This window comes from Nocardioides guangzhouensis, assembly GCF_004519545.1.
GTDB classification, from domain to species: domain Bacteria; phylum Actinomycetota; class Actinomycetes; order Propionibacteriales; family Nocardioidaceae; genus Nocardioides; species Nocardioides guangzhouensis.
Genome location: NZ_SDKM01000005.1, coordinates 56394 through 171736, shown reverse-complemented (window position 1 = coordinate 171736; position 115343 = coordinate 56394). Strand labels below are relative to the sequence as shown.

87 protein-coding genes (2 of these 87 cut by a window edge) are annotated in these 115343 nt (G+C 73.0%); 26 read left to right on the top strand and 61 right to left on the bottom strand.

The genetic code is table 11. The annotated features are described in order from the left end of the window. From EKO23_RS05240 to wecB, 14 genes are all read right to left on the bottom strand, one after another. On the bottom strand, nucleotides 1–274 hold the start of the coding sequence (locus tag EKO23_RS05240; protein WP_134714790.1) for an NAD(P)-binding protein. 1361 nt of this gene lie to the left of the window's left edge; 274 of the gene's 1635 nt are visible here — the first part of the coding sequence; its start codon is at nucleotides 272–274; the stop codon falls past the left edge of the window. A gap of 4 nt (nucleotides 275–278) precedes the next feature. Next, a complete protein-coding gene (locus EKO23_RS05235; protein ID WP_134714788.1) occupies nucleotides 279–1295 on the bottom strand; it encodes a thiamine pyrophosphate-dependent enzyme in 1017 nt (338 codons plus the stop codon). A 13-nt stretch (nucleotides 1296–1308) separates the two neighbouring features. Next, nucleotides 1309–2565, bottom strand: a complete 1257-nt coding sequence (locus EKO23_RS05230; RefSeq protein ID WP_134714786.1) for a transketolase C-terminal domain-containing protein — start codon at nucleotides 2563–2565, stop codon at nucleotides 1309–1311. Further along, nucleotides 2558–3139 (bottom strand): 2-oxoacid:acceptor oxidoreductase family protein, encoded by a 582-nt coding sequence (locus tag EKO23_RS05225; RefSeq protein WP_134714784.1) that lies wholly within the window; start codon nucleotides 3137–3139, stop codon nucleotides 2558–2560. The genes EKO23_RS05230 and EKO23_RS05225 overlap by 8 nt, the downstream gene beginning before the upstream one ends. A gap of 7 nt (nucleotides 3140–3146) precedes the next feature. Continuing rightward, nucleotides 3147–3341 carry a hypothetical protein gene (locus EKO23_RS05220; RefSeq protein WP_134714782.1) on the bottom strand — a complete coding sequence of 65 codons (195 nt, stop codon included), beginning with the start codon at nucleotides 3339–3341 and terminating at the stop codon, nucleotides 3147–3149. A 227-nt stretch (nucleotides 3342–3568) separates the two neighbouring features. Continuing rightward, the gene (locus EKO23_RS05215; protein WP_134714780.1) at nucleotides 3569–4933 is read right to left on the bottom strand and encodes a glycosyltransferase; all 1365 of its coding nucleotides are present in this window, start codon (nucleotides 4931–4933) and stop codon (nucleotides 3569–3571) included. Between the two features lie 39 nt (nucleotides 4934–4972). Continuing rightward, nucleotides 4973–5344 carry a cupin domain-containing protein gene (locus EKO23_RS05210; protein WP_246050913.1) on the bottom strand — a complete coding sequence of 124 codons (372 nt, stop codon included), beginning with the start codon at nucleotides 5342–5344 and terminating at the stop codon, nucleotides 4973–4975. A 97-nt stretch (nucleotides 5345–5441) separates the two neighbouring features. After that, nucleotides 5442–5888 carry an OsmC family protein gene (locus EKO23_RS05205; protein ID WP_134714778.1) on the bottom strand — a complete coding sequence of 149 codons (447 nt, stop codon included), beginning with the start codon at nucleotides 5886–5888 and terminating at the stop codon, nucleotides 5442–5444. 14 nt (nucleotides 5889–5902) lie between these two features. Continuing rightward, on the bottom strand, nucleotides 5903–7105 hold the full coding sequence (locus EKO23_RS05200) for an NAD(P)/FAD-dependent oxidoreductase (RefSeq protein ID WP_167880331.1): 1203 nt from the start codon (nucleotides 7103–7105) through the stop codon (nucleotides 5903–5905). 120 nt (nucleotides 7106–7225) lie between these two features. Continuing rightward, nucleotides 7226–9445 carry a glycosyltransferase family 4 protein gene (locus tag EKO23_RS05195; protein ID WP_217702478.1) on the bottom strand — a complete coding sequence of 740 codons (2220 nt, stop codon included), beginning with the start codon at nucleotides 9443–9445 and terminating at the stop codon, nucleotides 7226–7228. A gap of 4 nt (nucleotides 9446–9449) precedes the next feature. Further along, nucleotides 9450–11192, bottom strand: a complete 1743-nt coding sequence (locus EKO23_RS25095; RefSeq protein WP_167880330.1) for a glycosyltransferase family A protein — start codon at nucleotides 11190–11192, stop codon at nucleotides 9450–9452. Then, the gene (locus EKO23_RS05185; protein WP_134714774.1) at nucleotides 11189–13360 is read right to left on the bottom strand and encodes an acyltransferase family protein; all 2172 of its coding nucleotides are present in this window, start codon (nucleotides 13358–13360) and stop codon (nucleotides 11189–11191) included. Before EKO23_RS05185 ends, EKO23_RS25095 begins: the two co-directional genes overlap by 4 nt. Further along, a complete protein-coding gene (locus tag EKO23_RS05180; RefSeq protein WP_134714772.1) occupies nucleotides 13357–15198 on the bottom strand; it encodes a glycosyltransferase family protein in 1842 nt (613 codons plus the stop codon). Before EKO23_RS05180 ends, EKO23_RS05185 begins: the two co-directional genes overlap by 4 nt. After that, the gene (wecB, locus tag EKO23_RS05175) at nucleotides 15195–16301 is read right to left on the bottom strand and encodes a non-hydrolyzing UDP-N-acetylglucosamine 2-epimerase (protein ID WP_134714770.1); all 1107 of its coding nucleotides are present in this window, start codon (nucleotides 16299–16301) and stop codon (nucleotides 15195–15197) included. Before wecB ends, EKO23_RS05180 begins: the two co-directional genes overlap by 4 nt. Nucleotides 16302–16485: 184 nt before the next feature. On the opposite strand from wecB, the gene EKO23_RS25785 reads away from it, so the two are divergent. From EKO23_RS25785 to EKO23_RS05155, 4 genes are read left to right on the top strand one after another with little or no spacing between them, the layout of a single operon-like run. Beyond that, entirely contained in the window at nucleotides 16486–19362 is a 2877-nt protein-coding gene (locus tag EKO23_RS25785; protein WP_134714768.1) for a nucleotide sugar dehydrogenase, read from the top strand. Continuing rightward, nucleotides 19359–20246, top strand: coding sequence for an ABC transporter permease (locus EKO23_RS26060; RefSeq protein WP_134714766.1), 888 nt, complete (start codon nucleotides 19359–19361; stop codon nucleotides 20244–20246). The genes EKO23_RS25785 and EKO23_RS26060 overlap by 4 nt, the downstream gene beginning before the upstream one ends. Beyond that, complete coding sequence (locus tag EKO23_RS05160; protein WP_246050912.1) at nucleotides 20239–21021, top strand: ABC transporter ATP-binding protein; 783 nt, start codon at nucleotides 20239–20241, stop codon at nucleotides 21019–21021. Before EKO23_RS26060 ends, EKO23_RS05160 begins: the two co-directional genes overlap by 8 nt. Beyond that, the gene (locus tag EKO23_RS05155) at nucleotides 21018–22139 is read left to right on the top strand and encodes a glycosyltransferase (protein ID WP_134714762.1); all 1122 of its coding nucleotides are present in this window, start codon (nucleotides 21018–21020) and stop codon (nucleotides 22137–22139) included. The genes EKO23_RS05160 and EKO23_RS05155 overlap by 4 nt, the downstream gene beginning before the upstream one ends. Here the strand turns inward: EKO23_RS05155 and EKO23_RS05150 are convergent. Both EKO23_RS05150 and EKO23_RS05145 read right to left on the bottom strand, forming a co-directional pair. Next, on the bottom strand, nucleotides 22110–23087 hold the full coding sequence (locus EKO23_RS05150; RefSeq protein WP_425464382.1) for a glycosyltransferase family 2 protein: 978 nt from the start codon (nucleotides 23085–23087) through the stop codon (nucleotides 22110–22112). The two genes, EKO23_RS05155 and EKO23_RS05150, sit on opposite strands and share 30 nt — an antisense overlap. A 71-nt stretch (nucleotides 23088–23158) precedes the next feature. Further along, the gene (locus tag EKO23_RS05145; RefSeq protein WP_134714758.1) at nucleotides 23159–24487 is read right to left on the bottom strand and encodes a UDP-glucose dehydrogenase family protein; all 1329 of its coding nucleotides are present in this window, start codon (nucleotides 24485–24487) and stop codon (nucleotides 23159–23161) included. 190 nt (nucleotides 24488–24677) lie between these two features. On the opposite strand from EKO23_RS05145, the gene EKO23_RS05140 reads away from it, so the two are divergent. Continuing rightward, nucleotides 24678–25544, top strand: a complete 867-nt coding sequence (locus EKO23_RS05140; protein ID WP_134714756.1) for a universal stress protein — start codon at nucleotides 24678–24680, stop codon at nucleotides 25542–25544. Nucleotides 25545–25570: 26 nt separating this feature from the next. Here EKO23_RS05140 and EKO23_RS05135 read toward each other — a convergent pair whose 3' ends face one another. From EKO23_RS05135 to EKO23_RS05125, 3 genes are all read right to left on the bottom strand, one after another. Next, on the bottom strand, nucleotides 25571–27304 hold the full coding sequence (locus tag EKO23_RS05135) for a sensor histidine kinase (RefSeq protein WP_134714754.1): 1734 nt from the start codon (nucleotides 27302–27304) through the stop codon (nucleotides 25571–25573). A 61-nt stretch (nucleotides 27305–27365) separates the two neighbouring features. After that, nucleotides 27366–28511, bottom strand: a complete 1146-nt coding sequence (locus EKO23_RS05130) for a site-2 protease family protein (protein WP_134714752.1) — start codon at nucleotides 28509–28511, stop codon at nucleotides 27366–27368. 121 nt (nucleotides 28512–28632) lie between these two features. Next, complete coding sequence (locus tag EKO23_RS05125; RefSeq protein WP_134714750.1) at nucleotides 28633–32856, bottom strand: nSTAND1 domain-containing NTPase; 4224 nt, start codon at nucleotides 32854–32856, stop codon at nucleotides 28633–28635. Nucleotides 32857–33004: 148 nt separating this feature from the next. Between EKO23_RS05125 and EKO23_RS05120 the strand changes: the two genes are divergently transcribed. The 5 genes from EKO23_RS05120 to EKO23_RS05100 all read left to right on the top strand — a co-directional run bounded on the left by EKO23_RS05120 (nucleotide 33005) and on the right by EKO23_RS05100 (nucleotide 40407). After that, nucleotides 33005–34750, top strand: coding sequence for a CapA family protein (locus EKO23_RS05120; protein WP_167880329.1), 1746 nt, complete (start codon nucleotides 33005–33007; stop codon nucleotides 34748–34750). A gap of 73 nt (nucleotides 34751–34823) precedes the next feature. After that, nucleotides 34824–36062, top strand: coding sequence for an NAD(P)-dependent oxidoreductase (locus tag EKO23_RS05115; RefSeq protein ID WP_217702477.1), 1239 nt, complete (start codon nucleotides 34824–34826; stop codon nucleotides 36060–36062). Then, the gene (locus tag EKO23_RS05110; RefSeq protein WP_167880328.1) at nucleotides 36059–37150 is read left to right on the top strand and encodes a DUF1015 family protein; all 1092 of its coding nucleotides are present in this window, start codon (nucleotides 36059–36061) and stop codon (nucleotides 37148–37150) included. Before EKO23_RS05115 ends, EKO23_RS05110 begins: the two co-directional genes overlap by 4 nt. Before the next feature lie 114 nt (nucleotides 37151–37264). Beyond that, entirely contained in the window at nucleotides 37265–38359 is a 1095-nt protein-coding gene (locus EKO23_RS05105; RefSeq protein ID WP_134714744.1) for an SDR family oxidoreductase, read from the top strand. A gap of 26 nt (nucleotides 38360–38385) precedes the next feature. Continuing rightward, nucleotides 38386–40407, top strand: a complete 2022-nt coding sequence (locus EKO23_RS05100; RefSeq protein WP_134714742.1) for a dehydrogenase — start codon at nucleotides 38386–38388, stop codon at nucleotides 40405–40407. Here the strand turns inward: EKO23_RS05100 and EKO23_RS05095 are convergent. Continuing rightward, nucleotides 40387–41187 (bottom strand): slipin family protein, encoded by an 801-nt coding sequence (locus EKO23_RS05095; RefSeq protein WP_134714740.1) that lies wholly within the window; start codon nucleotides 41185–41187, stop codon nucleotides 40387–40389. The two genes, EKO23_RS05100 and EKO23_RS05095, sit on opposite strands and share 21 nt — an antisense overlap. Before the next feature lie 199 nt (nucleotides 41188–41386). Here EKO23_RS05095 and EKO23_RS05090 point away from each other — a divergent pair, with 199 nt between their 5' ends. Next, nucleotides 41387–41560, top strand: a complete 174-nt coding sequence (locus tag EKO23_RS05090; protein ID WP_342773561.1) for a sigma factor — start codon at nucleotides 41387–41389, stop codon at nucleotides 41558–41560. Nucleotides 41561–41654: 94 nt separating this feature from the next. On the opposite strand, the gene EKO23_RS05085 is transcribed toward EKO23_RS05090, so the two are convergent. The 4 genes from EKO23_RS05085 to EKO23_RS05070 form a co-directional block, all read right to left on the bottom strand. Beyond that, nucleotides 41655–43937 carry an MMPL family transporter gene (locus EKO23_RS05085; protein WP_134714738.1) on the bottom strand — a complete coding sequence of 761 codons (2283 nt, stop codon included), beginning with the start codon at nucleotides 43935–43937 and terminating at the stop codon, nucleotides 41655–41657. Between the two features lie 144 nt (nucleotides 43938–44081). Further along, nucleotides 44082–45434, bottom strand: coding sequence for an MFS transporter (locus EKO23_RS05080; protein WP_134714736.1), 1353 nt, complete (start codon nucleotides 45432–45434; stop codon nucleotides 44082–44084). Nucleotides 45435–45544: 110 nt separating this feature from the next. Then, complete coding sequence (locus EKO23_RS05075) at nucleotides 45545–46411, bottom strand: shikimate dehydrogenase (protein ID WP_134714734.1); 867 nt, start codon at nucleotides 46409–46411, stop codon at nucleotides 45545–45547. A gap of 98 nt (nucleotides 46412–46509) precedes the next feature. Continuing rightward, nucleotides 46510–47151 carry a TetR/AcrR family transcriptional regulator gene (locus tag EKO23_RS05070; protein WP_134714732.1) on the bottom strand — a complete coding sequence of 214 codons (642 nt, stop codon included), beginning with the start codon at nucleotides 47149–47151 and terminating at the stop codon, nucleotides 46510–46512. A 90-nt stretch (nucleotides 47152–47241) separates the two neighbouring features. Between EKO23_RS05070 and EKO23_RS05065 the strand changes: the two genes are divergently transcribed. Continuing rightward, nucleotides 47242–49047: a bifunctional sugar phosphate isomerase/epimerase/4-hydroxyphenylpyruvate dioxygenase family protein gene (locus EKO23_RS05065; protein ID WP_134714730.1), complete on the top strand. Its 1806-nt coding sequence runs from the start codon at nucleotides 47242–47244 to the stop codon at nucleotides 49045–49047. Here the strand turns inward: EKO23_RS05065 and EKO23_RS05060 are convergent. The 3 genes from EKO23_RS05060 to EKO23_RS05050 all read right to left on the bottom strand — a co-directional run bounded on the left by EKO23_RS05060 (nucleotide 49037) and on the right by EKO23_RS05050 (nucleotide 52077). After that, the gene (locus tag EKO23_RS05060) at nucleotides 49037–49525 is read right to left on the bottom strand and encodes a DUF7144 family membrane protein (protein WP_217702476.1); all 489 of its coding nucleotides are present in this window, start codon (nucleotides 49523–49525) and stop codon (nucleotides 49037–49039) included. The two genes, EKO23_RS05065 and EKO23_RS05060, sit on opposite strands and share 11 nt — an antisense overlap. Before the next feature lie 90 nt (nucleotides 49526–49615). After that, nucleotides 49616–50644 carry a cytochrome d ubiquinol oxidase subunit II gene (locus EKO23_RS05055; protein WP_134714728.1) on the bottom strand — a complete coding sequence of 343 codons (1029 nt, stop codon included), beginning with the start codon at nucleotides 50642–50644 and terminating at the stop codon, nucleotides 49616–49618. After that, the gene (locus EKO23_RS05050) at nucleotides 50641–52077 is read right to left on the bottom strand and encodes a cytochrome ubiquinol oxidase subunit I (protein WP_217702475.1); all 1437 of its coding nucleotides are present in this window, start codon (nucleotides 52075–52077) and stop codon (nucleotides 50641–50643) included. The genes EKO23_RS05055 and EKO23_RS05050 overlap by 4 nt, the downstream gene beginning before the upstream one ends. A 289-nt stretch (nucleotides 52078–52366) precedes the next feature. On the opposite strand from EKO23_RS05050, the gene EKO23_RS05045 reads away from it, so the two are divergent. Then, the gene (locus EKO23_RS05045) at nucleotides 52367–54229 is read left to right on the top strand and encodes a glycoside hydrolase family 15 protein (RefSeq protein ID WP_175582658.1); all 1863 of its coding nucleotides are present in this window, start codon (nucleotides 52367–52369) and stop codon (nucleotides 54227–54229) included. Nucleotides 54230–54244: 15 nt separating this feature from the next. On the opposite strand, the gene EKO23_RS05040 is transcribed toward EKO23_RS05045, so the two are convergent. Further along, nucleotides 54245–55645 carry a glucose-6-phosphate dehydrogenase gene (locus EKO23_RS05040; RefSeq protein WP_134714724.1) on the bottom strand — a complete coding sequence of 467 codons (1401 nt, stop codon included), beginning with the start codon at nucleotides 55643–55645 and terminating at the stop codon, nucleotides 54245–54247. A gap of 225 nt (nucleotides 55646–55870) precedes the next feature. Between EKO23_RS05040 and EKO23_RS05035 the strand changes: the two genes are divergently transcribed. Both EKO23_RS05035 and EKO23_RS05030 read left to right on the top strand, forming a co-directional pair. Then, complete coding sequence (locus EKO23_RS05035) at nucleotides 55871–58417, top strand: helix-turn-helix transcriptional regulator (protein WP_134714722.1); 2547 nt, start codon at nucleotides 55871–55873, stop codon at nucleotides 58415–58417. Nucleotides 58418–58555: 138 nt separating this feature from the next. Beyond that, complete coding sequence (locus tag EKO23_RS05030) at nucleotides 58556–60106, top strand: GMC oxidoreductase (RefSeq protein ID WP_134714720.1); 1551 nt, start codon at nucleotides 58556–58558, stop codon at nucleotides 60104–60106. Nucleotides 60107–60116: 10 nt separating this feature from the next. Here the strand turns inward: EKO23_RS05030 and EKO23_RS05025 are convergent, their stop codons facing one another. The 4 genes from EKO23_RS05025 to EKO23_RS05010 all read right to left on the bottom strand — a co-directional run bounded on the left by EKO23_RS05025 (nucleotide 60117) and on the right by EKO23_RS05010 (nucleotide 65371). Continuing rightward, a complete protein-coding gene (locus tag EKO23_RS05025) occupies nucleotides 60117–61535 on the bottom strand; it encodes an NAD(P)/FAD-dependent oxidoreductase (RefSeq protein WP_134714718.1) in 1419 nt (472 codons plus the stop codon). Between the two features lie 118 nt (nucleotides 61536–61653). Further along, nucleotides 61654–63918, bottom strand: a complete 2265-nt coding sequence (locus EKO23_RS05020; RefSeq protein WP_134714716.1) for a LuxR family transcriptional regulator — start codon at nucleotides 63916–63918, stop codon at nucleotides 61654–61656. Between the two features lie 76 nt (nucleotides 63919–63994). Further along, nucleotides 63995–64672, bottom strand: coding sequence for a hypothetical protein (locus EKO23_RS05015; protein WP_134714714.1), 678 nt, complete (start codon nucleotides 64670–64672; stop codon nucleotides 63995–63997). A 21-nt stretch (nucleotides 64673–64693) separates the two neighbouring features. Further along, entirely contained in the window at nucleotides 64694–65371 is a 678-nt protein-coding gene (locus tag EKO23_RS05010) for a GAP family protein (RefSeq protein WP_134714712.1), read from the bottom strand. A gap of 144 nt (nucleotides 65372–65515) precedes the next feature. Here EKO23_RS05010 and EKO23_RS05005 point away from each other — a divergent pair, with 144 nt between their 5' ends. Then, entirely contained in the window at nucleotides 65516–66709 is a 1194-nt protein-coding gene (locus EKO23_RS05005) for an AI-2E family transporter (protein ID WP_134714710.1), read from the top strand. A 48-nt stretch (nucleotides 66710–66757) separates the two neighbouring features. Here EKO23_RS05005 and EKO23_RS05000 read toward each other — a convergent pair whose 3' ends face one another. Continuing rightward, a complete protein-coding gene (locus tag EKO23_RS05000; RefSeq protein ID WP_217702474.1) occupies nucleotides 66758–67447 on the bottom strand; it encodes a winged helix-turn-helix transcriptional regulator in 690 nt (229 codons plus the stop codon). Nucleotides 67448–67557: 110 nt separating this feature from the next. Between EKO23_RS05000 and EKO23_RS04995 the strand changes: the two genes are divergently transcribed. Continuing rightward, a complete protein-coding gene (locus EKO23_RS04995; RefSeq protein ID WP_134714708.1) occupies nucleotides 67558–68499 on the top strand; it encodes an alpha/beta fold hydrolase in 942 nt (313 codons plus the stop codon). An 18-nt stretch (nucleotides 68500–68517) separates the two neighbouring features. Here the strand turns inward: EKO23_RS04995 and EKO23_RS04990 are convergent, their stop codons facing one another. Beyond that, nucleotides 68518–71016, bottom strand: coding sequence for a GcvT family protein (locus tag EKO23_RS04990; RefSeq protein WP_134714706.1), 2499 nt, complete (start codon nucleotides 71014–71016; stop codon nucleotides 68518–68520). A gap of 59 nt (nucleotides 71017–71075) precedes the next feature. On the opposite strand from EKO23_RS04990, the gene EKO23_RS04985 reads away from it, so the two are divergent. Together EKO23_RS04985 and EKO23_RS26410 are read left to right on the top strand one after the other, a co-directional pair. Continuing rightward, on the top strand, nucleotides 71076–71396 hold the full coding sequence (locus tag EKO23_RS04985; RefSeq protein WP_217702473.1) for a hypothetical protein: 321 nt from the start codon (nucleotides 71076–71078) through the stop codon (nucleotides 71394–71396). Beyond that, entirely contained in the window at nucleotides 71381–71512 is a 132-nt protein-coding gene (locus tag EKO23_RS26410) for a hypothetical protein (protein WP_281280863.1), read from the top strand. Before EKO23_RS04985 ends, EKO23_RS26410 begins: the two co-directional genes overlap by 16 nt. 121 nt (nucleotides 71513–71633) lie before the next feature. Here EKO23_RS26410 and EKO23_RS04975 read toward each other — a convergent pair whose 3' ends face one another. The 19 genes from EKO23_RS04975 to EKO23_RS04885 all read right to left on the bottom strand — a co-directional run bounded on the left by EKO23_RS04975 (nucleotide 71634) and on the right by EKO23_RS04885 (nucleotide 91855). Beyond that, complete coding sequence (locus tag EKO23_RS04975) at nucleotides 71634–73121, bottom strand: aldehyde dehydrogenase family protein (protein ID WP_134714704.1); 1488 nt, start codon at nucleotides 73119–73121, stop codon at nucleotides 71634–71636. Beyond that, nucleotides 73118–73789 (bottom strand): HD domain-containing protein, encoded by a 672-nt coding sequence (locus EKO23_RS04970; RefSeq protein WP_134714702.1) that lies wholly within the window; start codon nucleotides 73787–73789, stop codon nucleotides 73118–73120. Before EKO23_RS04970 ends, EKO23_RS04975 begins: the two co-directional genes overlap by 4 nt. A gap of 13 nt (nucleotides 73790–73802) precedes the next feature. Then, the gene (locus tag EKO23_RS04965) at nucleotides 73803–75068 is read right to left on the bottom strand and encodes an NAD(P)/FAD-dependent oxidoreductase (RefSeq protein WP_134714700.1); all 1266 of its coding nucleotides are present in this window, start codon (nucleotides 75066–75068) and stop codon (nucleotides 73803–73805) included. Nucleotides 75069–75074: 6 nt separating this feature from the next. Further along, nucleotides 75075–75395: a 2Fe-2S iron-sulfur cluster-binding protein gene (locus EKO23_RS04960; protein ID WP_134714698.1), complete on the bottom strand. Its 321-nt coding sequence runs from the start codon at nucleotides 75393–75395 to the stop codon at nucleotides 75075–75077. Between the two features lie 20 nt (nucleotides 75396–75415). Then, the gene (locus EKO23_RS04955) at nucleotides 75416–76192 is read right to left on the bottom strand and encodes an SDR family NAD(P)-dependent oxidoreductase (RefSeq protein WP_134714695.1); all 777 of its coding nucleotides are present in this window, start codon (nucleotides 76190–76192) and stop codon (nucleotides 75416–75418) included. Nucleotides 76193–76199: 7 nt separating this feature from the next. Then, nucleotides 76200–78020 carry a PEP-utilizing enzyme gene (locus EKO23_RS04950; protein ID WP_134714693.1) on the bottom strand — a complete coding sequence of 607 codons (1821 nt, stop codon included), beginning with the start codon at nucleotides 78018–78020 and terminating at the stop codon, nucleotides 76200–76202. A gap of 49 nt (nucleotides 78021–78069) precedes the next feature. Next, nucleotides 78070–79143, bottom strand: a complete 1074-nt coding sequence (locus EKO23_RS04945; RefSeq protein WP_134714691.1) for a PEP/pyruvate-binding domain-containing protein — start codon at nucleotides 79141–79143, stop codon at nucleotides 78070–78072. Then, a complete protein-coding gene (locus EKO23_RS04940) occupies nucleotides 79140–80462 on the bottom strand; it encodes a cytochrome P450 (protein WP_134714689.1) in 1323 nt (440 codons plus the stop codon). Before EKO23_RS04940 ends, EKO23_RS04945 begins: the two co-directional genes overlap by 4 nt. Before the next feature lie 111 nt (nucleotides 80463–80573). Beyond that, a complete protein-coding gene (locus tag EKO23_RS04935; RefSeq protein WP_134714687.1) occupies nucleotides 80574–81359 on the bottom strand; it encodes an IclR family transcriptional regulator in 786 nt (261 codons plus the stop codon). 97 nt (nucleotides 81360–81456) lie between these two features. After that, nucleotides 81457–82146 carry an HD domain-containing protein gene (locus EKO23_RS04930; protein WP_134714685.1) on the bottom strand — a complete coding sequence of 230 codons (690 nt, stop codon included), beginning with the start codon at nucleotides 82144–82146 and terminating at the stop codon, nucleotides 81457–81459. Between the two features lie 2 nt (nucleotides 82147–82148). Further along, nucleotides 82149–83366, bottom strand: a complete 1218-nt coding sequence (locus EKO23_RS04925; RefSeq protein ID WP_134714684.1) for a 4-hydroxybenzoate 3-monooxygenase — start codon at nucleotides 83364–83366, stop codon at nucleotides 82149–82151. Nucleotides 83367–83551: 185 nt separating this feature from the next. Continuing rightward, nucleotides 83552–84949, bottom strand: a complete 1398-nt coding sequence (locus EKO23_RS04920) for an aspartate ammonia-lyase (RefSeq protein WP_134714682.1) — start codon at nucleotides 84947–84949, stop codon at nucleotides 83552–83554. Continuing rightward, the gene (locus EKO23_RS04915) at nucleotides 84946–86079 is read right to left on the bottom strand and encodes a M20 family metallopeptidase (RefSeq protein WP_134714680.1); all 1134 of its coding nucleotides are present in this window, start codon (nucleotides 86077–86079) and stop codon (nucleotides 84946–84948) included. The genes EKO23_RS04920 and EKO23_RS04915 overlap by 4 nt, the downstream gene beginning before the upstream one ends. Next, nucleotides 86076–86747, bottom strand: a complete 672-nt coding sequence (locus EKO23_RS04910; RefSeq protein ID WP_134714678.1) for a DUF1028 domain-containing protein — start codon at nucleotides 86745–86747, stop codon at nucleotides 86076–86078. Before EKO23_RS04910 ends, EKO23_RS04915 begins: the two co-directional genes overlap by 4 nt. Then, nucleotides 86744–87187, bottom strand: a complete 444-nt coding sequence (locus EKO23_RS04905; RefSeq protein WP_217702472.1) for a RidA family protein — start codon at nucleotides 87185–87187, stop codon at nucleotides 86744–86746. The genes EKO23_RS04910 and EKO23_RS04905 overlap by 4 nt, the downstream gene beginning before the upstream one ends. Continuing rightward, a complete protein-coding gene (locus EKO23_RS04900; RefSeq protein WP_134714676.1) occupies nucleotides 87184–88509 on the bottom strand; it encodes a flavin-containing monooxygenase in 1326 nt (441 codons plus the stop codon). Before EKO23_RS04900 ends, EKO23_RS04905 begins: the two co-directional genes overlap by 4 nt. Nucleotides 88510–88636: 127 nt before the next feature. Next, entirely contained in the window at nucleotides 88637–90127 is a 1491-nt protein-coding gene (locus tag EKO23_RS04895; RefSeq protein WP_134714674.1) for an aldehyde dehydrogenase family protein, read from the bottom strand. 145 nt (nucleotides 90128–90272) lie between these two features. Continuing rightward, entirely contained in the window at nucleotides 90273–91193 is a 921-nt protein-coding gene (locus tag EKO23_RS04890; protein ID WP_134714672.1) for a LysR family transcriptional regulator, read from the bottom strand. Nucleotides 91194–91198: 5 nt separating this feature from the next. Further along, a complete protein-coding gene (locus tag EKO23_RS04885; RefSeq protein ID WP_217702471.1) occupies nucleotides 91199–91855 on the bottom strand; it encodes a TetR/AcrR family transcriptional regulator in 657 nt (218 codons plus the stop codon). Nucleotides 91856–91972: 117 nt separating this feature from the next. Here EKO23_RS04885 and EKO23_RS04880 point away from each other — a divergent pair, with 117 nt between their 5' ends. The 3 genes from EKO23_RS04880 to EKO23_RS04870 are packed head-to-tail and all read left to right on the top strand — an operon-like array spanning nucleotide 91973 to nucleotide 95987. After that, nucleotides 91973–93523 (top strand): APC family permease, encoded by a 1551-nt coding sequence (locus EKO23_RS04880; RefSeq protein ID WP_134714668.1) that lies wholly within the window; start codon nucleotides 91973–91975, stop codon nucleotides 93521–93523. Beyond that, nucleotides 93520–95451, top strand: coding sequence for a primary-amine oxidase (locus EKO23_RS04875; protein WP_134714666.1), 1932 nt, complete (start codon nucleotides 93520–93522; stop codon nucleotides 95449–95451). The genes EKO23_RS04880 and EKO23_RS04875 overlap by 4 nt, the downstream gene beginning before the upstream one ends. Further along, nucleotides 95442–95987, top strand: a complete 546-nt coding sequence (locus EKO23_RS04870) for a DUF5134 domain-containing protein (protein WP_134714664.1) — start codon at nucleotides 95442–95444, stop codon at nucleotides 95985–95987. Before EKO23_RS04875 ends, EKO23_RS04870 begins: the two co-directional genes overlap by 10 nt. Nucleotides 95988–96078: 91 nt before the next feature. Here the strand turns inward: EKO23_RS04870 and EKO23_RS04865 are convergent, their stop codons facing one another. From EKO23_RS04865 to EKO23_RS04845, 5 genes are all read right to left on the bottom strand, one after another. After that, nucleotides 96079–96873: an ABC transporter permease gene (locus EKO23_RS04865; protein ID WP_134714662.1), complete on the bottom strand. Its 795-nt coding sequence runs from the start codon at nucleotides 96871–96873 to the stop codon at nucleotides 96079–96081. Further along, nucleotides 96870–97766 (bottom strand): ABC transporter ATP-binding protein, encoded by an 897-nt coding sequence (locus EKO23_RS04860; protein WP_134714660.1) that lies wholly within the window; start codon nucleotides 97764–97766, stop codon nucleotides 96870–96872. The genes EKO23_RS04865 and EKO23_RS04860 overlap by 4 nt, the downstream gene beginning before the upstream one ends. A gap of 197 nt (nucleotides 97767–97963) precedes the next feature. Next, complete coding sequence (locus EKO23_RS04855; RefSeq protein WP_134714658.1) at nucleotides 97964–100891, bottom strand: helix-turn-helix transcriptional regulator; 2928 nt, start codon at nucleotides 100889–100891, stop codon at nucleotides 97964–97966. A 211-nt stretch (nucleotides 100892–101102) separates the two neighbouring features. Then, the gene (locus EKO23_RS04850) at nucleotides 101103–102935 is read right to left on the bottom strand and encodes a glycoside hydrolase family 15 protein (protein ID WP_246050911.1); all 1833 of its coding nucleotides are present in this window, start codon (nucleotides 102933–102935) and stop codon (nucleotides 101103–101105) included. Nucleotides 102936–102972: 37 nt separating this feature from the next. Beyond that, a complete protein-coding gene (locus EKO23_RS04845; protein WP_217702470.1) occupies nucleotides 102973–104052 on the bottom strand; it encodes a medium chain dehydrogenase/reductase family protein in 1080 nt (359 codons plus the stop codon). A gap of 404 nt (nucleotides 104053–104456) precedes the next feature. Between EKO23_RS04845 and EKO23_RS04840 the strand changes: the two genes are divergently transcribed. From EKO23_RS04840 to EKO23_RS04830, 3 genes are read left to right on the top strand one after another with little or no spacing between them, the layout of a single operon-like run. Beyond that, nucleotides 104457–105017 (top strand): fumarylacetoacetate hydrolase family protein, encoded by a 561-nt coding sequence (locus tag EKO23_RS04840; protein ID WP_217702481.1) that lies wholly within the window; start codon nucleotides 104457–104459, stop codon nucleotides 105015–105017. Further along, entirely contained in the window at nucleotides 105014–105670 is a 657-nt protein-coding gene (locus tag EKO23_RS04835) for a maleylpyruvate isomerase N-terminal domain-containing protein (RefSeq protein WP_134714654.1), read from the top strand. Before EKO23_RS04840 ends, EKO23_RS04835 begins: the two co-directional genes overlap by 4 nt. A 15-nt stretch (nucleotides 105671–105685) precedes the next feature. Continuing rightward, on the top strand, nucleotides 105686–106990 hold the full coding sequence (locus tag EKO23_RS04830; RefSeq protein ID WP_134714652.1) for an FAD-dependent monooxygenase: 1305 nt from the start codon (nucleotides 105686–105688) through the stop codon (nucleotides 106988–106990). A 77-nt stretch (nucleotides 106991–107067) separates the two neighbouring features. Here EKO23_RS04830 and EKO23_RS04825 read toward each other — a convergent pair whose 3' ends face one another. Genes EKO23_RS04825 through EKO23_RS26640 form a run of 3 tightly spaced genes read right to left on the bottom strand, consistent with a single transcriptional unit; the run spans nucleotide 107068 to nucleotide 113284 of the window. Continuing rightward, nucleotides 107068–107703 (bottom strand): response regulator, encoded by a 636-nt coding sequence (locus EKO23_RS04825; RefSeq protein WP_134714650.1) that lies wholly within the window; start codon nucleotides 107701–107703, stop codon nucleotides 107068–107070. Next, nucleotides 107700–112271, bottom strand: a complete 4572-nt coding sequence (locus tag EKO23_RS04820) for a HAMP domain-containing protein (protein ID WP_134714648.1) — start codon at nucleotides 112269–112271, stop codon at nucleotides 107700–107702. Before EKO23_RS04820 ends, EKO23_RS04825 begins: the two co-directional genes overlap by 4 nt. A gap of 5 nt (nucleotides 112272–112276) precedes the next feature. After that, nucleotides 112277–113284 carry a HAMP domain-containing protein gene (locus EKO23_RS26640; protein ID WP_425464383.1) on the bottom strand — a complete coding sequence of 336 codons (1008 nt, stop codon included), beginning with the start codon at nucleotides 113282–113284 and terminating at the stop codon, nucleotides 112277–112279. 705 nt (nucleotides 113285–113989) lie between these two features. On the opposite strand from EKO23_RS26640, the gene EKO23_RS04810 reads away from it, so the two are divergent. Further along, nucleotides 113990–115343: the 5' portion of a SpoIIE family protein phosphatase gene (locus tag EKO23_RS04810; RefSeq protein WP_134714644.1), read on the top strand. Its footprint extends 1019 nt past the window's final position; the window shows 1354 of its 2373 coding nt (coding positions 1–1354); the start codon lies at nucleotides 113990–113992; the stop codon falls past the right edge of the window.

Sequence of the window (115343 nt, the reverse complement as noted above, 5' to 3'; positions counted from 1 at the left end):
CGCGGTTGCAGGCGGTCTCGCACGGGTGGTAGCAGACCCGGCCCATGATCGCGGGGAACGGGTTGTCCTCCATGATCGTGCGCCAGGCCCGCTCGTAGCCGGCGCCGCCCTCCTCGGCGTCGTACAGCCAGGACCGGACGTCCTCGCCGGCCGGGCAGGCGTTGCTGCACGGCGGCAGCAGGTCGACGTACACCGGGCGCTCGGTGCGCCACGAGCCGGTCTTGTTGGCCTTGCTCGAGCCGACGTCCAGGGTGATCGCGAACGGCTTCTCCATGTGCCTACTCCTGGTCCTGCTCGTAGCCCGGGTCGTCGTCGAGCAGCCCGAACCGGTCGATGTTGTGGTCGGCCTGGGCCTGGATGCGGGCGACGATGTCGTCGCGACGCGGCTCGCCGAACAGGTGCGCGTAACGGCGCTGGATGCGGAGGTACTCCTCGACCGGCTGCCACCGCCGGATCTTCGACACCGCGGTGATCCGGCCGCGCTCGGCCTCGAACACCGGGAAGATCCCGGTCTCCCGGGCCAGCCGCGCGACCTTGATGGTGTCCTCCGACGCCGAGCCCCACCCGAGCGGGCACGGCACCAGCACGTGCAGGTAGCGCGCGCCGGACATCCCCATCGCCGTCTCGACCTTGGCCTCGAGGTCGCGGAGGTCCGCGACGGTCGCGGTCGCGACGTACGGGATCTCGTGGGCCATCGCGATCAGCGGCACGAACTTGCCCTGCCCGAACGCGTTGCCCGGCTCCGGGCCGAGTGCCTTGGTGTTGGCTGTGCGGGCGGCCGGCGGGGTCGCGCCGGAGCGCTGCACGCCGGTGTTCATGTAGCCCTCGTTGTCGTAGCAGACGAACAGCACGTCGTCGTTGCGCTCGAACATCCCGGACAGGCAGCCGAAACCGATGTCGACCGTGCCGCCGTCGCCGGCCTGCGCGACCACGCGGGTGTCGCTGCGTCCCTGCGCCCGCAGCGCCGCGGCCATGCCGCTGGCGACCGCGGGGGCGTTGCCGAACAGCGAGTGCAGCCACGGCAGCTGCCACGACGTCTCGGGGTACGGCGTAGAGAACACCTCGAGGCAGCCGGTGGCGTTCGCCGCGACCATGTTCCCGCCGGTGGCGCGCATCGCCGCGTCGAGGACGTAGCGCGCGCCGAGCACCTCGCCGCAGCCCTGGCAGGCCCGGTGCCCCGAGGTGATCGCGTTCGAGCGGTCCGCCCGGGCCTGCTCCGAGCGCTGCGCCGGGTCCAGCAGCCGGTTCCCGACCGCGAACGTGTCGACCTGGTAGAGCTTGGGTTCGACGGTCATTCTGACGCCCCTCTCAGTGGGATCCGGAGCCGATGACGCCGGCCTCGCGGAGCATGCTCTCCGCGTGCGGGCCGGGCACGGACGCGGCGTCGCGCCGCAGCTGCCCGTCGACCAGGTCGGTGCGCAGCCCGAGGAAGTGGAGCCGGTGCGGGTCGACCCGCCCGGCCAGGACGTCGTCGAGCAGCCCGCGGACCGCGGCCGCGGTGACCGGCCGGCCGCCCAGCCCGGCGACCACGTCGTGCACGACGGTCGGGGTGCCGGCCAGCGCGAGCCGGGTGTTCTGCCCGACGATGCCGCCCGCGCCCACCGCGAACGCCTTCTCGAGCACCACGACGTTGGCAGCGCCGGCCAGCGCACGCCGTACCTCGTCGCGCGGCCAGGGGCGGAAGCAGGTGACGTCGAGCAGCCCCACCGGGTGGCCCTCGTCGCGCAGCTGGTCCACGACCACCTCGATCGTGCCCACCTGCGAGCCGAGCGCGACCACGACGGTCTCGGCGTCGTCGGTGCGGTAGGGCCGGACCAGGCCGCCGGCGGGACGGCCGAACGCGGCCTCGAAGTCGGCGGCGATGCGCGGGATCTCGTCCAGCGCCTGCATCTGGCGCGCGTGCATGAGGTACTTCACCTCGGTGAACGCCTCCGGCCCGACCATCGCGCCGATCGAGACCGGCTGCGCGGGGTCGAGCTGCTGGCGAGGCGTGAACGGCGGGAGGAAGGCGTCCACCTCGTCCTGCTCCGGCACGTCCACCTGCTCGACGGCGTGGGTCAGCACGAAGCCGTCCATGCAGACCATGACCGGGAGCGAGAGCCGCTCGGCGAGCCGGAACGCCTGCACGTGCAGGTCGACCGCCTCCTGGTTGGAGCTCGCGAACAGCTGCACCCAGCCGGAGTCGCGCATGGACATCGAGTCGGAGTGGTCGTTCCAGATGTTGATCGGGGCGCCGATCGCGCGGTTGGCGACGGTCATCACGATCGGCAGGCCGAGCCCGGAGGCGTTGAACAGCGCCTCGGCCATGAAGAGCAGCCCCTGGCTGGCGGTCGCGGTGTAGGTGCGCGAGCCCATCGCGGAGGACCCGATGCAGGCCGACATCGCGCCTAACTCCGACTCGACCATGAGGTACTCGCACGGGTCGAGCTCGCCGGTGCGGACCAGGTCCGCGAGGGACTCGACGATGTGGGTCTGCGGGGAGATCGGGTACGCCGCGACCACCTGCGGGCGGCAGCGCGCGACCGCCCGGGCGACGGCCTGGGACCCCTCGATCTGGCTACGCACGGGCACTCCGTCCCTTCTTCTCGAGCACCCGGTCGTGGGCCGCCTTGGCGGCGCGCACGTTGGCCTCGCCGACCTCACCGGCGAACGCCTGGCGGATCGCGGTCGAGATCGAGTCGAGCGACACCCAGCCGGTCAGTGCCGCGAACCCGCCGAGCAGCGCGGTGTTGGGCAGCGGCCGGCCCAGCTCGGCCCTGGCGATCTCCGTCGCCGGCACGCAGACGGCACGGCCGGGCCGCAGCCGGTCCTCGACCTCGCCCAGCCCGAGCTCCGCGAAGGACCGGCCGGTGTTGAGCAGCACGTACGCCTCCTCGCCGACCCCCTCGAAGAGCAGGACCTGGTGGACCAGCGTCGGGTCCTGGACCAGGAGCGCGTCCGGGTGGGAGATCGGCTCGTGGATGCGGATCGGCCGGTCGTCGATCCGGCAGAACGAGACCACCGGCGCCCCGGTGCGCTCCGAGCCGAACGTCGGGAACGCCTGTGCGTGGCGGCCCTCCTCGAAGGCCGCCACCGAGAGCATCTCGGCGGCCGTGACCGCCCCCTGACCACCGCGGCCGTGGATCCGGATCTCGAGCATGACGGCCCTAGTCCCCGGACCGGCCCCGGCCGGGCTCGTCCGCGTCTGGTTGCTCCTGCTGCTCGTGGTACTGCTCGGCGGCGAGGTAGCGCCGCATCGCCTCGTCCGTGGCAGTGCGCCCCGGGCCGGACGGCTTCGAGACGACGGCGTCCCGGGCCTCGCGTGCGGCCTGCGCGTTCTCGATGTGCTCTCGCTCGGTCATGGCTCCCACCCCTTCAGGCGTCCATGTCCACGCTCCCCGCGCACCGGCCCGGCGGACAGGGTCTTCGGTCCCGCCGTCGGCGGGCAGTCCGTCACCGTCCCTGCGCTGCCGACCCGGCACATCTTGTGCCGGGTCACCGCGCCCGCGGACCGCCGAGCCGGCACATCTTGTGCCGGGTCACCGCGCCCGCGGACCGCCGAGCCGGCACATCTTGTGCCGGGTCACCGTCAGTCGGGCCGGACCGCCCGCGCGCCGTCCTCGAGCAGCTCCTCGAAGAGCTCGACGTACTGGATGAGGTGCCGGTCTGCGAGGTACCGGTCGCGGATGCGCTCCCGCGCAGCCTTTCCGAGCTGCAGGCTGAGCTCCGGGTCCTCCAGCGTCCGACGCAGGGCGGCGACCAGCTCGGCGTGGTCCCGGGGGTCCTGCAGCAGGAGGCCGCTGACGCCGTCCTCGATCTGGTCGCGGATCCCCCCGACCGCCGACGCCACCACCGGGCGGCCCTTCCACATGGGCTCGGTGACCGTGAGCCCGAAGCCCTCCGCCAGGCTCTTCTGCACCACGACGCTGGCGTGTCGCTGCAGGGCGTTGACCATCCGGGCGTTGTCCTCCACGTCGGCCATCGGCAGCGACAGCAGGTGCACGCGCGCCCGGATCCCGGGCTCGAGGCCGCTGCGCAGCTCGCGGCACCCCGCCAGCACCGCCGTCGCCTCGGGGTCGTCCTGCACCCCGTCGGTCTGGGGACCGGCGAGCACCAGGTGGACGTCGTCGGGCAGGGTCCTCGCGTTCTGCGCGAACGCGGCGAGCAGCCCGGACATGTCCTTGAGCCGGTCCCACCGGCTCACCTGCAGCACCGTCCGCGAGTCCGCCGGGGGCGGCGGCCCGTCGTCGGTCCGGTGGCAGCGGGCGACCAGCGTGGCCACGTCGTCGGGCGCGAGCTCGACGTTCTTCGGGCTGAACGGGTCCAGGGACGGCGGGATGACGCGGAGCCACTGCCGGTCGAACCAGTCGGGCGCGAACTGCGAGCGGGAGAAGATCACGGCGTGCGCAGGGGCGACCAGGTCCCGGAGGAACGTCCAGGCCTCGCGGGTGAGCGCGTTCTGCTCGTCGATCCCGACGTGGCAGCGCCACACGACGTACGCGCCCTTGGCCCGAAGGTTCGCCGCGAGGCCCGCGGTCTGGGGGTCGTGCAGGAGCACGATGTCCCCGGGCCGCACCAACCGTTCGAGGGTCTCCAGGTTGCGGGCCTGGACGTCGAGGTACGCCACCCGCGCAGCGTCGTCGAGCGCCCCGCCGTCCCCGGCGTCCCCGTGCAGCCGGTTGTGGATGCGTTTCGTGACGGCGAAGAACTCGGGGTTGCCGTCCAGCACCAGCCACCGGATGTCGATCCCGGCTCCCCGCGCGTAGGCGAGCAGCGCGCGCAGCATCTCCGCGACCCCGCCCCCCTCGCCGGTCGAGTTGATGTTCCACACCGTGCGCCGCGCCAGGCCCCGCTCGGCCCGCCGCTGGTACTCCAGCAGCCGGTCCGCGCGGTCGGGCGTCAGCAGGGACGCCAGCCTCTCGAGCGGGACCGGGGTGACCTGTACCTCCCTCACCCTGCCATGGTGCCCGAACAGCGGTCGTCGTGTGCGGGATCAGTCCGTCCGGGTGCCGACCACGACGGTCAGCAGCACGGCGGAGTCCTCGAGCGCGGCGACCGCGTGCCGCGTCGGCGGGATGGTCACGAGGGCGCCCCGGTCGAGCGCGGCGACGTCCGCGCCCGCGGTCAACCGGACCCGTCCGCGCACGACCTGGAGCGTGGCCTCGCCCGGGCTCTCGTGCTCGGCGAGCTCGCGCCCGGCAGCAAGCGCGATCAGGGTCTGCCGCAGCGCGTGCTCGTGGCCGCCGTGGACGGTGTGCGCGGCCCGCCCGCTCGCGGCCTTCCCGGCCAGCGCCAGCTGCTGGTCCGCGAGGTCCTCCAGTGATGACGTCTCCATCGGGTCTCTCCTGTCGGTGCGGCCGCTCACGCCGCCATCCTCGCCCCACCCCCGGGCGACCCACAGGGACGGAGGTCCCGCGGGCCGGGGACCTTCACCCCGGCCCGCGGGTCGACCCGCGGCCCCCTCAGTCGCCCGCGAGGTCGAGGCTGATCTCCGGCGGGGTGGTGATCGAGTTGTGCACCGTGCAGTGCCCGGCCACGGCCAGCAGCGCGTCCCGGCGCTCCTCGGGGAAGTCCCGCGGCAGGGTCAACGTCAACCGGATGCCGGTCACCCGGGCCGGCTTCGACCCCAGGTCGTACGTCGCGTCCACCGCGAGCCCGGTCGGATCGAGGTGGTGCCGCGCCAGGTAGCGCCGGGCGTAGAACGCGACGCAGGAGGCGAGGCCGGCCACGAACAGCTCGGTCGGCGTGGGCGCGGTGTCCTCGCCGCCCGCGTCGCGCGGCTGGTCGGTGGTGAGCAGGTGGTCACGGACGGCGATCGCGAACCGATCCCCCGTCTCGTGCTCCACCCGGACGTCGGCCCAGCGGGCCTCGGCGCCGCTCCCGGGAGCGGCCAGGCTGATGGTGGTCATGTCGTCCGCTCCCCTCACGGCAGCTGCACGTAGCCGTGCCGCATCTTCCACAGGAAGTACTTCTCGAAGCCGAGCTTCATCAGGTGCGCCTGCGGTCCCGGGATCAGCACGCCGTGCTTGCGGGGCGGCAGCATCTTGTCGGCGAGGATGATCACGCCGTTGTTGCCGGCGTCCATGACGCACACCGCCTTGATGTCGCCGAACGCCTTCGTGTGCGTGGCCGGCTCGCCGCGGACCTGGGCGGCGATGTTCGAGGCCGCGGTGTGGGCCATCTGCTCGGTGGGGAACCCGGTCTTGGGGATGCCGACCGGGGTCGGGGTCTGCCAGGGGACGTCGACGGCGGCCGCGACGCCGACGGCGTACACGTCGTCGTGCTTCTCGCTCTGGTAGGTGTCCCGGACCCGGACGTAGCCCTTCTCGTCGGCCAGGCCGTCGGCGGCCTTCAGGAAGTCCTGGCCGAGGAACGGCGGCACCACCATGCCGAACGAGAACGGGAGCGTCTCGCCACCGGCGAGGACCAGGGCACCGTCGTCGACGTGGTCGATGCCGACGGAGATGCGGGCGTCGATGCCCTCCTTCTTCAGGAACATCCCCAGCAGCTGCTCGCCGTGCGGCAGCCCGCCGATGCCGAAGTGACCGAGGAACGGCTCGGCGGTGACGTAGGTGAGCTTCACCTGCTTGTCCAGCCCGGCCTTCTTCAGCTGGTAGGCGGTGTTGAAGAGGAACTCGTACGCCGCGCCGAAGCAGCCCGCCCCCTGGGTGGCGGCCACCACGACGTCGCCGGGGTCCTGCAGGTAGCGCCGCCAGGCCTCGCCCGCGCGCTCGGCCTCGGCCAGCGTGGTGATCGTGGTCGCGTTCTCCCGGAAGCCGGGGACCACGTCGTCGTTGTTGCGGTATCCGGTCGCGATGACGAGGTAGTCGTAGCCGAACCGGCGGCCGTCGGCCACCGTCACCTGCTTGGCGACCGGGTCGACCCCCGTGGCGGCGGCGTGCACGAACTCGATGTCGTGCGCCTCGAACGTCGGCTCCACCCGGAAGGTGATGTCGCCGGCGTCCCGCTTGCCGAACGGGAGCCAGATCAGGCTCGGGTTGAACAGGAACCGGTCGCTGGCCGACACCACCGTCACGTCGACGTCGCCCGCCAGCTCGTGCTTCACCGCCAGGGCCGCGGTCATCCCGCCGAAGTTGGCTCCCAGCACGAGGACCTTCTTGCGCATCACTACCTCCTGGATTCGATCCCTCTCCTCCATGAATACCCTCGGGGGTATGTGCGCGGCAGGGCAGATGGTCCCGGACGACTGGGGACAGAAGCCCTCGGCGCTCCCGGACCGGCCTCGCTAGACCCCGACGGTGCGCGCCGTGCGGACCCGGATGGCGCCCTGGCCGGTGAGCTCGCGGTAGACGTCGTCGACGACCGCGACCACCGACGACCAGTCCCGCTCGCGCCGGACCCAGTCGCGGGCGGTCTCCCCAAGGCGAGCCCGAAGGTCCGGTGCGTCGAGCAGGACACCCAGCACCCGGGCGAGGTCGGCGGACGAGCCCTTCTCGAAGACCAGCCCGGTCGAGCCGTCGGTGACGATCTCGGTCAGTGCGGCCACGGACGAGACCACCACCGCCTTGCCCATCGCCATCGACTCGAACGGCTTGATGGGCGAGATCGCCTCGCAGACCGGGAGCGGCAGCCGCGGGAACGGCGCCACGTCGAACAGCGAGAGGTACGCCGGCACCTCCTCGTGCGGCACCCGGCCGACGAACGTGACCACGTCGTGGAGCCCCAGCGCGGCGGCGAGTCCGTGCAGCTGTGCCTCGACGTGGCCGTCGCCGACCACGACCACGTGGAAGTCCGCGGGGCCGGGCCGTCCGGTGCGGAGGGCGGCGGTCGCCTGCAGGAGCAGCTCCAGGCCCTCGTAGTCGACCAGCCCGCCGGCGTACCCGATGACCGTCTTCCCGGTGACCCCGAGCCGTGCGGCGAGGTCCTCGTCGCGGGCGCGGGGCCGGAACTGGTCGGCGTGCACGCCGTTGGGCAGCACCAGCACCTTGTCCGCGTCGACGCCCCGGTCGACGACCAGGTCCCGGAGCGCCTCGGTGATCACCAGCACCCGGTCGGCCGCGTGGCAGATCGTGGTCTCGAGGTGCTCGAGGAACGCGTGCCGCTCCGAGGTGGCGAACGACGGGTCGCGGGAGACCTTCATCAGCTCCTCGAGGCCGCGCATCTCGTAGACGAACGGAACCCCGAGCCGGGCCGCCGCGGCCTGGCCGGCGAGGCCGTTGACGTGGAACGACGACGCGTGGACCAGCGCGGCCCCGTGCCGGCGGGCCCGCACCTCGGCTGCGCGCGCGTAGCCGTCGACGTACGTCGTCAGCGGGTACTGGGGGTAGCGGCGGCGCACGTCGAGCAGGTGGTGGTACCGGATCCCGTCGACCTCGTCGACGTCCGCGACCTGCCGCGCGTCGTCGCGCTGCCAACGGTCGTAGGGGAAGCCGGGGCGGGTCACCGCCGCGACGTCCCACCCCCGGGCGGCGAGCCCCGTGAGCACTCCGTGGCTGCGGGTCGCGTAGCCGCCGGAGGTGTGGGGCAACGACTGGGCCAGCAGCGACAGCACCGCCCCCTCCCGCTGCTCGTGCCGCACCTCGGACGCCGTGCTGACCGTCCGCCAGCCGTCGCGTGCGACGGCGAGCTGGTCGGAGGCGTTGGCCCACGCCTCCTGCGCCAGCCGGTCGTCCGGGGTCAGCGCGAGGGCGTGCGCGGCGAGGGTCTCCGCGGCCGCCGTGCGCCCGGCGAGCAGCGCCCGCCCGGCCGCCCGGCGGAGCTCGAAGGCGGCGTCCCGCCGCGCGGACCCGCCGGCGTACGTGGGCAGGGGCAGGTCGGCCAGGGCGTCGGCGAGCCGGTCCCACCGGCGGGCCCGGTCCAGGGCGCGCGCGACCACCGGCAGCGGCCGCCGCAGCGCGGTGGCCGCCCGGGCGAGCGACTCGTCGAGGCGGGCGGGCTCGTGCACCGCGACGGCGGCCAGGGCGATCTCGGTGGTGACCTCGGACAGCGACTCCTCGAACCCGGTCCAGCCCCACGCCTCGAGGCGCTCGCGGTAGTCGTCCACCACCTCCGCGTCGGCGCTGCGCAGGGCGGCCAGCACGGCCCGGACCTCCCGGCCGTTGCGGGGCCGCTCCTCGAGCAGCGCGTCCTGGGTGCCGCGCGCTTCCGGCAGGCCGTGCGCGACGGCCAGGCGGTGGTGCACCAGGCGCGCGTCGAACACGACCGGCCGCGTCTGCGTCGCCGTGCGCGCGGCGTCGACGGCACCGGTCCGGTCGCCGAGCCGCTCGCGGGCCTCGGCGACCAGCGCCCAGGCCCGGCTGCCGGTCGCCGACCCGAGCACGGGTACGACGAGCCGCGCGGCTCCCTCGGCGTCCTTCAGGCCGCGCATCCGCCGGGCCGCCTCCGCCACCCGGGCCCGGGCGACGAGGTCCCGCCAGGCATCCGGCCCGGTGTCGGGCGGCAGCCAGACGGCGACGGCCCCGCCGCCGCGGCGGAGGGCGCGCTTGAGGGTCGGCTTGATGCTCACGGGGTCAGACCTCCACGTGGGTTCGAGGGTCGCCGAAGAAGGCCAGGCGGCCGGTGGCGGTGAGGAACTGGTCGTCGGCGACCTGCCAGGTGTGCGCCGTCCGGTCGTCGCCGCGGACGCTCACGTAGTTGAACCGGTCGGCCGACCAGATCTTCACGCCCTGCGCGATCGCCCGGTCGAGGATGTCGCTGTCGACGGCGCGCGGGATGTCCGAGAAGCGGAGCCGGCGCACCACTTCACCGTCGAACAGCATCGAGCCGCCCTGCACCCGGCGCTGGTAGCTGTGCTCCGCGTCGGCGTACCGCAGCACCACCGCGTCGTTCGCGCGGAGCCACACGTAGTGGGCCGCCTTGCCCACGATCCCGGCGCCGCTCGTGTCGACGGACGCGACCAGGTCGGTGAGGTAGTGCGTGCCGTAGTGGTTGTCGTCGTCCATCTTGGCGACGAGGTCGCCGCCGGCTGCGTCGACGCCCAGGTTCATGCAGGCGCCGAGGGTGAGGGTCGGTGCCGCCTCGACGAGGACCAGGCCGGGCACGCCGGCGTCGCGGGCGCGGGCCCGCAGGTCCGCGTGGTCGACGTCGAGCCCGTGCAGGACGAGCACCAGCTCGGTGTCACGGTGGCTCTGCCGGCCGACGTTGGCGAGGACGTTGTCGATCTCGTGCGCGCGCCGGGTCGGCACGACGGCGCTCACGGCGCGGCTGCGCGGTGGCGTCGGGATCCCGGCCCCGCCGAGCAGCTCGGCCACCCGCCGGTCCAGCCCGTGCCGGTGCACCAGCGCCCGGTGCAGACGCCGGGCCTCGCGGTCGCGGAGCTCGGGCTGCTCCAGCCGGGCCACGACCGCGGCCCGGAGCGCGGCGGCGTCGCCGCCGGTGGCCGGGGTGACCCCCTCGGGGAGCGGCCAGCCGGCCGGGGTGACCACGGCGGTCTGCACGGCGGCGGACTCCAGCACGGTCCAGGTGTCGTCCGGGTGGGTGCGGACGCCGTCCACCACGACCGCCGCCGCGGCCAGCCCGGGGACGACATCCTCCGGCGTGGTCGCGGTGGCCGCGGCCGAGAGCACCCGCGGCAGCGGGGCGCCCGGGTCGGTGCGGTGGACCAGCAGGCGGTCCCGGACGGAGCGCAGCGCGGCGGCCACGACCGTTGACACGGTGCCGGCCAGCGCCGGCGGGACCGGCCCGTCGACGACCAGCGCGACCCCCTCCCGCGGGCCGGTGCCGGGGGGCCGCCGGGTGGACGCCCCGGGAGCCAGCAGCCCGGCGGACGGCGCCACCGTCCGCCAGGCCGCGAGCGCCGCCGGGTCGGCCACGAGCACGGCGGTCGCGGACCGGACGAGGTCCGCCACGTCGTCGGACGGGCCGCCGGAGGTCGCCCAGAGCACAAGGGGCGCGGTGCCGCCGGGCGGCAGCGGCGCACGGGGCACCGGGATCGCGCCGTCGCGGACCTCGACCAGCACCAGGTCGACCGTGCCCGGCGCGGGCCAGGCGTCCGGCGCCAGCGCGGAGGTCGGGAGCTCGAGCGCGAGCCCGGCGGCCAGCCGCGGGCCGACCGCCACCGCCGCGAGCACGTCCACCCGGGCCGGGAGCCGCCGGGGCGGCCGGGCCCAGTCCGGGGAGGGCTCGGGGGTCCTCGGCAGCAGCGTGCGGGCCGTCCGTCGCAGGCGGGCGGCGGCCCGGTCGCGCCGGCGGCGCGCGGGGCGCCGGGCGGAGGCGGGGACGTCGGATACGAAGGCGGACAGTGAGGTGGTCATGCCGGCAGCCCCGCCTCGAGCAGCGCCTTCTCCAGCCGTGGCGCCAGCGTCTCGACGTACGTCTTGGTCAGGTGGGACCCCTGGCGGTAGATCAGCACGTTGCCGATGACCGGCGGGCACGCGCTGCTCGGGCAGATCCAGTCGACCAGGTCGAGGTAGTAGAGCGGTCCGGCGTCGCGGCGCGGCGCCTTCCCGTCGGTCAGGTCCACGGCACCGAGCGCGCCGGCGGCCCGCTTCTGCACGGGGGCGCCGCTGCCGGCGATCCCCTTGGCCCGGTCGTAGGTGCACCGGGTCAGCTCGTCAGGGTGCTCGGAGACGCAGGCGTAGACCTGCTGGAAGGTCTGCGGGGTGTCTGCGAGCACCAGCACCTTGCTGCCCGAGTCGGTCAGTCGGCGCCACATGTCACCGAGCCCGGTCACCATCGCGTCCTCGCTCAGGTCGAGCTCGCCGTCGGACTCGCCGACGATCCCGGAGTCGCGCTGGCCCGCGGTGAGCACGAGGTCGGGCCGGTCCTTCGTGGTGAGCCGGTCCAGGACGTTGCGCCCCCACGCGGTGCACGAGGCGTACGGCGCGCCGTCCAGCGAGATCTCGGCCGCGCTGAACTGGCAGGCGGACTTGGTGTAGGTCACCACCCGCCAGTCGTGCTCACGGGCCAGGATCTCCAGCGCCGGGACCCACTGCGCTGCCTTGGAGTCGCCGACCACCGCGATCGTGGTGCCCGCGTCCTTCGGGCCGTAGCTGCACGAGACCGGGTCGGAGGACGTCGTCGACACCTGGCACCCGTCGGCGTACAGGCCGGGGACGTCTTCGGGCGCCTTCACCGGGTCGGGCGTGATGCCGCCCGACACCCGGTCGACGGGCTTGCCGGCGCGATCGGCGGTGGGGGCCGAGGACAGCACGGCGGCGCCCTGCGCGTTCGCCGGCACGCCGGTCGAGGTCGCGCCGACGGCGACCACCAGGGCGAGCCCGGCGGCGACGCCGAGCAGCGTGAAGTTGAGCCCCAGGCTCAGGGCCGCGCGTGGAGACCGGGACAGGCTGCGGGCGTTGCGGATGGGGTTCTCGACCAGGTGGAAGCTGAGCCAGGCCGGAACCACGCAGAGCACCACGATGAGCAGGCCGGTGGTCACCGAGATCCCGCCGAAGTGCTCGCGGGCGACGATCAGCAGCGGCCAGTGCCAGAGGTAGAGCGAGTAGGTGAGGTAGCCCAGGAACTGCATGAAGCCGTTCTTCAGGATGCTGACCGGGCCGAACCGGCCGGCGGCGTCGCCGCCGGCGATGAACAGGGCGGTGCCGACCGTCGGCACCAGCGCGTAGGCGCCGGGCCAGGTGGTCTCCGCCGTGTAGATGCGGGCCGCCAGCAGGATCAGCGCCAGCCCGGCCCAGGCGAGCGCGAGCGCGACCGGGCGCGGCAGCCGGGCGGCCCGGGTGGCGAGCACGGCCACCACCGCGCCGACCGTGAACTCCCAGACCCGGGTGGTGGTCACGAAGTAGGCCCGCTCCGGGTTGGCCGAGGCCTGGTGCACGGCCCAGAGCAGCGACGGTACGGCGACCAGGGCGAGGCCGGCGAGCACGGTGAGGTCGCGCCGGACCCGGAGCCGCCGGGCCAGCCAGTCCGCCCCGATCAGCAGCAGCGGCCAGAAGACGTAGAACTGCTCCTCGACGGCCAGCGACCAGAAGTGCTGGACCGCGGACGGCGGCACGTCCTCGGCGAGGTAGTCGACCGAGCGGTCGGCCAGCCGCCAGTTCACGAAGTAGAGCGCGGACGCCACGATGTCCCCGCCGGTGGTCTCCCAGCGGATCCGCGGAACCCAGAGCCACAGCATCACCGAGGTGGCCACCAGCACGACTGCGGAGGCCGGCAGCAGCCGCTTGGCGCGGCGCGCGTAGAACGCCAGCAGGGAGATCCGGCCGGAGCGGTCCACCTCCTTCAGCAGCTGGCCGGTGATCACGAAGCCGGAGATCACGAAGAAGACGTCGACGCCGACGAAGCCGCCCGGGAACAGCATCAGCCCCGCGTGGTAGGGCAGGACGAGCAGCGTCGCGATGGCGCGCAGCCCCTCGATGTCGACGCGGATCCGCGAGTTCCCGCGGGTGTTCGCGGACCGCCGGCGCCCGGGGGCGGCACCGGCCGGAGCGGGGGTGGTCCGGGTGTCGAGCAGCGTCATCATGCCTCCGAGTGGGTCAGGGGGTCGCCGTAGAAGAGCAGCCGCGAGGAGCGGGCCATGAGCTCCTTCTCCGGGATGGGCCAGGTGTGCGTCCCGGTGTCGGCGCGGCGCACCGAGACGAAGTTGAAGCGGTCCGCCGAGTAGACGGTTCCACCGGACCGGCGCACCCGTGCGAGGAAGGTGGTGTCGACCCGGCGGGGAAGGTCGTCGAAGCCGAGGTCCGCGGCCAGGTCCCGCCGGAGCAGGAGGGTGCCACCCTGCACGAGGTCGGTGAAGCGGTGCTCGTGCCCGGCGAACCGCAACAGGGTGGCCCCGGTCGACTCGAGGTGGACCAGGTGCGCCCACTTGCCGGCGACGTCCGCCCCCGAGAAGTCCCGGGCACGGACCAGGTCGGAGAGGTAGTGGCGTCCGTAGTGGTTGTCGTCGTCGACCTTCGCGACCAGGTCGCCGTCGGAGGCCGCCACCCCGAGGTTCATGCAGGCACCCAGCGTCAGGTCGCGCGCCGCCGGCCGGACCACGAGGTCGTCGATGCCGGCGTCGCGGGCCTGCCGGCCGAGGTCCGCAGGGGCGTCGTGCCCGTGCAGCACCAGCACGAGCTGGACGTGGCGGTGGGTCTGCGCCCCCACGGTGCGGAGAACCTCGGCGAGCCGGTCCGGGCGCATGGTCGGCACGACCACCGAGACCGTCGCGGCGTCGGCGGTCGCAGCCGGTGCGGTCACGCCGACCGAGCGCAGGACGTGCTCGACCCGATGGCCGTAGAGGTGCTCGTCGTGGACCCGGCGGTGGGCCCGGAGCGCCAGCCGTTCCCGGTGCTCGGGGTGCCGGAGCAGCAGGTCGAGCGCGAGCCGGGCCTCGTCGGCGTCGCCGGCCACCTCGACCGTGTCGCCGAAGAACGGCTCGATGCTCTCGGCCGGCGCGGTCACGACGGCGGTCTGGGCAGCGGACAGCTCGAAGAGCCGGCGGCTGCACATCGTCTTGCTGGTGGTCACCGAGTTGACGTTGAGGAACACCTTGTACGCCGTGTAGGCGGCCAGCATCCGCTCGTAGGGCAGCGACCCGACGACGTACCGGCGGAACCGGGCGGGGAACCGGTAGCGGGCGTCGCCGGTCTCCATGCGCGACCAGATGTGCAGCCCTCCGTCGCGGGCGGCGCCGAGGAGGTAGTCCAGCTGCCGCCGGCGGTCGTCGTGCTTGTCGGCGAACCAGGTCCCGGCGAACGCGACGTCGAGCTCGCGGGCGCGGCCGCGCCGAACCGGGTTGTGCAGGCGCGGCTGGGCGGCGAACGGCAGCAGGTCGACCCGGTCGTGTCCGAGGTCCGCGCGGTAGGCAGGGATCCGGTCGGCGTCGACGGTGAACACCTGGTCGAAGAGCCGGGCGGTCGCGACGAAGCGCACGTAGCCGGGCGGGTCCTCCTTGTTCCAGAAAACCGTCGGGATCCCCCGGTGGCGGCACCAGGAGACCAGCGCGCGCAGCTCGGCGCTTGGCGCCCCGTCGGCGGTCAGGTGCAGGCGCCAGCGCCCGCCGTTGCCCTGCCAGGCGGACTCCACGAACAGCAGGTCCGGCGGGTCCGTCTCGAGCACCTCCCGCCAGTCGTCGGGCCCGAAGGTGACCTGGTGCCACTCGTAGCGGAAGGCCAGCTCGGAGAAGGTGTCGAGGAGGACCGCGACCCGGATCGGCCGGCGTGGCGGCACGTCGGGCAGGGGGACCTCCGGAAGGTCCGGACGGGTGCGCCGCGTGCGCGCCGCGAGGCGGAGCCTGCGGAGGTCGTCGCGGCGCGCGCGCAGGGCGGCGCGCGCCCGGGCGGGCAGCGCGCCGCCGGGACGCCTCGACGTCGACCTCATCGGAGGAACCCAGTCAGGACGTCGGCGATCCGGGGACCGGCCTTCCCGTCCCACAGCGGCGGGGCCGGGTGCTCCCCGGCCGGCGTCCCGAGGACCTCCCGGACGGTGTCGGGCAGGTCCTCCCGGGAGACGAGGCGGTTGGTGCCGTGAGTGATCGTGACCGGCCGCTCGGTGTTGGCACGCAGGGTGAGGCACGGGACCCCGAGCACGGTGGTCTCCTCCTGCACGCCCCCGGAGTCGGTCACGACCAGCTCCGAGCCACGCACCAGGCTCAGGAACTCGACGTACCCCTGTGGCTCGACCACCCGCACCGCAGGGTGCCGGCCGAGCCCGGCCTCCTCGAGCCGGGCCCGGCCGCGCGGATGCAGGGGCAGGACAAGGGGGACCTGGTCCGCGACCTCGTGCAGCCCGGCCACCAGGGCGGCCGCGTCCTCCGTCGCGTCCACGTTCGCCGGTCGGTGCAGGGTGGCGACGGCGTAGGGACCGGACAGGGCGTGCCGCTTGCGCGCCCGGTCGGCGTCGAACCGGTCGAGGTTGGCCAGCAGCGTGTCGATCATCGGGTTGCCGGTGAAGTGGATCCGGTCGGCGGGGATGCCCTCGTTCCCGAGGTGCGCGACCGCGTCCGGGCTGGTGGCGAAGAGCAGGTCACTGAGCCGGTCGGTCACCAGGCGGTTCACCTCCTCCGGCATCGTGGTGTCGAAGGAGCGCAGGCCCGCCTCGACGTGCGCGACCGGGATCTGCAGCTTGGCGGCGACCAGGGCGGCGGCGAGCGTCGAGTTCACGTCGCCGTACACCACGACGACGCGGGGCGGCGCGGCCGTGAACAGCTCCTCCAGGGCCACCATCGCGGCTGCCGTCTGCGTCGCCTGGCTCCCGGAGCCGACACCGAGGTCGACGTCCGGCTCGGGCAGGCCGAGCTGACGGAAGAACACCTCGGACATCCGCTCGTCGTAGTGCTGGCCGGTGTGGACGAGGCGCTGGTCCACGCCGGCCCGGGCCAGGGCTGCCACCACGGGGGCGGCCTTCGGGAAGTTCGGCCGCGCCCCGGTGACGTGCACGACCGCCGGCGCCTCTCCGGTCGGTCGCGTGGCGCTGCGTGACATGGGGATTCCTCACTCGGTCTCAACGGGATCTCTGCGGGGGTCTCGACGGGGGTCTCGACGGAGCCGCGGCGGGCGCCGCCGACACGTCGGAGGGCCTGCGCACCGGGCGGCTGCCCGACGGGTACATTATCTCTAGTAAGTCAGTAGATTAACGAGACACGCCACGCGAGACAGGAGCACCCCCGTGTCCCCTCGGTCCTCCGCCGTCGCGGACGCCCTCCGGCAGGCGCCGCGGCTGCCGCGGAACTCGGTCGTCGCCGCCTCCGCGGTCCGCCGGCTCGTCGCCCGCCGCGGCGGCGTCGCGCCCGGCGCGCTGCAGGACGCGCTGGCCGCCCTGGCCGCCGGCGAGCTGTCCACGGCGCTGGCCGCCGCCGGTGCCGTGCGGGGTCCGCGCGGCCGGCTGCTCGCGGCGTACGTCGCGGGTGAGCTCGGCGCGCTCAGCCCGGACGCCGGCGCCCCGCAGGACCGTGCCGGCCGGGACGCCCTCCGGGGCCTCCCCGACGGCCGGCCCCTGCGGGTGCTGCACCTGGCCACCAACACCCTGCCGGAGGTGGTCGCGGGCTACACCGTCCGCACCCAGGGCATCGTGCGCGCACAACGGGGCGCCGGCATCGACGCCCACGTCGCGACCCGGCTCGGCTTTCCCGCGGCGCGCGGCCACCTCGGAGCCCCCGCCCGGACCGAGGTGGACGGCGTCCCCTACCACCGCACCCTCGGCGTGGTCCCGCTCCGTGCAGACGCGGCCCTGGCCCGGGACGTCGTCCGGTCCGCCCGCCTCGTCGAACGGCTCCGCCCCGACGTCCTGCACGCGCACAGCGCCCACCCCAACGGCCAGGTCGCGATCGCGCTCGGCCGCCGGTACGGCGTCCCGGTGGTCTACGAGGTCCGCGGCTTCGTCGAGGAGACCCGGCGGTCGGCGGACGGGGAGCAGCGCCGCTCGGAGGCCTGGCGGCTGGCCCGGCGCACCGAGACCTGGTGCATGCGCGAGGCCGACGCCGTGGTCACCCTCGCGACGACGATGCGGGACGAGGTCGTCGCCCGCGGGATCGACCCGGTCGCCGTGACGGTCTCCCCCAACGCCGTCCCGGACGCCTTCCTGGCCGACGACCTCGAACCGGTCGCCTGGCCCGGCCGGGCCACCGGCGAGGTGATCGTCGGCGTGGTCGGGACCCTCAACCACTACGAGGGCATCGACGTCCTGGTCCGGGCGGTCGCCCGGGTCCCCGGCGTCCGGCTCCTCGTGGTCGGCGACGGCCCGGCCCGGACCGACCTCGAGACCGCCTCGCGCGGCCTGCCGGTCACCTTCGTCGGCCGCGTGCCGGCCGCGGAGGTCGCCCGCTGGCACGCGGCGATCGACGTCTACTGCGTCCCGCGCCTCGACCTCCCCGTCACCCGCCTGGTCCCGCCGCTCAAGCCGGTCGAGGCAATGGCGGTGGGCCGCCCCGTCGTGGCCTCGGACCTGCCGCCGCTCCGCGAGCTGGTCGGTCACGAGGAGACCGGCCTGCTGGTGCCCCCCGGCGACGCCGACGCCCTCGCCGGCGCCCTGCGCCGGCTCGCCGGCGACCCCGGGCTCCGGCACCGGCTCGGCGCCCGCGGCCGCGCCGTGGTGGCCGGGACCCGCACCTGGTCGGCCGCCGCCGACCGGTACGCCGACCTCTACGCGCGCCTGCTGGCGCCCGCCCAGCGCGACACCCCGGAGCGGACCGACCGGTCCGCACCGACCGACCGTCCCCGACCAAGGAGCCACCGCATGACCCGCACCGACACCCGCACCACCGGAGACCCGGCCGAGGCCTTCCCTGTCGACGTCGACCTGGTGGTGCTCGGCCTCGGGTACGTCGGGATGCCGCTGGCCGGTGAGGCGGCGCGCGCCGGCCTCCGCGTCGTCGGGTACGACGTCTCCCGGGCCACCGTCGACTCGCTCAACGCCGGCCGGTCGCACATCGACGACCTCGGCGACGACGACGTGCAGGCCATGCTCGACGGCGGCTTCCGCGCGACCACCGACCCCGAGGTGCTGACCCGCGCCGACGTCGCGGTCGTGTGCGTCCCGACGCCACTGTCCAAGGACGGCGGCCCGGACCTCGGGCCGGTCCGCAAGGCGATGACCACCGTGGCCGCCCACCTCCACCCGGACCAGCTCGTGGTGCTGGAGTCCACGACGTACCCGGGCACCACCGACGAGGTGGTGCGCCCGATCCTGGAGTCCGCCTCGGGCCTGACCGCCGGCACCGACTTCGCACTCGCGTTCTCCCCGGAGCGGATCGACCCGGGCAACCCCGAGTTCGGCCTGCGCAACACCCCGAAGGTGGTCGGCGGGCACACCCCCGGGTGCACGGCCCGGGCGTCCGCGTTCTACGGCAAGCTCGTCGAGCAGGTCGTCGAGGCGGCCGGCACCGCCGAGGCCGAGACCGCGAAGCTCCTCGAGAACACCTACCGCCACATCAACATCGCGCTGGTCAACGAGATGGCCCGGTTCTGCCACGAGCTCGGGGTCGACCTGTGGGACGTGATCCGCTGCGCCTCGACCAAGCCGTTCGGGTTCCAGGCGTTCTTCCCCGGGCCCGGCGTCGGCGGGCACTGCATCCCGATCGACCCCAACTACCTGTCCCACAGCGTCCGGGCCCGGCTCGGCTACCCGTTCCGCTTCGTGGAGCTGGCCCAGGAGATCAACGCCACCATGCCGGCGTACGTCGCCCGCCGCGCGCAGAACCTGCTCAACGAGGCCGGCCTGGCCACCCAGGGCGCCCGGGTGCTGCTGCTCGGCGTCACCTACAAGCCCGACATCACCGACCAGCGCGAGTCGCCGGCCGTCCCGCTGGCCCGCCAACTCGCGATGCTCGGCGCCGAGGTGCGCTACCACGACCCGCACGTGCCCGTCTGGGACGCCGGCATCCCGGTCGCCCGGGTCGTCGACCTCGACGCCGGGGTGCCCGAGGCCGACCTCGTGGTCCTGGTCCAGAACCACGCGACGTACGACGTCGACGCGCTGGCGCGGGCGTCCTCGCTGTTCCTCGACACCCGCGGCGTGACCACCGGCCCGGAGGCGAGCCGGCTGTGACGGTCACCGACCACCGGGCGCCCGCGGAGGGACGTTCCGAGACCGCGGCGGAGCTCGCCGCCCGGCACGGGCTGACCCGCAGCGGCGCCCGACCCTCGCTCTCGCGCTACCTGGCGGACGTGTGGTCGCGCCGGCACTTCGCGATCAGCCTGGCCGGAGCCCGCGCCTACGCCAGCAACCAGGTCAGCTACCTCGGTCAGCTCTGGGCGGTGCTCACGCCGATGCTGTGGGCGGGCGTCTACCTCTTCGTGTTCGGCCACGTCCTGGACACCTCCCGCGGCGTGGACAACTTCGCCGCGTTCCTGGTGATCGGCGTCTTCCTGTTCCGGTTCACCTCCACGTCGCTCTCCGCCGGCGCCAGCTCGGTCATCCGCAACCAGTCGCTGGTCAGCACGCTGCGGTTCCCGCGCGCGCTGCTCCCGGTGTCGGTCGTCCTCGCCGAGCTGCTGACCCTCCTTCCGGCGCTGGTCGTCCTGCTCGGCGTGGTGCTGCTGACCGGCGAGCCGCCGGCCTGGAGCTGGCTGCTGCTGCCGGTCGCGGTGCTGCTGCAGTCGGTGTTCGGCACCGGTCTCGCGCTCGGGACGGCCCGGATGGTCTCCCAGGTCCGGGACGTCGCCAACATCGTGCCGTTCGTCACCCGGGCCCTGATGTATGTCTCCGGGGTCTTCTTCTCGATCGAGCACTACGCCGGGCCCGGGGGGCTCGGCGCCGCGCTCGCACACCAGCCGGTCGCCGTCTACCTCGAGCTGGCCCGCGGCTGCCTGCTCCAGGGCATCCACCTCACGGCCTCGACCTGGCTGTGGGCGACCGGCTGGGCGCTCGGTGCGCTGCTGGTCGGGGTCGTGTGGTTCTGGAACGGCGAGGAGGGATACGGACGTGACTGAGCAGGGCACCGAGCGGACCGGGCCGTCAGTGGTCGTCGACGACCTGCACGTCTCCTACCGGACCTACGGCGGCCGGCGTACGACCGAGCCGGGGTCCGGGCGCCGGTTCACCCTGCGCCGGCACGTCGCCGCGGTGGACCGGGTGCACGCGGTGACGGGCGTCTCGTTCGTGGCGCACCACGGCGAGTCGATCGGCGTGATCGGCCACAACGGGTCCGGCAAGAGCACGCTCCTGCGCGCGGTCGCCGGCCTGGTGCCGCCCTCCTCCGGCGGCGTGTACGCGGCGGGGACGCCGTCCCTGCTCGGCGTCGGTGGGGTCCTGGTGAAGGAGCTGAGCGGCGAACGCAACATCGTGCTGGGCTCGCTGGCCCTCGGCCTCAGCCCGACGGAGGTCCGGGAGCGCTTCGACGCCATCGTCGACTTCGCCGGGATCGGCGACTTCGTCCAGCTCCCGATGAGCGCGTACTCCTCGGGGATGTCGGCCCGGCTCCGCTTCGCGATCTCCACCGCGACCTCCCCCGACGTGCTCCTGGTCGACGAGGCCCTGGCCACCGGCGACGCGGAGTTCAAGCAGCGCAGCCGGGAGCGGATCCGCGAGATCGTCGGGAACGCGGGAACCGTGCTGCTGGTGAGCCACTCGATGTCGACGATCCAGCAGACGTGCGACCGGGTCCTGTGGATGGACCGCGGCGTGCTCCGCATGGACGGGCCGACCGACGAGGTGGTCGCGGCGTACAGCGAGTCGGTGGCCCAGCCCGACCAGGAGCGGCGGTGAGGGCACTGGTCCTCACCGTCGTCCACCACCCCGACGACGCCAGGATCCGGCACCGCCAGGTCGCGGCGCTGCTCGCCGCGGGCTGGCAGGTCAGCTACGCCGCCCCGTTCTCTGGGTACGCCGTGACCCGCGCCCCCGAAGCCGGCCTGACCACGCTCGACGTGCCGCGGGCCCACGGACGGCACCGGGGCCGGGCCCTGCGCGCGGCCCGGTCGCTGCTCCGGGAGCGGGCGGCCGGCCACGACGTGGTGCTGGTGCACGACCCGGAGCTGCTGCTGGCCGTCCGCGGACTCCCGGTGCCGGTGGTCTGGGACGTCCACGAGGACACCGCGGCGGCGCTGCGGACCAAGCCATGGCTGCCACCCGCGGTCGTCCCGGTCGCGGCGGCCGCGGTACGACGGGCCGAGCGAGCCGCGGAGCGCCGGGTGCACCTGCTGCTGGCCGAGGACGCCTACCGCGACAGGTTCGCGGGACCGCACCCGGTGGTCCCGAACTGCGCGCACGTGCCCGCGACGGTGCGGCGGCCCGACGACCCGCGCGTGGTCTACGTCGGTCACCTGACCCGGGCCCGCGGGGCCGACGACCTGGTGGCCGCCGGCCGCGCACTCGCGGACACCGGCATCCGGGTCGAGCTGGTCGGCCACGCCGACGCAGAGGCCACCACGCTGCTCGCCCGGGCGCACGACCGCGGCGTGGTGGACTGGCGAGGCTTCCTGCCCTCGGCGCAGGCGATGGGCCGGGTGGCCGGCGCGACGGCCGGGCTCTCGCTGCTGCACGACGAGCCCAACTACCGCCACTCGCGTCCGACCAAGGTGCTGGAGTACCTCGCGCACGGCGTCCCCGCGCTCACCACGCCGCTGCCGCTGGCGGCGCGCACGGTCGAGGACTCCGGCGGCGGGGTCGTGGTGCCGTTCGGCGGGTCGGCCGAGGTGGGGGCCGCCACGGCCGACGCCGTGCGCCGGCTGGTCGGGGACCCCGACCGGCGCCGTGCGATGGGCGCGGCCGGCCATGCGTGGGCGCGGGCACACGTCGACTGGGCGCTCCATGCCCCCGGGTTCGTCCGGGCGATGACGGCGTACGCCGGTCGGTCAGCGCCGGATGTTGCGCAGGAAGCCTGATCCCCAGCTGAGGTGCATGGTCGCGGTCACCACCGGGAGCCACAGCCAGGACCGCGCCGCCAGCCCGCGCCCCATGCTCAGGCAGGCGCCGAGCAGGCCGGCGAGGTAGCCCGCCGGCGCCAGCCAGCCGACGTGCAGCCAGGCCCACCCCGACACCAGCGCTCCCAGCCCGAGCAGCACGCCGAGCACGATGCCGGCGGTGGCGACGGGGGCGGCGAGGTAGCGGAAGCTCGCGGTCTCCGGGTGGTGGTCGACGATCTGGCGCCGCCACCGGCCGGACGCGTGGAACTGCCGGGCGAGGGCCCGCAGGGTGCGGCGCGGGCGGTAGGTCACCGCGAGGTGCGGCGTGAACCAGACCGTCTCGCCGGCCCGCCGCAGGCGGTAGTTGAGCTCCCAGTCCTGGGCCCGCCGGAAGTGCTCGTCGAAGCCGCCGAGCCGGACCAGTGCCTCACGCCGGAACGCGCCGAGGTAGACGGTGCGCGCCGGGCCGGGCTCGCCGCCGACGTGGAACTTCGAGCCGCCGATCCCCAGCGGCGAGGACATCGCCCGCGCCACCGCGTGCCCGAACGCGTTGTCCCCCTCGACCCTCATCATCCCGCCGACGTTCGCGGCACCGGTGGCCTCGAGCAGCCGCACCACCTCGGTGAGGTAGCCCGGCGGCAGCAGCCCGTGCGCGTCGACGCGAACGACGTACGGGTGGCGGGAGGCGCGCACGGCGAGGTTCAGCGCCTCGGGCGTGCGGCCGGTCGGGTTCGGCAGCACCCGGACCCTCCGGTCCGTTGCGGCCAGCCGGCGGGCGATCTCCAGCGTCCGGTCCCGAGACGGCCCGACCGCGAGCACCACCTCGACCCGGCCGGCGTAGTGCTGGTCGAGCACCCGGCGGACGGACTGCTCGAGGTAACGCTCCTCGTTCAGCACCGGCATCACCACGGACACCGGTGTGGCCACGCGCGGACCCGCCGCCCCCGTGGCGGCGGGTCCGGCAGCGGGCCGGCTCTCGGGCTCGGGGAGGACGGTGCTCACGCCGCCCCCAGGGAGACGTAGTGCCATCCGGCCTCGCGCCAGCGGTCCCGGGGCAGGCAGTTGCGGGCGTCCACGACGAGCCGCCGGCCGACCACCTCGGCGTACGCGTGCGGGTCTGCGGCGCGGAACTCCGGCCACTCGGTCAGGTGGAGCACGACGTCGGCGTCGCGGCACGCCGTGACCGCGCTGTCGGCGTACTCCAGGTCCGGGGCGACTCGCGCCGCCGTGGTCGCGGCCACCGGGTCGTAGACGCGGACCAGGGCGCCGCGCTCGCGGAGTCGCTGCGCCACCTCGAGCGCCGGGGAGTCGCGTACGTCGTCCGAGTGCGGCTTGAAGGAGGCTCCGAGCGCCGCCACCCGGCGACCCTCGAGGCGGTGCTCCAGCAGCCCGGAGGCGAGCTCCACCACGCGGGTGCGACGGTCGCGGTTGACCCGGTCGACGTCGTCGAGGAACGACAGGGCGTCCACCCCGAGCTCCTCGGCCCGGGCCCGCAGGGCACGCACGTCCTTGGGCAGGCAGCCGCCGCCGAAGCCCAGGCCGGCGTCGAGGAACCGGCGGCCGATCCGGACGTCGTGGCCGAGCGCCTCGGCCAGCGTGGTCACGTTCGCCCCGGTCGCCGCGCACAGCTCGGCCATCGCGTTGATGAAGGAGATCTTGGTGGCGAGGAAGGCATTGGCGCCGGCCTTCACCAGCTCCGCCGTGGCCAGGTCGCTGACCACGACCGGGGTGCCGGCGGCGACCGCCTCGGCGTACACCCGGCGCAGGACCTGCTCCCCCGTCGGCCCGGCGACGCCGAGGACGATCCGGTCCGGGCGCAGCGTGTCGTCGACCGCGTGGCCCTCGCGCAGGAACTCCGGGTTCCAGGCGAGCTCGACGCCGGGCCCGGCGACCTCCTGGAGCCGGGTGGCCAGCCGGGCCGCGGTGCCCACGGGCACGGTGGACTTGCCGACCACCAGGGTCGGCCGGCGCGGGGGCCGCCCAGCCGCGCCGTCGGCCAGGACCCCGGCCAGGGCGTCGACCGCGGCGTCGAGGTGGCTAAGGTCGGCGCGCAGCCCGTCCGGCTGCTGGGGGGTGCCGACGCAGAGGAAATGGACGTCGGCCCCGGCGGCCGCCGCGACGTCGGTGGTGAACCGCAGCCGCCCGGACTCCGTGCCCTTCCGCAGCAGGGGCTCCAGCCCCGGCTCGTAGAACGGCGCCCGACCCGCGCCGAGCGCCGCCACCTTCGCCGCGTCGTGGTCGATGCCGACCACGTCGAAGCCGAGCTCCGCCAGCCCGGCCGCGTGCACGGCTCCGAGGTAGCCCGTCCCGATCACCGATACCTGCACTGCGACCCCTTCCGCACGACGTGTCGAGCGGGATCGTGGTGCGCCCGTCGACCTTTACTCAATAAATTCTACTTGATTAATACACTTAAGACCGACAGGGGTCCGCTCCGCGCGTCGCAGTGACTTTCGGCCCGGGCAGCCGGGCCCTCCGAGACTTCTCCCGCTCCCGGCGGTGGTGGACGCTTCTCGCATGGCGCCGAACCAGCATTCCGGCGCCGTCGTGGTGGGTGTCGACGGCTCGGACCACAGCGAGGGTGCAGTGCACACCGCCGCGGGCCTCGCTGCGCTGGAGGTCAGGCGGCTCGATGTCGTGCACGCCCCGACCCGGATCTCCGGGACCGTCCCCCACCACCTCGTCGAGACGCCTCCGGGAGGCGCGGAGGTCGCGATCCTCGACCACGCCCGCCAGATCGCGCTCGGGGTGGCCCCGGGCCTCGCGGTCAGCACCGAGATCGCCCGCGACGACCCGCGCACGGCGCTGGAGCACGCTTCCCGGACCGCCCGGGCCGTCGTCGTCGGATCGCGCGGGCTCGGTTCCGTGCGGAACCTGCTGCTCGGGTCCGTGGGGCTCCACGTCGCGCTGCACTCCCGCTGCCCGGCGCTGGTGGTGCGTCCCGTCGCCGGCCCGGGGGACGAGGGGCCCCGTCGTATCGTCGTGGGGACCAGCGGCACCGGGACGTCGGCCGCTGCGATGGAGTTCGCCTACGCGCGCGCCGCCCTGCTCGGCCTGTCGCTCAGGGTCGTGTACTGCGTCGACTTCCACCACGGGCTGACCGGGATGACCGACCGGGACCTGGAAGGACTGCTGCTGGGCCGCCGGGCGGTCACCGAGGGAGTGGCCGGGCTGAGGACGACGTACCCGGACGTGGACGTGGACTTCGAGCTGGGCCGGGGCCCGGCGGTCGAGTGCCTGGCTCGCGCGTCAGCACACGCCGGGATGCTGGTGGTGGGCGCCCCGCCCCGCACCGGGATCGCCGCGCGCCCGGTGGACCCGGTGACCCGGGGGGTGGTCGAGCATGCCCGGTGCACGGTGGCCGTGGTGCCCGGCTCCTCCTGACCTGCGCCGAGCCCGCTCGTGGTGGGTCAGCAGAGCGCGGCGGTCCAGCGGACCACGGTTCCCCGGGCCGTGGCCCGGACCCCGGCCTCGAGGCCCCCGGAGCGCGCACGGGCTCGCTGGGCGAGGTTCTCCAGGCCGCTGCGCGGCCCCTCCGCCCGGAGCCCGTTCCCGTCGTCGGTCACGGTGACGGCCAGCCACTCCCCCTCGACCGCGACCTCGACCGCGACCGACGTCGCACGGGCGTGCTTGGCCGTGTTCGTCAGCGTCTCCCGCACCACCGCGAGCACGTCGCCCGCCAGCTCCTTGTCGACGAGCGTGTCCACGGGCCCGTCGAACCGGACCGCGGGGGTGAAGCCCAGCGCCCGGGCCACCTCCGCGACCACCTCGAGGACCGCGTCCCGCACGCCGGCGCCAGCGGCCGGCCGCGGCTGGAGCTGGAAGATCGACGTGCGGATCTGGCGGATCGCCTCGTCCAGGTCGTCGACCACGGCCTCGAGCCGGGCCGCGGCCCGCCCGTCCCGGGGCAGGGTGCCGGTCACGCCCTGGATGGTCATGCCGGCGGCGAACAGCTGCTGGATCACGTGGTCGTGCAGGTCACGGGCGATCCTGGTCCGGTCCTCCAGCAGCGCCAGCCGCTCCGCCTCGCGCCGGGCCTCGGCCAGCGCCAGCGCGATCGAGGCGTGGGACGCGAAGGTCGTGGTCATCTCGACCTCGGCGGCCGAGAACCCCCGGTGCCCACGCAACCGGCCCACCATGAGCACGCCGCGGACCGCACGCCCGTGCTCGACGAGGGGAACCGCGGCAACCGGCCCCACCTGCAGGACCGAGGTGAGGTGCACGGTGCGGTCCTGGTGGCCGGCCACCAGTGCGTCTTCGACCACCAGAGGCTCTGCTCTCTCGATGACCAGCTCGCTCAGGGTGTTCTCGAGCGGATAGGTGTGGCCGGTCAGCTCGGCCGCCGCCTCACCGACCGCGACGGCGATGCGGAGTCGGTCCTGATCCGCGTCCGGCACCACGACGGTCACCACGTCCGCGGTGGCGAGCACCTTCACGTGCTCGGCGATCAGCGCGAGCGAGTCACCGGACGTCGAGAGGAGGTCCCGGGTCACCTCGGTGGACGCCTCCAGCCACTGCTGCCGGTGGCGGGCCTGCTCGTAGAGCCGCGCGTTGTCGATGGCGGTCCCGGCTGTCCGCGCGAGCGCCGACACCAGCTCCTCGTCCTCCTCGCTGAACCCGCCCTCCTCGAGCGAGGCCAGGTAGAGGTTGCCGAAGACGTCGTCCCGCACCCGGATCGGGACCCCCAGGAACCCCCGCATCGGCGGGTGCCCGTCGGGGAAGCCGATCGACCGCAGGTCGTCGCGGATGTCGCGCAACCGGATCGGTCGCGGGTCCTCGATGAGCGCCCCGAGGAGCCCCTTGCCCTCGGGGAGCCGTCCGATCGCTGCGACCGTCTGCTCGCTCAGCCCGACGTGGATGAACTCCTCCAGGCCGCTGCCGTCGGGAGCGATCACCCCGAGTGCGCCGTAGGGCGCGCGCACGAGCTCGCAGGCCGCCTCGACGATGCGGCGCAGCACCGTGTCGAGACCGAGGTCCTCGACGATGACTCGGTTGGCGCGCAGCAGGCCGCGCAGACGGTCCTGGGCCGCCCTCACGTCCTGGGCGCGCTCGACCAGCTGGTCCAGCATCCGGTCCAGCTCCAGCCCGGGTCCCTCGAGACCAGGCCCTTCGTTCGTCCCGTCGAGCGGGCCTCCACCGCTCACGCCGTCTAGGATAGGACGCCGTGTCGGGACGCGCGAGAGCTCGTGCGGATCATCGGGATGGTCACCGGCCGGTGGGCTCGGGGCGGCCGAGCAGCTGCCGGGTCTCGAGCGTGCGGGACACGTCGGCCGGGGTCACGATGCCGACCAGCCGGCCACCGTCGAAGACCAGCGCCCGGCGCCCGGACTCGGCGGTGACGCGAGGCAGCAGCTCGGCGAGCGGGTCGCCCGGAGCGGCGGTGGCGACGTGCGCGAGCGGGACGGCGACCTCCCTGACCCGCCGGGTGACCCGCTCTCTCGGCGGTACGCCGCGCAGCTGGGCGAGCGTCACGAGGCCGACCACGGTGCCGTCCACGCCGACGACGGGGTACGCCGAGTGGCGGCCGCCGAGGACCTGCCCGTGCACGAACGCGTCGATGCTCAGGTCCGCGCTCCCCGTCCGCACGTCGGAGCTCATCACGTCGCCGACGGTCACGCCCTGCAGCACGTGCTGGGAGACGGTCGCGTCGTGCTCGGCCCGGGCCGCGGCCGTCACGAACCAGCCGATGAGCACCATCCACAGGCCGCCCACGCTGTCGCCCGCGATCACCGACACCACGCCGAGGGCCACCAGCGCGTAGCCGACGACCTGACCGGCGTTCGTGGCCGCCGCGGCGGCCCGGTCGCGATCGCCGCCACGCTTCCAGAGCACCGCGCGCAGGATCCGGCCGCCGTCCAGCGGGGCGCCCGGGAGCAGGTTGAAGACGCCGAGCACGAGGTTGATCGTGCCCAGCCACACCGCGACGCTGACCACGACGTTGCCGGCGCCGAGCCCGTCGAGACCGAACGCCATGAGCACGAACCCGAGCCCCAGCGCCAGGCTGGTGGCGGGCCCCACCGCGGCGATCCGGAAGTCGGCGCGCGGCGTCGGCGACTCCCCGCCCAGCGTGGCGACCCCGCCGAACAGCCACAGCGTGAGCCCCTCGACCTCCACGCCGCAGCGGCGGGCCACCACCGAGTGGGCGAGCTCGTGCGCCAGCAGCGAGAGCAGCAGGAGCAGGGCCCCGACGGCACCGGCCAGCCAGTACGTCGCGGCGGCATGGCCCGGGGCCGTCTGCGGGAGGACGCCGTCCGCCAGACCCCAGGCGAGCAGCACCGCGATGACCAGCACGCTCCAGTGGATCGCCACCGGGACGCCGGCCACCGTGCCCAGCCGCAGGCTGTCGCGCATGCCTGGCCCCTCCTCGAGACCTCGTCCCTCCTGCTCCCAGCGTGCGCGGCGCCCGACCCGTCCAACAGGGCCGATCGACCCTCCGGCCGGGACCACCGGCCGGCGCCTCCTCTGCCCGGACTCACTCCCCGGCGGGCCACTGGGGGCAGGTGACCTCGTACGAGCGGTTGGGGAAGTGCTCCGTCCACTCGTCCCGGGTCAGGTTGCGCCCGGCGGTCCGGCAGGCCCGCTCCAGCCAGGCGGAGGGACGCGTGTCCACGGTCCAGGTGCTCCCGTCGACGGCGGTGACCAGCAGGCCGGTGCTGTCCGGCAGGTAGGCCAACCAGGCCTCGGGGGTCCCGGCCGGCAGCGGGATGCTGGCCCGGACGGCGGCGGTCCGTCCGTCGTAGAGCGTGATCCGGCCGTGCACGACCGACGCGATCTCCTCGCCGTCGGGCGCGAACGAGACCGCGGCCTCCTCGGAGTCGGACGCCGACCCGATCTCACGCCAGGTGGAGGTGTCGAAGACCCGGAGCCGACCGTCGTCGGTGCTCGTCGCCAGGCGGGAGCCGTCGGGCGCGACGGCAGCGGTCCCGTAGTAGGCGAACACGGTGCCGGCCGTGGCCAGCCTTTCGACGGTGCCGGCCGCGAGGTCGACGCGATCCACTGCTCCGTCGGAGGCGATGGCGTCCAGCGTGCCGGCGGTCGGGTGCTCGACCAGCATGGTCGGCTCCCGCCCGACCTGGACGGGCGCGCCGACCGGCCTCATCGTCGCCCGGTCCAGCACCCGGATCGCGCGGTGCTCGGTGTCGCCCACGAGGACCCGGTCACCGGCCGCACTGAACGTGGCGACGAGGTCGCCGGTGCCGAATCGTCGCTCACCGACCAGCCGGGCACTCCTGGCGTCCCAGAGCCGGAGCAGGCGCGCGTCACGCCAGGAGAGCAGCCAGCGTCCGTCGCGTGACCACACATGGCTGTAGTCGTACTGCTGCTTCGGGGTCCGGCGCGTCGCACGCCCGGTCCGGTCGTCGACGAACCAGAGCCGGCCCAGCCGTTCCCGGACGAGCGTGTGCCCGTCGGGCGCCGGCTTGGACACGGCGTACTCGTCGGCGTCGGAGGACCTGCCGAGGGAGAAGAGCCCGCGCCCGGTCAGGTCCCAGGCCCGCACCTGACCACCTGTCGCGGTGAACAGGCTGCGGTCGTCGGCGGAGAACGCGATGTTCCACGAGGCCTCCGGTTCGGTGAACTGCCACAGGCGCCTGCCGGACGCGGCGTCCCAGACGAGGATGTCGCCGGCCCTCGACTCGCCCGCGAGCATCGAGCCGTCGTGGGAGTAGGTCAGGACGTCGAGCCAGCCGCCGACGGGTCCGCGCAGGTCCGGGCCCCGCGTCTCGAGCGTGGCCGTGTCGTAGCGCAACACGTTGCTGGCCGTGCTGACCGCGAAGGTCGAGCCGTCGGGACTGAGGTCGGCGGCGAACGCCCCGATCCTGTCGAGCACGTCGGTGCTGGCGGAGTCCACCAGGCGGCCCGAGTCGACGTCGTACACACGGACCGGTCGGTGGACGTCGTCGCCGGTCAGCGCGACGTAGAGCCGCCGCCCGTCGGGGCTGAGGTTCAGCTCCGGGTAGTCCGGCACCGTCACCCGGAAGATCGGCTGGGAGCGGTGGTCGAGGTCCCAGACCGTCACCACGCCCGTCTCGTCCCAGAGCCCGGTCGGCGGGTGGTACTGCTGGACCTCCGCCGCCACCCTGCGTCCGTCGCCGCTGAAGGCCAGGCCGTACTCGATGGCGCTGTACTCCGGGAAGCCGCCGAGCTGGTGGTCGGCCAGGGTGCCGTCGGGCATGTCGTAGAGCCGGAGCGGCTGGCTGACGATGTGAGGCGGGTCGTTCCCGTTCCACTGGTTCATCGCCAGGGCCATGAGCGAACCGTCCGGGGAGAAGGCGACGGCGCTCGTCGGCTGGTTCTCCTCGAAGGGGAGCGGCTCGAGCGTGTCGGCGTCCATGAGCCGCAGCCCTTCACCCCTGCCCGGTGCGCCGGTCCCCGGCCGGCTGACGGCCAGCAGGGAGCCCACGGGGCTCGTCGCCACGTCCACCACGGTGTTGCCGGCGTCCCGTTGGGCGACCAGGGACGGGTTCCTGGCCAGCGCGTCCGCGAGGTTCCCCCGCGCCTGCGCGGAGCGGTCGACCTGGAGCGCGGAGGCCGCCAGCAGCAGGGAGGCGGCCGGGTCGTCGACCGTCATCGCCTGGGCCTCGGCCCGGCGGGCGTCGGCGAGCTCGGCTGCCGTCTCCGCCCGGTCCCGGTCGGTCCGGGCCCGACCCGCGGTCCACACAGCGACCGTCCCGGCGACCAGGGCCAGCACCAAGAGGACCCCGCTGAGGACCAGGGCGCCGCGCAGGCGCCGGTTCACCGAGCGCTCGTGCTCGAACTGCTCCTGGGCCTTCCTGGCCTCGGCCTGCCCCAGAGCCGCGGACGCGTCGAGGAACGCCCGCTCCGTGTCGTTGAGGTCGGGCCTCGCCCGCTCGCTCCACTCGAGAGTGCGGCCGAGCCGGGCCCCGCGGTAGAGCTCGCTCTCCGGCCGCCCCATCGTGTCCCAGGCCTCGGCGGCCCCGGCGAGGTGCCGGAGGATCCGCTGCCCGTCCACGTCGTCGTCCAGCCAGGACCGGAGCCGCGGCCACACCCGGATCAGCGCCTCGTGCGCGATCTGGACCGCGTCACCGTCGACGCTGACCAGCCGCGCCTCGACGAGCCGTTCGACCAGCCGGACGTGCCCGGCGTCGACGGCGACCTGCGTGCGCGGGACCCGCGCCCGGACGGGGTCGCCGTCCTCGGAGGGCATGACGAGCCGGAGCAGCAGGCTGCGCAGCTGACCGCGCTGGACCTCGTCCATCGCGTCGTACAGGGACTCGGCGGACTGGGTCACCGCGTGCCGGATGCCGCCGGTGGCGCGGTAGCCTTCCACCGTCAGGGTCGCGCCCTCGCGACGTTCCCACGTCTCGCGCAGGACGTGCGACAGCATCGGCAGCCCGGCGGGCTCACCCTCGACCTCCCGCACCAGGAGGTCGACGAGACCCGGCTCGAGGCGGAGCCCGGCCCGGCGTGCGGGCACCTCGATCGCGCGGCGGAGGTCCGGCTCGCTCATCGGGCCGAGGAGGTAGAGGCCGTCCTCCAGCACCCGCGCGATCGCCGGGTACGGCGCGAGGTCGCCGAGGTGGTCCGCTCGCAGCGCGAGGACGAGCCCGCCACCGGCGCCCACGTGCGCGGCCAGCGCCGCGAAGTACCGCTCCCGCTCGTCGGGGACCTCGCAGACGGTCACGGCCTCCTCGGCCTGGTCCACGACCAGGGTCTGCCGGCCGCGCGCCTTCAACCGGCTCAGCGAGTCCATCGGGTGCGGTCCGGGCGTGGTGAGGAGCACCGGCGTCCCGGCCCGGGCCAGTGCCGAGACCACGCCGGCGCGCACCAGGGAGGACTTGCCGACACCCGAGGGGCCGACCACCGCCAGCACCCCGGTGTCGCGGAGGCGGCGCAGGCAGGCCGCGACGTCGTCCTCGCGACCGAAGAACGCGTCGGCGTGCTCCGCATCGTACGCGAGCAGCCCGCGGTAGGGGCAGACGGCGCTGACCTCGTGCCGCGCAGGCGGGGTCAACGTGACGTCCTGGCGGAGGAGCTGGTCCTCGAGCTCCACCAGCTCGTGCCCCGGGTCCAGGCCGAGCTCCTCGGCCAGCATCGTGCGCGCCCGCTTGACCGCGCCCAGCGCCTCCGCCTGCCGGCCGGACTGGTAGAGCGCGGTCGCGAGCAGCACCCAGCGCCGCTCGCGCAGAGGTGCCTGGGCCACCAGGGTCCGGGCCCGCTCCAGCACCCCCTGCGCCCGGCCGGCGCCGATCTCCGCCTCGACCCGCAGCTCCTCGGTCTCCTGCCGCAGCCCGTCGAGCCGGGCCGCCTCGACCCGACCCGGCTCCCATTCCTCCAGGTCCGGGAAGGCCGCGCCGCGCCACAGGTCGAGCGCCTCGCGCGCGAGGTACGACGCCCGCTCGGGGTCATCGCCCGCCAGGGCCTCGCGCGCTCGCTCGACCAGGCGCTCGAACTGCCGGTGGTCCAGCTCGTCGTCGTGGAGCGCCAGGCGGTAGCCGGTGACCTCCGAGGTGATCGCGGCCGGCCCCAGCCGCTTCCGCAGCCGGACCACGCTGCCCTGGACCACCTTGGTCCACGTCGGCGGGGGCTCCTCGCCCCAGAGGGCGTCGGCCAGCGCGTCGGTGCTGACCCGGTCGCCGGCCCGGACGACCAGGGCCGAGAGCACCACACGGTCGCGGGGGCTGAGGCCGTTGACCTCGCCGCCGACCTGAAGGGGGCCGAGCACCGCGATGCCCATGCCTCGACTGTCGACCTCCGCCCGACACCCGTCAACGGGGCCGTTACCGGGCCGACACCGCTCCGGCCTGGGGCCGACACCGCACCGGTCGAGACGTGGACCAGGAGCCCTCGACGCGGTGCCGGGGACGAGGGGGAGGAGGTCGGTGATGACCCAGGTCCACGTGGCGGGAGCTGCGCTGGCAGGAGCCGCCCTGGTGCTCACGGCGTGCGCCGGCACGTCGCCGCCGGTGGCCGTGCCCCGGGCGGGCACGGACTCGGCCCAGGCGCTCCCGGACCCCGGCTACCGGGTGCGTCCGCCCCACCCGTCCGTGCCCGACGGCACGGTCACCCTCGCCTTCGCCGGCGACGTGCACTTCGAGGCCCACCTGGCGGGGTTGCTCGGGCGCCCCCGGCACGCCTTGGGCCCGGTCGAGCGGACCCTCGCGGCGGCCGACCTGGCCATGGTCAACCTCGAGTCCGCCATCACCACCCGCGGCACTCCCGAGGCGAAGGAGCTCGAGGTCCCCGACCAGCGCTACCACTTCCGCACCTCGCCCGCGGCGCTCGACGTCCTCGACGCCGCCGGGGTCGACGTCGCGACGATGGCCAACAACCACGGTGCCGACTTCGGCCCGGTCGGCCTGCGGGACTCACTGGCCGCGATCCGTCGGGGGCCGGTCCCGGTGGTCGGCATCGGCCGCGACCGTCGCGCCGCCTTCACGCCGTACCTCACGTCGGTCCGGGGCACCTCGGTCGCGTTCCTGGCCGGTGACGGGTCGATGCGCGAGGGGTCGAGCGACGTCTGGGAGGCCGGCCCGCGCAACCCCGGCATCGCAGCCGCCCACGCCGACCGGCCGCGCGCGCTCGTGACCGCGGTCCGGGCCGCGAGCCGGCGGGCCGACGTCGTGGTGGTCTACCTGCACTGGGGCGAGGAGCTCGTGGGCTGCCCGACCCACCAGCAGCGGGCCACCGCGCAGGCGCTCGCGGAGGCCGGTGCCGACGTCGTCCTCGGGTCGCACGCCCACGTGCAGCTCGGCGCCGGCTGGCTCGGCGGCACGTACGTGGACTACGGCCTCGGCAACTTCGTCTGGTACCACGACCACCAGCCACGGTCCGGCGTGCTGCGGGTCCGGGTCCGGGACGGCAGGGTGGTCGGCGACGACTGGGCTCCGGCCGTGATCGGCACCGACGGCCTCCCGGCTCCCCTGCACGGGTCCGCCCGGGCCCGCGCGGTCGCGGACTGGCGACGGCTGCGCTCCTGCACCGGTCTCGCCGCGGGGCCGCCCCGCCACGAGCACCCGCAGCACGGGTCCACCGTCCATGCACGACCGCCGTACGTCGCCTCGGTGCGGCCGATCGGGCCGGCCCTGCGGCACCGGATGCGGTTCAGCCACCACGCGGGCTGCCCGGTCCCGCTGAGCGACCTGCGCCACCTGCGGATGCGGTACGTCGGCTTCGACGGCCGGGCGCACCTCGGCGAGATGGTCGTGCACGCCGTCCACGCGGCCCCCGTCACCCGGGTCTTCGGCCGGCTGTACGACGCGGGGTTCCCGATCCGGCGGATGCGGCTGGTGGACGCCTACCGCGGCGACGACGACCGGTCGATGGCGGCGGACAACACCTCGGCGTACAACTGCCGCCGGGTCGCCGGCACCGACACCTGGTCGGAGCACGCCTACGGCGCTGCCGTCGACGTGAACCCGGTCGAGAACCCCTGGCTGCACGGCACCGTCGACCCGCCCGCCGGCCGGCGGCACGCCGGGCTGGACCGGTCCGGATCGGGGCCGCTGCCGGCCGGCACCATCGGCGCGCGCGGCGTCGTGGTCCGCGCCTTCGCCGGCATCGGCTGGGGCTGGGGCGGGGCCTGGTCCACGTCGCAGGACTACCAGCACTTCTCGGCGCCGCGCCGCTGAGCGGCGGCGCTCCCGACCGGTCCGACACACCATCGCGCACGGGCCCCTGCCCCGCTACCTTGAGGACGCAGGCTTGCGTCCCACGGAGGTCACGATGCGCGTGCTCTTTGCCGATGCCGTCGGGGAGTCGACGGTCACCCAGCTCGAGGAGCGCGGCCACACCTGCGTCGTCGAACCCGGGCTGCAGGCCGGCGACCTCGCCGGCCGCGTCGACGGCGTCGACGCGCTGGTGGTGCGCAGCACCAAGGTCCGCCGCGAGGTCTTCGAGAGCGCCGACCGGCTGGCGCTGGTGATCCGCGCCGGCGCGGGCACGAACACGATCGACACCGAGGCCGCGGCCGCCCGCGGCGTCCTGGTCGCCAACCTGCCCGGCCGCAACGCCGCCGCCGTGGCCGAGCTGACCCTGGGCCTGCTGCTGGCGGTCGACCGCCGCATCGTCGACAACACCGTCGACCTCCGGGCCGGACGATGGGACAAGAAGACGTACGGCGCGGCGCGCGGCCTGCTCGGCTCCACCCTCGGCATCCTCGGGCTCGGCTCGATCGGCATCGAGGTGGCCCAGCGCGCCACCGGCTTCGGGATGCACGTGCTGACCCTGGCCAAGGCCGACCGGCGTCCCGACGTCGTCGCCCGCGCCGACGACCTGCGGATCGAGATGGTGGACTCGCTGGACGACCTGCTCCCCGCGTGCGACGTGGTCTCCCTCCACCTGCCCGCCGGCAAGGCCACCGCCGGCCTGGTCGACCGCGACTTCCTGGCCCGGATGAGGCCGGGCGCGATCCTGCTCAACACCTCGCGCGGCGAGCTGGTCGACGAGGACGCGCTCCTCGAGGCGCTCGACGAGCGCGACCTGCGGGCCGGGCTCGACGTCTACGCCGACGAGCCCGGGTCCGGGCGGGCCGAGTGGACCTCGCGGGTGGCCCAGCACCCGCGGGTGGTCGGCACCCACCACATCGGCGCCTCCACGCAGCAGGCGCAGGACGCTATCGCCGCCGGAGTCGTGGAGATCATCGACGCGTTCGTGCAGGGCGAGACGCCCAACTGCGTCAACCTCACGCCCAGCCGGATCGGCTCGGCCACGCTCACCGTGCGCCACCTCGACCGGGTCGGCGTGCTGGCCCACGTCCTCGACCGGCTCAGCCGCGACCGGCTCAACGTGGAGCACATGCAGAACCGCGTCTTCCGGGGCGGCGACGCCGCGGTCGCGACCATCGACGTCGCCGGTCCGCTGTCCGACGACCTGCTCGCCGACCTCGGTGCCCTGCCGGACGTGTTCGGGGTCTCGGCGACCACGATCGACGGGTCGCCATGACGGTGGCCGCCGCCGAGCGAGGTCCGTTCCCCGGTGTGGTCCGGCCGTTCGCGTCGCGCGTGGTGCGCCAGGAGTGGGCCGACCGGGCGGTGGCGCCCATGGTCGACGCGCTCGGCCACGGCGAGCGGCGAGCCGCAGCGCCCGTCCCCGCGTCGGCGTACGAGCAGGCGCCGCAGGCGTTCTACGTCTACCGGATGCGCCGGGGCGCCACCGAGCACGTCGGCGTGGTGGCCGACGTCCGCCTCGCCGCCTTCGCCGGGGGCGACGTCCGCGGCCACGAGGCGGTCGACCGGCACCGGGTCGAGGCGCTGGTGGACTACTACGCCGACCAGCCGGCGCGGTCCGAGCCGGTGGCGCTGCTGCACGCCGACCGGCCGGGAGCCGCGCGCGCCGTCGAGGTGACCCGGCGCGGCCGCCCGGTGCTGCAGTTCGAGGGCACCGACGGGCTCGAGCACACGCTGTGGAGGGTCACCGGAGAGGCGCAGACCGCCGAGCTGGCCCGATCGCTCGGGGACGGCGTCCACTACATCGCCGACGGGCACCACCGGGTCGCCGCGCGGCTGCACGCCTGGGAGCGGGCCGGCCGCCCGGAGGAGGGCGGCGTGCTGTGCGTGCTGTTCCCGATGCACGGGCTCACCCTGTCCTCCTTCCACCGCCGGGTCACCGGCCCGGTCGACGTCGCTCCGCTGCTCGACGCCGCCTCCGGCCACTTCGAGGTGCGGGAGGTGCCGGAGGGCGGACGGCCCGGCGGGATCGGCGTGTACGTCGCGGGGCGCTGGTACGACCTGGTGCCGTCCGGCGACCGCCCTGACGGCATGGCCGGCCTCGACGTCTCCGTACTGCAGTCCCGGCTGCTCGGCCCGGCGCTCGGCATCCCCGGCCCGGGCCACCCGCGGCTCGAGGTGCTCCCCGACCACCTCCCGCTCGACCAGCCGGCGGCGCGCTGCGACGAGGACGGCGGCGCCCTGTTCGTGCTCCGCCCCCCGACCCTGCACGCCCTCACCCGGATCGCCGACCTCGGCGAGGAGATGCCGCCGAAGACGACCTACTTCGCGCCGAAGCCCTACGCCGGGATCTTCCTGACCTGAGCGCGTCCCGCAGCCGGGTCACGAAGTCCCGACGGTCCGCGACCTTGGTCCCTGCCCGCCTGCGCACCGGCGGCCAACGATGGGAGGGACGACCCGAACAACGGAGGCGATCGCGTGCCCACGGTGCTCCTCACCGGCTTCCCCGGCTTCCTCGGCTCCGCCCTGCTCCCCCGGCTGCTCGCCCGGACGCCGTACACGCAGGCCCGGTGCGTCGTGCAGCCCCGACACCTGGCGGCGGCTCGGCGTCGACTCTCCGGGATCGAGGCCGACCACCCCGAGATGGCCGGCCGCACGGAGCTGCTCGAGGGCGACGTCACGGCCGGTGACCTCGATCTCCGGCCGACCGACCGGGACCGGGTCCTCGCCGAGGTCACCGAGGTCTGGCACCTGGCCGCGGTCTACGACCTGGCGGTCGGCGAGCAGGTGGCGCGGCGGGTCAACATCGGCGGGACGGCACGGGTGCTCGACCTGTGCGCGCGTCTGCCGCACCTGGAGCGGCTGCACCACGTCAGCACCTGCTACGTCAGCGGCCGGTTCGCGGGCGAGTTCGCCGAGGACGCGCTCGACGAGGGCCAGGAGCTCCGCAACCACTACGAGTCCACGAAGTTCGAGGCCGAGCTGCTGGTGCGCAAGGCCCTGACAGACGGGCTGCCCGCGACGGTCTACCGGCCGGGCATCGTGGTCGGCGACTCGGTCACCGGCGAGACCCAGAAGTACGACGGCCCCTACTTCCTGGCCACCTTCCTCCGTCGCCAGCCGCTCGTGGCGCTGGTACCCCGGCTCGGCGACCCGGACCGGGTCCGGGTCAGCCTGGTCCCGCGCGACTTCGTGGTCGACGCGATGGACCGGCTCTCGGCGCTCGACGCGTCGCTGGGCCGCACCTACGCGCTCACCGACCCGGATCCGCCGACGGTGCGGGAGGTGGTCGACACCTTCGCCCGCCGCCTCGGACGCCGCGTCGTCTGGCTCCCGCTCCCCGTGGCTCCGACCCGTCGCCTGGTCGGCTCGGTGCCCGGAGCCGAGGCGCTGCTCGGCCTCCCCGCCGAGGCGCTGGAGTACTTCGCCTCGCCCACCACCTACGCCACCACGCACACCCGGGCCGACCTGGCCGGGACCGGGCTCGAGTGCCCGCCGTTCGCGTCGTACGCCGACCGCCTGATCGACTTCATGGTCGAGCACCCCGAGGTCGGCTCGGCCGCGATGACCTGAGCCGGCCACCACGAGAGGAGCCTCCGATGCCCACCACCGCACCGACCGTGGTCGTGCACGTCAGCACGGACGGGTCGCAGCATGACGTCGACGAGCGGGTGCGCTTCCTCGACCGCGACATGCGGATCGTCCGGCGGGGCACCAACGGTGACGCCGCCGAGGCGGTCGCGCTGGTGGCGTCCTGGGCGGACCGGGCCGCGGCGATCGCGGTGACCGGCGGCCCGAGCGTCGTGCACCGCCTGCTGCAGGCCACCGACGCGGTGCCGGTCACCGACGGACGGGCGCTGCGCTCGGTGCTGCAGGAGTGGGCGGTGCGGCACGTGCAGTCGGAGCTGCCCGGCTTCTTCACCAACGCCCGCACGGTCGTGCTCGGCAGCACCGGGCACGCCCGGACCGTCCGGGTCCTCCGCGAGCACACCCGGAACCTGGTCTTCGCCGACCCGCTGTGCCGGGTGGGCAGCACCGGCCTCGGGTCGGCGCCGTTCCTCGACCTCGCCGTGCAGCTCGGCAGGCGGCCGGCGCGGCTGGTGCCGCAGGGCGCGTGGGACGAGCTCCTCCGGCCGGGTCGATCGGCAGGCCTGGCGCTGGCCCGCCGGGCCGCGAGGGACTGCGACGTCGTCGTCGCGACGTACGACGAGCTGGCCCGGCTCAAGCTGCACGACCTCACCGGCAAGACGCTGCTCACCTCCGCGATCACCGACGACCAGCTCGCCGAGCTGGCCGCCCGCGGCGTGGACATGGTGGTCGACGCCACCCCGCAGCCGTTCCCGGTGACCGTCTCGGCCGCGCTGCTGGAGGCGATGATGCGGGCCGCCACCGGGGACGCGCTCACCGACGACGACCTGCTCGACATGATCGGCACGGCCGGGCTGGAGCCGCGGGTCCTGCAGCCCAACGGGCCGCGCCACAAGAGCCGGTTCGCGTTCGTCATCCACCCGCTGTCGCGGGACTACTTCGAGCAGGTGCAGCCGCTCGGCATGCTCGCGAAGGTCGCGCCGGCGCCGGTGATGGACCTGGTCGAGAAGGCGGTGGCCTACGCCCCGCCCTTCGTCTACAGCCACGTCACCGGGATCCGGTCGCCGACCGGTGCCGAGGCGGAGGGCTGGCTGATCACCGTCGGCGGCACGCCCCGCGAGCTGATGGCGCACGACCCGGAGTTCACCTACGGCCGGCTGCTGGCGGCGGCCGAGACCGCCCGCGGGCTGGGTGCCCAGGTGATGGGTCTCGGCGCGTTCACCAAGGTCGTCGGCGACGCCGGTGCGACGGTCGCGAAGCAGGCGCCCCTCCCGGTCACCACCGGCAACAGCTACAGCGCGTCGGGTGCCCTGTGGGCGGCACACGAGGCCACGGAACGCCTCGGCCTCGTCGACGTGGACGCCGACGGCCGGATGCACGGCTCGTCGATGGTGGTCGGGGCGACCGGCGCGATCGGCTCGGTGTGCGCCCGGCTGCTGGCGATGGCCTCCGACGACCTCTGGCTGGTCTCCCCCGAGAAGGCGAAGCTGCTGGCGCTCAAGCACGAGATCGAGCAGATGGAGCCGCGCTCGCGGGTGCACGTCGCCGCCACCCCGGACGGCCACCTCGGGGACATGGACCTGGTGGTGACCGCCACCTCCGGCGCCGGCAAGCGGGTGCTGGACATCATGCAGGTCAAGCCGGGCTGCGTGATCACCGACGTGGCCCGTCCCCTCGACCTGTCGCCCGAGGACGTGGCCCGACGGCCCGACGTACTCGTGATCGAGTCCGGCGAGATCGAGCTCCCCGGCGACGTGCACATGCGCGACATCGGCCTCCCGCCGGGCGTCGCGTACGCCTGTCTGGCCGAGACCGTCGTGCTCGCCCTCGAGGGCCGCTACGAGAGCTACACCGTCGGTCGCAACATCGAGTGGGAGAAAGTCAAGGAGATCTACCGGCTCGGCCTCAAGCACGGGATGCGGCTGGCCGCGATCTCGGGTGTGAACGGCGTCTTCACCGACGAGGACCTCGACCGGGTGCGGACCCTCGCCCTCGAGCACCGGGGCGGCGGCTCAGCCCGCGCGGTGCCGTGAGGCCGCGCCACGCTCGCGGTCCAGGAACGAGCCGAGCTCCTCGACGGTGCTCATCAGCGGTGCCGGGAAGACCACCGTGGTGTTCTTGTCGACGCCCAGCTCGAGCAGGGTCTGCAGGTTGCGCAGCTGGAGCGCCAGCGGGTGCGCCATCATCACGTCCGACGCCTCGCCCAGGCGTGCCGCGGCGAGGTGCTCGCCCTCGGCGTTGATCACCTTGGCGCGCTTCTCGCGCTCCGCCTCGGCCTCGCGCGCCATCGCCCGCTTCATGGACTCCGGCAGCTGGATGTCCTTCAGCTCGACCAGCGTGACGTCGACGCCCCAGGCCGAGGTGGTGCGGTCGAGGATCTCCCGGATGTCCTCGTTGATGCGGTCGGTCGCGGCGAGGCACTCGTCGAGGGTGTGCTGACCGACCACGTTGCGCAGCGTGGTCTGCGCGATCTGGTTGATCGCGGCCTGCACGTTCTCGATCGCGATCACCGACTTCACCGCGTCCACCACCCGGTAGTACGCGACGGCTGCGATGTCCACGCTGACGTTGTCCTTGGTGATGATGCCCTGGGACTGGATCGGCAGCGTGACGATGCGCAGGGAGACCTTCACCAGCACGTCGACCACCGGGACGATGACGTGCAGACCCGGCTCGCGGGCGCCCTTCAGGCGACCCAGCCGGAAGAGCACGCCCTTCTCGTACTGCTTGACGATCTTCAGCGCCATCACGAGGAAGACGACCACCAGCGTGACGGCGACGAGGACGGTGATGATGACGGCGGTAGTGCTCATGCGGATCACACCTCTCCCCCCAGCGTCCCGCGCGCCCGCCGAGTCGGACAACGGCCGAAGGTCACTGTCCGGCGGGCCGGCGGAGGCGGCCGCCCGACGGCCAGCAGTCGGCCACGTGCCTGCATGATCGTTCTCCTGTCATGTCGGTCGTGCTCGGTTCGTCAACCGGATGACGGACCACGGAGGAGGAACCTGAGACATGCCGTCCCAGGAGCAGCTGGCCGAGGAGTTCGAGGAGCACCGCGCGTACCTCCGCGCGGTCGCCTACCGGATGCTGGGGTCGACCGCCGAGGCCGACGACGCGGTGCAGGAGGCCCGGCTACGACTGGCCCGCTCCGACACCAGCGAGGTGGCCAGCCTGCGGGCTGGCTGACGACCGTGGTCAGCCGGGTGTGCCTCGACCACCTCCGGCGGACAGGTGGCCTCGGTGTTCAGCCCGGTGGTCCGCGACGGCCGGATCGTCGAGATCAACGAGGTCGCCGACCCCGAGCGGCTGCGCGCCCTCGACCTCCGCGACCTGGTCCGACCGCGGACGGTACGCCGGCCGCGGCGAGGTCCCCCGTGCCGCTCTCGACGTCGAGGTGGGGCAGCCACTCGAGCCAGCTCGGCAGGTACCAGTTCCAGTGGCCCAGCAGCACCATGCTCGAGGGGACGAGCACGGTGCGGATGACGGTCGCGTCGATCAGCAGCGCGACGCCGACACCGAGGCCCATCTGCTGGAAGCCGACGGTGTCGCCGGTCGCGAAGCCGAAGAAGACGACCACGATGATCAGGGCGGCACCGGTGATGATCCGGCCGGTGGCGCCCACCCCGTGGATGACCGCGTCGACCGTGTCACCCGTCGCGAGGTAGCGCTCCCGGATCCGGGTCAGCAGGAACACGTGGTAGTCCATGGACAGGGCGAACAGCACCGAGAAGAGGAACACCGGCACCCAGGGCTCGACCCGGTCGATCTGCTGGAGCCCGAGGACGTCGGCCCCGATCCCCTCCTGGAAGACCAGGACCAGCACGCCGTACGCCGCACCCACGGACAGCAGGTTGAGCAGCACGGCCTTCAGGGGCAGCACGATCGAGCGGAAGATCAACAGCAGCAGCAGGAAGCTGAGCGACAGCACGAACGTGATCACGATCGGCAGCCAGTGCGCGATGACCGTCGTGTAGTCGAGGTCGTACGCCGTCGTGCCGGTGACGTGGACCGGGGCGTCGACCCCGTCGAAGGCCGACGGCACGTAGTCGTCGCGCAGGCGCTCGATGGCCGCGCCGGCCTCGGGCCCGGCGGGATCCCCGGTGAGCGCGATCTCCACGAGCGTCAGGTCCCCTCCGGGTGCGGTCGAGACCGTCGACACGCCGAAGGCGCTGTCGTCGGCCACGAGGTCCCGCAGACGCTGCGCCGCCGCGCCGACGTCCGCCCGGCTGCTGTCGGCGTCGACCACCACCACCGCCGGGTTGCTCCGCGCGCCGGACGGGAAGTAGGTCTCCAGGGCGACGAAGCCCCGGTGCCCGGTCCGGTCGGCGGGCAGGGAGCTGAGGCCGGCCGAGCCGGTCGCCAGGGTGAGCACCGGCAGCGCGAGCAGCACCAGCAGGGCGGTGGTCAGTCCGGCCGTCCAGGCGGGGCGCCGGGTCACGAAGCCGACGGTCCGGGTCCAGAACCGGCTCTCGCCGCCGTGCTGCTGCGGCAGGAAGGGGAGTCGCAGGCGCTCGATGCGGTCACCGAGCAGCGACAGGATCGCCGGCAGCAGCGTCAGGGCACTGGCCACGGTGACGATCCCCACGAGCACCGCGCCGAACGCGAGGCTGCGCAGCACGATGTCGGGCACGAGCAGCATCCCGAGGAGGGCGACGACGAAGGCCGATCCGGAGAACAGCACGGCCTTGCTCGCGGTACCTCCCGAGGCCGCGATCGCGTCCAGCTTGGCGAGTCCGGCCCAGCGTCCCTCCCGGTAGCGGGAGACCACGAACAGGCTGTAGTCGATGCCCAGGGCGAGTCCCATCGCGAACGTCATGTTGATGATGAAGAAGGAGAGGTCGTACACCTGTCCGACTCCGGCCGCGATGCCGAGGGCGACCACGATCGAGACCACCGCGATGGCGAGCGGCACCAGGGCAGCGACCACGGCACCGAACACGAGCAGCAGCACCACCAGCGCCGCCGGCATGCCGTACTGCAGCTCGCCTCGCTGCAGGTCGCGCTGCGACACCTCGATGAAGTCGTTGCCGACCGTCCAGCTCCCCGTGACGTATGCCGACACGTCTGCCCGGCTGTCGGCCGCGTGCACGGCGTCGACGATGGTGGCGATGCCGGCCAGCGGGTCCGTCCCCGCTGCGTCGGCCTCGTCCAGGTCGTCCATGACGACAGGCACCAGTACGGCGTCCCCGGTCCGGGACCGGAGCCCGACCGCGCCCTTCGCGTAGGGGTCGCCGACCCCCCGAACCGCCTCGGCTCCCGCGATGTCCTCGCGCAGGCCGGCCACGGTCTTCCTGACCGCCGGGTCGTCCACACTGCCCCGGTCGGCGACCACGACGACGTACTCGCTCGCCGCGTCGCGGTTCGGGAACCTGTCGTTGACCAGGTCCAGACCCCTGGTCGCCTCGGTCTGGGTGGTGAGGCCGCCCTCGGGCGTGAGGGCCGACCCGAGGACCAGCACGTTGGCCGCGAGCCCCAGGATGAAGACGATGCCCCAGACGCCGACCGTGCGCCACGGGTGCCGGGCGCAGGCCGTGGCCAGTCGCTGCGTGACTGCCTGTTCCATGACCGGGACCTCCAGCCTCCAGGACCGGCCGAGATCCGGCGCAGGGATTCCCCCCAGCGTGGGTATCTCCCGAACGCGCGCACCAGAGGCCAACGGCCCGACCACCGGGGTCTCCCGCCGGTGGTCGGGCCGGTCCGGGCGAGGTCAGCCCGCGGTGACGGGGACCTTCACCTCGCGAAACGCGTCGGCCCGCGTCACCCCCAGCTCCGCGGTGGGCACCGCACGGGTCTCGCGGGCCGTGGCCGCGGAGATCGCCGCGATGGTCGCGATGACGGCGGTGAAGCCGGCGGTGACGACCCAGCCGCCCGCCTGGACGCCGCCGAGACCGGTGACGATGGTCGGTGCGAACCCGGCCATCAGGAAGCCGAGCTGGGTGCCGATGGCGACGCCGGAGAACCGCACCCGGGCGTTGAACATCTCGCCGTAGAACGACGGCCAGGTGGCGTTGGCCGCGGCGTAGCCGCAGGAGAAGGTCAGGATCGCGAGGGCGAAGGTGAGCAGCTCGTTGCCCTGGCTCATCGAGAGCAGGTAGAAGGGCATGAACACCGCGCTGGACAGCGCGCCGTAGATGAACACCGGCTTGCGGCCGATCCGGTCGGCGAGCATCCCGAACATCGGCTGGGTGGCCAGGGCGACGACGTTCGCGGCCACCACGAGCCACAGCGTGATCGAGGCGTTGACACCGACCTCCGTGCCGTAGGCGATCGCGAGGTTGCCGAAGACGGTCGAGACGGCGGCGATGAACGCGCAGCAGATCACCCGGAGCACGTCGCGCCAGTGGTGACGGAGCAGGTCGGCCACGGGCAGGCGGGCGATGTCGTCGTTGGCCTTGGCCTCCTCGAACGACGGCGGCTCGTGCAGGCTGCGACGGATGACGTAGGCGACGAGGACCACGAACGCGCTGAGCCAGAACGGGATGCGCCACCCGATGCCGTACTTGATGTCGTCCGGGAGCGAGACCACCGGGATGAACACCAGCGCGGCCAGGATCTGCCCGCCCTGGGTGCCGGTCAGCGTCCAGGAGGTGAAGAACGACCGGCGGTCGTCGGGAGCGTGCTCGAGGGTCAGCGAGCTGGCACCGGCCTGCTCCCCCGCCGCCGACAGCCCTTGCAGGAGCCGGCAGAGGACCAGCAGGGCGGGCGCGGCCCACCCGATCGTGTCGTACGTCGGCAGGCACCCGATCAGGAACGTGGAGAGCCCCATGAGCACGAGCGTGAACATGAGCACCTTCTGCCGGCCCACCCGGTCACCGAAGTGGCCGAGGATGACCGCACCGACCGGCCGGGCGACGTACGCGAAGCCGAAGGTGGCGAAGGACATGACCAGGGCCGAGGCGTCGTCGTCGGGGAAGAAGATGTGGGGGAAGATCAGCGCCGCGGCGGAGCCGAAGATGAAGAAGTCGTAGTACTCCACCGCACTGCCCATGAAGCTGGCGACGGCCGCCCTGCGTGGGGTCTTGCCATGCGTGGTCGTGTCGGTGGTGCGCGGTCCCTCCATCAGGGTCCTCCTTCGGGTGAAGTCTCCCGCGGGCAGGCGCCAGCGGTCGAGTGGCCAGCGGCCGTCGGTGAGGTGTCGGTGTGTGCTGCTGTCGGGGATCGGACAGGCGGTCAGCCGCGGTCGGCGGCGAGCTCGCGCAGGTGGGCGAGCATGCGGTCGGGGTCGGGATCGACCCCGGTGATGAGGCGGAACGCGTCGACGGCCTGGTACGCCGCCATGTGTCCGCCGTCGAGAACGGCGCAGCCCGCTGCCCGGGCTGCCTGGAGCAGGGCCGTGTCGAGCGGCCGGTAGACGATGTCGGCGACCCAGAGGTCGCGGCGCAGTAGGGCCGGGTCGAGCGGGAGGCCCGGGTGGTCGGCCATGCCGGTGGGCGTGCAGTGCACGAGGCCGTTGGCGCCCGGCAGCAGCGCCGAGAGCTTGTCGGGGTGCGCGCTCTCGACCCGGGCCTCGGGGAACCGCCCGGCCAGGGTGTGGGCCAGGGCGGCGCTGCGGTCCTCGTCGAGGTCGACGACCACCAGGTGGTCGGTGCCCAGCGAGAGGAGGGCGTCGGCGACGGCGACGCCCGCGCCGCCGGCACCGAGCTGGACCACCTCGGCGGTCCGTGCCCCCGGCAGGCCGGTCCGGACCGCGGCCGCGAAGCCGGTGGTGTCGGTGTTGTGGCCGACCGCCCCGTCCGCGCCGAACACGACGGTGTTCACGGCGCCGAGCCGCGCGGCGGTCGGGTCGAGGCGGTCCAGGTGCTCGATGACCAGCTGCTTGCACGGGTGGGTGACGTTGAGGGCGTCGAAGCCGAGGAGCCGGGCGTTCGCCAGGATCCGGCCGATGTCGGTCGGTGCCAGGCCCAGCGCGGTGATGTCGATGGTGCGGTAGACGTAGGGCAGCCCGTGCGCCGCGGCCTCCCGCATGTGCAGCGCGGGGGTGAGCGACGGGCCGACGCCGGCACCGACCAGACCCACGAGGTAGGGGTGCTGCTCCATCGCTCCTCCTAATGAACTAACTGGTACGTTCGTGAAGGAGATCACACCACGGCGCGGGCCGTCAAGGGGTGACGCGACAGAGGTTCAGACGGCCGCGGTCAGCGGTGGGTCAGCCAGGCGACGACGACGTCGCCGAGGATCCGCCGGTGCCGCGCACGGATGTCGGGCGCGCCCATGTCGCGGTCGAAGAGGTAGCCGAAGGTGGCGTTGTTGGCGACCTGGAAGACGCAGTAGGCGCTGATCAGCATGTGCAGGTCGATCGCGTCGACGTCGGTGCGGAACTCCCCCGACGCCCGCCCCCGCTCCAGCGCGTCGTCGAGCAGGGTGGCCACCGGTCGGCTGAGGTCGCGCAGGGACTCGACCTGGCGCAGGTGCTCGCCCCGGTGGATGTTCTCGATGGACACCAGCCGGATGAATGCCGGGTGCGCATGGTGGTGGTCGAAGGTGAGCTCGGCGATGCGGCGTACCGCCTCGACCGGGGGCAGGTCGGCGGCATGGATCGCCTGCTCGGCCTCGCGGATGCCGCGGTACGCCGCCTCCAGGACCGCGCGGTAGAGCTGCTCCTTGCCGCCGAAGTAGTAGTAGATCATCCGCTTCGTGGTGCGGGTGCGCTCGGCGATCTCGTCCACCCGCGCCCCCGACAGGCCCTGCTCGGCGAACACCTCGGTCGCCACCTCGAGCAGCTCCGCACGGGTGCGCTCGGGGTCCCGGATCCGCTCGGGCTGCGTCACGTCGGCCATGGCGCCGAGCGTAGTGCGTGGATCCGGGGGGCTGGCGGACCGGGGCCAATGTATGTACCGTTTAGTTCATTCGCTTGTGCGGGAGGACCGATGCGGACGTCGATCGCCACGGTGTGCCTCAGCGGCACGCTGACCCAGAAGATGCAGGCCTGCGCCGCCGCGGGCTTCGACGGGATCGAGGTGTTCGAGCCCGACCTCGTCGCCGCGCCGGAGAGCCCGGAGGAGATCCACGCCCTCTCCCGGCGGCTCGGGCTGACCCTCGACCTCTTCCAGCCGTTCCGTGACGCCGAGGGGGTCGACCCCGCGACCTTCGCGGCGAACCTGCGCCGCGCCGAGGCCAAGCTCGCACTGATGCGCCGGCTCGGCATGGACACGATGCTGGTCTGCAGCAACGTCGCCACCGCCACGATCGACGACGACGCGGTCTTCGCCGCGCAGCTGCGCGAGCTCGGCGACCTCGCGGCGTCGTACGACGTCCGGCTGGCCTATGAGGCGCTGGCCTGGGGTCGGTTCGTGGACGACTACCGCCGCGCCTGGCAGGTCGTGGAGCGCGCCGACCACCCGAACGTGGGCGTGTGCCTCGACAGCTTCCACATCCTCTCTCGCGGCCACGACCCGAAGGAGATCGAGCAGATCCCCGGCGACAAGGTGTTCTTCCTCCAGCTCGCCGACGCTCCCCTGCTCAGCATGGACGTGCTCTCGTGGAGCCGGCACCACCGGCTGTTCCCCGGCGAGGGCGGCTTCGACCTCGCCGGCTTCCTCGCCCACGTCCTCCGCGCCGGGTACGCCGGTCCCCTCTCGCTCGAGGTCTTCAACGACACCTTCCGGCAGACCGACCCGGACCGGACGGCGCGGCAGGCGCTCCGCTCGCTGCGCTGGCTCGAGGACCAGGCCGCCCGCCACCTGGGCAGCGAGGTGGGCCCGGGCGTGGCGCGGCTCCCCGACGTGGGCGAGCCCTCCGGCGTGGACTTCGTGGAGGTCCGCGCCGAGGACGCAGGGGAGGTCGAGGTGGTGCTCGCCCAGCTCGGCTTCACCTTCCGCGGCCGGCACCGCAGCAAGGCGGTCGGGCTCTGGACCCAGGGTGAGGCACGGGTGGTGCTCAACGAGCAGCAGGCCCGCGGGGCGGCACCGGCCGTGGCCGCCGTCGGCGTCGAGGTCACCGACCCGGACGCCTCGGCGGCCCGGGCGAACCGGTTGCTGGCCCCGCCCGTGCACCGGCGGACCTACGCCGGTGAGGAGCGGCTCGCCGCGTTCTCGGCCCCCGACGGGACCGAAGTGTTCCTCGGGCGAGTGCCGGACGGGCCGGACGCCACCTGGACCGGCGAGTTCCGGCTCGGGACGACCCCGGCCGGTCCGGACCTCGTGACCCACGTCGACCACGTCAACCTGGTGCAGCCGTGGCAGCACTACGACGAGGCAGTGCTCTTCTACAGCAGCGTGCTCGGCCTGGCGCCACAGGCCCCGCTCGACGTGGCCGGCCCGGCGGGGCTGGTGCGGAGCAAGGTGATGCGCTCGGCCGACGGGCGGATCCGGCTCGCTCTCAACCTGCAGCCGGCCGGCCTCCGCGACCGCCTGCCGCAGCACGTCGCGTTCGCCTGCGACGACGTCGTCACCCTCGCGCAGCAAGCGCGGGCCCGAGGCCTGCGCTGCCTGCCGGTCCCCGACAACTACTACGACGACCTCGCCGCCCGCTTCGACCTCGACCCCGCGCTGCTCGCGACGCTGCGCGACCTCGGCCTGCTCTACGACCGCGACGGCGACGGCGAGTTCCTGCACTTCTACACAGCAACGGTCGGCCGGGTGTTCTTCGAGGTCGTCGAGCGCCGGGGCGGGTACGACGGCTACGGCGCCGCCAACGCCCCGGTCCGCCTCGCCGCGCAGCTGGCTACTGCTTGAACTCCTTCAGCTCCCCGCCGTGCACGGTGATCGCCCAGATGACGACGACGTCGAGCGCGATCATGATCCCGGACCAGACCGGGTAGGAGGGCAGGAAGCCGACGTTGATGATCGCGCTGGCGAACGCCAGGATCACGCCGACCACCCGCGCCCACATCTGCCCGGCCAGCAGGCACACACCCACCAGGATGCCGAACAGGCCCCAGATGATGTGCACCCAGCCCCACGTCGTGTAGTCGACGTTGACGACCAGGCCGCTCTTGCCCACGACGTACACCTCGTCGCGGAACAGCGCGACCAGGCCCTGGATGCCGTGCAACGTGCCCAGCATGATGAGCATGACGCCGGCGAAGTTCACCCAGGCCACCCAGGCCGACTGTCGCACCATGTAGTCGTACTCCCGAGAGCCCGGCGTCGCGATCATGCTGGCCTGTTGCGCCTGGGCCATGGTCTTGGGGTCCAACTGGTTGCTGCTCATGTTGCCTCCGGTTCGTGACAGGGTCCTCCTTCCCCCGAGCGTGACCTCGCCGGGCCGCCTCCGGTTCACCCGAGAAGGATGAATCGCGGGTCACCGCTCGGGAACCGGAGCCTCCTCCAGACCCTCCTCGGGCAGCATCCGGCGCTGGTCCAGCACGTAGAGCAGCAGGAACGCCGGCACCACGAGGACCGCGGCCAGCACGACCACGACCACGAGTGCCGTCAGCGTCCCGGAGGGCGCCGCGGCCGCCGAGACGGTCAGGCTGGTCGGGAGCAGGTAGTCCCACTGGGCCACGCCCCACCCGACGACCACGGCGGCCACCGCCAGCGCGGCGAGCAGCCGGGCCCCGCGGGCCGCGCGCATCACCAGCAGGACCAGCGCGGCCAGGCCGCACAGCGTTCCGGCCGCGACGACCGGCAGCGCCCGGGAGGTCAGCCCGTCCCAGAGGTACGACGCGTCGTCGCGGACCACGAACGCCCCGACGACCAGGACCACGGCGGCGGCGACGGCTCCTCCGAGGCAGCGGCGGCGGAAGTACTCCTCCAGCGCGGGGTCACCGGCACCGCGCGCCTCCCAGACCAGGTAGACCGCGGCCAGGTAGGCGAACAGCGTGACCGCCAGCAGCCCGGCGACCACGGACGTCGGGTTGACCCAGCTGTCGACGGGGTCGCCGGCCCGGCCGCCGGCCGGCACCCGACCGGACGCGATCCCGCCCGCGACCGCGCCCATGCAGTACGGCACCACCACCGACGAGGCCGCGAACGCCGCCCCGAACGCGCGCCTGCTGCGGGTCGACTCGACCGACTTGCGGAAGGCGAAGCTGGCTCCGCGCAGCACGATGCCGAGGGCGGCGATCGTCAGCGGGACGAACAGGGTGAGCCAGATCGAGGCATAGGCCTCGGGGAACGCCGTCCAGGTGACCACGAAGACGAAGATGAGCCAGACGTGGTTCGCCTCCCACACCGGTCCGATCGACCGCTCGATCAGTTCGCGGGGCCGCCGGCCCCGCTCGGCACCCCCCGCGGTGAGGTCCCAGAACCCGGCGCCGAAGTCGGCGCCGCCGAACACGGCGTACGCGGTCAGGGCCAGCAGGAGGACGACGGCGACGGTGGTGCTCACGGCGGCCCCCCGTCCCGCCCGGCCCCGGCCGGCTCGGGCCGACGCGTCGGGCCGTACGGACTGTCGTCCTCCGTGAAGCCGGAGGTGCGGCGGAACCGCCGGCTCATCGAGCGGAGCACCAGGACCGTGGTGACCGCGAGGGCGGCGTAGAGCACCACGACGGCGAGGAAGGTGATCCACACGCCGTCGTTCTCGGTCGCCGCGTCCTCGACCTTCATGCGGTTGTAGACGATCCACGGCTGCCGGCCGACCTCGGCCACCACCCAGCCGGCCTCCATGCACACCACCGCCAGGGCGCCGGAGGCCGCGGCCGCCCGGAGGAACCAGCGGTTCTGCGGCTCCCGGCGCCGGAACACCCAGCTCCCGCCGTACCACGCGGACAGCAGGAGCAGGAGAGTTCCGATCCCGACCATCACGTCCCAGCTCAGGTGGACGATGTTGACCTGCCGGTTCGTGGGGCGCTCGTCCGCGGGCACCGTGTCGAGGCCCTGCACCACCGTGGACCGGCCGGTGCTGGGGTCGGACAGCCACGAGGCCAGACCCGGGATCGGGATCCCGCCGGTGACCTCGCCCTCGTCGTTCAGACGGCCTAGCAGCGTCTCCGGGACGTCGCTGCTGGTCTCCGGGACCATCTCGATGGCCGCGAACTTCACCGGCTGCTCGTTGTAGACCCACCGGGCCAGCGCGTCGCCGACCCCCATCTGCACGGGAGCGGCGACCGCGCCGACGGTGAAGGCGATGAGGAACGCGGTCCGGTGGTAACGGTCGCGGCGCCCCCGGAGCATCCCGGTGGCGTAGACCGAGGCGATGAGGAAGCCGCCCACGAGGTACGCCGCGACCAGCATGTGCGCCGCCTGCAGCGGCATCGCGTCGTTAAAGATCACCTGGACCGGGTCGACGTCGGTCACCTTCCCACTCGAGTCCAGGGTGAAGCCCGACGGCGCGTTCATCCAGGCGTTGACCGAGACCACCGAGATGCTGCCGAAGATGCCGGCCACGACGATCGGCACCCCGGTCCAGAAGTGGGTCCACGGCCGCAGCCGCCGCCACCCGTAGATGTAGATCGCGATGAAGATCGCCTCGGTGAAGAAGAACAGGCCCTCGAAGGCGAACGCGACCCCGAACACCGCGCCCCACTGGCCCATGAACGTGGGCCACAGCAGCCCGAACTCGAAGCTCAGCACCGTCCCCGTGACCGCACCCACCGCGAACGTGACCGCCATGTACTTCGACCAGCGCTGGGCCAGCACCAGGGCGTCGGGGTCGTCGTGCCGGATCGCGCGGTAGTTGGCGACCAGCGTCATGAACGCCCACGAGACGCCCAGCGGCACCAGGATGATGTGGCAGGCCAGTGTGAACGCCATCTGCCCGCGCGCCCACGGCACGGGGTCGACAGCGGCGACCGCGACCAGCGCCCCGATCGTGTCGCTCACGCGCACCACACCCTCCCCCGCCGTACGCAGCGACCCGGCGTCGCCGTCGCCTCAGGTGTCGCGAGCGTAGGCACGCGGGTCGGCCCGGGCCATCATCCGGCGCAGATGAGACCGGCGGACGAGGCAGGCCGGTCCCGTCCACCCGTGCCGACTCGTCTTCCCGGGGTGATGCCCGTGCAGCTACGGCGGACCAGCATGGTCGGAGCGGTCCGGCGCCGGGCCCACCAGCGACCCCACCGGCACCGCACCAGCACCGCTGACCGAACCGTCTCGACCAGGAGCGTGGACCGTGAGCCTGCAGACCTCTCCCTTCCCTCCGATCGCGGACTACGCGTTCCTCTCCGACTGCCACACCGGTGCGCTGGTCGCGCCAGACGGCTCGGTGGACTGGCTGTGCCTGCCGGCGTTCGACTCCGCCAGCGTCTTCGGCAACCTGCTGGACCGCGGCGCGGGGTCGTTCCGGTTCGGTCCCTACGGCATCCACGTGCCGAGCCAGCGCAGCTACGTGCCCGGCACGAACGTGATGACCACGACCTGGCACACGCCACGCGGGTGGGTCGAGGTGACCGACGCCCTGGTGATGGGTCCCCGCCACGGGCCCGACACGGTCACCCCGCACACCCGGCCGCCCGCCGACGACGACGCCGAGCACCTGCTGGTCCGCACCGTCGAGTGCCTCGACGGCGACGTCGAGATCGAGCTGGTCTGCGAGCCCGCGTTCGACTACGGACGGGCGCCGGCCGAATGGGAGCTGGTCGACGACGACGGCCACACCGCGGACGCCAGCGGCTCGGGCCAGGTCTTCCGGCTGGCCACCGACATGCTGATCGGCATCGAGGGCAGCTCGGCCCGGGCGCGGCACGTGCTGCGGAAGGGCGAGAGAGCCTTCTGCGCGCTGTCCTGGGCGGACGGGCTGGCGGTTCCCGGGGACACCAAGGACGCCTCGGCGCGGATCGCGACCACCGTGGAGTTCTGGCGTTCGTGGCTGGCCCGGGCCCGGATCCCCGACCACTCCCTGCGGCACCCCCTGCAGCGCTCGGCCCTGACCATCAAGGGGCTGACCTACATGCCCACCGGCGCGACGGTCGCGGCACTGACCACCTCGTTGCCCGAGACCCCGGGCGGGGAGCGCAACTGGGACTACCGCTACACGTGGATCCGCGACACCACGTTCACGCTGCAGGCGCTGCACTACCTGAACCTGGACTGGGAGGCCGACGAGTTCATGCAGTTCGTCGCGGACCTGGAGCCGAACCCCGACGGGGCGCTCCAGATCATGTACGGCATCGACGGCCGCCGCGACCTGACCGAGACCACCCGCGACGAGCTGACCGGCTACGAGGGCGCGCGTCCGGTCCGCCTGGGGAACGGTGCCTTCGACCAGCGGCAGAACGACGTGTACGGCGCCGTGCTGGACTCCCTCCTCCTCCACGTCCGGCACAGCCAGCACCTCCCGGCCCGGCTGTGGCCGCTGATCCAGTCCCAGGCGGCCGGTGCGATCGCCTCCTGGCAGGAGCCGGACCAGGGCATCTGGGAGGCCCGTGGAAAGCCGCAGCACTACGTGTCCTCCAAGCTCATGGGCTGGGTGGCGCTCGACCGGGCCGCCAAGCTCGCCACGATCCGCGGCGAAGCGGACCAGGCCGCTGAGTGGCAGAAGGTCGCCGACGAGATCCGCGACGACATCCTCACGCGCGGGGTGAGCGACCGCGGCGTGCTCCGGCAGCACTACGACACCGACGCCCTGGACGCCTCCACCCTGCTCGCTCCGCTGTTCGGCTTCCTGCCCGGCTCCGACGAGCGGATCCGGAACACCGTGCTGGCGATCGCCGAGGAGCTGACCGAGCACGGCTTCGTGCTGCGCTACCGCACGGACGAGACCGACGACGGGCTCTCGGGCAAGGAGGGCACGTTCCTGATCTGCTCCTTCTGGCTGGTCTCGGCGTTCGCGATGATCGGCGAGCGGAAGCGGGCGACCGGGCTCATGGAGCGGCTGCTGCGGGTCTCGTCGCCGTTGGGGCTCTACGCCGAGGAGTTCGAGGTCGAGCGCTCCCGCCACCTCGGCAACTTCCCGCAGGCGTTCTCGCACCTGGCCCTGATCGAGGCTGCGGGCCGGATCATCCTCGCCGACTTCCGGGAGGAGCTCTCGCTCTGACTGCTCAGCGGGGCGTCACAGCCAGGGTGTGCGCCACCCGCCGAAGCCGGCCGGGACCACGTCGGCGGCCTCCGGCCCCCAGGATCCCGGGGCGTAGGAGTGGACCGGTGGCGGCGCGTCCAGCAGCGGCTGCATGACCCGCCAGGTCTCCTCCACGCCGTCCTGCCGTGAGAACCGCGTGCTGTCGCCGCGCAGCGCGGCCTGCAGGAGCACCTCGTACGGCGTCGGGCCCTCGCCGCCCTCGTGGGCGAACTCCATCTGCATCTCGACCTGACCGATGTGGGCGAGGTCGGCCCGCCGGGCGTCGAGCTCGAGCCGGACGCCGGTCGTCGGGTCGAGCCGCACCGCCAGCTGGTTGGGCTCCGGGCGGTGACCGGGCGGACCGAAGCCGAGCCGCGGCGGTCGCTTGAACACCAGGCGGACCTCGGTCTGGGTCGCGGCGAGGAGCTTGCCGGTCCGGATGAAGAACGGCACGCCCGCCCACCGCCAGTTCTCGATGTCGAGTCGCAGGGCGGCGTACGTCTCGGTGGACGAGGAGGCGGCGACCCCCTCGACGTCGAGGTAGCCGTCGTACTGGCCGCGGACGTAGTGGGCGGGGTCGGCTTCCTCGACCGCCCGGAACAGCGCCACCTGCGCCTCCTTGAGGGTGGTCGGGTCGCCGCGGGAGGGCGGCTCCATCCCCACCGCCGCCACCACCTGCATCAGGTGGTTGACCACGACGTCGCGCAGGGCACCGACCGGGTCGTAGAAGTGCCCACGGTCCGCGACGCCGAAGTCCTCCGCCATCGTGATCTGCACGCAGTCGATGTAGTTGCGGCTCCAGACCGGCTCGAGGATCGCGTTGGCGAAGCGCAGGTAGAGGATCTCCTCGAGCCCCATCTTCCCGAGGTAGTGGTCGATCCGGAACAGCTGCGACTCGTCGACGTACTCGTGGAGCTCCTCGGCGAGCGCGGTCGCCGACGCGGCGTCGTGGCCGAACGGCTTCTCGATCACCAGGCGCGCGGACTCGGTCAGACCCGCCTCGCTCAGCATCCGCACCACCTCGCCGAACAGGAACGGCGGGATCTCGAGGTAGAACACCGGGTGCTCCGCGCCCTTGACCGCGTCGGCCACGCGGGCGTACGTCGCGACGTCCTTGAAGTCGCCGCTGACGTAGGACAGCCGGTCCGCGAACCGGGCGAAGACGGACTCGTCGATCGTCTGACCGGTGCCGGTGATGGACGTCCGCGCCCGCTCCACGAGCTGGTCCATGGTCCAGTCGTCGACCGCCACACCCACGATCGGGCAGTCGAGGAGTCCGCGTGCCTCGAGGCGGTAGAGCGACTGGAAGGTCATCACCTTCGCCAGGTCTCCCGTGATCCCGAAGACCACCAGCACGTCCGCGGGCTGCGCACCCGCGCCAGGTGCCTGCGCCATGGCTGCTCCCCTCGTCGTGGTCGCCTCGGACGACGCCCGTTCCGTCCACCCTGTGCCCCCGGGCCGGGGACCGCGTCGTCCGCGGCGGACGACTTCTCTCGCCCGGGTGGTTTCACACCATCGGGGCGATGCCCTTCCCCGGGCCCCGGGAAAGGCTGGAGTGGAGGGGACACCCGGGGGGAGGCCCGCACCAGGCGGCTCCGGGGTCCGGGAGGTGAACCGACCATGCACGCAGGCACGGCCGACCGGGACGAGCGCGCCACCAGCGGTGCGGGTCACTGGCCACCGATCACGCCCGCCACGTCGCTCCGGCCACCCCCGGCCACCTTCCCGGTGGTCCCGCGCCCGGCGGCGGTCGCCCGCCTGGACTCGTCGACCTCGCGCCAGGTGACCCTCGTCTGCGCCCCGGCCGGCGCCGGCAAGACCGTGCTCGCCGCTGCCTGGGCGGCGACGGCGCCCGGCGCGGTCTGGCTCGGCCTGGCACGCGAGGACGCCCACCGCGGCGTCTTCTGGTGGCACCTGCTCGAGGCGCTGTCGTCGCGCCTGCCGGTCCCGGACGGCTGGGACCGGCCGTCCGGACCGGACGACGGCCCGGGCTCCGCGCTCGATGGCCTCGCCCTCGTCCTGGAGCGCGACGGCGGGCGGACCACCGTGGTCCTCGACGCGGTCGAGGAGGTCACGGACGACGCCACCCTGGCCGACCTCGACCGGCTGATGACCCTGGCCGGTGACCGGCTCCGGGTGGTGCTCCTGGCCCGCGCCCGCCCGGCGCTGCCCCTGCACCGCTACCGGCTCGAGGGGCGGCTCGCCGAGCTCGGGCCCGACGACCTCCGGCTCGACGCGGACGCGGTGGCCTCCGTGCTGGACCAGCACGCACTGCACGCGCCGGGGCACGTGGTCCGGGAGCTCACGCGGGCCACCGAGGGCTGGGCCGCCGGCGCCCGCCTCGCGGCCATGGCCCTGCAGGACCTGGGCCCGTCCTCGCCCTCGGGGCCGACGGAGGAGCAGGCCCGCGCCAGCCTGGCACCCGACAGCCTGCTCGGGGACTACCTGCGTGCCGAGGTGGTCCGTCCGCTGACGGTCGACGACCGGACGGCGCTACGCCGGCTCAGCCTGGTCGACGGCTTCGACCCGGAGCTCGCCTCGGTCCTGACCGGCCGGCAGGAGGACGCCGGCTCGCTCGCCGACCTGGCGCACCGCGTCCCGTTCCTGCGGCGCGAGCCGGCGGCGTCCGCGCATTTCCGGCTGCACCCGCTGCTGCGGGACGTGCTGCACGCGTCGTACGTCGCCGAGCGGCCCGACGAGGTCCGTGACCTGCACCGGCGGGCGGCGGACTGGCTGACCGGGTGCGCCCGCCCGGTCGACGCGGTGGAGCAGCTGGTCCGGGCCGGCGAGCTGGTGGAGGCCGTCCGCGTGGTCGCCGAGTCCGGGGCACTGGCCGAGATGCTGCTGCCGACCGCCTCGGGGATGCGCCTGACCCGCCTCCTGGCCGGGGCCACCGAGGTGGACACGGCTCCCGGAGCCCTGGTGGCCGCCGCCCTCGCCCTGGCGTCCGGCGACCACGCAGCGGCGAGAACACGCCTGGCCGCCGTGCCCGACGAGACGCGGGACGCCACCGCTCCGTCCGCTGCGCTGGTCCGGGCGACCCTGGCCGCCGCGGCCGGCGATTCCGCGGGCACGCTCGACGCGACCGCGGAAGCGCGGGAGCTGTACCGGGAGACGGGCGGCCCGCCGTCGGCGGCATCGGCCCTGCTGCTGGTCCAGGACGCGTCGGCCCGTCTCTCCTCGGGCGACCTGGACGCTGCCGCGGAGCTCCTCGGCGACGCCCTGCGGCAGCTCCCGGACGACGGCGTCGTCGGTCCGCGGCTCGACTGCCTCGGCCGGCTCGCGCTGGTCGAGGCGTTGCGCGGCTACCTCACCCACGCCGTGGAGGTGACCGGCACGGCGGAGGGGCTCGCCGCCGAGGGTGGCGCGGCCGTGCCGGCGCCCGCCGCCGGGCACCTGGCCCGGGCCTGGGTCGCCACCGAGCGGCAGGAGCTGTCGCGGGCGCTGCACTGGCTCGGCAAGGCGGCCCGGCACGAGGACCTGGCGCACGACCCGGTGCTCGAGCCGGTGTCGGTCCTGGTCCGGGCCCGCCTGATGCGCGACCGCGGCGAGACGTCGATGGCGCGCCGCCTGCTCGCCGACGACCCACCCGGCGCGGGCTGGACCCGCACCGAGCGCGACCTGGAGCGACGCGGTCTCGGCCTGGCGGCGCCGACCTCCTCCGAGGCCACCTCCTCCAGGCGGACCGGACGTCGCGCCGTCGTCCGGACACCTTCGGCCCGGGTCGGGCTGATGCTCCGGGAGGCCGAGCGGCGGTCCCTGCGGACCGGCGGCGACGCGGACCGCGACCTCGTGCTCGACGCGCTGGAGCTGGCCGAGCCCGAGCGGCTCCGGCGGCCCTTCGCACACGCCGGGCCCGCCGTCCGCGCCCTCATGCGCACGGACGCGCAGGTCGCGACCCGCGCAGCCTGGCTGGCACCCGTCGACGTGGTCGACGCGGAAGCGGCCGCACCGGGGCCCGACACCGCAGCCACGGTCGACCTGACCGACCGGGAGCTCGAGGTGCTCCAGCACCTGGCGGACCTGCTGAGCACCCAGGAGATCGGGTCCGCGATGTTCATCTCGGTCAACACCGTGCGCACGCACGTCCGGCACATCCTGCACAAGCTCGCCGTCACCCGTCGCAACGAGGCGGTACGCCGGGCCCGGGTGCTGCAGCTCATCTGAGCCCGGGTCATCCAGTCGGGACGATGCTCCGGCACCGGGGACGGGACCACGCTGGCGTCAGGCGCCGGTGAGGCCACGGGCAGCAGGCCACGGGTCCTGGCGCGCGAGACCCGAGGCGCGAGACCCGAGGAGGCAGCCATGGCCGACGCGTACGACGTGATCATCGTGGGGTCGGGTGCCGGCGGCGGCACGCTGGCGCACCGGCTGGCTCCCTCCGGCAAGCGGGTGCTGGTCCTCGAGCGCGGTGACTGGCTGCCGCGCGAGGTCGAGAACTGGAGCGACACCGCGGTCTTCGTGGAGAACCGGTACGTCTCGACGGACACCTGGTACGACGGCGACGGCAAGGCGTTCCAGCCCCAGGTCCACTACTTCGTCGGCGGGGCCACCAAGTTCTACGGGGCCGCGCTCTACCGCCTGCGCGAGCGGGACTTCAACGAGCTCAAGCACCACGGCGGGGTCTCGCCGGCGTGGCCGGTCGGGTACGACGTGTTCGAGCCCTACTACACGCAGGCCGAGCAGCTCTACCAGGTGCACGGCCTGCGGGGCGAGGACCCGTCCGAGCCGCCGGCCTCGGCGCCGTACCCCCATCCGCCGGTCTCGCACGAGCCGCGCATCCAGCAGCTCTTCGACGACCTCACCGCGGTCGGGCTGCACCCGTTCCACGCACCGTGCGGGATCATGCTCGACGAGGCGAACCCGGCGTTCAGCACCTGCATCCGCTGCGCCACCTGCGACGGCTTCCCGTGCCTGGTGCACGCGAAGGCCGACGCCGACGTGGTCGCCGTGCGCCCGGCCCTGGCCCACGACAACCTCACGCTGCTGCGCAACGCCGAGGTCCGGCGGCTGGAGACCGACCCGTCCGGCCGGACCGTGACCACCGTGGTCGCCGACGTGGACGGTCGCGAGGAGCGCTTCCGCGGGAGCGTCGTGGTGGTCGCCGCCGGTGCGGCGAACTCGGCGAAGCTGCTGCTCGCCAGCGCCGACGACCGCCACCCGAACGGGCTGGCGAACGGCTCCGACCAGGTCGGCCGCAACTACGTGTTCCACAACAGCCGGGCCTTCCTGGCGGTGTCGAAGGAGCGGAACGACACGAGGTTCCAGAAGACCCTCGGGCTGAACGACTTCTACTTCGGGGACGAGGACTTCGACTTCCCGATGGGCAACGTGCAGATGGTCGGCAAGTCGACGGCCCCGATGTACCGCGGCGAGAAGAGCATCGCCAAGCTGGCCCCGTCGTTCGCCCTCGATGACGTCGCGGGGCACGCGGTCGACTTCTGGCTCTCCACCGAGGACCTCCCCGAGCCCGAGAACCGGCTGACGCTGACCCGGGACGGCGAGATCCGGCTCAGCTACACACCGAACAACCGCGAGCCGCTCGACCAGCTCTACCACCGGGTGACCCGGCAGCTCGACCACCTCGGCATGCACCCGCACCACCTCATCCCCCGCGACGTCTACATGAAGAACGACGTCCCGGTGGCGGGCTGCGCGCACCAGGCAGGGACGGTCCGCTTCGGCACCGATCCGGCCACCTCGGTGCTCGACCCCGACTGCAAGGCCCACGAGCTCGACAACCTGTACGTCGCGGACGCCGGCTTCTTCCCGAGCATCGGCGCCGTGAACCCCGCACTCACGGTGATCGCCAACGCGCTGCGGGTCGGCGACCACCTGCTGGAGCGGCTGGGCTGAGGCGCTCTAGCTAGCCCGCGTCGGAGCTGTCCGGCGCGGGCCCGCCCGCGCGAAGCCGGTCGCCGTACACCGGCAGGGGGTTGGGCTCGACGATCGCGCGCACCTCCGGCGGCAGGCTCAGGTCACCACCCGTGTGCAGGACGCTGAACTCGCGTTCCGCCCGCCCGCGCCCGATGAACGACCGGGTCCACTTCAGCAGCGTCGTGATCCGGTTGCCGAAGCCGGTGAGGAAGGTCAGGTGCACCAGCGCCCAGACCACCCACCCCGGGAAGCCACCCAGGCGCACCCCGTGGAAGTCCACCACCGACCGGAACCGGCCGACCGTGGCCGCGCTGCCGAGGTCGCGGTAGTGGAACGGGCGCACGTCCTGACCCTGCAGCCGCCGCGAGATCGAGTTGGCGGCGTGCAGCCCGCCCTGCATGGCCACCTCGGCCACGCCCGGAAGGCGGTCGAGTGTCATCATGTCGCCGACCACGAAGACCTCCGGGTGCCCGGGCAGCGTCAGGTCCGGGAGCACCGCGATCCGGCCGGCTCGGTCGAGCTCGGCACCGGTCGCATTCGCGAGCACCGCGGCCAGCGGCGACGCCTCGACGCCGGCCGCCCACACGATGGTGCTGGCGTCCAGACGCCGGGTCTCCCCCGTGCTGTCGGTGTAGTCGACGCCGTGCGCGTCCACGCCGACGACGCGGGCACCCATGCGCAGCTCGACACCCAGCCGTGCGAGCTCCCGGGCGGCCTTGGCCGACAGCTGCTCGCCGAACGCGGCGAGGGGCTCCTTCCCGCCGTCGAGCAGCACGACGCGCACCGTCCTGGGGTCGAACGAACGGAACTCGCGCCGCAGGCTCCGCACGGCCAGCTCGCGCACCTGGCCGGCCAGCTCGACCCCGGTGGGGCCGGCGCCGACGATGGCGATGGTGAGCCACCGGGCCTTCTCGTCCGGGTCCTCGGTCACCTCGGCCATCTCGAACGCGCCGAAGAACCGGCGGCGCAGCTCGCGGGCGTCGTCGATCGTCTTCATGCCGGGGGCGTAGAGCGCGAACTCGTCGTGGCCGAAGTAGGACTGGTTCACGCCCGCGGCCACGATCAGGCTGTCGTAGGGGATCTCCTGCTCCAGGACGCCGAGGGTGTTCGCCCGGACCACCCGGTGCTCGGTGTCGATGTCGGTCACCTCGGCGCACACGACCCGCACGTTCGGGTGCTTGCGCAGCACGTGCCGGATCGCGGGCGCGATCTCGCCGGGAGGGATCAGGGCGGTCGCGACCTGGTAGAGGAGCGGCTGGAAGAGGTGGTGGTTGCGCCGGTCCACGACGGTGACCTCGATGCCGCGCCCGGCCATCGCGCGGCGTCCGAGGAAGCGGGCCGCGGGCAGGCCCCCGAACCCGGCACCGATGATGACGACGCGGTGCCGCGGGACGTCGGCTGGGCTCATGTCCGCACCTCCCTCGGGGCCACTCCTCGGGGCCACTCCGACCGTAGGGACGCCGCGCGGGCCGAGGATCACCCCGGCCGGATGATCCTCCGGCGGTGCCGCCACCCGGGCCGCGAGGTCAGACCGAGAAGCCGATCTGGGTGATCCGTTCCACTGCCTCGCGACGCGAGGACACCCCGAACTTCCGGTACAAGGAGGCGACCTGGGTCTTCACCGTGTTCCTGGACAGCGCGAGCTGGTCGGCCATCTGGGGGAAGGACAGGTGGGTGGGCAGCAGGGGGAGCAGCCGGAGCTCCGCCGCGGTCAACGACGAGGCCCCGACGGGGGGCGACTTGGTGATCTGTCCGAGGCGCGCACCGAGCCGCTGGGCATCGGCGGCCAGGCTGCCGACGCCCGGGCGCCGCAGCAGGATCTCGCCGGCTTGCTGGAGTGCCGCCCGCGCCCCGGCGGGGTCGACCAGGTCGACGTACGCCTGTGTCAGCTCGAGCAGGGCCTGCACCGAGACCACCGGCAGCATGTGCGTGAGCAGGGGGCGCAGGTGTGCGGCCTGCCGCACGTGGCTCCGGGCGGCCGGCATCTCCCCACGGGCCGCGCTGGACCGGGCGGCAGCGGCCAGCACCAGTGCGCTGGTCCAGAACGACTCCAGCCGCTCGGACTCCACGATCTTGACCGCGGCCTCGAGGTGCTGGTCGGCGGCGAGCAGGTCGCCCCTGGCCCGGGCCACCAGGTGCCGCTCGGCGAGGACCATGGCCACGAGGGGACGCGCCCCGGCCGCGACCGCCAGGTCGTGCGCCTCGGCGAAGCCCGCCTCGGCACGGTCCAGGTCTCCCTCGAGCAGGTACGACAGCGCGATCGTGTGGTGCATGGTCGGTCGGTAGGGGCTGACCGGGGACAGCCCGTCGAGGGCGGCGAACGCGTCCCGGCGGGTGGCGGCGGGCCCGGACCGGGCCAGGATCGCGTGCAGGTAGGCCCGGGTGCCCGCCTCGGTGCTGCCGTCGGGCAGGACGGTGTCCGTCAGGCGCGTGTCGGCGGCCGCACCCCAGCGCTCCGCGTCGCCGGACCGCCCGAGCAGGGCGAAGATCAGGGCAGCGTGCGCGGCGATGGCGGTGTAGTACCTGCTGGTCGGGTGCCGCGAGAGCCAGTCCATCCACGCCCGGACCGTCTCCACCCGCCCGCTGACCCACAGCGGCTGCATCTCCGTGAGCACGATGCCGGCGACCTGGTCGGCGTCCTCGGCCAGCTGCGCGTGCCGGATCGCCGACCCGACCCTCCCGTTCGCCGTGTGCCACGCCGCGGCCCGCAGGTGCGCCTCCCGGACCGAGTCCGGGTCGAGGTTGCGCAGCTCGCTCTGCAGCAGGTCACGCAGCAGGTGGTGGTAGCGGTACCACTCGCCGCGCCGGTCCAGCGGCACGACGAGCAGGTTGCGCGCCTCGAGCTGTTCCAGCACGCGGGTCGACCCCGTGCGCCCCACGACCGCGTCGCAGAGCGGACCGCTGAGCTGGTCCAGGATCGAGGTCTGGACCAGGAACTCACGGTCGGAGGCGGCGACCCGGTCGAGCAGCTCCGACCTCAGGTAGTCGCGCATCAGCCGGTCGCCCCCCGCGACCATCAGGTCGGCGGCGGGGACGCCGGCACGCATCGCCAGCGACGCCAGGTAGAGGCCGGCCGGCCAGCCCTCGGTCCGGCGGGCCAGGTCGTCGGCCTCCGCGTCGGTGAGCGCGAGTCCCGCCCCGGCGAACAGCTCGCGGGCCTCCGCCGACGTCATCGCCAGGCGGTCAACGCCGATCTCGAGGACGGTCTCCTGCATCCGGAGCCGCGAGACCGGGAGCGGAAGGGGCTCACGGGACCCGAACGCGACCTGCCAGCCTGGCGGCAGCCGGAGGGCGAACTCCGCCAGTGCTGCCCAGGACTCCCGGCTGCGGACCGCCTCCAGCTGGTCCAGGACCAGCACCACCCGGCCCCGGATCGCGGACACCGCCGCCACCAGCGCCGGTACGGCGGCCAGGTCGACGCCCGTGTGCGCCAGCAGCTCCGGACCGGCCCAGCCGGGCGGCGCCAGTCGCTGCAGCGCAGCCACGATCGCCGCCCACAGGGTCGTCGGGTCGTTGTCGGCGTCCTCGCACGTCACCCAGCAGGCCCGGTCCCCCAGGCGCTCGGCCCACTGGGCCAGCATCGTCGTCTTGCCGTAGCCGGGCGGGGCGACGGCGGTGATCACGGTGGCCGTGCTGGCCAGCAGGGCGGCGACGAGGTCGCACCGTTCCACGATCCCCGAGCGGGACTGGGGCACCGAGAGGCGACGCTCCCCCACCGGGGCAGGTTGCTGCGGTGGGTGGGGGTCGAGACGGGTGGCGGTGGAGCCCGAGACACCGGTCTCCTGGGGCACCCTCTCGAGGCTACGTAGGACCCGTGCCACCGGCAAGGACGGTCGGGGCGGCTCGAGACGGTCCGACACGGCCCGCTCAGCCCAGCACGTTCACGGCGCGGGCGACCACCAGGCCGAGGACGGCCACCGAGATGAGGGACTGGATCCCCATGGACACCTTGGCCCAGGGCACCAGCGGCATCACATCGGTGGGGCTGAACGCGGTGGAGGCGGTCAGCGCCAGGTAGAGGTAGTCGACGAAGCGCGGCCGCCAGCCGGCAGGCGCGATCTCCGGGTCGAGCTGCTGGGGGAAGGCGAGGTCCAGGGTCCGCGGCATGTGGTCGGCCCGCGCGGCAGCACCGCCGGCGTCGATCAGCCAGTAGAACAGGGCGAAGGCGAAGACGTTGCTCCCCCACACGATCGCGCCGGCGGCCAGGAGCTGGTCGGCGGACTCGGTCGCCTTGCCGCCGTGGATGAGCACATCGATCAGGCGGACGGTGGCGACGAAGGTGTCGGCGAGCACGATCCCGACGACGCAGATCGAGATCGCCCGCAGCAGCGCCGCCCGCGGCCCGATCCGTGCGGGGTGCCGGGCGAGGAGGATCGCGAGCAGCACCACCTCGATCGCGGGCAGCACCCAGCGCGGCGCCACCCGCATCTCCGGCGGGCGCACGACCGTCAGGGCCATGACGGCGAGAACGGCCAGGATGACCGGCAGTCGCGACTCGAGCGACCAGGCCCGTGGCGCGCTCACGGCGGGCTCGTCACCGCTCATGTCCGGCCCCCCTCTCGTCCCTCACTGGAGCCCGACCAGGCCGTCCACGACGAGGAAGCCCCCGACCAGGATCCCGGCCGCGGCCCCCATCGCCGGCCCGGCCGCCACCACCCGGTCGCGCAGCACGCCCAGCTGGGCCTGCGCCTCGCCCGGGTAGCGGTTGTAGTAGACGAACATCAGCCCCACCGTCGCGGTCGAGACGACCGTGAAGACGGCGAACGCCACGGCGACGAGAAGACCGGTCGTGTGGTGGTGGACGACGACGAGGGCGGCCGCGGTGGTGATCGCCCAGGGCTGCTTGAGCACCCCCACGACGGCGGCGCCCAGCGGGGTGAGCCCGGACATGTGCCCCATGAGGCGCTCGGTCCCCCAACGCGATGTCCGCCCGGGGGGCCTCGGCGGGGCGGGCTCGTCGCGGCGCCGCCACACCCGGACGGACCAGACCAGGAGGGCGACGCCGAGCAGGACCTGCATCACCGACACCCAGGTGCGTCCGCCGGAGCTCTCCCCGGCGTCGGAGGAGGCGAACGCGTAGCTGCCGAGGAACACGATCGTGAGCGACACACCCCAGCCGAAGAGGAACCCGACCGCGTTCACCCGGGCTCGCGCCGTACCGAGGACCAGCACGAACACGACGATCGTGGCCGGCGACAGGCTGGCCATCAGACCGAGGAACAGCAGCGGGAGGATCAGGCCCATAGGCGTGCCACCATGCTCTCCACCTGTCCGTCCAGACGGGCGCCGGCCCGGTTTCGTCCCCTCCACAGTGCCGTCATCGGGCGCACGGGGCCTCACCGGGAACAGGTGACCCGCGCGGCGCGCGTGGTGCCCTACCTTGGCGGCATGGCGTCGCAGCAGGCCGAGGCGGCCGCACCGAGGGACGAGCCGGACCCGGGTCCGGACGGCGTCCCGGACGGTGTGGCCGTACGCACGATGCCGCGGATCGTGGTCGTGATGCTGGGGGTCGTCGGGTTCATCGTCCTCGTGGCCGGTCTCAAGGGCGCGGCCGGGATCGTGGCCCCCTCCCTGCTCGCGCTGGTGCTGACGATCGCGGTGCTCCCGGTGGAGGCCTGGGCGCGCCGTCACCACTGGCCGCAGTGGCTGGCCACCCTGTTCGCGCTGGTGATGGCGTACCTGATCCTGGTGGTGCTGCTGGTCGGGACGATCGTCTGCCTGATCAAGCTGGTGGACCTGCTGCCGCAGTACACCAAGGACGCCCAGAACCTCACCGACGACGTGCAGGGCTGGCTGTCCAAGCTCGGGCTCGACACCAGCAAGACCAGTGACCTCCTCTCGAAGGTCGACCCCGGCAAGGTCGCCGACTTCCTCGGCGGCCTGCTCTCGGCGGTCCTCGGCACCGTCGGCGGCCTGTTCCTCCTGGTCACGCTGATCTTCTTCTTCGTGGCCGCTGTCCCGGGGTTCCGGCCCCGCATCGCCTGGCTCGAGCGGTCGAAGCCGCAGCTCGCGTGGTCGCTCACCAAGTTCATCGACGGGACCCAGCGCTACCTCGTCATGACCGCCCTGTTCGGGGCCATCGTCGGGATCCTCGACTCCGGCGCCCTGTGGCTGATCGGGGTGCCGCTGCCCCTGGTCTGGGGCTTCTTCTCGTTCCTCACGAACTTCATCCCCAACATCGGCTTCGTCATCGGCATCATCCCGCCGGCGCTGCTCGCCCTGCTCGACTCGGGCTGGGAGGGCATGGTGCTGGTGATCGTCGCCTACAGCGTCCTCAACGTGACCATCCAGACGTTCATCCAGCCGCGGTTCGTCGGCAACAGCGTCGGCCTGAGCGCGGAGCTGACCTACCTGTCGCTGGTCGTCTGGGCGTTCGTGCTCGGCCCGCTCGGCGCCCTGCTCGCCGTACCGATGACCCTGCTGCTCCGCGCCTTCTTCGTCGACGCCGACCCCCGCGCGGCCTGGACGAAGCCCCTGCTCGATGCGCAGGTCGACGGTCCGGAGCCCGAACCGGAGCCCGAGCCGAACGATGGGGACGTCGACGCCACGGCCGTGGCAGACCCACAATCGCCCCGACCATGAGTGGGCACGTCCCCGAGGACCAGAGCGGGGTTCGCGAGGATCACCGGCTCACGTCGACGCCGGCTGCTTCGACGTGGGACCGAACCACTCGACCAACCGGGTGAGCAGGCCGGGGTCGCCTGCGGCGACGACCGAGCCGTCGTCGAGCACGTCCCGCCAGCCGCACCTGCCGCGGGCCAGCGCCAGGAGCGCGGGCATCGAGCACTCCAGGTAGACGTAGCGGTCCGCGTCGAGGAGCGGGTCCGTGAGACATCCGTACGGCTCGACGCCGCGCTGCAGCACGAGCCAGTACCTCCGGTCCTGCCGGTGGTGCAGCCGGATCTCGAGAACGACAGGCCGCCTGGGCGCCCGGTCGGCGTCCGCGCGCTGAGCCAGCCAGCCGAGCACCACGTCCGGGTCGCGTTCCAGCATGTCGGGATCGTCCGGGAGCCAGCTGTCCGCCCAGGCGCGCAGGGAGCCCAACGTCTCCATCAGGCCCTGACCGACGGACGTCAGGCGGTACGCCGGGTGCGGGTCGTGGCCGTCGACGCGGGACACCAGGCCCAGGGTCTCCAGGCGGCGCAGCCGGTCGACGAGCACCGAGCGGGAGATCCTGCCGGGAAGGCTTGCGGCCAGGTCGTTGAACCCCTGGGGGCCGACCATCCCCAGCTCGCGCACGATGAGCAGGCTCCACCGGTCACCGAGGTGCTCGATGGCCTTGGTGAACGAGCAGTATCCGACGAACTCGCCCGAGCCCACGGCACCAGTGTCGCACCGTCGACGGGCCCTGCAGAGGTTCGAAGTTCGAACTGGCGTCGTCGCGAGCACGGGGAGATCGTGGCAGGACAGGAGCCCCACCCGAGGTCACGATGACTGTCCAGCACGACGAACCCGCACCGTCGGTGCACCCGCCCCGGGTGCACCGCAGGTACGAACGAATGCTGCGGGCCGCCGGTGTCCAGGGCCGGTTCATCCGGAGACCGTCCGGCCGCGTGCACGTGATCGAGGCGGGCGACGGCCCACCCGTCGTCCACCTGCACGGCAACAACACGTCGTCGCTGTCGCACCTGATGCTGCTCGACCACATGACGTCGGTGCGCTCCTGCCTCGTCGACCGACCGGGATTCGGGCTGAGCGATCCTGAGCAGTTCCCCCGCGACGGCTTCCGGCAGTGCGCGGTCCGGTTCGTCGACGACGTGCTCGACCTGCTCCATCTCGAGCGATCCGTGCTGGTCGGCGCATCGGGGGGCGGGACCTGGGCCGTGTGGTACGCGCTGGACCGCCCCCACAGAGTGGCCGGCCTGGTCATGCTCGGTTCGGTCCCCCTTCTCCCCGGGGCTCGGATTCCCGTGGGGATCCGCATCATGGCGACACCGCTGCTGGGACCGGCCCTCAGCCGTACCGTGAGGCCGGGCCGGAGGATGCTGACGACTCTCATGTCCGCGATGGGTGAGGGAGAGAACATCCTGCGGCATCCCGACCTGCTGGACTCGCTGGTGGACGCGGCGCACGACCCCGTCGCGACGGCGGCGAACGTCGCCGAGTTCCGGGCCCTGCTCTCCCCGCTCGGTACCCGAGCTGCGGCCCGTATCCGGCCGGAGCACCTGCAGCGCCTGGGCGTCCCCACGCTGATGATCTGGGGTGACCGTGACCCGGTGGTGTCCGTGACGGACGCGAGAGTCACCGTGGACCTGATCCCGGACGCCCGCCTCGAGGTCCTGTCCGCGGGACACGTGCCGCAGCTCGGCCATCCCTCGCGGGTCGGTGAGCTGCTCGCGGAGTTCGCGGGAAGGGTGGCGCCGCGTGGATGATCCCCGCGAGCGCGCCCGTCAGACCTTGATCCGTGCGGACGCCGGGTCGTACATCGGGCGCAGCGACACCTCGACCGGGTGCCGCACGCCGGCGACGTCGACCTCCCAGGCGCCGGCCCTGATCCACTCCGGGGTCACCGGCTCCCCACCGCCCGAGACCATGGCCAGGCCGACCGCCCCACCCAGCGTCCAGCCGTACGACGCCGCCCGGACGTAGCCGACCGCCTCGCCGTCGCGGTGGACGACCTCGGCGTGGTAGAGCAGCGGCTCGGGGTCGAGGACCCGGACCTGCACGATCCGCTGGCCCATCCCGCCGGCGCCCGCGTTCGCCTCCTTGCGGGCCAGCACCGCGTCCCGGCCGACGAACCCGCCCGGCTTGTCCAGCGCCAGCGCGAAGCCAAGCCCGGCCTCGAGCGGGCAGTCGGTGTTGTCGATGTCGTGGCCGAAGTCGCGGTAGCCCTTCTCCATGCGCAGCGAGGCCAGCGCCTTGAGCCCTACCGGCCGCAGCCCGTACGGCGCCCCGGCCGCCAGCAGCGCGTCGTACACGCGCAGCGTCTCGGCAGCGGGGACGTAGAGCTCGTAGCCGAGCTCGCCGAGGTAGGTGATCCGCACGCACAGCAGCTCCACACCGGCGAGCTCGATCCGGCGCGCGGTGCGGAACGGGAACGCCTCCGTGGAGAGGTCGGCGTCGGTCAGCTCGGCGAGCACCTCGCGCGACCGGGGACCCTGGACGTTGAGCTGGCCGTGGTCGGCGGTGACGTCGGTGACCGTGCAGTCGGCGTCCCCGCCGTGGCGTGCCAGCCAGGCCAAGGTGTGCCCGTGCGCGGTGTCGGAGGCGACCACGAAGAAGTCGCCCTCCCCCAGCTTGGTGACGGTCAGGTCGCCCTCGATCCGGCCGTCGTCGTCCAGCCACTGGGTGTAGGTGATGGTCTCGGGCGGCCCTTCCACGGCTCCCGCCGAGACCCGGTCGAGCAGCGCGCCGGCGTCCGGGCCCTGCACCCGCAGCTTCGCCATGAAGCTCATGTCCATCAGCCCGACGCCCTCGCGGACCGCCCGGTGCTCGGCCTCCCACTGGGTGAACCAGGGCGCCCGGCCCCACGTCGGCTCGGCGGTCGGCGTGGTGCTCGGGCCGGCGAACCAGTCCGCGCCCTCCCAGCCGGAGACCTCGCGCAGGTAGCCGCCCTGCTCGACCAGCCGGTCGTGGACCGGGGACAGCAGCGTGTTGCGGGCGGTGCGCAGCTGCTTGCCGGGCGTGTGCGCGGCGTACACCGTGCCGAGGATCTCCGTGGTGCGCGCGGCCCGGTAGCCGTCGTCGGCCTGCCACGGGCGGAACCGGTCGACGTTGAACCCGGTGACGTCGACGTCCGGCCGGCCGGTGGTGATCCAGTGCGCCAGCACCCGGCCCAGGCCGCCGGCGGAGAGCACGCCGACCGAGTTCATGCCGGCGGCGACGAAGTAGCTGCGGATCCCCGGCGCCTCGCCGACCGCCGGCGCCAGGTCGGGGGTGAAGGACTCCGGGCCGCAGAAGAACGTGCGGACGCCGACCTCGAGGGTGACCGGGACCCGGGCCATCGCCTTCTCCAGGAACGGGCTCATCCGGTCCCAGTCGGGCGGGATCTTGCCGAAGGAGAAGTCGCGCGGGACGCCCTCGACCTGCCACGGCGCGGCCTGCGGCTCGAAGAGGCCGACCATCATCCCGCCGCCCTCCTCACGGTAGTAGCCGTACGACGCGGGGTCCTCGAAGACCGGCGCGTCCGGGTCGAGCCCGTCGATGGTGTCGGTGATCAGGTAGTAGTGCTCGGCGGCCTGGTTCGGGATCACCAGCCCGTTCCGCGCGCCGAGCTCGCGAGCCCACATGCCGGCGCAGTTGACGACGTACTCCGCCTCGATCACCTGGGGCTCGACGTCCTCGCCGTCCGTCGCCCGGACGCCGGTGACGCGACCGCGGTCGGTGAGCACGTCCTCGACGGTGACCCCCTCGACGATCCGCACGCCGAGCCGTCGCGCGCCCTTGGCCAGGGCGGTGGTGAGGTCGACCGGGTTGACCCGGCCGTCACCGGGGACGTGGAAGCCGGCCAGCAGGTCATCGGTCCGCGCCCACGGGAACAGGTCGGCCATCTCCGTCGGGGAGATCTCCTCGACCTCGAGCCCGAGGTGCCGCTGGAACGCCGCGACCCGGCGGTACTCCTCGAGCCGCGCCTCGTCGGCGGCCGCCTCGATCAGGCCGACCGGCTTGAACCCGGTGGCCTGGCCGGTCTCCTCCTCGAGCCGCGCGTAGAGGTCGCGCGAGTACAGCCGGATCGCGGTCGAGGTCTCCGACGTCGACCCGAAGCAGGTCATCAGCCCGGCGGCGTGCCAGGTGGTGCCGGAGGTGAGCCGGTCTCGCTCGAGCAGGACCACGTCGGTCCAGCCTGCGTGGGCGAGGTGATAGGCCACCGAGCAGCCGATCACCCCACCCCCGATCACGACGACGCGGGCACGGTCGGGGAGCCGGCTTCCGGCAGGCGCAGTGGTCACCGGCCCAATCTAGGGGGCGTCGACGACCCGTTCCCGCAGCCACGAGGGACCATGGAGCCATGCCGTCCACACAGTTCACCGTCCACACCACGCTGTCGCCGGCCGCGGTCATGGAGCTGTTCACCGACTTCGGACCCGAGCGAGCCAGCCGCTGGCCGAACATCGACGAGTCCCACTTCACCGTGCACGAACAAGGCCCGGACTGGGCCGAGGTCACCGAGGGCAACCGGATGGGCTGGGAGCGGGAACGCTACGCATGGGACGCCGCTGCCGGGACGGTCACGATCGACACCCTCGACTCGAACCTGTGGGCGCACGGCAGTGGGTGGCGCTACCAGCTGACCCCGTCGGAGAGGGCACTGACGTGCAGGTCACGTTGACCCGGGTGCCCAAGTCCCTGCTCGGCCGGCTGCTCGGCGTACTGATCCCCGTCGTCGGGTCCCGCGCTCTGGGGAAGCAGTTCGGCTCGGTGCTGCGCCGGGCAGAAGGTCGTTGACGTCGTCTGCCGCGTTGCAGAAGCCCAGCACCGCGCAGGCTCTGCTGTCCCACGGCCGTCGCGATCTGCCCGGGCGAGGCCCCGATGATCGCCGCCGGCATGTGGTGGAAGGAGTTCCAGCTCAGCCGACCGGTCGGTGGATCGACTTGTAGGTGACGTACTGCGAGAGTCCCTCGACGCCGTACTCCACGCCCAGGCCGGAGTCGTGCCGGCCGCCGAACGGCGCGTTGTGGTTGGAGGAGAAGAAGTTCACCCCGACCGAGCCGGTGTCCATGCGCTCGGCGACCGCCTGACCGGCGACCGGGTCGGAGGAGAAGACGACGCCGCCGAGCCCGAACGACGTGTCGTTGGCGAGGGCGACGGCGTCGTCGAGGTCGTCGTAGCGGAGCACGCTCACGACCGGCCCGAAGACCTCCTCCCGGGCGATGCGCATGTCCGGGGTGACGTCGGCGAAGACGGTCGGCTCGATGAACCAGCCCCGCCCGGTGTTCGCCGGTCGCCCACCGGTGGTGGCCCGGGCACCCTCGTCGTGGGCCGAGGCGAGGTAGCCGCGCACCACGTCGTACTGCGCCTGCGAGGCCATCGGCCCGAACACGGTGGCCTCGTCGAAGGGGTCGCCCTGGGGTGCGGCCGCGACCGTGCGGGTCACCATGTCGACCACCTCGTCGTAGCGCGCGGAGGGGGCCAGGATGCGGGTGGCGATGTAGCAGGTCTGCCCGGTGTTGCGCAGGCTGGTGCGGAGCAGCGCGGCGGAGACCTGCCCGAGGTCGGCGTCGTCGAGCACGATCGCCGACGACTTGCCGCCCAGCTCGAGGGTCACGGGGCGGAGCAGCTCACCGCACGCGGCCGCGATCCGGCGACCGACCGGGGTCGACCCGGTGAACGCGACCTTCGCGGTCAGCGGGTGCCGGACGAGCCGGTCGCCGACCTCGCCGCCGCCGGTGACCAGGTTGACCACGCCCGCCGGTACGCCGGCCGCGGCGCAGGCCTCGACCACGAACCTGATCGAGAGGGACGTGCCGGGGGCCGGCTTCATCACCACCGTGCAGCCCGCGAGCAGGGCGGGTGCCAGCTTGACCACCATGAGGTTGATCGGGAAGTTCCAGGGCGCGATCAGCACGCACGGTCCGACCGGGTCCTTGCGTACGACGGTCTCCGCACCGCCGGCGGGGAACGGCCGGACGTCCTCGTCCTCGAGCCACGGCGCCAGCCCGGCGACGTGCCGCAGGATGCCGGCCGCGTTGGCGGCGGCACCGCGGGTCTCGCCGATCGGCGAGCCGTTCTCGAGCGTGTTGGTCACCGCCATGTCCGCGGCCCGGGCCTCCACCTCGTCCGCGATCCGCAGCAGCAGGGCGGCCCGCTCCGACGGGGCGGTCCCGGCCCAGGGACCGGTCCGGAACGCCCGGTCCGCCGCGGCCAGCGCGGCGTCGACGTCGTCGGCCGCGCAGTCGGGGACCGAGCCCCACTCCTCGCCGGTGGCCGGGTCGACCAGGGGCAGCCGCTCGGTCGCGGCGGAGCGGGTCCACGCACCGTCGACGAAGCAGTCGTCGACGTGGGACCAGCGCGGCGCCGTCCGCCTGGTCGACGGGGGCGCGTCGGTGGCGCTCAACGGATCACCGCCGTCCGCAGCAGGGCGCGGGAGCGGTTGAGCTCGGCGGTGGCCATCGCGATCGCCGGCGCAGTGAGCAGCTCGGGGATGATCTCCGCCTCGAGCCGGTCGGTGTAGGTCGCCGGGTCCATCCGGAACCAGCCGGAGGCCAGCGCGATCCCGGCGTGGTCGAACCGCCACAGCCGGTCGGCGTCGCGGACCAGCGCGTCCTCGAGCGACCAGGCCTCGTCGCGGGTGTCGTGGCCGTCGATGATGGCGCACACCTGCTCCACGAAGCCCGCGTCGTAGCCCAGCGGCGGCAGCACCTCGCGGGCGACGAGGCACCCCTGCCGTTCGTGCTCGAAACGGATCGCGGCCTTCCGCCAGTCGCCGGAGAAGCCCTCGGTGAGGATGCGGTCCTCGTCGACCCTGCCCCACCCGATGTCGTGCAGCTGGATGGCCACGCGCACCAGCAGCCGGTCGGCTTCGGGGAAGGCGTCGCAGAGGCGCTCGGCGTAGGCCAGCGAGATCGGCAGGTGGATGTCGTTGCCGCGGGTCCGGGTCTCGGGGACGACCGCCTTCCAGATCGGGTCGAGGTCGTCCCCGAGCGCCGGGGTCAGCGAGATCGGCGAGGTGTCGGCGGGGCGCGACCCGGGGACGGGGCGGGTGGCGGGCAGGGCGGTGGGCACGGTGCTTGCCTCCTCAGTCGGCGACCAGGGCGGCCGGCTCGACGGTGACGGACTTGAGCTGGACGGACGGATCGGCGGCGGCGTCGTACGGGATCGACAGGCCCTTCGAGAGCGCGGCGCGGACCGCCATGAAGTCCAGGGGGTGGTTGACGCAGTCGGCGGCGAGTATCCGGTCGCCGCGGTAGTAGAGGACCGAGAACTTGCCGCGCTCGGGGTCGGCGCGCACGAGGGTGCGGTCGTGGCCGGACGAGAGCCCGGCGATCTGCAGCTTGAGCGCGCCCTGGTTGGACCAGAACCACGGGATGCCGGCGTACTCCTCGCGGCGTCCGGTGATCGCGTAGGCCGCGACCTTGGCCTGCTCGACGGCGTTGTTGACGCTCTCGAACCGCACCCGGTCGCCGTCGGGCGCACCGGGGACGGGGTTCGGCAGGTTGGCGCAGTCCCCGACCGCCACGGTGACCCCGTCGGAGGCGAGCGCGGACTCGTCCACGCGGACCCCGTTGTCGCAGACCAGCCCGACCGACTCGGCGAGCTCGGTGTTGGGGAGGACGCCGACCCCGACCAGCACCAGGTCGGCGGGAACCACGCGGCCGTCGGCGAGCTCGACGCCCCCGACCCGGTCACCCCGGGCGACGATGCGGCGGACCTCGGCGTCGAGGACCACGTCGATCCCGGCCGCGCGGTGGTGGTCGAGGAGGTACGCCGAGGTCTGCTCGCCCACCGCGCGCGGGACCAGCCGGGGAGCGGCCTCGAGCAGGGTGACGGAGCGGCCCATCTTGGTCAGCGAGGCGGCCGCCTCGAGGCCGATGAACCCGCCGCCGATCACGACAACGTCGCGCACGTCGGGCACCCGGGCCTTGAGCTCCAGGGCGTCGTCGGCGTTGCGCAGGTAGAGCACGCCGGGGAGGTCGACGCCGTCGAGGAGCAGTCGTCGGGGACGGGCACCGACGGCCAGCGCCAGCCGGTCGAACGCGAACTCCCTCCCGGACATGGAGTGCGCGACGCCGGAGCCGTCGTCCCGCTTGTCGATCCGGATGATCCGCTCGTTCTTGAGGACGTCGATGCGGTGCTCGAGCCAGTACTCCTGGGTGCGGAACATCAGCGACTCGTTGGTGATCTCGCCCTGCAGCCACTCCTTCGACAGCGCCGGGCGCTGGTAGGGCCGGTGGTTCTCGTCGCCGAGCAGGGTGATCGGGTCGGCGTACCCCAGGGCCCGCAGGGAGGTCGCCAGGGAGACCCCCGCCTGCGAGGAGCCGATGATGAGCAGTCCGTCAGCCATGGCCGGTCACACCTGCGTGCTGGGCGTGGTCACGTGGAGGTCGCAGCCGTCGGTCACCTTGAGCTGGCACGACAGCCGGGAGTTGTCCCGCCGGTCCTCGGCGGCGCCCCACAGCATCTCGTCCTCCATCTCCTCCATCGCCGGGAGGTTGCCGAGGTCGGCGTCGTCCACGAACACGTGGCAGGTGGCGCAGGACAGCGAGCCGCCGCACTCGGCGACGATCCCGGGGACGCCGTTGCGGACCGCGGTCTCCATCACGGAGTCGCCGACGGTGGCCGGCACGGTCCGGGACGCTCCGGTGTGGTCGGTGTAGGTGACCTGGGACATGGGGTTCCTCCTGGTGGTGGTCAGATGAACTGCCGGCCGCCGTCGACGACCAGCGTCTGACCGGTGACGAAGCTGCTGTCGGGCCCGGCGAGGTAGAGCGCGGCACCGACGATGTCCTCGGGCTGGCTGGACCGGCGCAGCGAGCCCCGGTCGACGCCGTACGACTCGGCGTCCTCCAGCAGCCCGCGGCTGGCCTCGGTGAGGGTGAAGCCCGGGGCGATGGCGTTGACCGTGATGCCGCGCCGGCCGAGCTCCTTGGCCATCACCCGGGTCAGCGCGATGACGCCGCCCTTGGAGGCCACGTAGTGCGCCCAGTGCTCCGAGCCGGAGAAGACGGTGGCCGAGGAGAGGTTGACGACCCGGCCGCCCTCGGGGAGGTGGGGGCTGGCGGCCCGGGTCATCAACCAGGGGCCCTTGAGGTTGACCGCCATCACCAGGTCCCACTCCCGCGGGTCGATCTCCTCCAGCGGGGACCGGGTGACGGTGCCGTAGACGGCCGCGTTGTTCACGAGCACGTCGATCGCACCGCCGCCGAACTCGGCGACCTGGCCGGCGACCTCGTCGGTCGAGGCCGGGTCGGTGACGTCGACGCGGCCGTGCCACGCCTCGGCCCCGGTGTCCTTGACCAGGCGCGCGGTGTCCTCGGCACCGTCGGCGTCGAGGTCGGCGACCGCGACCCGGTAGCCGCGTCCCGCGAAGCCGAGGGCGAACGCCCGGCCCAGGCCGCCCGCCGCGCCCGTCACGAGGACGGTACGGGCGGGCGCCGGGTCCCGGGCACCGTCGTGGGAGAGCGTCATGGCGGGCTCAGCCCTCCAGGATCTCGACCCGGCCGGCGTTGCCGTCGACGCGGATCCGCTGGCCGGTCAGGATGGTGGTCGACGCGGAGCCGGTGCCGGTGACCGCGGGCAGGCCGTACTCGCGGCAGACGATGGCCGCGTGGCTCATCATCCCCCCGATGTCGGTGACGGTGGCCTTGATCTTGCCGAAGATCGGGCCCCACGACGGCGCAGTGATCGTGGCGACGAGGATCTCGCCCTCCTCGACCTCCCCGAGCTGGTCGGCGGAGGTGATGACGCGGGCGACCCCCTCCACCACGCCGGGTGAGGCGGCCATGCCGGTGATGGCGTCGTCGTCGCCGGCCTCGTCACCGGCCAGCCACTGCTGCACCTGCTCGGTGGTGATCCCGTAGAGCATCATCGTGAACGGCTCGGTGATCTGGGCCGGTGGCGTGTTCAGCGCCGGCTGCGGGCGCCGCGTCGCCAGGGCGTCGATGATGCCGCGGCGACGCTCGATCTCGGCCGGCCAGTAGTGCGGCCCGGTCGCCTCGGCCCCGACCGCCCACCCGGTGACCAGGTCGAAGATCGCGTCCCGGACCTCGTTGCGGTTGAGGTAGAGCATGTCCGCGGGGTCCGCCCAGAAGCCGGCGTCGACGAACACCCGGGCCAGGTCACGCACCTTGCGCCAGAAGACGCCCATGGTCCAGTGCTCGATGTAGAAGTTGTGGTTCTCGACGTACGGGTAGGCCGTGGCGGCGAGCCCACGCTTGGCGTCGAAGTGCTGCCGTGCCTCACCCTGGAGCAGGTCGCGGTACTCCCCGACGATCCGCTCCTTCTCGGCGGTGAGCTCCTCGACGGGACGCATGATGTCCTGGCCCTCGTCGACCCGGCGAATGTAGTCCTTGATGTAGCCGAGCGGGATCTCCTGGTGCTCGAGCCAGTACTTGTCGTGGCCGTAGAAGCCGTTGCCGACGGTGAAGTTGAACCACGGGTCCTGCGCCGCGTCGTACGCCGCCAGCCACTCCTCGCCCCCGGCGTCCCGCACCGCCCCCAGCGTCCCCTCGACGTCGTCGGGGTTCGCGAACGCGGACTGCAGCCCCAGCTCGACCGCCTTCACCGCGAGCTGCTTGAGCTCGTCGTCGGGCCGGAACAGCTCCATGTCCACGCCCTGCACCATCTTGGCGATCGCCTGGTCGGGGATGCCGGGGAAGGCCTCCTTGCAGAAGCCGAAGAAGTCGAGGTAGGCGAGGTAGCCCAGGTTGAGGAACTCGAAGTGGTACTGCCAGTTGCGGTAGAGCAGCGCGATCAGGCGGTCGTAGTTCTCCATCAGGGTCTGGGAGCCGTCCATCGCCTTGCCCGAGACGATGTCGTCGAAGGGGACGACGTCGGGCAGCGGCTCGAAGTCGAGCTCCTCCATCTCGTCGATGGTGGCGCGGACCTTGGAGTGCCAGGCCTCCAGCAGGCTGTCCCAGTTCTGGAAGTAGTGGCCCGCGCGGCGCTCGAACTCCGGCACCCGGGCCGGGATCTCCTCCTCCGGCACCGGCACCGGGCTCATGTAGAGGTAGCCGAGGTGGATCTTGAACTCGATGCCGTTGGCCGGCGGGATCAGCAGGTGACGGGTGTTGTACTGGCCCAGGCACTTGACCGCGAACTCACCGCCGATGGTCTCGAACGGCTTGAACACCGTGGGCCAGTGCTGGCTGTCGCAGAACCAGAACTTCTCGTCGCCGCCCGGGGCGTTGTCGAAGACGAGGTTGTAGGGGTAGAGCTGCTCCCACCCCTCCGCACCCGCCGGCACCTCGATCTCCGAGGGCTTCGGGAAGGACTTCATGGTCTGTTCGATGGTCATGCGCATTCCTTTGCGGTGATGGCTGCGGGTGATGGCTGCGGGACTCGGGTCAGCAGCTGGTGAGCGAGGCGGTGAGACCGGACAACGAGAAGCCGGACGTGCCCGAGGTCGTGGTGGGAGCGGAGGGGGACGTCGGCTCGGCGGAGTGGACGGTCTCCGGTCGGGACTGCAGGAGGAGCAGGTTGTCGCCGTCGGGCAGGTCGGCGTCGAGGGCCCACTCGACGTCCTGCGGGCACCCGTAGTGCTTCTCGGCCCGCTTGGCCATGGTCGCGACCGCGTGCAGCTCCTCGTCGGAGAGGCAGCGCACCTCGCGACGCGCCTGCTCGACCTCGCGCTCCACCAGCGCACCGCTCTGCGCGTCGGGCACCAGCTCGGCGTGCTTGTCGCCCAGGTGCTCGCGGACCACCGTGAGCATCACCTTGTCGAGCAGGAGGTTGTCGGGCGTCACCTGGCCCGACACCACCATCTCGCCGACGCCCCACGACGCGTCCACGACGATCTTGGAGCGGTCGCCGTTGGAGGGGTCGAGGGTCATCGCCACGCCCGAGGTGCGGGCGTTGACCATCTTCTGCACGGCCACCGCCATCGACAGGTCCTCGTCGGGGATGCCGTTGCGCAGCCGGTAGGTGATGGCGCGGCTGGTGTACAGCGAGGCCCAGCAGCGCCGTACGTGGTGGCTCACCGAGGGGTAGCCGGTGAGCCAGAGGTAGGTGTCCTGCTGGCCTGCGAAGCTGGCGTCGGGAAGGTCCTCGGCGGTGGCGGACGAGCGGACCGCGACCGGCACCTCGTCGGCGAAGCGCGCCATCAGCTCTGCGTACGCCGAGCGCAGGACGCCGTGCATGTCGTCGGGCACCTCGCGCGACTCGATCGCGTCCCGGATCTGCGCCGAGACCCGGTCGACGCTCGCGACGTCGTCGGGGTCGATCTCGGCGAGCCGGGCGTGGATCTCGGCGCGCAGCCCGCTCCCGTCGACGAAGTGGTCGAAGGCTGCCGTGGTGACCGCGAACCCGGGCGGCACCGGCATCCCCGCGGAGGTCATCGACACCAGGGAGGCGCACTTGCCCCCGAGCAGCTCCAGGGTGGGCTCGTGCCCGCTGTCGAAGAAGACGATGTAGTCGTTCACTGGGAGACCTCCGCTGTCTCGGACGGGGTCAGCTCGGACGGGGTCGGAGCGGACGGGGCCGGCTCGGACCAGGTGACGGGCACCGCAAGGGGGGCGCGGAAGGAGAGGTTGTCGCCGAAGTGGATCTCGGCGTCGTCGACGAGGCGGACGCCGGGCGCGAGCCGCACGACCTCCTCGAGGGCGATCTTCGCCTGGAGCTTGGCGAGCATGTTGCCCAGGCAGTAGTGGATCCCGTACCCGAACGAGAGGTGCTCGCGGGCGTTGCCACGGCCGATGTCGAAGGACTCGCCGTCCTCGAAACGGGACTCGTCGCGGTTGGCGGAGCCCATCAGGAGGAGGATGTCGGCGCCCGCGGGGATCTCGACGCCGCCGATCCGGGCGTCCCGCAGCGCCCGCCGTCGCCACCCGACGATCGAGGGGCTGTAGCGCAGCACCTCGTCGACCGCGGCGGGGATCCGGCTGGGGTCCTCGACGACCCGCTGCCACTGCTCGGGGTGGGACAGCAGGACCCGCAGCGCGTTGGAGATCAGGGTCGTCGTGGTCTCGTGCCCCGCGAAGAGCATCGAGTAGCAGAGCGAGGCGATCTCGTGGTCGCTGATCGGGTCGCCCTCGGCCTGCATCCGGACCATGTCGCCGACCAGGCTGTCGGGCTGGGTCTCGTGGGCCTCGTCGACCAGGCGGCGGCACTCGGCCCAGTAGTCGACCAGGTTGCGGGCGTGCGGCACCTGCTCGTCGTCGGTGAGGTCGCCCCAGGTCATGGCCGCGCGCGAGTCCGACCACGTCTTGAAGGTGTCGATCTTGCTCACGTCCGCGCCGATCAGCGTGAGGATCGTGATCGTCGGGACGTCGTACGCGAGGTCGCGGAGGAGGTCGCCGCGCCGCTCCGGCCGGGCCAGCATCTCCTCGAGCAGGCGCACGACGTTGGCCCGGATCTGCGGCTCGAGCACCTTGAACCGGCGCGGCGTGAACGCCTTGGCGGCCACCTTGCGGATCCGGGTGTGCTCGGGGGGCACCCGGGCGGAGAGGCCGGAGTAGGCGGTGAAGCCACCCTCCTCCATGATCTGCCTCGCCTGGGGTCCGCGCTCGCGCACCGGCGCCTGCGCGTTCTCGGAGGAGAAGGTCTCCCAGTCCTCGAAGACGGCCTTGATGTCGTCGTACCGGCTCACGACCCAGTAGCCGATCCGCTCGTCGTACATGACGGGCTCCTCGGCGCGGAGCTCCGCGTACGACGGGAAGGGGTCGTCCTGCACGAACGGCTGGTAGCCGTGGTGCACCGGGCAGCCCGGGGCCGTCCCGGCCGGGGTCTGGGTCGACGTCATCCCGCCTCCTACACGTTGGTGTGCCGTCGCTCGACGACGTCCCCATCGTGACCCCGACCACACCGCCAGTCCATGCGCGACTTCCGGTGGACGGAAGTGGGCCGCTCCGGTCTAGGAGCTGCGACGCCCGGACCGGCGCGGGACCCGGACCAGGCTCGGTTGCGGGCGCGCGGCGGCCGTCTCGATGCGGTGCGCCACGCCGCGCAGGGTCGGGAAGTGGCGGGTCATGGTGACGCCCTGGGTCGACAGCATCACCAGCCCGATCGCCGCCGGGTACGGGTCGAGCCGGACCGGCACCGCGATCGAGCACGAGCCCTCCCGCACCTCCTCCTGCGTGGTGGCGTAGCCCTCGTCGCGCACCTTGCGGAGCTCGGCCGCCAGCCGCCCCGGGTTGACGTGCGTGTGCCTGGTCGCGGCCTCCAGGCGGTGGGCGAGGTACGCCTCGCGCACCCACTCCTCCTCGAAGGCCAGCAGCACCTTCCCCACGGCCGTGGCGTGCAGCGGCAGCCGGCCACCCACCCGGGAGGCGCGGGGCACCCGGGTCGAGCCGTAGATCCGGTCGATGTAGAGCGCCTCGTCACCGTCGCGGATCGCGATGTGCGCGGTCTCGTTCGTGAGCGAGAACAGGTCCTGCAGGTGCGGGCGGGCGGTGTCGCGCAGGTGGCGACCGGCGTTCTGGGCCACCTCCCACAGGCGCAGGCCCACCGTGTACCGGCCCTGCTCGTCGCGCTCGAGCGCGCCCCACTCGACCAGCTCGCCGACCAGCCGGTGCGCGGTGGGCAGCGGCAGGTCGGCGTGCGCGGCGAGGTCGCTGAGCGACAGCGCGTTCGGTCCCTGCTCGAAGGCGCCGAGGAGGGCGAGCGCCTTGGAGGTCACGGTGCGACCGTCACCGCGCACGGCTCCTCCTCACGTTGCCCCGCGGACTGCCGGGAAGGACATCGTCGCGCGACACCCGCGGCCCGTCGAGGGCGGTGCCGGGCGAGCCGCGGGTGCCTCACCCCAGGGCGACCCGCTCCGGGGTGCTGTCGACGGACGCGACCGCGGCCAGGGCACGGGCCATGGTGCGGGCGGCGTCGGTGACCAGGTGGTCGTGCACCCGGCTGCCGATCAGCGCGTGCGCCTGCTCCCGGGTGAGGCCGAACCAGTCCATGACCGTGTCGACGCCGTGCGGGGTGAGCCGCCACAGCTTGTCGGCGTCCTTGACCAGCGCGTCGTCGAGGGAGAGTGCCTCGCGACGGGTGTCGTGCCCGTCGACGATGTCGACGACCCGGGCGACGTACGCCGGGTCGCGGCCGAGACGGCTGAGGACGCCGGCCGCGATCGCCGCCCCCTCTTTCTCGTGCCGGACGACCAGGTCGTGCCGACCGCCCCCGGGCCGGATCGCCTCGAGCACCTCGCCCTCGGGGACCCGGGACCAGCCGGTGTCGTGGAGGATGATCGCCGGCAGCACGACGTCGCGATCGGCCTCCGGGTGCAGGTCGCACAACGCCGCCGCGAGGCCGTAGGAGTAGGCGGTGTGGACGTCGTTGCTGCGGACGTGCAGGTGCTCGACCGCGAGCTCCCACACGGCGCGGTCCTCCGGCCGGAAGCCGGCGGTCCCGGGGACCGTCCCGGGACCGGGGAGGTGGTCCGTGACGTCGGCACCCAGGTGGTTGGCGGTCGGAGCCTGTCGGGGCAGGGACATGGTCAGCGCCCTCCCGGCCAGCCGGTGTAGGCCTCGGCGAGGTACGTCGACCCCGCGGTCGAGGCGACCAGACCGGACAGCTCGCCCTCCTGGCGTCGTACGTCGAAGGGGCTGGCGTCGGGCAGCGTGTGCAGCATCGTGGTCATCCAGTACGAGAAGTGCTGGGCCTTCCAGACCCGGCCGAGCGCACGCTCGCTGTACGTCGCCAGCCGGGCGGGGTCGTCGGCGTCCACCGCACGCTCGAGCTCCTCGGCGAGCACCCGGACGTCGGCCAGCGCCAGGTTGAGTCCCTTGGCCCCGGTCGGCGGCACCGTGTGCGCTGCGTCCCCGGCGAGGACGAGCCGGCCGTGGTGCATCGGTTCCTGGACGAAGCTGCGGAACGGCAGCACCGTCCGCGAGATGATCGGCCCCTCCTTGAGCACGTGGCCGTTGGCGCTGAGCCGGCCCTGGAGCTCGTCCCAGATCCGGTCGTCGGACCAGGCGTCGGCGACCTCGTCCGGGTCGCACTGGAAGTACATCCGCTGCAGCGACTCGGTCCGCTGGCTGATCAGCGCGAAGCCGCGCGCCGAGTGGTTGTAGATCAGCTCCGGGGCGCTCGGCGGGGCCTCGGCCAGGATCCCGAACCAGGCGAACGGGTACTCGCGGAAGTACTGCCGCCGCGCGGCCTCCGGCACCTGGCGTCGGCACAGGCTCCGCGAGCCGTCCGCACCGACGAGGAAGTCGGCTCGCACCTCGTGGTCCGCCCCGTCGGCATCGGTGAAGCGCACGGCCGGCGTCGTCGCGAGGCCGTCGACCGCGACGTCGCGGACCCCGAACCGTACGTCTCCGCCGTCGCGGGCCCGGGCATCGGCGAGGTCGACGAACACGTCGGTCTGCGGGTAGAGCTGGGTCGAGGCGCCGACCAGGCCCCGGAAGTCGATCCGGTGGCTGGCGCCGCCGAAGGCGAGCTCGATGCCGTCGTGGCGGTAGCCGTCGCGGTGCACCCGGTCGGAGACGCCGGTGTCCACGAGCAGATCCACCGAGTCCTGCTCCAGGATCCCGGCCCGATGGGTCTCCTCGATCTCCCGGCGGGTGCGCAGGTCGATGGCGACGGAGTCGATCCCCGCCCGGGCCAGCAGGTGGGAGAGCATGAGCCCGGCCGGGCCGGCGCCGACCACGGCGACCTGGGTGCGGGTCTGGCTGCGGCTCCGGGTGCCGCTCGGCGTGCGCGGGGAGGACATGCCCGGCATTGTCGGTCGCGACCCGCGGCCGCGACCATGCTCCGCTTCCGTTCAGCGGAAGCCCGTGGTGAGTCGGCACATCTTGTGCCGGGTCACCACCCCGAAACCACGCCGAGCCGGCACATCCTGTGCCGGGTCACCACCCCGAACCGGTGCCGAGCCGGCACAAGATGTGCCGGGTCGGCTCAGGCCGTGGGACCGCCGGCGAGGGCCTCGGGCCGGAGCAGCTCGTCGAGCTCGGCCGCGTCGAGCACGCCGGTCGCCAGCACCAGGTCGCGGACCTCGCCGCGGCCGGCCAGTGCGGCCTTCGCGATCTCGGCGGCGGTGCCGTAGCCGAGGTACGGCGTCAGGGCGGTCACCACCCCGACGCTGCGAGAGGCGGTCGCGGTGAGGTGGTCCACGTCCACGTCGATGCCGTCCACGCAGAGCAGACGGAGGGTGTCGAAGGCGCGGGTCATCCAGCCGGTCCCCTGCAGCAACCCGTGGCACATGATCGGCTCGAACGCGTTGAGCTGGAGCTGTCCGGCCTCGGCGGCCATGGTCACGGTGACGTCGTTGCCGACCACCCAGAACGCGACCTGGTTGACCATCTCGGGGATGACCGGGTTCACCTTGCCCGGCATGATGCTCGACCCGGCCTGCCGGGCCGGCAGCAGCAGCTCGCGGAAGCCGGCCTGCGGGCCGGAGGCCAGCAGGCGCAGGTCGTTGCAGATCTTGGAGACCTTCACCGCGGTGCGCTTGAGGACCCCCGAGACGTGCACGAAGACGCCGGTGTCGGAGGTCGCCTCGACCAGGTTGGCGGCGGTCTCAAGCGGCAGGCCGGTGACCTCGCGGAGGTGGCGGCACACGACCGCGGCGTACCGGGGGTCGGCGGTGATGCCGGTGCCGATCGCGGTGGCACCGAGGTTGATCTCCCGGAGCAGCGAGCGGGCCTCGGCGATCCGGGGCAGCTCCTCGCGCACGGTCGTCGCCCAGGCGCCGAGCTCCTGGCCGACCGTCATCGGGACGGCGTCCTGGAGCTGGGTGCGCCCGACCTTGGGCACGCCCCGGAACTCCGCGGCCCTGGTGGCGAAGGCGTCGGCGAGCCGGGCCACCGAGGCCGCGAGGCCGTCGAGGGACTGCATCAGGGCGATCTTGACCGCGGTCGGGTACACGTCGTTGGTGCTCTGGCTGCGGTTGACGTGGTCGAGCGGGTGCACCCGGGCGTGGTCGCCGGCGGGCAGGCCGAGCAGCTCGAGGGCCCGGTTGGCGACCACCTCGTTGGCGTTCATGTTGGTCGAGGTGCCCGCCCCTCCCTGGACGACGTCGACCACGAACTGGTCGTCGAGCAGCCCGTCCCGGACGTCCTGCGCGGCCCGGTCGATCGCCGCGGCGACCGGCTCGTCGATCAGCCCCAGCTCGCGGTTGGCCCGCGCCGCGGCCTGCTTGACGGCACCGAGGGCCGCGACGAGGTCGCGGTGCACCGAGATCGGGGTGCCGCTGACCGGGAAGTTCTCGAGGGCTCGCGCGGTGTGGACGCCCCAGTAGGCATCGGCCGGGATCTCCACGCCACCGAGGAAGTCGTGGTCGACCCGCCCGGTCATCGGACGGCTCCGCTCGCGACGTCGAGCGCGGTCCAGGCGAGAGCGGTGGCCGCGACGGTCAGCGCCCGCTCGGCGTCCGGGCCCACGCAGTGGGCGGCGAACTCGGCCTGGTGGTTGAGGGCGGGCAGCGAGCCGATCCCGACGTACGGGTGGATCGCCGGCACCACCTGGGACACGTTGCCCATGTCGGTGGAGGCGCGGTTCATCCGGGCGGCGTCCGACCCGGTCGCGAAGGTGCGACCGAGCTCCTCCGCGTTCTGCCGGTACGCCGCGAGGGCGGCCTCGTCGGCCCGGAACTCGGCGTACGGCTTGCTCTCGGGCACGATCTCGAGCTCGCAACCGGTGGCCAGGGCGCCGGCCTCGAAGCAGCGGCGTACCCGCGGCTCGACCTCGGCGAGCTCGGCGAGCGTCTCGGCACGGACGTACCACCGGCCCTCGGTGCGCTCGGGGATCGCGTTCGGCGCCTCCCCGCCGTTCGTCAGCAAGCCGTGCACGCGCACCGACGACGGGAGCTGCTGGCGCAGCAGGCCGATCGCGACCTGGGCGACGGTGAACGCGTCGGCGGCGTTGACGCCGTGCTCGGGGTACGCCGCCGCGTGGGCGGCCTTGCCGCGGTAGCCGACGTGCGAGTGCGAGACCGCGAACGGCCGCGCCTCGGCGACGTCGACCGGTGCCGGGTGCGCCATCATCGCCAGGTCGAGACCGTGGAAGGCGCCGCGGTCGAGCAGCTCGATCTTGCCGCCACCGCCCTCCTCGGCCGGCGTCCCGTAGACCTCGACGGTCAGGCCAGCCTCGTCGGCCAGCGGCGCCAGCGCCCGGGCAGCCCCGGCAGTGATCGCCGCGATCAGGTTGTGCCCGCACGCGTGGCCGAGGCCCGGCAGGGCGTCGTACTCGGCGCACAGGCCGAGCCGGAACGGCCCCGACCCGATCGTGGCCCGGAACGCGGTCTCGAGGCCGAGGTAGCCCGGCTCCACCACGAACCCGGCGTCGGCCAGCACGTCCGCGACCCACCGGGCGGAGTCGTGCTCCTCCCAGGCGGTCTCGGGGTGGGCGTGCAGCCGCTCGGACAGCCCGACCAGGGTGTCCCGGTCGGCGGCCACGCGGCTCGCGGCGTGCTCCTTCAGGGTCATCGCTCGTCCCCCGGGACGCCGTACGACGGGGCCGCGGCCGGGTCGATCGCCCGGGTCACGTAGTCGTCACGCTGCGGCAGCCAGACGTCGAGGAGCCGCCGGAGCTCGGCGATCGGCTCGTCGTGCCAGTCCACGCGCAGGTCGGTCTCGCGCCAGGGCACGCTGCGCACCACGGCGAGGCCCGCGGAGTGCAGCGGGCCGGCCTCCCCGCCGGCGGCGAGGCCGGCCGCCATGGCCGTGACCAGGCGCTCCTCGAGCTCCCCGGACGACGCCTCGAACGCCTCCACGACCGCGTCGACGACGTGGGTGCCGGCGAGCATGTTGCCGGCCACGACGACGTCGGTCCCGACCCGGTGGTGGTGCACGCCGAGCGACCGTGCGCCGGAGTACGCCGCGGCCTTGCCGTGGAGGTCCAGCACGGTCAGCTGTCGGTGCTCGACCAGGTCGCGACCCTCGACGACCCCGTCGAGCGCGGCCTGCGGGTCCGCGCCCCGCTCCAGCCCGTCGAGCAGGGCGGTGCCCAGGCGCGGGTCGGTGACGTTCTGCGATGCGGCGCCGCCCACCCCCGGGCGGAGGTGGACGCACCGGGCGGCCACGGCCGGGCTCGACGACGAGACCGCCACCCCGACGGCACCGCGCCCGTCGGTGGCCAGCACGGAGAAGGTCATGCCTGCTCCCCCTCCGGGATCACCGCGATGGCGTCGACCTCGACCAGCCACTCGGGACGGGCCAGCGCCGACACGACCAGGCCGGTCGAGATCGGGTGGACGCTCCGGGTCCAGCGGCCGATCGTCCGGTAGACGGTCTCCCGGTAGCGCGGGTCGACGAGGTAGATCGTCAGCTTGACCAGGTGCTCCATCCGGCTGCCGGCCTCCTTGAGCAGCAGGTCGATGTTGGCCATCGCCCGCTCGGTCTGCTGCTCGACGTCCCCGATCCCCACGGACTCGCTGGTGTCGAGGTCCTGGCCGATCTGGCCGCGGACGTAGACCGTGCTCCCGGCGACCACGGCCTGGCACAGGTCGTTGTCGAGGTTCTGCTCCGGGTAGGTGTCGCGGGTGTTGAACGGGCGGATCCGGAGGTGTCCCCCGGCCACGATGGGTGCGTTCACTGGGCTGCCTCCAGCCGGTAGTCGGTCGGGTCGGTCGGGTCGGTCGGGTCGGTGGTCGGGTGGCTCGGGGCGTGGCCGGCCTCGTAGGCCAGGTAGCCGCGCTGCGTGGTGATGTGGTCGGCGAGGTGCCGGGCGTCGTGCCAGACGCCCCAGATGAAGCTGGACCCGCGTCGCGAGAGCCACGGCAGGCCGAGGAAGTAGATGCCCGGCTCCGACGACACTCCCCGCCGGTGCTGCGGCTTGCCCTCCTCGTCGAACGCGTCGACCTGGAGCCAGCCGTAGTCGGTGGCGAAACCGGTGGCCCAGACGATCGAGGTGACGTCGGCCCGAGCGAGGTCGAGCTCGAGGACCGGGTCGGTGACGCAGTCGGGATCGGGCCCGAGGATCCGGGCCTCCGGCTCCTCCGGGAGGTCGAGGCCGTTGCGCTCGACGTACGCGTCGGCCGCGTCGAGCAGCGCCAGGTAGCTCGCGTCGCCGCGCGCGATGTTCGCAGCGAGGTCCGGCGCGAACCGCAGCGTGCCGCCGTCGAAGGAGGCGGTGCGGCCCACCAGCCGCACACCGTGGGCGGCCAGCGCCCGGAAGTCGACCGTGTGGCCGCCGCGCGCGCCGCTGACCGCGATCGTGACGTGCTCGGCACCCTGCGGCGGGGTCTCCGCGTCCCACAGGCCCAGGACCCCCAGCCACCAGCAGAAGTCGCGGTCCCGATAGCTGCGCGGCGGCCGGTCGTGCGGGCCGACGGAGAGGTACACCTGTCGGCCCGACCGCCGGAGCTCGTCGGCGATCTGGACGCCCGAGGACCCGGCCCCGACCACGAGGACAGCGCCGTCGGGCAGCTGCTGCGGGTTGCGGTAGCCGCTGGAGTGGATCTGCACCGGCACCGCGCCGCCCGGGACGATCGGCGGGATCACGGGCCGCTGGAACGGTCCGGTCGCCGCGACCACGGCACCGGCCTCGACGGTCCCGTCCGTCGTCTCCACGCGGAAGCCGGGCCTTCCGACGTTCCTCCGCACCGAGGTCACCTCGACACCGCACCGGATCGGCGCGCCGATCTTCTCGGCGTACGCGACGAAGTAGTCGGCGACCTGCTCCTTGGAGGCGAAGCCGTCCGGGTCGACGTCGAAGAGCTCCAGGCCCGGGAAGCGGTCGTGCCAGGCCGGTCCGTTCGCGACCAGGGAGTCCCACCGCTCCGAGCGCCAGCGCTCGGCGATCCGGTGCCGCTCCAGGACGAGGTGCGGCACGCCGCGGTCGCCCAGGTGCTCGCTCATCGCCAGGCCGGCCTGGCCTCCACCGACGACGAGTACGTCGATCTCGTGGCTCGACATCCCAATCTCCTCCTCCGCGGCAGTCCGGTCCTGACTGCGCCGTGCACCTGAATCGTCACGGTCGACGAAACCCTTGTCCAACAGATGTTGTTGTTCTTCTGCATCTGAATTGCCGATGCCCACGACGTCAGCCACCGAGGTTCACCCACGTCGTCCTGTGGCCGGTGAACTTGTCCAGCGCGTGCAGCGACAGGTCGCGGCCGAAGCCGCTCTGCCCGAAGCCCCCGAACGGCACGGTCACGTCCAGCGCGTCCACGGCGTTGACCGAGACCGTCCCCGCCCGCAGCCGGGAGGCCACCCGGTGCGCCCGGGTGAGCCGGTCGGTCCACACCGACGCGGCGAGCCCGTAGACGCTGTCGTTGGCGAGGCCGACCGCCTCGTCCTCGTCGTCGAAGGCGGTCACCGCGAGCACCGGGCCGAAGACCTCCTCGCGCCAGATCCGGGCCTGTGGCGTGACGTCGTCGAAGACGGTCGGCTCCACGAACGCGCGCGTCGGCGCTCCGTCGACGCGCCGCCCGCCCGTGGCGAGCGTGGCCTCCGACCGGCCCGCCTCGACCAGCTCCATCACCCGGTCGGCGTGGCGCAGCCCGACCAGCGGGCCCATGCGCACGTCGGCGTCGAGCGGGTCGCCCTGACGGATCTCACCCGCCAGCGCGACGATCCGCTCGAGCAGCGCGTCCTTGACCTCGCGCTGCACCAGCAGTCGGGAGTTGGCCGAGCAGACCTGGCCCGCGTTGGTGAAGATGCCCGCGACGGCGCCGGCCGCTGCGGCGTCGAGGTCGGCGACGTCGGCGAAGACCAGGTTGGCGCTCTTGCCGCCGCACTCCAGCCAGACCTGCTTCATGTTGGACCGGCCGGCGTACTCGAGGAAGAGCTTGCCGACGGCGGTGGAGCCGGTGAACGCCAGGACGTCGACGTCCGGGTGCTCCCCCAGGGCCCGGCCGGCGACCGGGCCGTCGCCGGGGACCACGTTGAGCACGCCGTCGGGCAGCCCCGCCTCGCTGGCGAGCTCGGCCAGCCGCAGCGCCGACAGGGGCGTCTCCTCGGCCGGCTTCAGCACGACGCTGTTGCCGGCGGCCAGGGCGGGCGCGAGCTTCCAGACCGCCATCTCCAGGGGGTAGTTCCACGGCACGACCGCTCCGACGACGCCCAGCGGCTCCCGGGTGACGATCGCCAGGGCGCCGCTCCCGGTCGGCGCGACCTCGCCGTAGACCTTGTCGATCGCCTCGGCATACCAGCGGATGATCGCGGCGGAGCCCGGTACGTCGATCGCCGTCGTGTCGGCGATCAGCTTGCCGCCGTCGAGGCTGTCCAGCAGGGCGAGCTCGTCGGCGTTCTCCTCGACCAGCTCGGCGAGCCGCAGCAGCACCGCCTTGCGGTGTGTGGGCGGGGCGCCGCTCCAGCGCCGGTCCGCGAAGGCGGCCCGGGCCGCGGCGACGGCCCGGTCGACGTCGGCGGCGGTGCCCTCTGCGACCTCGGCCAGGACGGCGCCGGTGGCGGGGTCGATGGTCGCCCGGCGCTCCTCGCCCTGGGCAGGCACCGGCTTGCCGTCCACGAACGGCTCGGTCCGCGGTCGGATGGTGGTGGCGAGCTCCCGCCACTCGGCTGCTGTGCGCACGGTCGTCTCCTCGTCGTCCGTCGTGCTCGGTGCTGCCGAGGATGGACGGGCGCGGGCTTCCGGAAAAGCGCAGGTTTCCGGATCAGGTCATCGGTTCTGCAGATGGTCGGTCGGCATCGTTCCGCGCCGGACGGGGCGGCGCCGGTCAGCGGCCTGCCCTGGCCTCACGCGCCGCCCGGCCGGAGCTCCGGATGAACGCCTGGGCACGACGGGTGAGCCGGACGCCGGACATCGACGCGAGGACGACGGCGAGCGGTTCGACCGGGTCCGTGATCTCGAGCGTCACGACCTCGGCGCCGTCGTACGTCACCGGGCTCGCCGGGCGCTGGTTGAGCACCGACCAGCCGTGACCCCGCGCCACCAGCGCGCGCACGGTCTCGAAGCCCGCGGTCCGGTGCCGCACCAGCGGCCGGATGCCGACCGAGGCCACCAGCCGCTCGAGGTAGTCGCTGCTGTGGGGCAGCTCGAGGAGCACCATCGGGTCGTCGGCCAGCTCGGCAAGCGCCACCCGCTTCCGCCGGGCGAGCCGGTGCCCCTTGCCCACCAGCACGTAGGGGGCGGCGTCCCCGACCCGGACGTGGTCGATGTCGTCGTCGAGGTCGTAGCCGTACATCAGGGCCAGCTCGCACCGGCCGTCGCGCAGCGCCTGCTTGAGCGCGGCGTGCTCGGCCTCGATCACCGAGACCCGGATGTCCGGGTGGTCGCGTTCGCAGGCGCTGAGCATCCGCGGCAGCTCGAACGGCCCCAGCGTCGAGAAGCACCCGATCGTCAGCTCACCGACCAGCGCCTCGCCCGCGCTGCGGGCGGTCTCAGCGAGCTCGCTGGTGTGCACGAGGTAGCTGCGGAGCTCGTGGAGGAACTCCTGGCCGGCCGCGGTGAGGGTCAGCCCCCGGGCGTGGTGACGGAGCAGCAGCTGGACGCCGAGCTCCTTCTCGAGCTGGGCCACGGCCGTCGACACGGCCGACTGGGACACGTTGAGCTGCCGGGCGGCGGCGGTCATGCTGCCGAGCTCCGCGGCGGCCGCGAAGTAGCGGAGCTGGACGAGCGTGAAGCCCGCGTCGGACATGCCGGTCATCCTTGCGCATCCCGGGGGGTGGTGCGTGCGCTCGACGCGAGCTCGTCGCCGGAACCGAGGTCGGCGCCCGTCGCCTGCGCCAGGTAGGACAGCAGCAGCACCCGCGCCCGGCGCGGGTCGACACGCGTGTTGCGGGCCACGATGTGCAGGCCGTAGGCGTCCTCGAGCGCCACGGCGTTGGTGGCCACGTCGAGCGCGGGCGCGGCGAGCACCAGCTCCCCGGCCGCCTCGCCCTGCTGGAGCACCATCACGTAGAGCGACACCTCGCGGTCGAACAGCGACGTCATCAGCGCGGCATGGGTGCGGTCGCGGGCGGCGTGCAGGTGGAGCTCGTAGAGCATGAGGCAGAGCTCGTCGTCCGGCCCCGACGGCAGCCCGCCGCCGGCCAGCGCACGCAGCCGGCCGGGGCTGTCGGGGACCCCTTCGACCTGGCGCATGCGCGACCAGTAGAACCGGTCCACCGAGTGCTCGTGCACGTCGACGAGCAGGTCGCCGAGGTCCGGGTAGTAGTAGCTCACCAGCCCGGCGGAGATCCCGGCCTGGGCCGCGACGTCCTTCACCCGCAGCCCGCGCACGCCGCGCTCGACGATCGCGCGACCGGCTGCCGCCACCAGCTCCTGCCGCCGGGCGGCCTGCTCCTTGGGTCGGGCCATGAGCGACATTATTGATGCACGCCATCAAGAAATGCCATGCTCACAGGGCTTCCCTTGTGTCGTGCACCACAGGATTCTTTGAGGTACGTCGCAAAGAACTCGATGGGAGCCACCCCGATGACGACCAGTGCCACCCCTCCCCCGCTGCCCGCCTCCACGGCCCTCGCGGTCGAGCAGGAAGCCCACCTCAAGAAGACCCTGCGCCGCTTCGACATCGTCTTCCTCCTGATCGCCGCGGTGGTCGGCCTCGAGACGCTCGGCCAGGTGTCGACGTACGGCGCCGAGGCGTTCACCTGGGCCCTGGTCCTGGCGGTCTCGTTCCTGCTCCCCTACGGCCTGATCTTCGCCGAGGTCGGCGCCGCGTTCAGCGAGGAGGGCGGCGCCTACACCTGGGTGCGGGACGCCTTCGGCCGCCCGGCCGCCGCGATCGCGTCGATCCTGACCTGGGTCACCCAGCCCGTGTGGGTCGGCGGCTCGATGGCGTTCCTGGCGGCCGAGACGTGGAGCACCTACCTGGTGCCCATGCGCGCCGGCTCGTTCTGGGACTACGCGTTCAAGATCGTGTTCATCTGGATCACCGTGACCGCCGCGATCATCAGCCTGCAGCGCGGCAAGTGGCTGCCCACGCTCGGCGCGATCCTCAAGGTCGCCCTGCTCGCGTTCTTCGTGCTCACCACCGCGATCTACGCGTTCCAGCACGGCGTGTCCGGCCTCGGCGCCGGCGACTTCAGCCCGACCCTGATCGGCCTGTTCGGGTCGGTGCCGATCCTGCTGTTCGCCTACCTCGGCTTCGAGTCGTCCAACAGCGCGGCCGGCGAGATGGAGAACCCCGCCCGCGACGTGCCGGTCTCGATCGCCCGCTCGTGCGCGGCCGCCGCCCTCTGCTACCTCGTGCCGATGCTGGCGATCCTGATCGTCGTGCCCAAGGGCGAGATCACCGGCATCGGCGGCCTGCTCGACGCCGTCGGCACCGTGTTCTCCGTCTACGGCCCGGCCGCCGACGGGATGCTCAAGGTCACCGCCGCCGCGTTCGTGTTCATCCTGATGAGCCAGGGCTCCGCGTGGATGATCATCTCCGACCGGATGCAGGCCATGGCCGCCGCGGACGGCTCCTTCTTCGGGGGCTTCTTCGGCCGGTTCCACCGCAGCCTGGGCACCCCGGTGCGGGTCAACCTCCTCTCCGGAGTGGTGGCGACCGCGTTCCTGCTGGCCGCCATGCAGCTGACCGGCTCCAGCGCCGCGGTCTTCGGCGTGGTGCTGACGATCTCGATCTCGACGTTCCTGCTCAGCTACCTGCTGGTGCTGCCAGCCGCCGTCCGGCTGCGCAGCAAGTACCCCGACGTCGAGCGCCCGTTCCGGGTGCCGGTGTCCGACCGCGGGTTCGCGATCCTGGGCTCGATCTGCTTCGCCTGGGTCCTGCTCGGCTCCTGGGTCGCGGTCTTCCCGGGCACGCTCGAGGCGGCGTTCGGGATCGACTACCCGTTCGAGGATTACTGGGGCGTCAGCCAGGCCCGGTTCGAGGTCTTCACGCTCGGCACCCTCGCCGTGCTGCTCGTGCTCGGCGTCGTCGGCTACGTGCGCGGCGCCCGGGTCCGCCGTGACGTGGAGGCGACCGCGCCCGCGCCCGCTCCCGCCCCGCAGTCCCTGGTCGAAGGAGTCACGCCGTGACCAGCCACCCCCTGGACCGCCTGACCGGCGACGAGATCGCGCGGAACCGCACGATCCTGGACAAGGCCGGGCTGGTCGGCAGCACCACCCGCTTCCCCCTCGTGATGCTGGAGGAGCCGGCCAAGCGCGACGTGCTCGCGTGGCAGCCAGGCGACCCGCTCGACCGGCGGGTCCGCACCACCCTGCTGGACCGGGACACCGGAGCGGTGGAGGAGGTCGTCGTCTCCCTGGACCGCGAGGACGTGGTCGGGCGGCGCACGGTCGACGTGGTGGCCGAGGGCCAGCCGCCGATCATGGGCGAGGAGTTCGACCTGGTCGAGCAGGTGCTCTGGGCCGACCAGGGCTGGTGCGCGGCGATGGCCGAGCGCGGCCTGACCGAGCCCGAGCGGATCCGGGTCTCCGCGCTCAGCGCCGGGTGCTTCGACCTCCCCGGCGAGGAGGGCCGGCGGCTGGTGCGCTGCCTGTCCTTCCTCCAGCTGGACGACAGCGACAACATCTGGGCGCACCCGATCGACGGCCTGGTCGCGTACGTCGACCTGGTCACCGCCGAGGTGGTCGAGCTCGTCGACGACGGCATCTTCCCGCTGCCGACCGAGCGGGCCGACTTCCAGCCGGCGTCCGTGCCACCCCGCACCAGCCAGCGCCCGATCGAGATCACCCAGCCGGAGGGCGCCAGCTTCACGGTGGAGGGGGACGTCGTCCGCTGGGAGAAGTGGGAGTTCCGGATCGGGTTCGACCAGGTCGAGGGGCTGACCCTGCACCAGGTGGGCTTCGAGGACGGCGGCCGCGTGCGGCCGATCGTCTACCGCGCGTCGATCGCCGAGATGGTCGTCCCGTACGGCGACCCGTCGCCGGTGCGCTTCTGGCAGAACTACTTCGACGCCGGCGAGTACTCCCTCGGCAAGGAGGCCAACGCGCTGCGCCTCGGCTGCGACTGCCTCGGCGAGATCCACTACGTCGACGCGGTCATCGCGGACGACGACGGCAACCCCCGCCACCTGCCGAACGCGATCTGCATGCACGAGGAGGACGACGGCGTGCTGTGGAAGCACACCGACGCCTACAACGGGACCAGCTCGGTCCGCCGCCAGCGCCGCCTGGTCGTGTCGTTCTTCATCACCGTCGGCAACTACGACTACGGGTTCTACTGGTACCTCTACCTCGACGGCACCATCGAGCTCGACTGCAAGGCGACCGGCGTGGTGTTCGCGTCGGCGTACCCGGGCCCGCGGCCGGACGGGTCGCCGTACCCGTGGGCGAGCGAGATCGCGCCGGGGGTCGGAGCGCCGTACCACCAGCACCTGTTCTCCGCGCGGCTCGACATGATGCTCGACGGCGTCGGCAATTGCGTCGACGAGGTCGACGCGGCCCGGGTTCCGATCGGGCCGGAGAACCCCCACGGCAACGGCTTCACCCGCGCGGTCACCCGGTTGCGGCGCGAGTCCGAGGGTGCCCGGCTCGCCGACGGCTCGGTCGGCCGGGTCTGGCAGGTGAGCAACCCGGAGCGCACCAACCGCCTGGGCCAGCCGGTCGCCTACGCCCTTCACCCCGAGGGTCTGCCCACGCTGCTGGCGGACCCGGCGTCCTCGATCGCACGACGCGCGGCGTTCACGACCCGGCACCTGTGGGTGACCGCGCAGGCCGACGCGGAGCGCTACCCGTCGGGTCAGTACGTCAACCAGAACCCCGGCAACACCGGGATCGACACCTGGGTGCGTGCGGACCGCGACATCGACGGCACCGACATCGTGCTGTGGCACACGTTCGGTCTGACCCACTTCCCGCGGCCGGAGGACTGGCCGATCATGCCGGTCGACCACACCGGGTTCGTGATGAAGCCGGTGGGCTTCTTCGACCGCAACCCCGCGCTCGACGTGCCCGAGCCCGCGTCGAAGCACTGCCTCACGGAGGGGTCGTCGTGTCACTGATCGACCTCCACCCGGCCGACCTGCACCTGCTGGCCGGGCTCGCCTGCCTGGTCGCCGCCCTGGTCATGCTCTCGGGCGCCCGCTCCCGTGCGAGCCGGACCGGTCATGCCGTCGTCGTCGCGACCATGGCGGCCCTGGTCGTGGCCGGTCACTCGGTGCCGGTCGCCCTCGGCTGCGCCGTCGCGCTCGCCGCCACGGCGGTCGTGCTGTCCCGCACGCGCGACAGCGAGGGGCGGGCCTGCTCGCTCGACGTCGCCGTGTGCAGCGGACTGGTGATGCTCATGGCGCTCCCCCTCCTGCTCGCCGCCTCGGGGCACGGCGCGCCGGAACCGGGGGAGCACGGGCTGCACGCCGGGATGCATGCCGCGATCCCGGGCCACGAGGACCACCAGCTCGTCCTCGGCGCCGTGACCCTCCTCCTGGTCGGCGCCTGGGCGGTCTCGCGCCGGCGCCTGCCCTCCGACGCGTCCGCCCCGGCTGCACGGATTGCCTCCTGGGCGATGGCCGTCGGCATGGGCGCCATGGTCGTGGCCTGAACCGGCGGACCGTCACCTCGCGACCTCACGGTGCGTGAGCCCTGCCGGGAACGGGGCTCGCGCCCTCCGGCGTACGGATGGGCTGCACCGCTCACCTCACCTCCGACCTCGCGATCAGTCGGAGGCCGACGAGCGCCGGCAGGAGGAGCCAGGCGACGGCGGTGGCCGCGAGGTGCGCCCACTGGTCACCCGCGATGGACCCGTCGAAGAGCGGGGCCTGCGCGTTGCTGGCGTCCACCCACGGCTGCAGCTCCAGGAACCGCTCCTGGCTGGACGCCAGGATCCCGAACAGGGTGGGCAGCACGAGTGAGTAGACGAAGTAGGCCACCAGCGCCACCGGCGTGCTCCGGAACAGGATGCCGAACGTGGTGCCGGTCAGCAGGCACAAGAGGCTCCCCAGCACGATGAGCAGGAAGTGGGCGACGGAGACGTCCCACACCCGGTCCGTGCGGGTGATCGCGGTTCCGACCAGGTTGCCGACGACTCCGATGGCGAGGGCGACGAGCATCGACACGACTCCCACGGCCACCGAGGCGATGACCTTGGCCAGGATGACCCAGTTCCGGTGGGGCACCAGCGTGAACGTCGTCAGACCGCTGCGTTGGGTCCACTCGCTCGTGATCGACAGGAGGGCGATGATCGGCAGGATGACGGTCATCGGGAACCCGATCGCCTCGGCGAACGTGTAGAAGGTCAGCTCCGCGTCGGGCGCGAACAGGATCGTCGCCACCGTGGACAGCAGGGCAGCGATGACGATGCTCGACATCAGCCAGAAACCGGATCGGGTGTCGAACATCTTGCCCAGCTCGACGTAGGTCACCCGCGACAGGGACACCTGGCGCGCGGATGCCTGCACCCGCACAGGGTCGAGGGCCTTGGTGGTCATGCTGCTCTCCCTTCTCGTTCGGTGTCGGAGGTGAGCTGGAGGAACACGTCCTCGAGACCGCCCTCGGCGGTGCGCAGCTCGATGAGGGCCAGGTAGGACTCCCGCGCGACCAGTCCGACGGTCGTGGGGTCGGCGTCGGATCGCAGGGAACCGTCCTCGGAACGCGTGGTGACGAAGCCGGACCCGCTGAGGGCCCGCTCGAGAGCATCCGGGTCCTGCGCCCGGACGATGCTCCCCGCAGCGCGCAGCAGCTCCGCCAGCGAACCCTGGGAGACGATGCGGCCGCCCCCGATCATCACGATGTCGTCGGCGATGACCTCGATCTCGTGGAGCAGGTGTGACGACAACAGGACGGTCCCTCCGTCGTCCGCGTAGTCGCGGAGCAGGTCGCGCATCCACCGGATGCCGGCCGGATCGAGCCCGTTGGCCGGTTCGTCGAGGATCAGCACCGATGGTCTGCCGATCAGGGCGACCGCGATGCCGAGTCGTTGACGCATCCCCAGCGAGTAGCCGCCGACCCGTCGGTTCGCGTCGGTCTCGGTCAGGCTCACCAGGTCGAGTGCCTCCTCGACACGCCGCGTCGGTAGCCCGATCATCTGCTGCGCGAGGGTGAGGACCTCACGACCGGTGCGTCCAGCGTGCTGGGCCGAGGCGTCCAGCATCACACCGACCTCCAGTCCCGGGTTCGGGAGGTCGGCGAACCTGCGACCGGAGATGGTGGCGTTGCCAGAGTTGGGCCGGGTCAGGCCGACCATCATCCGCATCGAGGTCGACTTGCCGGCCCCGTTCGGGCCCAGGAAGCCGGTCACACGGCCGGCTCGAGCGGTGAAGCTGATGTTGTCGACGACGGTGCGGCCGCCGTACTTCTTGGACAGTGAGTCGACGGTGATCATGGCAAGCTCCTCGATGAGGTGGTACGTCGACGACCAGGCGGTCAGGAGGCGGCCGCCACCGCGACTGGTCTGACCACGAGCGCCATCGCGAACATGCGTCAAGCCTGGGCGGGACCGGCTGGGCACACATCGGGGCGACGCCCTGACCTCGCACCCTGATCTCGACCCGGCCTCCAGGCGCCGTCCGGGCCAGGTCGTCAGCGCGTGTGCGCGTCCGGGCCCGAGTCGGCCCGCTGGACGGCGCGGGCGAGCGCCACCCGGGAGGGAACACCCATCTTGGCGAAGATGTGACGCAGGTGGGTCTCGACCGTCTTCTGGCTGAGGAACAGCTCCGCCGCGATCTGCGGGTTCGTCTTGCGGTCGACGACCAGGCGTGCCACCTGCAGCTCCCGCTCGGTCAGCGATGCAATCCCGACTCCGCTCGACGTGCCTGGTCGGGTTCGCCGGTGGATGCGATGGCCGAGCCTGCCCAGCTCGCGTTCCGCCGCGTTCCGGTAGTGCAGCGCGCCGCACGCGTCGAGCTCCGTGGCCGCGCGCTGCAGCTCGGCGATGGCGCGGTCGCGCTGGCCGGCCCGGGCGAGAGCGCGGCCGGCCAGGGTGCGGGACAGCGCCGCCTCGATCGGGGCTTCGACCTGGCCGGCGGCAGCGGCAGACGACAGCGCGAGCGCGACGGCCCCTGCCGTGTCGCCGTCGTGCAGGGCGACGGCTGCGGCAGCCCGTTCTGCCCAGGCGGCAGCGAGTGGGAGCGGGGCAGTGGCCACCATGGCCTCGGCGCAGGTCGACGCACGCTTCGCGTCGTCTCGCCGTCCGAGGGCGAGCCAACAACGCGTCAGCAGCTCGAGGCAGTACGCCCTCCAGCCCCCCGGGATGAGCGTCAGCTCCTCGCCCCCCGCCGAGCCGAGCAGCATCTCGACGGCCTGTGCCGGTTCGGCGGTCTCGAGCAGGGCGTTCGCGAGCCGTACCGCCGCCCAGGCCGACACGAATCCCCGGTCGAGCTCACGAGTGAGCTCGACACTCTCCTGCGCGGTGTCGACGGCGAGGTCCAGGTCCCCGGTGGCAACCGCGATGACGGAGCGGTTGAAGAGGTTCCCGACGAGCGCCTGGGGGTTGACTGACAGCCGGGAGGCCTCGATGGCCTCGTCGAGGAGCTCGCTGGCTTCGGTCAGCTTGGCGCGGACGTACCAGATCCTGCCCAGCAGCTGGTTCAGGAGCGGGATGGCCTCGCCCTGCCCGGTGGCACGGGCGAGGGTGAGGGCACGGGAGGCGTGGGCGTCGGCCGCCTCGAACAGATCGAGGTAGGCCTCGGCGGCTGCGAGCCACGCCGCCGCGTCGACGCGGCGCGAGAGCTCGTCGTCGGAGAGGCTCTCGATGAGTGCCGCGGCGTCGGCACGGTGGGATCGAGCTCGTCCACCCGCCCCGGTCATGGCATCGGCAAGCGCTGTCATCGCCTGCGCCGTGGCCTTCAGCGGGCGGTCGCCGACCTCCTGCGCGGCGGCGACCGCGCGCTCGCCCCACTCCCCCATCGACCGGTAGTTGGATCGGTAGAGCTCGTTCTTCGCGAGCTCGATGAGCAGGGCAACTGTCTCCTCCGAGACGGGCTCCGGCAGGCCGCGGAGAACGCTCACGAGACGCACGTGGGCCTGCTCGTAACGGCCGAGCTGGTCCTCGGCTCTGGCACACGCCAGCGTCAGCGCGTCGCGCGGCGCGACCGACTCGTCCGGGATCGTCGTCCGGCCCTCGAGCAGCACGCGGCGAGCGTCGGCGAAACGGCCCGTCGCGGCCAACGCACCGGCGCGCGCCAGGAGCAGCCCGACCCGCTCCTCTGCCGGGGCCGTCTGCGGCAGGATCCGCAGGGCGGCCGCGAACCACCGTTCGGCGCTTGCGGGCGCCAGTCGGGCGGCCGCCTCGCCGGCCTCGCGCAGGACCGCGACTGCGCCGAGGTCACCTTCGCGCGCGGACCGCTCGATGTGGTGCGCGCGGACTCCGGCCGTGGCTCCACGCGCCGTGCAGGCTTCGGCGCACCGTGCGTGCGCGCCGAGTCGCCATGCAGCGGGGGACGCCTCGTAGACGGCCCGTCGCACGAGCGGGTGCCGGAAGCGAAATCGCCGCGGCACGTCGGTGGTGCGAACGAGGTCGAGCCGCAGGAACTCGTCGATCGCGTCCAGGGTCGACGTCTCGGACGTCGCCGAGGCGGCCGCCGCGAGCTCGGGCTCGAACGGGTCGCCGGCGACAGCGGCACCTTCGAGAACGAGACGTGCATCGTGCGGCAACATCGCCAGCTCCTCGGTCAGCGCGGCGGCGACCGCCGACGGGATCCCGATGGCCATGGACAGGCCGGCTGCGTGGGACGCCGCCCTGGCCGTGCGTGTGACAGCCCGGGCGAGCTCCTGCAGGTAGAACGGGTTGCCGCCGCTCTCCTCGTAGAGGGCGGCAGCTTCGGTGGAGTCGAGCGCACCTCCCAGGAGCTCGCGCGCCTGGGCGAGGCTCAGCGCGCCGAGCATGATGCGGGTGAGCACCCCCTGGCGGTCGGCATGCTCCAGGGCGCCCGCCAATGCGTGCGGCATCTGGCGCGGGCGCGTGGCCAAGGTCATCAGGACCGCTGCCGCTGGCGGCCGGCGCAGGAGGGCGATCAAGAGCTCCACCGATGCTGAATCCGCCCAGTGGAAGTCGTCGAGCACGAGGACGAGGGGCCTGCGTGCCGCGAGCCGATGGAGCAGCTCGCGCACGGCGCGGTGGCTGCGGTACCGCTCGTGCTGGGCGGCCACCCTGTGAGTGCCCGCGAGCGCCGACAGCGACGGGAACACGTGTGCCAGCTCCGCCTGGACGTCGCCGTCGAGGGTCGCCAGTCGTTGTGGGTCCAGCCGATCGACGTAGTCGTCCAACGCGTCGACGAAGACGGAGAAGGGGAGGTTCTGCTCGAGCTCCGACGCGGACCCGGAGAGGACCAGGCATCCGCGCAGCTCCGCTCGGGCGGCGAGCTCGCAGATCAGCCGCGTCTTGCCGATTCCCGGCTCACCGACGAGCTCGATGGCGCCAGGGATGCCTCGCACGAGGTCGTCGAGGACCCCTTCCAGCACACCCAGCTCCTCGCCACGCCCGACGAGGTGCTCGGCCAGGAGAGCCATGTCCACCCCAAGTTCGATCTCTCGGCGGACGAGGCAGCGGCCCGGACGTCGACGCCCAGGGGAGGGCCGCCTACGCCCGCTCCGGTTCGTCCGTGACTGCAGGCTGGCACCTTGGTCCCGGCGTCGACTAGGGACTCACGACTTCATGCGCCACGGCGAAGGTCCTGCGGACGCGACGCTCGAGGCGTCGCGAGCTCGGGGTGGCCGCGACTCACCCGAGCTGGTGGTCCAGGTTGCAGGCGGCGCTGATCAGGGCCAGGTGGGTGAAGGCCTGGGGGAAGTTGCCGAGCAGCTCACCGGTCGGGCCGATCTCCTCGGAGTACAGCCCGACGTGGTTGGCGTAGGTGAGCATCTTCTCGAAGGCCAGCCGGGCCTCGTCGACGCGACCCGCCCGAGCGAGTGCCTCGACCCACCAGAAGGAGCACATCGAGAAGGTCGCCTCCTTGCCGGTGAGGCCGTCGGGTGACGCATCGAGATCGTAGCGGTAGACGAGGCTGTCGGCGACCAGGTCGCTGGAGATGGCATCGAGCGTGGAGATCCAGCGCGGATCGGTGGGAGCGATGAACTTGCACAGGGGCATGAGGAGCAGGGAGGCGTCCAGTACGTCGGTGTCGTAGCGCTGCACGAATGCCCGACGCCCGGGGTGCCAGCCGCGCTCCATGATCTGGTTGTAGATGCGGTCGCGGACCGCCATCCAGCGGTGGAGATCGGCGGGCAGGCCGCGCTGCCGCGCGATCCGGATGGCGCGCTCGACCGCGACCCAGCTCATCAGCCGGGAGTAGGTGTAGTCCTGCCGGCCGCCGCGCGTCTCCCAGATCCCCTCGTCGGGCTGGTCCCAGTGGTCCATCAACCACTCGAGGTCACGGGTGAGCTCCATCCACCCGTCGTGGTAGAGGGGCCGCCCGTACTTGTTGCAGAGGTAGACGGAGTCCATGAGCTCCCCGTAGATGTCGAGCTGCAGCTGCGTCGCCGCGCCGTTGCCGATCCGCACCGGCGCCGAGCCCCGGTAGCCCTCCAGGTTCGGGAGCTCCTGCTCGGGCAGGTCTTCGCGCCCGTCGATGCCGTACATGATCTGCAGCGGCCCCGACTCGCGGTCGACCGCCGGGCGGAGGCGTCCCTCCAGCCACGCCATGAAGGCGGCCGCCTCCTCGGTGAACCCGAGCCTGAGCAGCGCATAGAGCGAGAAGGCCGCGTCGCGTATCCACGTGTAGCGGTAGTCCCAGTTGCGCGCGCCCCCGATCTCCTCCGGCAGGCTGGTGGTGGGGGCGGCCACGATCGCCCCGGTCGGCGCGTACGTGAGCAGCTTGAGCGTGAGTGCCGACCGGTGCACCATCTCGCGCCAGCGTCCGGTGTAGTTCGAGCAGCTCAGCCAGTCCCGCCAGAACGCCACGGTGGCGTCGAACTCGCCTGCGATGTCGGCGTCCACGCAGGGCACGGGCATCTCGCCGGGCTGCGCGAGGTCGAGGACGAAGGTGGCCGTCTCTCCGGCTCGCAGCTGGATGCGGGCGCGGACGTCGACACCGTGGACGATCTCGAGCAGGGAGCGAGTCGAGAGGCTGAGTCCCAGGTGGGGAGAGCGGAAGATCGCGCCGTGCGGGGCGAGCGTGACCTCGTGGCGGTCGCGCCCGTAGTCGAATCGAGGGGCGACGTCGACGACGAAGCGCACGTCTCCCCGCACGGCGACCAGCCGGCGGACCAGGCGGTGGTGGTGCGCCGCCTCACCGGCGCGCCGCGGAGGCATGAAGTCCTGGACTTCACCCACTCCGCCGGGCGTCAGGAAGCGCGTGATGAGGATGTTGGTGTCGGGCAGGTAGAGCTGCTTGGAGCTCCAGCCGTCACCGTCGGGCGAGATACGGAACAGACCTCCGTCATCGGCGTCGAGGATCGCCGCGAAGACGCTCGGTGAGTCGAAGCGCGGGCAGCAGTACCAGTCGATCGTGCCTTCGGTGCCCACGAGCGCCACGGTGTGCAGGTCGCCGATCAGTCCGTGCTCGGCGATGGGCAGGTAGCGCTGCCGCGGTCCGTTCCGAGCTCCGCTGGACACGACGATTCCTAGTCGACCCGCACGCCGTCACGTGAGGTCATCCGGCATCCTCGATGGCATCCGGCTGGAGCACGAGCTTCCCCTTGGTCGCCGCACTCTCCAACAGCTCGTGTGCGTGTCGCGCCTCCGACAAGGGCAGGCGCTCGGCCACGACCGGGTGGATCTCGCCACGACGCAGCAGCTCGATCAGCACGCCGAAGTCCTCCCGGAACCACTCGGGGTAGCGGGGCACTCCGCCGACTGCTCCGGGTCGGTTCTCCGCCGCCTCGCGGAACTTCTGGATCGAGTAGGGCATCGCGGAGCGGCGAGGCGAGAGCTTCGCCCACACCCACAGCGCTGCTATCGCCGCGTACCACTCGATCACCGCCGGCCAGTTCTTGTGCCCGTCCGTGAGCGTGTTGTAGCGGCCGAACACGACGAGCCTTCCGCCGGGCCGCAGCGCGCGGAAGGAGCGCAGCGACAGCGGCCCACCCAGGCTGTCGACCACGACGTCGACACCCTCGCCGCCCGTCAGGTCGCGCACCCGAGCCAGGAAGTCCTCGTTCTGGTAGTCGATCGCCACGGCACCGAGCCGCTCGACCGCGGCGCCGTCGCGAGCCGCAGCGGTCCCGAATATGCGAAGCCCGGCCACCGCCCCGAGCTCGAGAGCCGCGGTGCCCACCCGGCCGGCCGCGCCGTGCACGAGCACCCTCTCCCCGCGTCTCGCCATCGCGATGCGGTGAAGCACCTGGTAGGCGGTCATGTAGGTGAAGACGAGGCTCAGGACCTCGGCCGGGTCGAGATCCCCGGGGACCTCGACCGCGCCCGCCTCCGGCACGCAGACGCGGTCCGCGTCGGCGCCCCACACCGTCAGCGCGCCGATGCGGTCTCCCCGCCGCAGCCTCGAGCAACCCGGCCCAACCTCCTCGACGACACCGACGAGCTCGTAGCCGGGCGTGAACGGCGGCTTCGGGCCGCCTGGGATGTAGGTGCCGGCGCGCAGCTGTGAATCGGTGAACGACACCCCAGCCGCGAGTACCTTGACGCGCACCTCGCCCGGACCCGGTCGCGGATCCTCCTCCTCCACCATCCTCAACACCTCGGGGCCCCCGAAGTGGTCGACGATCACACGCTTCATCGCTCCTCCAGACAACAGATCGGGTCCACCTCCGTGGTCGGAGCGGCCAACCCAGCGTCGCGCTCGGTGCGATCGGTGTCGGTGCTCCCAGGGGCGGGCATGGCACGAGCATGCGACCGTTGACCGGCGCCGACATCGGGGTGGCACCCTGAACTCGCACCCCGATCCTTGTCGGGTCGAGGGGGGGTCGCCGACACGGCGCGGGCCCGACCCTGGCCATCGGTGGGCCGGGCCCGCGCTGGTCCTAGACGCGAACGTGTCGCGCATCCCCCGAAAACCAGCATGCTCGTCCGCCGCGGCCGTAGACATAGGCACTTCTACCGGTTCCTGCTAGCCCCCACGGACGAGCCCGGGCCGCGGTCGGGGGCCCGGACGGGCCCGCGCGCTGGGCGGATGCCCGCGGGCTGGAACACCCGGCGGCCGACGTCGTCGACCGTCGACCGCCGGGCGCACGGGGGCGATCATCCGGCCAGGCCCCACAGCCGGCGGAAGCCGTCCTGGTAGTCGGTCGAGCCGTACGGCGTGCCACCGGCGCCGAGGCCGAGGCCGCGATCGCCGGCTTCACCGTGCTCAACGACATCACCTGCCGCGACTGGCAGTTCCGCACCCGCGAGTGGCTGCAGGGCAAGAACTGGGACTCCACCACCCCGGTCGGGCCCTACCTCGTCACGCCCGACGAGCTGCCTGGCGGCGCACGCCCCGCGCTGTCCATCTCGTGCGAGGTCGACGGCGAGCCCATGCAGAAGGACAGCACCGCCGACCTGCTGTTCGACCCGGTCGCCCTGGTGGAGTACGTCTCCACGATGGTCCGCCTCAACCCGGGCGACCTGATCGCCACCGGCACCCCCGGCGGCGTCGGCCACGCCCGCAAGCCGGAGGTCTACCTCCGGGCCGGCCAGCGCGTGGTCACCGAGATCGAGGGCATCGGTCGGCTCGAGAACCTCGTCGTCTCGGACCCGGCATGACCACCGCGACGAGCCTGCGCAGGCTGGCCGACAGCCGGCGCTGGGTCGAGGAGGGCACGCTTCTGTGCGCGCGCGCCGTCGACGTCCTCGCCGACGAGCAGTACGGCGAGCCGTCGGCGCTCCCCCGCTGGAACCGCGCCCACCTGGTCGCCCACCTGGCGGCCAACGCCGAGGCGCTGCGCAACCTGGCCCGCTGGGCCGCGACCGACGAGGTGACCCCGATGTACTCCTCGCCGGAGCAGCGCAACGCCGACATCGAGCGCGGCGCCACCCGGTCGCCGGCCGCGTTGCGGACCTGGTTCCACGAGGCGGCGGCCGCACTGACCGCCGACCTCGACAGGCTGGGCGACGACCAGTGGCGGGCGCGCGTGCACACGGCCCAGGGTCGCGAGGTGCCTGCCTCCGAGGTCCCGTGGCTGCGCGCCCGCGAGGTGATGGTGCACGCCGTCGACCTGGCCGTCGGGGTCACCTTCGCGGACCTGCCGGACGACTTCCTGACCGCCCTCGAGGCGGACATCCACGAGAAGCGCGGGGCCGGCGTCCTCGGCATCGAGGGCGCCCTCGCCGACCGCGTCGGCTACCTGGCCGGACGCACGACCGCAGGCGTCACGGCCGGCGGAGCGCCCGCGCCCGACCTCCCTCCCTGGCTGTGAACCGAAGGACGTGACATGAGCACCAACGACCGCGTCGGCACCCCCGACGCCATCATCATCGGCGGCGGCATCGGCGGCCTGTCGGCCGCGGTTGCACTGACCCGCCGCGGCATCCGGGTCCGGCTCTACGAGAAGGCCCACGAGTTCGGCGAGGTCGGCGCGGGCCTGCAGATCGCCCCGAACTGCACCCGCATCCTCCACGAGTACGGGCTGCTGGAGGAAGTGAAGTCGCTCGGTGTCCTCCCCGAGGCGATGGTGATGAAGGACGCCACCGACGGGTCCGAGCTGACCCGCCTCGACCTCGACGACCTCGAGCGCACCTACGGTTTCCCCTACATGGTGATCCACCGCTCCGACCTCCACCGCACCATCCTCCGCGAGGCCGAGCGGCTCGGCGTCGACCTGCGCACGGGACTGGCCGCGACGGCGTACGAGAACCGCACCCTCGCGACCGGCGTTCCGGGTGCCCGGGTGACGTTCGCCGACGGCACCAGCGACGAGGCCGAGGTGGTCATCGCGGCCGACGGCCTCCACTCGGTCGCCCGCCGGCTCCTGGTCGACGACGAACCGGTCAGCTCGGCGTACGTCGCGTACCGCGGCGCGGTCCCCATCGAGAGCGTCCGCTCCCACGACGTCTCGGAGACCGAGGTCGTGGTCTACGTCGGACCCCGCTGCCACTTCGTGCAGTACCCCCTGCGCGGCGGCGAGATGTTCAACCAGGTCGCCGTCTTCGAGTCGGACAAGGCGCTGCGCGGGGAGGAGGACTGGGGCACCCCGGACGAGCTCGACGACGCCTTCGACGGGATGTGCGACCAGGTCCAGCAGGGTCTCCCGCTCATGTGGCGGGACAAGTGGTGGCGCATGTTCGACCGCGACCCGATCGAGACATGGGTGCACGGGCGGATCGCGCTCCTGGGCGACGCCGCGCACCCGCCGCTGCAGTACATGGCACAGGGCGCGGTCATGGCCATCGAGGACGGCTGGGTGCTCGGCGAGCACGTCGCCGCCCAGGGCGCGGCCCGGACCGCGACCGGCTCCGGCGTCGACTGGGACGCCGCGCTGGCGGCGTACGACGCCGTGCGGCCCGAGCACTGCCACCGGGTCGTCACCACGGCCCGGTCGTGGGGCGAGCTGTGGCACCTGGACGGGGTGCCCCGGCGGCAGCGCAACCAGGTGCTGCGCGAGCGCGACACCTACGACTACACCTACACCGACTGGATCTACGGCCGGACGGCCCTCACTCCCGGGCAGGAACCCCCTCCCTACCCGACCTTCCCCCTCGCGTCGGTCGCGGTCCGGGAAGAGCTCTCAGGCGTGTGACCCATCCGGCTCGACCGCAGTGGGAAATCCCGGCGGGCCGCCGCCCGGCCAGGTCAGGACGCACGCCAGGGGGTCGCTCAGCCGAACTCCCGGCGGGTCGCGCCCGAGGCCGGCATCGTCTTGTCGAGGACGTCCAGGGCCTGGCGCATCGCCTGCACCCTCGCCGCGAGCAGGTCGAGCGTCGGTTGACCGTGACCGTCCGCGTCCTCGAGCAGCGACGCCACCGACTCCTCCACCAGCGAGAGCCGATCCTCGAGCTCGCCGATGACGTCCACCTCGCCCTCGACCTGTCGACGCAGGAACTCGGTCTGGGTGGCGAGGCGCCGCCCGGCCAGCCAGAGGTCGACGAACACCTGGACCTTGGCGCGCAGCACCCACGGGTCGAACGGCTTCGAGATGTAGTCGGCGCCGCCAGCGGCGTAGCCGCGGTAGGCATGCTGCTGGTCGGTGTCGACGGCGGTCAGGAAGATGATCGGGACGTCCCTGGTGCGGGTCCGCGCCTTGATCCGTGACGCGGTCTCGAAGCCGTCCATGCCCGGCATCTGCGCGTCCAGGAGGATCAGTGCGAAGTCGTCCTTGAGCAGCGCGCGCAGCGCCTCCTCCCCGGACGAGGCCTTGACCAGGACCTGGTCGAGCGAGTTGAGCACCGCCTCGAGCGCGAGCAGGTTCTGCTCGCGGTCGTCGACCAGCAGGATCCTCGCCCGTTCGGTCACGACAGCCACGTCCGGAGCCGGGAGAGGAGGTGGTCGATGTCGACCGGCTTGGTGACGTAGTCGGAGGCACCCGCGGCCAGGCTGTTCTCCCGGTCGCCGGGCATGGCCTTCGCCGTCAGCGCGATGACCGGGAGGTCGCGGTACGCCGGCACCCGGCGGATCTCCCGCATCGCGGTGTAGCCGTCCATCCCCGGCATCATCACGTCCATCAGCACCAGGTCGATGTCCTGATCCCGGTCGAGCGCCTGCAGCCCTTCCTCGCCGTTCTCGGCGTAGAACACCTCGATCCCGAACTGTTCCAGCGCACTGGTGAGCGCGAACACGTTGCGGACGTCGTCGTCGACGATGAGGATCCGCCTGCCGGCGAACATCGGTTCGCCGCCGACGCTGTGCGCCTCGAGCGCCGGCTCGGGGGCGAGCTCTACCCCGGCCCGGTTCAGGAAGAGGGCGACGTCGTCGACGAGCCGCTCGTCGGTCTGCGGGCAGGTCACGACCATCGAGCGGGCGTACTGACGCAGCCTGCTCTCGTCCTTGGCGCTGACCACCCGTCCGTTGCTGACCACCACCGGGATGCCGCGCAGAGCCTTCCGCGAGCGCATCCGCTTGATCACGTCGAACCCGCTCCCGCCGGGGAGCTTGAGCTCCACGACGACACAGTCGTAGCTGCGCGCATCGAGGGCATCGACGGCCTCGGCGACGCTCGTGACCACGTGCAGCTCGACGTCGGGAACGGCACCGAACAGCGCCACCACCACGGGCGGGTTGTCGGCACCGGCACCGCTGACCACCAGGAGCGAACGGGTCTTGCGGGCGAGGTACGCCTTCAGGTCCTCGACGCCCGCCGCCAGCCGCTCCGGGGTCGCCGGCTGCACGACACCCCAGGCGCCGGCGTGCCGCCCGACCAGGACGTCGTCGGTCGCGTCGTCCGAGTGCACCACGACCGTGGGGACGTGCCGGGTCTCCGGATCGGCCTTGAGCACCCGCAGCAGCGGGACGCCGTCGGCCGCGAGCAGGTCCATGCCGACCACCAGCCCCGCCGGCTGCAACGTCCGGGCCGCCACCAGCGTTCGCGCGGCGTCGTCCGTGGTCACCACCTTGAACCCCGCCTCCCGGCCGTACTCGACCGCGGCCGCCCGGAGCGACCTGCTGCGGAGCGACACCAGCAGCACCGAGTCGTCCCTCTGGATCCGACCCTCGTCGTCCTCGACCCGACCGATCTCCCCGCCCGGCGTGCCCCCCTCCACGTCCCGGTGACCCGCCGGCTCGATCGCGGCCGGAACGGCCTCCCGCTCGGCCCACCGGACCGGCACGTACAGCGTGAACGTGCTGCCCCGACCCGGCTGGCTGTCCACCCGGATCTCGCCGCCGAGCAGCCGCGCGATCTCGCGGCTGATGGACAGGCCCAGCCCGGTGCCACCGAACTTGCGGCTGATCGTGCCGTCGGCCTGCTGGAAGGCCTCGAAGATCACCTTGAGCTGGTCCGGCGGGATGCCGATGCCGGTGTCGGACACGGCGAACGCCAGCACCTGACCGGCGTCGAGGCCCGGGGTGCTGAACCGGTGTCCCGGAGCAGGGCGGATCTCCAGCCGCACGTCACCTGCCGAGGTGAACTTCACCGCGTTGGAGAGCAGGTTGCGCAGCACCTGCTGCAGGCGATGCTGGTCGGAGCTCAGGGTCCGGGGCACCTCCGCCGCCACGTCCACCGAGAACCGGAGGTCCTTCTCTGCGGTGAGTGGCCGGAACGTCGCCTCGACGTACTCCACGATCCCGGCCACGGCGACCTCGGCCGGGTGGACGTCCATCTTGCCCGCCTCGACCTTGGACAGGTCGAGGATGTCGTTGATGAGCTGCAGCAGGTCGGTGCCGGCGCCGTGGATGGTGCGCGAGTACTCCACCTGGCGGGGGCTCAGGTTGCCGTCGACGTTGTCACTGAGCAATTGGGCGAGGATCAGCAGCGAGTTCAACGGGGTGCGCAGCTCGTGCGACATGTTGGCGAGGAACTCCGACTTGTACCGCGAGGAGAGTGCGAGCTGCTCCGCGCGGTCCTCCAGGCCTCGCCGGGCGTCCTCGATCTCGAGGTTCTTGATCTCGATCGCCCGGTTCTGCGCAGCGAGCTGTCGGGCCTTCTCCTCGAGCTCGGCGTTGGTCTGCTGGAGCTCCACCTGCTGGGTCTGCAGCTCCTCGGACTTGTCCTGCAGCTCGGCCGCGAGCCGTTGCGACTCCACCAGGAGCTCCTCGGTGCGCGAGCTGGCGATGATGGCGTTCAGCGAGACGCCGATGATCTCCATGAGCTGCCCGAGGAACTGCATGTGCACCTCGCTGAACGGCTCGAACGACGCCAGCTCGACCACGCCGAGCACCTGGTCCTCGAAGAGCACCGGGAGCACGACGATGCTGACCGGGGTGGCCGCGCCCAGCCCCGACGAGATCCGGACGTAGTCGGTAGGCACGCTCCCGAGCACGATCGGGGACCGCTGCGCCGCCGCCTGCCCCACGATCCCCTCGCCGAGGGTGAACCTGTCGGGAACCGACCGTCGGGCGCGGTAGCCGTACGACGCGATCCGTCGCACCGCGCCGTCGCCGTCCACGACGTTGTCGGCGAGGAAGAAGGAGCCCTGTCGGGCGCCGACCAGCGGCGTGAGCTCGTTGACGATGAGCTGGATGACGTCGAGCAGGTCCCGGCCTCCCTGCATGTGCCCGGTGAACCGGGCGAGGTTGGTCTTCAGCCAGTCCTGCTCCTCGTTGGTCCGCGTGGTCTCGCGGAGGTTGTCGATCATCTCGTTGAGGTTGTCCTTCAGCTCGGCGACCTCGCCCTGAGCCTCGACGGTGATCTGCTGGCTGAGGTCGCCCTGGGTCACGGCGGTGGACACCTCTGCGATCGCGCGCAGCTGGGTGGTGAGCGTGCTGGCGAGCTGGTTGACGTTCTCGGTGAGCCGTCGCCAGGTGCCGGACACGTCGGCCACCTGTGCCTGGCCACCGAGCTTCCCCTCGGTTCCCACCTCGCGCGCCACGCGGGTCACCTCGTCGGCGAACGACGACAGCTGGTCGACCATCCGGTTCACCGTCGTCTTGAGCTCGAGGATCTCGCCTCGCGCCTCGACGGTGATGGTGCGGGTCAGGTCGCCGCTGGCGACCGCGGTGGTCACCTCGGCGATGTTGCGCACCTGGCTGGTGAGGTTGTTCGCCATCGAGTTCACCGAGTCGGTGAGGTCCTTCCACGTGCCGGCGACGCCCCGGACGTGCGCCTGCCCGCCGAGGATCCCCTCGGTGCCCACTTCCCGGGCGACGCGGGTGACCTCGTCGGCGAACGCCCGAAGGGTGTCCACCATGGCGTTGATCGTCGAGGCGAGTGCCGCCACCTCGCCCCGTGCTTCGATCGCGATCTTCTGGCTGAGGTCGCCGCGGGCCACGCCGGTCGAGACCGTGGCGATGCTGCGCACCTGGTTCGTGAGGTTGCTGGCCATCGAGTTCACCGAGTCGGTCAGGTCCCGCCAGGTGCCGGCCACCCCCGGCACCCGGGCCTGCCCGCCCAGTACCCCCTCCGTGCCGACCTCCCGGGCAACGCGGGTCACCTCGTCCGCGAACGCGGACAGCTGGTCGACCATCGTGTTCACGGTGCTCTTGAGCTCGAGGATCTCGCCGCGCGCGTCGACGGTGATCTTGCGGGTCAGGTCACCGCTCGCGACGGCGGTTGTCACCTCGGCGATGTTGCGCACCTGGGAGGTGAGGTTCGCGGCCATCATGTTGACGTTCTCGGTGAGGTCCTTCCAGGTACCCGAGACGTCGTGCACGTCGGCCTGCCCGCCGAGCCGGCCCTCGGTGCCCACCTCGCGGGCCACGCGGGTCACCTCGTCCGCGAACGACGACAGCTGGTCCACCATCGTGTTCACGGTCGTCTTGAGGGCGAGGATCTCGCCCCGGGCCTCGACCGTGATGGTGCGGGTCAGGTCGCCGCGGGCCACGGCTGTCGTGACCTCGGCGATGTTGCGAACCTGCGCGGTCAGGGTGCCCGCCATGAAGTTCACCGAGTCCGTGAGGTCGCGCCACGTCCCGGAGACACCGGGGACCGCGGCCTGCCCGCCGAGCTGGCCCTCGCTGCCGACCTCGCGGGCCACGCGGGTCACCTCGTCCGCGAACGAGGACAGCTGGTCCACCATCGTGTTCACGGTGGTCTTGAGCTCCGCGAGCTCTCCGCGCACGTCGACGGTGATCTTCTGGCTCAGGTCGCCCCGGGCCACGGCCGTGGTCACCTGGGCGATGTTGCGGACCTGGTTGGTCAGGTTGTTCGCCATCGAGTTCACCGAGTCGGTGAGGTCCTTCCACGTGCCGCCCACCCCGGGCACGTCCGCCTGGCCACCGAGGATCCCCTCCGAGCCCACCTCACGGGCGACCCGGGTCACCTGGTCGGCGAACGCGGACAGCTGGTCCACCATGGTGTTGACCGTGGTCTTGAGCTCCGCGAGCTCGCCGCGCACGTCGACGGTGATCTTCTGGCTCAGGTCGCCGCGGGCCACGGCCGTGGTCACCTGGGCGATGTCGCGGACCTGGTTGGTCAGGTTGTCGGCCATGAAGTTCACCGAGTCGGTGAGGTCGCGCNCGAGGACAGCTGGTCCACCATCGTGTTCACGGTGGTCTTGAGCTCCGCGAGCTCTCCGCGCACGTCGACGGTGATCTTCTGGCTCAGGTCGCCCCGGGCCACGGCCGTGGTCACCTGGGCGATGTTGCGGACCTGGTTGGTCAGGTTGTTCGCCATCGAGTTCACCGAGTCGGTGAGGTCCTTCCACGTGCCGCCCACCCCGGGCACGTCCGCCTGGCCACCGAGGATCCCCTCCGAGCCCACCTCACGGGCGACCCGGGTCACCTGGTCGGCGAACGCGGACAGCTGGTCCACCATGGTGTTGACCGTGGTCTTGAGCTCCGCGAGCTCGCCGCGCACGTCGACGGTGATCTTCTGGCTCAGGTCGCCGCGGGCCACGGCCGTGGTCACCTGGGCGATGTCGCGGACCTGGTTGGTCAGGTTGTCGGCCATGAAGTTCACCGAGTCGGTGAGGTCGCGCCAGGTGCCGGACACGCCGGGGACCGCCGCCTGGCCGCCGAGGATCCCCTCGGTGCCGACCTCACGGGCCACGCGGGTCACCTCGTCGGCGAAGGTCTGCAGGGTCGCGGTCATCGAGTTCATGGTCTGGGCGAGCTCGGCCACCTCTCCGCTGGCCGTGACCGTGATCTGCTGGCTCAGGTCGCCGCGCGCCACGGCCTGCGCCACGGACGAGATGCCGCGGACCTGGCTGGTGAGGTTCGAGGCCATGATGTTCACGGAGTCCGTGAGGTCGCGCCAGGTCCCGGCCACGCGCGGCACGACCGCCTGGCCACCCAGGCGTCCGTCGGTGCCCACCTCGCGGGCCACGCGGGTGACCTCGACCGCGAACGACGAGAGCTGGTCGACCATCCTGTCGACGATCACCTTCAGCTGCTCCATCTCGCCGGACACCTCGACGGTGACCGTGCGCGACAGGTCACCGTCGGCCACCGCGGTCGTCACCAGCGCGATGTCGCGCACCTGCGCCGACAGCCGCGAGGACATGGTGTTCACCGCGTCGATGAGGTCGCGCCAGGAGCCGCCGGCGCTGCGGACCTTCGCCTGGCCGCCGAGCTTGCCCTCCGTACCGACCTCGCGAGTGACCCGCGTGATCTCGTCGGCGATCGAGGACAGCCGGTCCACCAGGAGGTTGACGCTGCGGGCCAGCCGCAACGGCTCGCCGCGCAGCGTCTGCCCGCTTCCGGACAGGTCCATCCGTTGCCCGAGGTCCCCGGCCGCCACGGCCGCCACCACGCGCGCGAGCTCACCGGTGGGCCGCACCAGGTCGGCGACCAGCCCGTTCGCGGCCTCCACGGAGTCGGCCCAGCTGCCCTCGCCGGTCCCGGGCCGGAGCCGTTCCTGGTGCCGGCCCTGCTTGCCGGCAGCCCGCCGTACCCTGGCCAGTTCCCTGGCAAGGTGCTCCTGCCGGTCCGCGATGTCGTTGTAGACGGTCGCCAGCTCGCCGAGCACCCCGTCCGAGGCAGGCGTGAGCCGGCGACGGAAGTTCCCGTCACGCATCGCGGTCAGGGCGTCGAGCAGGCGTCGGAGCTGAGTCTCCTCGCTCACGGCGCGTACGTCGTTCGCCGGATCACTGCTCCCCCGCAATGTCACTGTCCCTGTTCGGGCCATCTCGGCCTCCCGGTGCGCTGTCACGACCAGTCCGCAGTCTGTCACCATGACCACGGGGTTGACAGGAGGAACGAGAGGCCGATGCCGGTGACGCCGAGGGAGAGCCTCTACTCTCTCCGGCCCGACGAGAACTCGGTGGGCCGTGCTCGCTGGTTGGTGCAGAGCGAGCTCGAGGCGTGGGGAGCGCCGGACCTGGTCGAGAGCGCCGTCCTCGCGACCAGCGAGCTGGTCACCAACGCGGTGGTCCACGCCGGCACGACCGTCCAGGTCCGACTGACACTCGACGAGGACCGGCTGCGGCTGGAGGTGCAGGACCAGCATCCCGGCCGCATGCTGCCACTGGGTACGGCCGCTCCGCCCGACGACGCGGAGCACGGTCGGGGTCTCCTGATCACGGCCAGCCTCGCGTCCTCGTGGGGCGTCGACTACACCGACACCGCAAAGCGGGTGTGGGTGGAGATCGACCGTGGTCGGCCGGGGCCCTTGCCCGCAGCACCCGTGGCCACGGAGGTCGCAGGGGTGCTCGTCGGCGTGGTGGAGCTGTCCGAGCACGGCGTCGTGCGGGGCTGGAACGACGACGCCCGGCGCCTGCTCGGCTGGGCGCCCGAGGAGGTGCTCGACGAGACGTGGGAGGGGTTGGTCAGCGGGCCCGAGCAGCGTCTCGGGGAGGTTGCCGTTCGGGCCAGGGACGGCTCCCTCGTGAGGGTGTTCGTGACGCGGCACGCCGTCCGCGGCGGTGTCGGCTCGGCGCTCCTGCTGGTCCCGACCATCCAGCGGAGCCTGCTGGAACGGGCACCCGCGACACCGGTCGAGACCGCTCCGCCGGGCGACCGGGATCCGAGCGGCCTGGGGGACGACGCCCTCGCCCGGCTCGGCCTCGACGACTACCTGAGCCTGGTGGTCGAACGGTGTCGGGCCCGGGTGGGTGCGGACGCGACGTACCTCCTCCTCGCCCGCTACTTCGACTCCGACCTCGAGGTCGTCGCCGTCAGCGGCCTCGACGCCCGGTTGCACGGCCGACGGCTCGATCGCGACGCGCCCGGCACCCTGAACCGGTCCAACCCGCGGCTTCCCGTGGTCGAGGACGACCTGGCCGACGGCGCCGTACCGCTGCTGACCGGCACCGGGCTGCGGTCGCTGGTCGTCGTACCTGTGGTCGTCGAAGGTCAGGCCGTCGGCGCACTCGGCGCCGCCACCGAGGCAGCGGGCGGGCTCGACCAGACCCAGGCCGCTCTCCTGCACCGCTTCGCCGGGTCCCTCGCGCTGGCCACGGACCGCGCCCGGTTGCGGGCCGCGGAGCAGGAACGACGGCACTGGCTCGGCCTCGTCGACGAGGCGGGTGTCCTGCTTGCCGACTCGCTCGACGAGAAGATGACGATGGCCCTGACCGCGCAGGTCGTCGTGCCCCAGCTCGCATCCTGGTGCGCCATCCACC

What these genes read in the sequence shown, in the direction of transcription:
- EKO23_RS05235 (WP_134714788.1), bottom strand. Translation starts at nt 1,295, where the DNA reads ATGACCGTCGAACCCAAGCTCTACCAGGTCGACACGTTCGCGGTCGGG.
- EKO23_RS05225 (WP_134714784.1), bottom strand. Translation starts at nt 3,139, where the DNA reads ATGCTCGAGATCCGGATCCACGGCCGCGGTGGTCAGGGGGCGGTCACG.
- EKO23_RS05220 (WP_134714782.1), bottom strand. Translation starts at nt 3,341, where the DNA reads ATGACCGAGCGAGAGCACATCGAGAACGCGCAGGCCGCACGCGAGGCC.
- EKO23_RS05205 (WP_134714778.1), bottom strand. Translation starts at nt 5,888, where the DNA reads ATGACCACCATCAGCCTGGCCGCTCCCGGGAGCGGCGCCGAGGCCCGC.
- EKO23_RS05200 (WP_167880331.1), bottom strand. Translation starts at nt 7,105, where the DNA reads ATGCGCAAGAAGGTCCTCGTGCTGGGAGCCAACTTCGGCGGGATGACC.
- EKO23_RS25095 (WP_167880330.1), bottom strand. Translation starts at nt 11,192, where the DNA reads ATGACCACCTCACTGTCCGCCTTCGTATCCGACGTCCCCGCCTCCGCC.
- EKO23_RS05185 (WP_134714774.1), bottom strand. Translation starts at nt 13,360, where the DNA reads ATGATGACGCTGCTCGACACCCGGACCACCCCCGCTCCGGCCGGTGCC.
- EKO23_RS05180 (WP_134714772.1), bottom strand. Translation starts at nt 15,198, where the DNA reads ATGAGGTCGACGTCGAGGCGTCCCGGCGGCGCGCTGCCCGCCCGGGCG.
- wecB (WP_134714770.1), bottom strand. Translation starts at nt 16,301, where the DNA reads ATGTCACGCAGCGCCACGCGACCGACCGGAGAGGCGCCGGCGGTCGTG.
- EKO23_RS05140 (WP_134714756.1), top strand. Translation starts at nt 24,678, where the DNA reads ATGGCGCCGAACCAGCATTCCGGCGCCGTCGTGGTGGGTGTCGACGGC.
- EKO23_RS05130 (WP_134714752.1), bottom strand. Translation starts at nt 28,511, where the DNA reads ATGCGCGACAGCCTGCGGCTGGGCACGGTGGCCGGCGTCCCGGTGGCG.
- EKO23_RS05125 (WP_134714750.1), bottom strand. Translation starts at nt 32,856, where the DNA reads ATGGGCATCGCGGTGCTCGGCCCCCTTCAGGTCGGCGGCGAGGTCAAC.
- EKO23_RS05120 (WP_167880329.1), top strand. Translation starts at nt 33,005, where the DNA reads ATGACCCAGGTCCACGTGGCGGGAGCTGCGCTGGCAGGAGCCGCCCTG.
- EKO23_RS05110 (WP_167880328.1), top strand. Translation starts at nt 36,059, where the DNA reads ATGACGGTGGCCGCCGCCGAGCGAGGTCCGTTCCCCGGTGTGGTCCGG.
- EKO23_RS05100 (WP_134714742.1), top strand. Translation starts at nt 38,386, where the DNA reads ATGCCCACCACCGCACCGACCGTGGTCGTGCACGTCAGCACGGACGGG.
- EKO23_RS05095 (WP_134714740.1), bottom strand. Translation starts at nt 41,187, where the DNA reads ATGAGCACTACCGCCGTCATCATCACCGTCCTCGTCGCCGTCACGCTG.
- EKO23_RS05090 (WP_342773561.1), top strand. Translation starts at nt 41,387, where the DNA reads ATGCCGTCCCAGGAGCAGCTGGCCGAGGAGTTCGAGGAGCACCGCGCG.
- EKO23_RS05085 (WP_134714738.1), bottom strand. Translation starts at nt 43,937, where the DNA reads ATGGAACAGGCAGTCACGCAGCGACTGGCCACGGCCTGCGCCCGGCAC.
- EKO23_RS05080 (WP_134714736.1), bottom strand. Translation starts at nt 45,434, where the DNA reads ATGGAGGGACCGCGCACCACCGACACGACCACGCATGGCAAGACCCCA.
- EKO23_RS05075 (WP_134714734.1), bottom strand. Translation starts at nt 46,411, where the DNA reads ATGGAGCAGCACCCCTACCTCGTGGGTCTGGTCGGTGCCGGCGTCGGC.
- EKO23_RS05070 (WP_134714732.1), bottom strand. Translation starts at nt 47,151, where the DNA reads ATGGCCGACGTGACGCAGCCCGAGCGGATCCGGGACCCCGAGCGCACC.
- EKO23_RS05065 (WP_134714730.1), top strand. Translation starts at nt 47,242, where the DNA reads ATGCGGACGTCGATCGCCACGGTGTGCCTCAGCGGCACGCTGACCCAG.
- EKO23_RS05060 (WP_217702476.1), bottom strand. Translation starts at nt 49,525, where the DNA reads ATGAGCAGCAACCAGTTGGACCCCAAGACCATGGCCCAGGCGCAACAG.
- EKO23_RS05040 (WP_134714724.1), bottom strand. Translation starts at nt 55,645, where the DNA reads ATGGCGCAGGCACCTGGCGCGGGTGCGCAGCCCGCGGACGTGCTGGTG.
- EKO23_RS05035 (WP_134714722.1), top strand. Translation starts at nt 55,871, where the DNA reads ATGCACGCAGGCACGGCCGACCGGGACGAGCGCGCCACCAGCGGTGCG.
- EKO23_RS05030 (WP_134714720.1), top strand. Translation starts at nt 58,556, where the DNA reads ATGGCCGACGCGTACGACGTGATCATCGTGGGGTCGGGTGCCGGCGGC.
- EKO23_RS05025 (WP_134714718.1), bottom strand. Translation starts at nt 61,535, where the DNA reads ATGAGCCCAGCCGACGTCCCGCGGCACCGCGTCGTCATCATCGGTGCC.
- EKO23_RS05015 (WP_134714714.1), bottom strand. Translation starts at nt 64,672, where the DNA reads ATGAGCGGTGACGAGCCCGCCGTGAGCGCGCCACGGGCCTGGTCGCTC.
- EKO23_RS05010 (WP_134714712.1), bottom strand. Translation starts at nt 65,371, where the DNA reads ATGGGCCTGATCCTCCCGCTGCTGTTCCTCGGTCTGATGGCCAGCCTG.
- EKO23_RS05005 (WP_134714710.1), top strand. Translation starts at nt 65,516, where the DNA reads ATGGCGTCGCAGCAGGCCGAGGCGGCCGCACCGAGGGACGAGCCGGAC.
- EKO23_RS04995 (WP_134714708.1), top strand. Translation starts at nt 67,558, where the DNA reads ATGACTGTCCAGCACGACGAACCCGCACCGTCGGTGCACCCGCCCCGG.
- EKO23_RS04985 (WP_217702473.1), top strand. Translation starts at nt 71,076, where the DNA reads ATGCCGTCCACACAGTTCACCGTCCACACCACGCTGTCGCCGGCCGCG.
- EKO23_RS04965 (WP_134714700.1), bottom strand. Translation starts at nt 75,068, where the DNA reads ATGGCTGACGGACTGCTCATCATCGGCTCCTCGCAGGCGGGGGTCTCC.
- EKO23_RS04960 (WP_134714698.1), bottom strand. Translation starts at nt 75,395, where the DNA reads ATGTCCCAGGTCACCTACACCGACCACACCGGAGCGTCCCGGACCGTG.
- EKO23_RS04955 (WP_134714695.1), bottom strand. Translation starts at nt 76,192, where the DNA reads ATGACGCTCTCCCACGACGGTGCCCGGGACCCGGCGCCCGCCCGTACC.
- EKO23_RS04950 (WP_134714693.1), bottom strand. Translation starts at nt 78,020, where the DNA reads ATGACCATCGAACAGACCATGAAGTCCTTCCCGAAGCCCTCGGAGATC.
- EKO23_RS04940 (WP_134714689.1), bottom strand. Translation starts at nt 80,462, where the DNA reads ATGACGTCGACCCAGACCCCGGCCGGGACGGCCCCGGGCTGCCCGGTG.
- EKO23_RS04930 (WP_134714685.1), bottom strand. Translation starts at nt 82,146, where the DNA reads ATGTCCCTGCCCCGACAGGCTCCGACCGCCAACCACCTGGGTGCCGAC.
- EKO23_RS04925 (WP_134714684.1), bottom strand. Translation starts at nt 83,366, where the DNA reads ATGTCCTCCCCGCGCACGCCGAGCGGCACCCGGAGCCGCAGCCAGACC.
- EKO23_RS04920 (WP_134714682.1), bottom strand. Translation starts at nt 84,949, where the DNA reads ATGACCGGGCGGGTCGACCACGACTTCCTCGGTGGCGTGGAGATCCCG.
- EKO23_RS04915 (WP_134714680.1), bottom strand. Translation starts at nt 86,079, where the DNA reads ATGACCCTGAAGGAGCACGCCGCGAGCCGCGTGGCCGCCGACCGGGAC.
- EKO23_RS04910 (WP_134714678.1), bottom strand. Translation starts at nt 86,747, where the DNA reads ATGACCTTCTCCGTGCTGGCCACCGACGGGCGCGGTGCCGTCGGGGTG.
- EKO23_RS04900 (WP_134714676.1), bottom strand. Translation starts at nt 88,509, where the DNA reads ATGTCGAGCCACGAGATCGACGTACTCGTCGTCGGTGGAGGCCAGGCC.
- EKO23_RS04890 (WP_134714672.1), bottom strand. Translation starts at nt 91,193, where the DNA reads ATGTCCGACGCGGGCTTCACGCTCGTCCAGCTCCGCTACTTCGCGGCC.
- EKO23_RS04885 (WP_217702471.1), bottom strand. Translation starts at nt 91,855, where the DNA reads ATGGCCCGACCCAAGGAGCAGGCCGCCCGGCGGCAGGAGCTGGTGGCG.
- EKO23_RS04880 (WP_134714668.1), top strand. Translation starts at nt 91,973, where the DNA reads ATGACGACCAGTGCCACCCCTCCCCCGCTGCCCGCCTCCACGGCCCTC.
- EKO23_RS04865 (WP_134714662.1), bottom strand. Translation starts at nt 96,873, where the DNA reads ATGACCACCAAGGCCCTCGACCCTGTGCGGGTGCAGGCATCCGCGCGC.
- EKO23_RS04860 (WP_134714660.1), bottom strand. Translation starts at nt 97,766, where the DNA reads ATGATCACCGTCGACTCACTGTCCAAGAAGTACGGCGGCCGCACCGTC.
- EKO23_RS04855 (WP_134714658.1), bottom strand. Translation starts at nt 100,891, where the DNA reads ATGGCTCTCCTGGCCGAGCACCTCGTCGGGCGTGGCGAGGAGCTGGGT.
- EKO23_RS04845 (WP_217702470.1), bottom strand. Translation starts at nt 104,052, where the DNA reads ATGAAGCGTGTGATCGTCGACCACTTCGGGGGCCCCGAGGTGTTGAGG.
- EKO23_RS04835 (WP_134714654.1), top strand. Translation starts at nt 105,014, where the DNA reads ATGACCACCGCGACGAGCCTGCGCAGGCTGGCCGACAGCCGGCGCTGG.
- EKO23_RS04830 (WP_134714652.1), top strand. Translation starts at nt 105,686, where the DNA reads ATGAGCACCAACGACCGCGTCGGCACCCCCGACGCCATCATCATCGGC.
- EKO23_RS04820 (WP_134714648.1), bottom strand. Translation starts at nt 112,271, where the DNA reads ATGGCCGACAACCTGACCAACCAGGTCCGCGACATCGCCCAGGTGACC.